This window comes from Arcanobacterium pluranimalium, from assembly GCF_016907845.1.
Taxonomy (GTDB): domain Bacteria; phylum Actinomycetota; class Actinomycetes; order Actinomycetales; family Actinomycetaceae; genus Arcanobacterium_A; species Arcanobacterium_A pluranimalium.
Genome location: NZ_JAFBCS010000001.1, coordinates 806,663 through 922,005, shown reverse-complemented (window position 1 = coordinate 922,005; position 115,343 = coordinate 806,663). Strand labels below are relative to the sequence as shown.

The following is a 115,343-nucleotide window of genomic DNA, read 5'->3' as shown; positions in this document are numbered from 1 at the left end:
TTCACGTCCAAGAACCACAAGTGCGCGGCGTCCTTCATTAACCTTGGCGAGAAGCTTGATAGCTGCCTTGGTCGATGGAGTGTCCGAATCAACGAAGCCTTTCACAACGTGCACGCGACCGTTACGGGCGCGATCTGAAAGCGACTGACGAAGTGCAGCAGCAATCATCTTCTTAGGAGTACGCTGCGAGTAATCGCGTGGCTGTGGACCATGAACGATACCGCCACCAGTGAAGTGTGGAGCGCGGATCGAACCCTGACGAGCGCGACCGGTTCCCTTCTGCTTGAAAGGCTTCACGCCACCACCGCGAACTTCGCCGCGGGTCTTGGTCTTGTGCGTGCCCTGGCGTGCAGCTGCAAGCTGAGCAGTAACAACCTGGTGAATAAGTGGAATGTTTGCGTCTACGTCGAAAAGCGCAGATGGAAGAGTAACCGAACCGGCTTTCTCTCCTGCGTAATCGAGGACGTCAACCTTGAAGTCTGCCATTAAAATCAGGCTCCCTTCACGGCAGTGCGGATCACGACAAGACCGCCCTTGTTACCTGGGATTGCTCCCTTAACAAGAATGAGATTGTTCTCAGCGTCAATTGCGTGAATGGTCAGGTTCTGAACGGTCACGCGAGCGTTACCCATGCGGCCCGCCATACGCATTCCACGGAATACGCGCGACGGCGTAGCACAAGCACCGATCGAACCAGGCTTACGGTGGTTACGGTGAGCACCGTGGGAAGCTGAAACGCCCGCGAATCCGTGACGCTTCATAACTCCAGCGAAGCCTTTACCCTTTGACTTACCAATAACGTCAACGGTTTGACCTGCTTCAAAAGTGTCCACACCGAGTTCTTGACCAAGGGAGTACTCCCCTGCGTCAGATGTACGAATTTCTGCAACATGACGACGAGGTGCAACGCCAGCCTTGTCAAAATGACCCTGGAGTGGCTTCGTCACGTTCTTTGCCTTCAGCTCGCCAGATGCGATCTGAACTGCTTCATAACCGTCTACCTCAGATGTACGAACCTGGGTGACTACGTTCTTACCAACTCGCACAACGGTGACTGGAATGAGGTTAGCTTCCTCGTCCCATACCTGCGTCATGCCGAGCTTGGTGCCGAGCAGAGCCTTAACTGGCTTTGCTACAGCTGCTTGGATGTTCTTTACCATAATGCGTTACCTCAGAGCTTGATCTCGACGCTGACGTCTGCTGGAAGATCCAGACGACGCAGGGTGTCAATTGTCTTCAGGGTCGGATCAACGATGTCGATGAGTCGCTTATGCGTACGCATTTCGAACTGCTCACGACTGTCCTTGTATTTGTGGGGCGAGCGAATGACTGTGAATACGTTCTTCTCAGTCGGCAACGGCACCGGTCCCACAACCGACGCTCCAGTACGGGTAACTTCGTCGACGAGCTTTTTCGCTGCACTGTCGATGACCTCATGGTCATAAGACTTCAGACGGATGCGGATTTTTTGTCCCGCCATGGCGTCGTCTCCCTCTCTCTACCGCGGTAACACCGAAACCCGCATTCGGGCGTGTCGCGCGAAAAGATACAACGTCAAGCCCTATGCAGTTTTGGTGAACCTCTTTAATGTACCGAAGTGCGAATGCCACTTCGGCCAAGTTCATAACTCGGCTAATTCCGAGCAACTTAATTAGTATGCCAAATCTTATTGACCAGCGGCAAGTTTAATACTTGTTTGGTGGCCTAACCCACGTCAAGCGACGCCGGCTCCAATTTAGCTCCTCAGTGAGCATACCGAGCTTTGGCATTTTTAGCTAGACGCATACGAGTGAGACCGTACACATTCACACCAACGCTACCCCACCGGCGTTGCGAAACTCGCAAGCACCGTCGTGCAAACATTTCCCCACCGACGTCGCACCAACACTACCCTACCGACGTCGCGAAACGTGCTGAAGCGACCACAACACAAAAGTGGGCTCCGCAGCAAAACTGCGAAGCCCACTTAAGAGTTATCTAATCAGTTCATCACTTGATGATCTTGATAACGCGGCCTGAACCAACGGTGTGGCCACCCTCGCGGATAGCGAAGCCGAGGCCCTCTTCCATAGCGATTGGCTGGATGAGCTCAACAACCATCTCGGTGTTGTCGCCAGGCATAACCATTTCGGTACCCTCTGGAAGGGTGATAACGCCGGTAACGTCCGTGGTACGGAAGTAGAACTGTGGGCGGTAGTTCGAGAAGAATGGGTTGTGGCGTCCGCCTTCTTCCTTCTTCAGAACGTAAACCTGAGCTTCGAACTCCGTGTGAGGAGTGATCGAACCTGGCTTAGCAATAACCTGTCCACGCTCAACTTCGTCACGCTTGGTGCCACGAAGAAGAAGTCCACAGTTTTCGCCAGCGTCTGCGTGATCCATCGACTTGTGGAACATTTCGATACCGGTAACGGTGGTCTTCTGCGGTGCACGGATACCGAGGATTTCAATTTCCTCGTTGAGGTTGAGCATACCGCGCTCAACACGACCGGTAACAACGGTTCCACGACCAGTGATGGTGAAAACGTCTTCGATCGGCATGAGGAATGGCTTCTCGAGATCGCGAACTGGATCTGGGAAGTACTCGTCAACCTGATCCATGAGCTCTTCAACGGAAGCAACCCACTTGGCATCGCCTTCAAGAGCCTTGAGAGCGGAAACCTGAACAACTGGGGCGTTGTCGCCGTCGAACTCCTGCGAGGAGAGGAGGTCACGGACTTCCATCTCAACGAGCTCGAGGATTTCTTCGTCGTCAACCATATCGGACTTGTTCAGTGCAACGATGAGGTTTGGAACGCCAACCTGGCGAGCAAGAAGAACGTGCTCGCGGGTCTGAGCCATTGGACCGTCGGTAGCAGCAACCACGAGGATTGCGCCGTCCATCTGAGCAGCGCCGGTAATCATGTTCTTGATGTAATCGGCGTGGCCTGGAGCGTCAACGTGTGCGTAGTGACGCTTTTCGGTCTGGTACTCAACGTGGGAAACGTTAATGGTAATACCACGCTGGCGCTCTTCTGGAGCGTTATCAACCTGATCGAACGGGGTGAACTCGTTCAGATCTGGGTACTTGTCTGCAAGTACCTTGGTGATAGCTGCGGTAAGGGTTGTCTTACCATGGTCGACGTGACCGATGGTGCCGATATTCATATGCGGCTTGGACTTGTCGTACTTGGCCTTGGCCACTTGTGCCCTCCTGGGACTCGGGTAGTGTCTTTCAGCTTCTAGAATTTAGTGCTTGCGCACAAATCCATGGCTAAATGAATCCTACTGGTTTAATTGTATTCTTGTAAATTTAACCTGCTGGCTCATTCGCCACGGGTCTTCTGAATGATTTCGTCGGCAACAGCCTTCGGAACCTCTTGGTACTTCGCGAACTGCATCGTGTACACTGCGCGACCTTGCGTCTTTGAACGCAAATCGCCAACGTAACCGAACATTTCGGAAAGTGGAACATGAGCACGCACGATCTTGACACCGGTAGCGTCCTCCATCGAGGCAATCTGTCCACGGCGGGAGTTCAGATCGCCGATGACGTCGCCCATGTACTCTTCAGGAGTACGTACCTCCACGTCCATCACTGGTTCGAGGATAACCGGCTTAGCGCGCTTAGCGCCCTCACGGAATACCATCTGTCCAGCGATCTTGAACGCCATTTCGGAGGAATCGACGTCGTGGTAAGCGCCGTCTTCGAGGGTAGCCTTAACGCCTACCATCGGGAAGCCTGCGAGCACACCGTTCTCCATTGCTGCTTGAATACCAGCATCAACAGATGGAATGTACTCACGAGGAACGCGGCCGCCTGTAACGGCGTCAACAAACTCGTAGGTTGTACCTTCCTCGTTCTCTTCGAGTGGCTCGAAAGTCACGAGAACCTTAGCGAACTGGCCAGAACCACCAGTCTGCTTCTTGTGGGTGTATTCGATCTTCTCAGCCTTAGCGCGAATGGTTTCGCGGTAAGCAACCATTGGCGCGCCAACGTTTGCTTCGACCTTGAATTCACGACGCATACGATCCACGAGAATATCGAGGTGGAGCTCGCCCATACCGCCAATAACGGTCTGACCAGTCTCGTCATCAAGCTTAACAGAGAATGTTGGATCTTCTTCAGCAAGCTTCTGAATTGCAATGCCGAGCTTCTCCTGATCGCCCTTCGACTTAGGCTCAATTGCCACGTGAATAACTGGATCTGGGAAGGTCATCGACTCAAGTGAAATCGGATGAGCAGGATCGCACAAGGTGTCACCCGTGGTGGTGTCTTTCAGACCCACAACTGCGTAGATGTGGCCAGCATGTGCTACATCTACTGGGTTTTCCTTGTTCGAGTGCATCTGGAAGATCTTTCCAATGCGCTCTTTCTTACCCTTAGTTGCATTCAGCGTTGCTGAGCCAGACTCGATCTTGCCCGAGTAGACGCGAATGTAGGTAAGACGACCGAAGAACGGGTGAACAGCAATCTTGAATGCGAGTGCGGAGAAAGGCTCTTTCTCGTCAGCTTCGCGGGTAAGGTGCTTTTCGTCGTCGGAAGGATCAACGCCCTTAACTGCCTCGATGTCGAGTGGTGACGGAAGGAAGTCAACGACTGCGTCGAGCATTGGCTGCACGCCGATGTTCTTGTACGCCGAACCACAGTAAACTGGGAAGATATCACCAGCGATGGTCATCTTGCGGATGGCCTTCTTGAGTTCTGCGATCGAGATTTCCTCGCCGCCGAAGAACTTCTCCAAGAGAGCGTCATCAGTTTCCGCAACGGTTTCGATGAGCTTTGCTCGGTATTCTTCGGCCTGTTCGAGCATGTCCGCTGGGATTTCTTCCTCAACGACGACGGAACCGTGGGTCTTGTTGCCCTTGTCGTCCTCAGTTGGGAAGCGAATCGCCTTCATGGTGAGCAGATCGATAACACCTGAAAGGGTCGATTCTGCACCAATTGGGAGCTGCATCACGAGCGGAGTAGCGTGCAAACGCTCTTCAATGGTACGTACTGAGAAGTAGAAGTCCGCACCCATCTTGTCCATCTTGTTGATGAAGCAGATACGTGGAACGTTGTACTTATCAGCCTGACGCCATACGGTCTCAGACTGTGGCTCTACACCCTCTTTACCGTCGAACACAGCCACAGCACCGTCGAGAACGCGCAAGGAGCGCTCTACCTCAACGGTGAAGTCGACGTGTCCTGGGGTGTCGATGATGTTGATCTGCGTACCTTTCCAGAAAGAGGTAACAGCGGCCGAGGTAATCGTGATGCCGCGTTCCTTTTCCTGTTCCATCCAGTCGGTGGTTGAAGCACCGTCGTGGGTTTCGCCGATCTTGTAGTTGATGCCGGTGTAGAACAGAATGCGCTCGGTGACGGTGGTCTTACCAGCGTCAATGTGCGCCATAATTCCAATATTACGGACCTTCTTGAGGTCAGAAAGCACTTCCAGTGCCATATAGGTCTCTCTTCTTTAATTGAAGGTAGCTTGAAAGCAACCTTGTTTTTACCAGCGGTAGTGTGCGAAGGCGCGGTTCGATTCAGCCATGCGGTGCATGTCTTCACGACGCTTAACAGCGGCGCCTAGTCCGTTAGCGGCATCCATGATTTCATTCTGGAGACGCTCGAGCATGGTGTTCTCTCGACGCTGACGCGAGAAATCTACGAGCCAACGGAGAGCGAGAGTATTGGCACGGCCAGGCTTAACCTCAACCGGAACCTGGTACGTTGCGCCACCAACACGGCGGGAACGCACTTCTAGCTGTGGACGAATGTTGTCCATCGCGCGCTTGAGAACGGCGATTGGATCCTGTCCGGTCTTTTCTGCAACTGCAGCCAGCGCACCATAGACGATGCGTTCAGCGGTGGACTTCTTACCATCAAGAAGAACACGGTTGATGAGCTGAGTTACGAGAGTTGAACCATGAACTGGATCAGCAATGAGTGGGCGCTTACGAGCGGGACCCTTACGTGGCATTACTTCTTCTCCTTCTTCGCACCGTACTTGGAACGTCCCTGCGAACGGTTCTTGACACCCTGGGTATCAAGAGCACCACGCACGATGTGGTAGCGGACACCAGGAAGATCCTTCACACGACCACCGCGAACGAGAACGATCGAGTGCTCCTGAAGATTGTGACCTTCACCTGGGATGTATGCCGTGACCTCGATACCGGAGGACAAACGAACACGGGCGACCTTACGAAGCGCCGAGTTAGGCTTCTTCGGTGTAGTGGTGTAGACGCGGGTGCAAACTCCACGACGCTGCGGGCTCTTTTTGAGAGCTGGCGTGTTGGAGGCACTAACCTTGCTGCTGCGGCCCTTACGAACCAGCTGCTGAATAGTTGGCACTATTTCTCCTGTTTAACTATTTCTTTTCGTCGAACTGCCCGCCTGCTCGAATGAACCTGCGGTTGGAGAGGACACCGTTCCCCTCCCAACGTCTAAAGACCCTTCATCCGACACACTCTTCGCCTAAATTGCAACTACGAAAGCGAAGTATCGGTTTAGCAACGTGAAGGACCCTAGAACGGGCACCAACGTTAAGACTAACGTTTTAGCGGTAAAACAGTCAAAGACAGAGCACAAATTGCAAACGTGGCACTACACACATTCGGCGTGTAGTGCCACGTTTAGAGTTGGAATGATCAGATCAAGCAAGCCGTTTAGTTCTCAATTTCAAGAATCGAGAGCCTCAAGCACTACCTAACCTAGAATCATTGAGAATCACTTAACTTCTTTCCAGCCGTTCTTCTTGAGTTCTTCAACACTCTTCTTGAGGGAGAGGTAGTCGATCTTCGAATCGGTTACTGGAATAAGCTTCGCTTCAATAGCCTGCTTCAAAGTGTCCGAATCGCCTACTGGAATCGAAATGGTTTCGGTCATCTTGCCGTCTTTTTCAGCGATGTCGTACTTAGCACCCTTGATCTTGGCGTATTCATCCTTTGCTTCATCAACGGCCTTCTTGACGATTTCTTTCTGGGTATCGTCAAACTTCGCAAGGTCAATTTCGGTGTCCTGCTTGAAATCCTGAACCTTATCATCTTCCGCGTTGAGCGTCATGGTGATCTTCAGGCCATCTTTCTCTTGCGAGAGCTTTGCGGATTCTTTAACTGGTGAGCCACAAGCAGCTAGACCAAAGATGAGCATCATCGAAGCAAAAAGAGCCGTCAATGTGCGGGTGAACTTCTTCATGTAATTTCCTATTCCGAGGTGTTTCCAGCAAATGCTGTTTGCCCACAAAGCTTACCAAAATATTTTTTCTGTAGAAATTGGCAACGATTCTTGTTCACTAAATTTCACCAAATGTTCAACTTCCGTTATCGGTAAAACGCGAGCTAGATCCGAATTAAGCACGCACTAAACACGCTAAATACGCTAAACACAAAGCAAATCCAAATTAACGCGAAGGTGGGGTGCTAACCTGTGTCAGCACCCCACCTTTGCATTACGCCATGAGAGATGTAGGTCTTATCTCGATCCTGAAATTATTCAGAATTGCAAACCAAACCCATAGCCGATAGACGAATCATAATCGTCGTAACCACCATATCCGTAGATATCGTCAAACGAATCGAGGTCACGGCTAATGATGTTGTTCAACTGCTCGTATTCACTGCGTGCGGCTGGAGTTGGTTCAGCCTTCATGCCGCGCAGCTGCTCCAAGCCAGTACCAGCTGGGATCAACTTACCGAGAATGACGTTCTCTTTCAGACCAGAGAGCGGATCAGACTTCGAGTTCAGTGCAGCCTCAGTGAGAACCTTCGTTGTCTCCTGGAACGATGCAGCCGAGAGCCACGAATCGGTAGCCAAGGAAGCCTTGGTAATACCCATCAGCTCCGGACGACCCGATGCAGGCTTACCACCCTCAGCCAACGTTGCGCGGTTCGCATCTTCGAATACCGACACATCCACCAATTCGCCAGGAAGCAATGTGGTATCGCCAGCTTCGAGCACAGTTACGCGGCGCAACATCTGGCGCACAATAACTTCGATGTGCTTGTCGTGGATTTCCACACCCTGCGAACGGTAAACGTTCTGCACTTCGGATACGAGATGCAGCTGTGCCTGACGGCGTCCAGTAATACGAAGAACCTTCTTCGGATCCACTGAACCTTCAACAAGCTGCTGGCCAACCGCCACATGAGAACCCTCAGGAACGAGAAGCTTCGCACGCTTGCCCACCAGGTAAACGAGGTCTTCGTCGCCGTCGTCGCGCTTGATAATCAAACGACGCGAACGCTCCATGTCCTCGATTTCCAAACGTCCAGCGGCCTCGGCCAGCGGAGCCTCGCCCTTTGGAGTACGAGCTTCGAAAAGTTCCTGAACACGAGGTAGACCCTGGGTGATATCCTCTGCGGATGCAGCGCCACCAGTGTGGAAGGTACGCATCGTCAGCTGGGTACCAGGTTCGCCAATCGACTGAGCAGAAACAATACCGACGGCTTCGCCGATATCAACGAGCTTGCCCGTAGCCAATGAACGACCGTAGCACGCAGCACAGGTGCCCACGCGCGAGTTACAAGTGAGCACAGAACGAACCGTGATCTCCTTGATCCCAGCGTCGATGAGCTTCTCGAGCGCGACGTCACCAATATCAGTACCAGCTTCGACGACGACGTTTCCATCGGCGTCAACCGCATCCTTTGCCAGGGTGCGTGCATATACCGAGGTATCGATGTCCTCAGAGCGAACGTCGTTACCATCAGCATCGGTGACGATAATTTGCTTGGTCAGACCACGCGAGGTACCACAATCAGCTTCACGCACGATAACGTCCTGAGCGACGTCCACCAGACGACGGGTCAAGTAACCCGAGTCAGCGGTACGAAGAGCGGTATCGGCAAGACCTTTACGAGCACCGTGGGTAGCGGTGAAGTATTCAAGAGCGGACAAGCCTTCGCGGTAGTTCGACTTGATCGGACGAGGAATAATTTCACCGTTCGGATCAGCCACGAGACCACGCATACCAGCAACCTGGCGAATCTGCATCCAGTTACCACGAGCACCAGAGGAAACCATCTGGTTGATGTTGTTCCAGTAATCGAACTGGTCACGCATCTCATCAGCAACCTTATCGGTCACTTCAGTCCAGAGAGCAACAAGATCCTTACGGCGGTCTTCGTCGCGAATATTTCCCTCTTGGAAATCCTGCTCGATCTTAGCAGCTTGCTTTTCAGCAGCTTCAAGAATCTCAGCCTTGTTAGCAGGCGTCTTAACGTCAGATACAGCGATGGTCACGCCTGAGCGTCCACCCCAGTAGAAGCCCGTCTCCTTAAGAGCGTCAAGCGAGGCACCGACGTCTACCTTTGGATAACGTTCTGCAAGCTCATTAACGATAGCTCCCAGGACTTTCTTATCCACGACCTTGTTCACAAATGGGAACTGAGTTGGCAGCGCATCGTTGAAGATCGAGCGACCAAGCGTCGTCTCGAGCAACACGGCGTCGCCCTCTTCGTAGTTCTCAGGTGCTTGCCAATCGCGAGGCAAGACGACGTCCTCCGCGCGGAAACGAATACGAACAAGTGCGTTCAAATCAAGTTCGCCAAGGTCAAATGCCATCTGAGCTTCGGCAATTGAGGAGAAGTAACGTCCTTCACCCTTGCCACCCTCGCGGATCATCGTCAAGTGGTACAAACCGATGATCATGTCCTGTGATGGAACCGTAACTGGGCGGCCATCAGACGGCTTGAGGATGTTGTTTGCCGAAAGCATCAAAATACGTGCTTCTGCCTGTGCTTCCACAGAAAGTGGCAAGTGCACAGCCATCTGATCGCCGTCGAAGTCAGCGTTGAATGCCGAACATACGAGCGGGTGCAGGCGGATTGCCTTACCTTCAATCAGCTGAGGCTCGAAAGCCTGAATACCGAGGCGGTGCAGCGTAGGTGCACGGTTGAGCAACACTGGGTGCTCCTTGATGACCTCTTCGAGCACGTCGAACACTTCGTCACGCTGGCGCTCGATGAGACGCTTAGCTGCCTTGATGTTCTTAGCCAATTCAAGATCAACGAGACGCTTCTGCACGAATGGCTTGAACAGCTCCAAAGCCATCGTCTTTGGCAGACCACACTGGTGCAACTTCAAAGTTGGACCAACAACGATAACCGAACGACCCGAGTAATCAACACGCTTACCGAGCAAGTTCTGGCGGAAACGACCCTGCTTGCCCTTGAGCATGTCCGAAATCGACTTGAGTGGACGGTTGCCTGCACCCTGAACTGGGCGGCCACGGCGTCCGTTATCGAAGAGCGAGTCCACAGCTTCCTGAAGCATACGCTTTTCGTTGTTCACCATGATCTCTGGCGCATTGAGATCGATCATGCGCTTGAGACGGTTGTTACGGTTAATCACGCGGCGGTACAGGTCGTTCAAATCAGACGTTGCGAAACGTCCACCGTCAAGCTGTACCATTGGGCGCAAATCCGGCGGAATCACTGGAAGAGCGTCAAGTACCATCGCTTCAGGCTTCGTGCCCGAGTGCAAGAAAGCGTTAACCACCTTAATGCGCTTCAAAGCGCGCGTCTTGCGCTGAGCCGTGCCAGTTTCGATCTGCTCAACGAGCGCATCACGCTCAGCTTGCAAATCAAAATCACGCAGACGACGCTGAATAGCTTCCGCACCACGGAACGCTTCGAAGTAGTCGCCCCAACGAGCTTCCATCTCGCGGTACGCGTCTTCGTCACCTTCGAGGTCGCCTACCTTGAGCTTGAGGAACTTGTCCCACACCTCATCGAGGCGCTCAAGATCCTGCTCAAACTGACGGCGCACACGGCGGGTTTCAGCCTCTGCACTGCGCTTAATCTTGGCGCGAGCAGCGGCGTCGGCATTCGAGCTTTCAGCTTCTTTCAGAGCCTCTTCTTCGGCACGCAGCGCCTTCTCGACCTCAGCGTCGCGCTCCTTTTCGAGGTTCGCACGCTCAAGTTCGTATTCGCCGGTGAGAGTTGCGAGGTCAGCACGGCGACGCTCCTCATCCACGCTGGTCACCATGTATGCCGCAAAGTAGATGACCTTTTCCAGATCCTTTGGAGCAATATCAAGCAGGTAACCAAGGCGGGATGGAACACCCTTGAAGTACCAAATATGAGTTACAGGTGCAGCGAGTTCAATATGACCCATACGCTCGCGACGCACCTTTGAACGCGTGACTTCAACGCCACAACGCTCACAAACAATTCCCTTGTAGCGAGGGCGCTTGTACTTACCACAAGCACACTCCCAATCACGGGTAGGACCGAAAATCTGCTCACCGAAAAGGCCGTCCTTTTCTGGCTTGAGAGTACGGTAGTTGATGGTCTCAGGCTTGGTAACAGTGCCGTGTGACCATGAACGGATATCGTCGGACGTGGCCAGCGATATGTGGAGCTGATCGAAGAGATTAACGTCGAGCAAGATTCCTACTTCCGAAGTATTTTACGCCGGGTAAATTCTTTTGTTTCAATCGGTGGGCAAGGTAGCAGGCGTTTGGCCGCCTTGCCCACCGTCGAGAGCTAACTAGAAGTCAGCGCCTGTCTGAAGGTCTTCGAGGCCCGTCTGGACACCCGCAGATTGCGGTGCCCGGAAGGCGTCGTCGTCGGAATCCTGCAGACTAATAGCATTGCCTACAGAGTCAAGAGCTTCCACATTCAAGCACAGCGAACGCATTTCTTGAACGAGAACCTTGAACGATTCCGGAAGACCCGGCTCAGGTACGTTGTCTCCCTTAACGATTGCTTCATAAACCTTGACGCGGCCGACGGTATCGTCAGACTTGATCGTCAACATTTCCTGAAGTGTGTGTGCGGCACCGTACGCTTCAAGTGCCCAAACTTCCATTTCTCCAAAGCGCTGGCCACCGAACTGGGCTTTACCGCCGAGTGGCTGCTGGGTAACCATGGAGTATGGGCCGGTTGAACGCGCGTGGATCTTGTCATCCACCAAGTGGTGCAGCTTCAGCATGTACATATAACCAACCGAAACTGGCTCTGGGAACGGCTCACCGGTGCGGCCGTCGAACAGACGCGCCTTGCCGCTCTCATCAACCATGCGATCGCCGTCGCGATTTGGCAGCGTATTTCCGAGCAGACCCTTGAGCTCGTCGGAAAGAACGCCGTCGAACACTGGAGTAGCCACTGGCTGGCGCCCCTCAGTCTTGACTGAATTCTCTGGCAGACGCAGCGCCCACTCTTCGCCGTTCTTGCGAGCTTCGGTAGCGTCCCAGCCTTGAGCTGCAATCCAGCCCAAGTGGAGTTCGAACACCTGACCGAGGTTCATACGCGATGGCACACCAAGTGGATTCAAAACGATATCGACTGGAGTACCGTCTTCCATGAACGGCATATCCTCCAGCGGAAGAATACGGGAGATAACACCCTTATTTCCGTGGCGTCCAGCCATCTTATCGCCAATCGTGATCTTGCGGCGCTGCGCAATATGCACGCGAACGGTCTGGCGAACGTCAGCTGCCAGCTCGTCGTGATTCTCCGAAGAGAATTCCTTCACGCCGATCACAATGCCGGATTCACCGTGTGGCACGCGAAGCGAAGTGTCGCGAACTTCCTTTGCCTTCTCACCGAAAATAGCGCGAAGCAGGCGCTCTTCGGAGGTGAGCTCGGTTTCACCCTTTGGCGTGATCTTTCCGACGAGGATGTCACCTGCGGAAACTTCAGCGCCGATACGGATGATTCCACGCTCGTCGAGATGCGAAAGCATTTCTTCCGAAACGTTTGGAATATCGCGGGTAATTTCCTCTGGACCGAGCTTGGTATCGCGGGCATCAACCTCGTGCTCTTCGATGTGAATCGAAGTCAAGAGATCTTCTGCCTGGCAACGCTGGGACAGAATAATAGCGTCTTCGTAGTTGTAGCCGTTCCATGCCATGAAAGCAACGAGGAGGTTCTGACCGAGAGCCAATTCGCCACCGTCGGTAGCTGGGCCATCAGCAATGAGCGAACCCTTCTCCAAGCGGTCACCCTCAGAAACAACAACACGTTGGTTGGTGCAGTTTCCAGGGTTCGAACGCTCGAACTTCGCCAACTTGTACATACGGTGGTTACCGTCGTCTTCTTCCACGTAAACTGCGTCGGCGGAAACTTCGGTAACTACACCAGGCGCAACGGCAACAGTAACATCACCGGCGTCAACAGCTGCACGGATTTCCATGCCGGTGCCTACGAGCGGCGCGGCGGGACGGATCAACGGCACAGCCTGACGCTGCATGTTTGCACCCATGAGAGCGCGGTTTGCGTCGTCGTGCTCCAAGAATGGAATCATTGCGGTACCAACGGAACACATCTGACGTGCAGAAACGTCCATGTAGCCAACTTCGCTTGGTGGCACGAGCGCAGGCTCACCACCAGGCAGACGCACGAGAACTTCCTGCTCCTTGAAGGTACCGTCCTCATTCAGCTCAGCCGAAGCCTGTGCAACCGCGTAACGATCTTCGTCGGCGGCGTCGAGGTAAACGATCTCATCAGTGACGCGACCGTCCACAACCTTGCGGTAAGGTGTCTCGATAAAGCCAAAAGCATTGACGCGGCCAAACGAAGCAAGCGAACCGATCAGACCAATGTTTGGACCTTCAGGGGTTTCGATTGGACACATACGGCCGTAGTGCGACGGGTGAACGTCTCGAACTTCCATCGAAGCGCGATCACGCGACAGACCACCCGGACCGAGAGCCGACAGACGGCGCTTGTGCGTCAAACCAGCAAGCGGGTTGTTTTGATCCATGAACTGCGAGAGCTGCGAAGTTCCGAAGAACTCCTTGATTGCAGCCACGATCGGGCGGATATTGATCAACGACGACGGCGTGATCGCTTCAGCTTCCTGCGTGGTCATACGCTCGCGCACCATACGATCAAGGCGCGACAAACCAGTGCGAACCTGGTTCTGGATCAGCTCGCCAACAGCGCGAATACGACGGTTGCCGAAGTGATCGATATCGTCCGTTTCGACGACGACGCTGCGGCCGCCCTCAGCGGATACAACTTCTGCTTCACCTGCGTGCAGAGCGAGCAAGTAGCGAAGCGTAGCCGTGATATCGGTGATCGAAAGCTGGCGCTTGGAAGATTCAATATCCAAGCCGAGCTTCTTATTGACCTTGTAACGACCAACCTTGGCGAGGTCGTAGCGCTTGTCGTTGAAATAGAAATTGCGCAGCAAGTTGCGGCCAGCCTCAGCGGTTGGCGGTTCGCCTGGGCGCAGCTTGCGGTAAAGATCTTGCAAGGCTTCTTCTTGAGTCTTGACGGTATCCTTTTCCAAGGTGTCAATCAGAATTGGGAAGTCCTTGAATTCTTCGCGAATCTCGGATTCGCTCATGCCCAGGGCCTTAAGGAATACGGTTACCGACTGCTTGCGCTTACGATCGATGCGCACGCCCACCGAATCGCGCTTGTCGATTTCAAACTCGAGCCATGCGCCGCGCGACGGGATGACCTTGGTCGAGTAGATGTACTTATCAGAGGTCTTGTCTGCCAAGCGTTCGAAGTAAACGCCTGGGGAACGCACCAGCTGAGAGACAACGACGCGCTCAGTACCGTTGATAATAAAGGTACCTTGTGGGGTCATCAGCGGGAAGTCACCAATAAAGGTGGTCTGAGACTTGATTTCACCAGTTTCGTAGTTCTGGAATTCAGCAGTCACGTAGAGCGCCGCCGAGTACGTCATGTCTTTGTCTTTGCATTCAACAATCGAAGCTTTCTCATCTTCAAGATGAGGATTCGACAACACAAGACCCATGGTACGAGTGGTGTTTTCAATCGGTGAAATTTCATCAAAAATTTCTTCAAGGCCCGACTTTTCGTCTGGGTGCTCAGCTCGCCACTCATCTGAGCCAGTGAGCCATCCATAAGAGGACGTCTGCAAGCTGAGAAGATCAGGAACCGTCATAGGTTCCGTGAGTTTAGCGAACGAGATACGATCAGCGGCAAGTTTGCCGTTCACGACGGTGGGCATAGAGGTGCGCGAAGCAGCCAAAGGATGTTCCTTCCCTGGGTTCCGGTAAGGCTATCAACGCAAAGATCGGACACACGCACGCACAATTAAGAGAAATACAGATTCAGATAAAAAGGGTACGGGTGTTGATACACTGCGCAAGTTTCAAATCTACCGAATCAGGGCGAATTAGTCCAGCCCCCACCAGTGTGGAAGGGGTCACGACTCGTATGCTCTAAGAAATCCTCGAAGGTCTGAGGGCTGTCGCTGCCCATCAGTTTCATCGATTTGCTTAGATTTTCATGACCAACGAGCGTCTCAAACACTATCGCGGTCAAGAAAGACTTTCCCATAGATAGAGAAAAACTGCAAGCTACCGGTGCGGCGCGCCGGTAGCTTGCAGTCCCAATCAGCCATTTGCAGAGATTACAAAAGATCTTTCAATCCAGGACTCGTCAGCTCCAAAACTGCAGCTCGAGCATTGTCAGGATCGTCAGCGTCTACCGCATATGCAGCCATTTGCTGGCAAGTTGCCATATCGTGCAAACGCAGCGCAGTGCGCACTGCATTCACCTTATTCGGAGCCATAGACAGTGAAGAAACTCCCAATCCAACCAGCACCAAAGCCAAAAGCGGATCTCCGCCAGCTTCGCCACACACGCCCACAGGCTTACCAGTGGCACGCCCACCCTCGCAGGTCATCTTAATGAGCGTCAACAACGCCGGCTGCCACGGACTCAAAAGCTCAGCAAACTCACCCTGCATACGATCTGCCGCCATGGTGTACTGCGATAGATCATTAGTACCAATCGAGACGAAATCAACTTCGCGCATCACCCGTCCAGCTAAAATAGCGGTCGAAGCGATCTCAACCATCGCACCCGCTTTAGGCAAGCCCACTGCTTTAACTTTCTCGGCAAACCAACGAGCCTCGCTCGCCGTAGCAATCATCGGGGCCATAACACGCACATCTGCACCAGTTGCCTTATAAGCCTGAGCCAGAGCCTCGAGCTGAGTGTCAAGCAAATCTTCCCGGCGCTGGCACAGGCGCAAACCACGCCGTCCTAAAGCCGGATTTTCTTCGGCGCCGAGATTGGCAAAAGCCAGCGGTTTATCAGCACCAGCATCGAGCGTGCGCACCACAATGCGTCGATCACCAAAAGACTCAAATACCTTGGTGTAGGTAGCAATCTGCTCTTCTAAACTTGGCGCATCAGATCGATCCAAGAACAGGAACTCCGTGCGGAACAGACCACAGCCCTCCAGATCCATCGCTGCAGCTTTCGCAGCGTCGTCGGCAGTGCCAATATTGGCAAGCAACGCAACCTTGTGGCCATCGTACGTCGCTCCCTCACCCGAGGAACCTGCCAGCGCTTTCGCGCGACGTACTGCACGTTCCTTGAGGTCAGCCACTTCCCTATCGGTAGGGTTAATAACAACCTCTCCCACACCGCCGTCCACAGCCACCAAATTCCCCTCAGCAGCAGCTACCACGCCGGGCACCTGCACAATAGCCGGGATGCCAAGTTGAGCAGCCAAAATAGCGGTGTGGCTGGTCGTTCCACCCTCTTCGGTAATGATCGCAGCACACAGCTCCGGAGAAAGCGTTGCAGTTTCCGCTGGAGCAAGATCGCGAGCCACCAAAACCGAAAGTTCCGTGAGCTCAGGCACGCCGGGCGCAGGGAGTCCTAGCAGCTGTGAAATCGTGCGATCGCGAATATCGTAAAGATCAGTGACGCGCTCAGCCATATAGCCACCCAGACCAGCAAGCATATCTGCATATCCTTGCGTAGCCTCGTGCACGGCGCGCGTCACTCCCATTCCCTGCTTGAGCTTGGCATCAACAGATTTTGCCAGACCGCGATCATTAGCCAACTTTGCTGAAGCCTCAAGGATTGGGCGCACGGCCTCCGAAGCCTGCTGCGCTCTCTCGCTGAGCTGAGCAGACACATGTGCCATAGCCTCGCGCACCCGCACGCTCGCCGCTTCCCAATCAGAAGTGGGCGCTTCATTGGCATCAAAACCGGGCGCCGCATGAACTGCAACTGCTTTAGCAGCTGCGATTCCACTTGAAACGCCTAAACCGTACAAAATCTGATGAGTACCAGTCATGAGAGCCCCTCTCAGGCGTCGAGATCAGTTTCGAGCAGACGCGCCAAAGATTCCAGCGCCTCATCAGCGCCCTCCCCCTCAGCAGTGAGCGTCACTTCATCGCCGCACTGCGCGCCCAGCGTCATAACTTCGAGCACCGAAGCGGCATCTACTGGCTCTTCACCAGCAAGGGAGATCTGCACGTCAAAACCAGTTTCTTCCACAGCCTGAGTAAACAGTGCTGCTGGTCGTGCATGAAGTCCAACTGCTGAAGCGATCTTTGCTGTACGTGTAGCCATTATTGTGATTCCTTTCGAATCGGTTGAGCATCACCGCTCACCCTAGCAATGTGCATTGTTAAATACGAAATTTCATCTTCGCTCACGCGAGTATCAAAACGCAGCTCAATGATAGCCGCCAGTTTCTGCGCCACAGCAACACACTCTGGATAGCTATCACGAATTGCCTGCCCAATGACCGAAATTTCCTCTTCGTTTATTTGTTTTTGTTGATGGATACGAACAAAGAGATAACGAAGGTGAGTGATAAAACGTCCCACGTTCACCGACGTCGACTCTAAATGTACGCCAAAACTCGTCTCGATGACTTCGATCATCTGCTGAATAATCCCCGTCATCATATATGTGTAACTCAGATCCCCGTGGCTGAAGCCAAGGTTGACCAGATGTAAAGCGATTGCCACCGCTTCATCCTGCGGCAACTGCTCCTCGCTCAAGCGGTTAATCTGGGTGAGCAGATCAACCGCCTGGGCGTATTCTTGCGGATACAGATTACGCACCTCCGCTTCGAGCGGATAACGCACATCCATAGCAGTGCGCACCCGCTCGAAAGCGAACGTAATATGATCCGCAAGTGCAAGGACAAAGGCAGGATTCGAACCCAACCCGCTGTCGGTAGAGCTGAACGCCTTTTCCAGAAGTTCGAGAATCTTCGGCGGAATATCTGCCAAAAGTTTTCCCAGATGATCTGGGTCCCTGCCGTCAACTGGCACGAATTTTCGCACAACCTTCGAGGGGTCGATTGACGATCCGGGCTTTGCCTGGAACCCAATCCCCCAACCCGTCACGATGACTTCGGCGGCGTCGTCATCACGCGCCAAAACCACGTTGTTGTTGAAAACTCGCAGGACGTCCATACACTACCTAGTTACTGAAATGATCTTCTCACCAGCCTGAACGTCGGTTGGCACAATCGGCTCAACGCTCGTCAGCGACTTGGTGTTTGTTACAGTCACAATTGTAGTAGTAGCGAAGCCTGAATCAGTGACCTGCTGCAGATCCACCTCAACAAGGACGTCCCCACTTTCGACCCGCGCACCCTTTTCTACGCGCACGTCAAAACCTTTACCCTGCATATTCACGGTGTCGATACCTACGTGTACGAGCACCTCCACGCCGTCGTCGCTCTTGATTCCAAAGGCGTGTCCCGACTTCTGCACCGAGGCCACAGTTCCCGATATAGGGGCGAGAATTGTACCATTCTCTGGATTGATCCCCACACCTGCCCCAAGCACACCAGATGCGAAGACGGCGTCGCCCACCTTGTCGAGCGCAACGACGCTTCCCGCCACGGGCGCGAGGACGTCCGTCGTCGTCTCAGTGTTCTCGACGACGCCGCTGCCTGTAGTTTCGTCCGCAACCACAGCTGAACGAGACTCGGGCTGCGCGTCCGAGCTTGCGTCGTCGGCACCTTGCGCCGCAGCCTCAGCTTCCTGCTCAGCCTTAAAAGCCGCGCGTTCTTCAGGCGTGCGGAAATCCGAAATAATAATGAGCACCATAGCGACGACGAAAGCCACCATCACACCCAAGGTATAACGCCACACTGGTGTGAACACCGGAATTGTGAGCAGGGATGTGAAAGCAAATGCGCCGGTAGTCACTCCACCCGTAAGGCCAATGACGATGCCGCCAGCCAAGCAGCCCACCAGCATACGCGGGTAGATTCGCTTAAAGCGCAGGTGAATACCGTACAGAGATGGCTCGGAAATACCACCAAGGAGACCAGCAGCCAAAGCACCGATGGATACCTGGCGCATCACCGTTTCTTTATGGCGAATAGAGAGAACTAAAACGCCAGCCGTCGCACCGAAACAAGCAAAGTTCCATGCACCCATGGGGCCTTGAATGAAGTCGTAACCCAGAGTCTGAATATTGACGAGCATGAGCGCATTCAATGGCCAGTGCAAGCCCAAAGGCACCAAGAACGGATAAATCACTGGAATGAGCACGGCAAAGACGATTGGGGCATGGCCATTGAGCCATGCGAGGCCAGAGCCAAGGCCATTGCCAACCACAACTCCCAGTGGGCCAATTAAGAATGCGGTAACTGGAATCATGATGATCATCGAGAAGAATGGCACAAACACCATCTGCAGGTTCTCAGGGAAAATCTTCTTCAAACCGCGGTAGACCAGCGCTAACAGACCCACCATCATCAGCGGCACGAACACTTGACCCGAATAACCGTGCAACGGCATGTGGATTCCAAAGACTTCCGCCACACACGACTTCGTTCCAAGTGAATCATTTGTTTGGCATACAGTGTTCGGGAAGCGCTTTGGATCCGAAAGCGAGACGAACTCCGGCGTCATCAGCGCGCCCATCACTGCGGTACCGAGCCATGGATCGACACGCAGCTTCTTCGAAGCATTGTATGCCACCATTAGCGGCAGGAAGAAGAACACCGAATGCCACATTGCATCGACGAATACCCAGGTAGAGGACTTGGTGTCGTCGCGGAACTTGATAATTTCAAAAGCGTCGAGAATCGAAGCGAAAGCAATAATGAGCGAAGCGCCCAGCAATACGCCCAAAATCGGGCGGAACGAGTCAGAGAGAAATTCAAAGAACGCATCTACCCAGCCAAAACGACCCCGCGCTTTGCTGCGAGCCTCGGCTTTGATTTCTGCATCGGTTTTCGCGGCCTGCTTGCCAGTTTTTGCCATGCTAGGCAGGGACTTAATCTCATTGTAGAGAGTAGCGACGCCGCCGCCAGCCACAACTTGGTAGCGCTCACCTGATTGAGGTACGACTCCCAAGACACCGTCGATCTTTTCCAGTTCCTCGCGATTGACCTTGCTTGCGTCCACAAGTTCAAAACGCAGCCGTGTGGCGCAGTGGGTCAGACTCTTCACATTGGTAGAGCCGCCAATAGCGTCGATAATTTGCTGCGCTGGGGAAATGACGCGCGTTTCATTCGACATGATAGCTTCCTTGCTTAATGAGATATTGGGTTATAGGTGGTGTAGGACAAAACGCCGGTAAAAACAAAAAAGACCCAAGCTATGACGAATCGTCATGCTTAGGTCTTGCCCCTACCGGGTAACAATCCTCTGGTTAAATACCAGCTTTCGAAAGATACGATATACCGCCACGAAAGAGCTTGTCTAGCAACGTGGTTCAGATCACCACAGTGCGCCCTTCATGGCTTTCGGACGGTGATCCGATTCGGAAAAGCCCGGATTCTTGGGGCGTATAGCGCAACATCTCGATATTTGTGCAGATGATGCCAAAAACGCACCGACTTTCCATCGTAAGTAGACTCCAAGCTCGGCTAGCCAGCGCCAATTTGTGCCGAATGCGTTATATGCGAAGGCTATGTGCGGAGGATTCATCAAGAGAGATGCGGCGCGAGAAGTCTCGACGAGGTATGCACGCGGGTACGCACGCGAGAAGCTGCACGGGAGGTGTGCGTGAGGAGAGCATACAAGGGAGGGCCCCGATCTTCGATCGGGGCCCTCCCTCAACCGCCGGTGTTTAACCAGCAAGTTTAAGATTGCGGTCTAAACCGCAGAAATCACTTAAGAACGACGGTTGCGCCAGCAGCTTCGAGCTGTTCCTTAGCCTTCTCAGCGGTTTCCTTGTTAACGCCTTCGAGAAGAGCCTTAGGTGCGGAGTCAACGAGCTCCTTAGCTTCCTTGAGACCAAGTGGGGTAAGAGCGCGCACCTCCTTGATGACCTGGATCTTCTTGTCGCCAGCGTTTTCGATGATAACGTCGAACGAATCCTTCTCGTCTTCAGCAGCTGCTTCACCTGCAGCTGGAGCAGCAGCAGCTGCAACAGCAACGGGAGCGGTTGCTTCAACTTCGAATTCTTCTTCGAACTTCTTAACGAAATCGTTGAGCTCTACGAGGGTGAGCTCCTTGAAAGCTTCGATGAGCTCTTCAGCGGTAAGCTTGGCCATGATTGACCTTCCTTCCTGTGCCTACGCGAGGCAATTTAATTGGTTGATACCACTACCCTCAGGCAGCGGATTCCTGCTTCTCGCGCAGGGCGTCTACGGTGCGCACAGTCTTGGTGATTGGCGCCTTGAATACGTATGCAGCTTTGTACAGCGAAGCCTTGAGGACTCCAGCAGTCTTAGCAAGCAGAACCTCACGGGATTCGAGATCGGCGAGCTTCTGAACATCTTCAGCGTTGAGAAGATTACCTTCGAGAACACCGGCTTTCACAATGAGAGCCTTGTTCTCCTTAGCAAAGTTCTTAACTGCCTTAGCTGCGGAAGCGATGTCACCGGTAACAAATGCCAGCGCGGTCGGACCCTTGAGGTCGTCATCGAGTCCTTCGATGCCGGCTTCACGGGCTGCAATGCGTGCGAGGGTGTTCTTAGCAACCTTGTACTCTGCGTCAGCACCGAGCGCACGACGAAGCGTCTTTAGTTGCGCAACGGTCAAACCGCGGTACTCAGTCACCAGAACCGCCGAAGACTTGCGGAAATCTTCCGTAAGCTCTGCGATCGCTGCAGACTTGTCGGTCCGTGCCATGGGACCTCCTTCCGAATAGTAGCCGCAAAAGTCGGAAGTTTTACAAAACAAAAACCCTCGCGCAGCGCACGAGGGTTCAAGCATACTTCTGCTATTGAAAAATCGTACCTGCGCGGGCTTCGCACTGCGAACTTCACCCCGTTGGCAACGGGCGACCTGCGGTCTTGGGCAGAATATACGCTACCTGCCCCGGCGTCGTCATGCAAGAAAGAACGGCGCTTCGTGAGCGAAGCAACAAGGCGACCAGTGCAAAAGCACCTATTCCATAAGTATCTGCCGCAGAAGGACTCACCGTATAAGTCCGTATCACACAAGCGCTTAACGAGCCGAAACGAGATTCTCGATCCGATGGAACAAAATATCGAGTGCCACCAGGTTGCGCCCACCTTCAGGGATGATCAGATCTGCGTGCCGTTTCGACGGTTCAACATACAGCTCATGCATTGGTTTCACAGTGGAAAGATACTGCTTCTCCACCGAATTAATATCCCGGCCACGTTCGAGCACATCTCGTTTGATGCGGCGCATAATTCGCACATCTGCATCGGTGTCTACAAAAAGCTTGAGATCGAAGAGCTCACATAACTCAGGCTGCGCAAATATCAAAATTCCCTCAACCAAAATCACCGGAGCCGGTTCAATACGCGTCGTATACGATTTTCGATTGTGCTCCGTGAAATCATATACCGGACAATCAATTGCTCGCCCGGCAATAAGTTCCTGCAGCTGTTGCGCCATCAAATCGTTATCGAATGCTTCCGGAGCGTCAAAATTGAGTTTTGCTCGCTGCTCGTGGGTGAGGCCATGATGCTCTTTGTAATAGTTATCGTGGAAGACGACGGTGGTCTTGGTATCGAAACGCTCAGCAATCGCGCGGGTGAGCGTCGTCTTCCCACTGCCAGTACCACCCGCAATACCAATCACAAAAGGCTTAGCCACAATGAACCTTTCTCCACACAAAACACGTTGGACACCAATACTCGCCCGATTCTACCGATAACTCGTCTGATTCTACCGATAATACGAAAGAATACGAAACTCCCCGAAACAATCAGTTTCGGGGAGTTTCAAAGTGCTATTTCACACCGCTAAGAAATCACTTCTCGGTCTTGCCAAGCTTAGCAATATCAAGTGGGATTCCTGGACCCATCGTCGTCGCAATGGTTGCCTTGAGCAGGTAACGACCCTTCGACGAAGCCGGCTTCAAACGCATGATCTCCTGGTACGCAGCGTTGAAGTTATCAAGCAACTGCTCTGCAGTGAAACCAGTGTTACCAACGATGAACGGAAGGTTACCGTGCTTATCAACACGGAACTCGATACGTCCACCCTTGATGTCCGCAACAGCCTTTGCGGTATCCATCGTCACAGTACCAGTCTTAGGGTTTGGCATGAGACCACGTGGACCGAGCACACGACCAAGCTTTCCAACCTTGCCCATCATATCTGGGGTTGCAACAGCTGCATCGAAATCGGTCCAGCCACCTGCAACCTTCTCGATGAGATCGTCGTCGCCAACTTCATCCGCACCAGCTTCGAGAGCGGCTTGTGCACGCTCACCAGTTGCGAATACGATTACGCGCGCCGTCTTACCAGTTCCATGAGGAAGTGATACGGTACCGCGAACCATCTGGTCTGCCTTACGTGGGTCAACACCGAGGCGGAATACAGCTTCCACAGTCGATGCAAACTTTGTAACAGAAGTCTTGGAAGCGAGTTCCAAAGCCTCCTGAGCGGTGTAAAGCTCGCCGGCCTGAATAAGTTCGGCAGCCTTACGATAATTCTTTGAGCGCTTTGCCATTCTGCTTTCTCCTTTTTAGCAGTCGTGGTAATGCGAACCAGCTCCGGGTTCTACCACGATGTCCCGAGGACACCTACACCGAAACGGTGTCTAAAAATCAGATCTCGTCTGTGGTTAGACCCATAGAACGAGCGGTGCCCGCGATGATACGAGCAGCGTTGTCAATATCGTTGGCGTTGAGATCCGGCTGCTTCGTCTTCGCAATTTCGCGAAGCTGATCAGCGGTAACATGGCCAACCTTGTTGGTGTGTGGAACGCCTGAACCCTTCTTGATTCCAGCAGCCTTCTTGAGCAGATCAGCAGCTGGCGGAGTCTTGGTTACGAAAGTGAATGAACGATCTTCGTAAACCGTGATCTCAACTGGGATGACGTTGCCGCGCATGGACTCGGTAGCGGCGTTGTAGGCGTTGCAGAACTCCATGATGTTCACACCATGCTGACCCAAAGCTGGGCCGATTGGTGGAGCTGGGTTTGCAGCACCTGCCTGAATCTGAAGTTTGATCAGGCCTGCAACCTTCTTCTTCGGTGGCATTTAATGATCCTTTGTTTCTAATGTGTACCGCCACATGGCAAAAGTGGCGGGCGTCGAACAGCTTAAGTCAAAAGGAGGAGAAAATCCTAAATCGGATTAATCCATCTTCTGGACTTGGCTGAACGACAAGTCGACCGGGGTTTCCTGGCCAACAAGCGTCATAAGCACGGTAAGTCGCTGATTTACCGCGTCAACCTGTGAAATTGTAGCCGGCATTCCCACCCAAGGTTCAGTGATGAGAGTCACCGTCTCGCCAACTTCGTACTCAGCAACAAGAACAGGAGCGCCAGTCTTGACTGGTTTTCCAGCAGCAACAGCTTCTTGAGCAACTTCTTGCTCAACCACTGGGGTGAGCATCTTCACGATCTCGTCTTTGGTGAGCGCAACTGGGTTACGACCGTTTCCAACGAAGCCGGTCACGCCGTTCGTCTCCTGCACAACTCGCCAAGAGTCGTCGGTAAGATCCATACGAACAAGGGCGTAACCAGGGATTCGAACGCGCGAAACACGCTTATTCTGACCCTTCTTCACTTCGATAACTTCTTCCATCGGCACTTCTACCTGGAAGATGTAATCTTCCATATCCATCGAGTGGATACGAATCTCAAGATCCTGCTTGACGCGCTTTTCGTAGCCGGCATAAGTGTGAAGAACGTACCAACGGCCTGGCAGACCACGCAAGCGGGCGCGAACCATCTCTTCAGTGTCGACGCCGTCTGCTTCAGTTTCGCCAGTTGGTACAGTCTCTTCTGCCGTGGGCTCTTCAGCAGTTTCCACGTCTGAGCCAGCCTCGGCTTCTACTGCCTCGGGAGCAACGTCGCCAGAGGTAGTCTCCACAACTGGAGCTTCAGCCTCAACTTCTGGGGTCGAACCGTCAGAAAACAGCGGACTGTTTTGTGGCTCGAAAGTTTCTTCAGGCATGTTCCCTGCTTCCCTACTTATGTTCCCTATTACCGACAATTACTGTTGAGCGCTAGCGATCAGCCAAACACCCAGAATACGAACTGGCTAAATCCAAGATCAAGCAAGCCCACGAAGATCATGACAACAATCAAAAATCCCACAACCGTGAGGAACATAGTCCACAACTCGCTGCCGGTTGGACGCTGAACTTTCTTAAACTCAGCAAGAACCTGCTTAAAGAACGTGATGATACGAGCAAAGAAGCCCTCTTTGCTCTCTTTGGCTACACGATGACCATGAGCTTTAGCAACGTCATTCACGAGTGGATCCTCTCGGTTAATGTGGAAAACGGCCCCTTTGGGCCGCTTTCTGCAGGGCAGGAGGGACTCGAACCCACAACCGCCGGTTTTGGAGACCGGTGCGCTACCAATTGCGCCACTACCCTATCGCTTAGCGAGCACTATCAATTATGCCTGAGAGTGAGGCCTAATTTCTATTGCTTGGCACAGCTCAATCCACTTTAGTCGGCTTTTGCTCATTAGTCCAAATAAATGTGCTCTCCGCCCTGTAATTCTCACCACGTTGGATCGACACACGCGCTATCGCAAGCGAAAATCATCAATGCCACACGAAATTTCCGCCTACATTTTGGACTCAGACGGAAGGGCAAAGTGTTTTGTGACACAATAGATGATGTGAATGAAAATAAAACAGCCCGCCGGGTTTCTACCCGCCTTGGGGCACTTCAAGAGTCAGCAACCCTCGCCGTAGACGCAAAGGCCAAAGCATTGAAAGCCGCAGGAAAGCCTGTTATTGGCTTCGGTGCTGGTGAGCCTAATTTTCCGACCCCTGATTTTATTGTTGAAGCAGCAATAGAAGCAGCAAAGGATCCTAAGAATCACAAGTACACACCAGCGAAAGGCCTGCCCGAACTACGGGAAGCCATCGCTGCCAAGACTAAGCGCGATTCTGGAATCGACGTTGATCCTAACAACATCATCGTCACAAACGGCGGAAAACAGGCCGTCTACCAGGCGTTCCGTTCTATCGTAGACGACGGCGACGACGTCATCCTCCCTGCTCCTTACTGGACCACCTACCCTGAGGTCATTCGCCTCTGCGGTGGCAACCCGGTAGAAGTATTCGCAGGGTCCGATCAGGGTTACAAGGTGACCGTGGCGCAACTAGACGCCGCTCTCACGCCAGCAACTAAAGCACTGCTGATGTGCTCGCCGTCGAACCCAACTGGCGCTGTCTACTCCGCAGCCGAGCTCAAGGAGATCGGCACATGGGCACTGGAAAACGGCGTCTGGATCATCACCGACGAAATCTACGAGCACCTCGTTTACGAAGGCAAGCAGTCCTACCTGCTTAAAGAGGTACCTGAGCTCGCCGATCAAACAATTGTGGTCAACGGCGTCGCCAAGACATACGCAATGACCGGCTGGCGCGTGGGCTGGATGTACGGCCCGGCAGATGTGATCAAGGCTGCATCGAACTTCCAGTCGCATATCACTTCGAACGTCTCCAACGTGGCGCAGCGTGCCGCAATCGCCGCTATTACCGGTGATCAGAGCGTTGTAGCACAGATGAAGGAAGCTTTCGACCGCCGTCGGAAGAAGATCGTAGAAATGCTGCGCGAAATCGAGGGCTTTGAGGTTCCAGAGCCAACCGGCGCATTCTACGTTTTCCCCAATGTGCAGGCAGTTCTCGGTAAAGAGTTCAACGGCCGCGTCGCAAACACCACGTCCGAACTCGCTACCCTCATCCTTGAAGAAGTTGAGGTAGCTGTTGTTCCAGGTGAAGCCTTTGGCGCGCCCGGCTACATTCGTCTCGGTTACGCGCTGTCCGACGACGATCTCGTGGCAGGCATCGAGCGCCTACAGAAGCTTTTCAACCGATGAGCTTCGTTTCTCACGACGACGGACGCCGGGCTCAGTAGCCTTCTTCAAGTAGGCTCTGCCCGCGTTCAATCCAATTTTCGGCAATACGGAGGCGGTTTTCCGCCTCCGTATTCCATTGTTTGCGCTGCTTACGCGCACCTGCAACCAATGAAATGACCACACCTGCAGCTGAAGCACACAGAGCCACTGGATCAACGCGCGTAGCCAGAGAATCGAACCATTGATCCAGAATGACGGGGATAGAGCGATACGATTGTGGAGCAAGACTCGGCAAAACAGACATATGTGCTAATAGGCAAGCCCAGTCGTGAACGCGGTGCCCAGGGCTGAGAGAGTCGAGATCTAGCAGGCCAGTAAGCTTGCCAGTTTGCGGATCAACGTAAATATTTGCTTCGTAAAAGTCTCCATGAGTGGGAACTACCGGCCCCAAATCTGCCTGTTTCAGCAGCTCTCGAATCCTCTTCGCCACATTGTGGCATCGCTCCTCATACTCAGGAAGCGCAAGCGCAGCAGCATGGGCATAGTGTTCACACCGATCTACCCACGCAGCTCGTTGAGGCATTCCCAGCGCCAAATATGGAAGTGAGTCGAGGCAAGATTCGAGGGAGTTCAAGACCTGCTGTTGTTTAATCGCATCAGAAATCGTGATCGAAGAAAAATAGCGCGACAACGCGACTCCGGCCACCGGCGTCGTCACAACAAAACCAGGTGCGGATTTGTATATCACCGGAGCTGGCACACCTGCCTTATTGACAAGTTCTAAGCGGCGCTCCAGATCGGGTTGATCTTTACTGCGCACAACTTTGCCGAACAGTGCTGAGCCAGATTCGCGCTCAATCCGCACCACGGCGCGGCGCGTAGGACGGTATCCGAGCAATTCGATTTCAACGCGTTCGCCCAGAAAATCAGAAAGTAAATGTGGTGTGCAGGCGAGCTCAAGCGCAGGCAATTCAGGGTCACACGGATGCTGCCAGACACACACGCGTGTGCTGCCAAAACGCAAAATTTTTCCTTGCACGCCCAGGATCGAGTCCTCAGCAATGCGCTCCGTAGAAGCAACCAAATAGGTATCTACTCGCTGCTGGTGACGATTGGTATCAAAGACGACCGTGTATCCAATCGAAACTCCCGCACCTGGGCGATGATGTACCTGATGCACAGCCCAAGAACGCAAAATTCCCTGCTCAGCAACTGCGAGTCGCAGCATTTCGCCTGCTCGCGAGCCAGTGAGTAGCGCTAAATCACGCCTTTCACACCGGGCTCTCTCAGAATTTTGCATACTCTTTTTATATGAGACCTCGCCGGTAAATACAAACTGCACACGGTGTTGTGACATTATGTGCACAGTGTGCTGCGACATTGCGTGCGTGATGCGTTGTGACATTGCGTGCACGCCAAGCCTCCTCATGGAAACTCTGATGATCCGCTGGCAAAATAGGTGTATGCGAGATCTCCAAGCCCTTCCTAAAGCTCATCTGCACCTGCATTTTACAGGATCAATGCGAGTCTCCACACTTAAAGATATGGCGCAGAGCCAAGGAATTCGGCTTCCGGAAAACCTCACCGATAACACCGCACTCCAAGTTCCTGCTGATCAGCGTGGCTGGTTCCGTTTCCAACGCGCGTACGACGCGGCTCGCAAAGTCGTGCGCTCGGAAGATGCGATGCGTAGGATCGTGCGCGAAGCAGCTGAAGACGAGGCTCGCGAAGGCTCTAAACGCCTCGAAATCCAAATTGATCCCACGTCTTACGCCCCCTTTGTTGGTGGTATTACCCCAGCTCTTGAAATCGTTCTTGACGAAGCCACTCTCGCTTCGCGCGATACCGGCGTACAAGTGGCGATCGTTGTGGCAGCTTCGAGGCTCAAGCATCCCCTCGATGCACGAATTTTGGCCCGTTTAGCAGCCAAGCATGCAGGCGAAGGAGCAGGCCAGGTCGTGGGATTTGGACTCTCTAACGACGAACGCCGCGGGAATACCCCAGAATGGGCAGGCGCATTCGATATCGCTCGCAAAGCTGGCCTGGCGTCAGTTCCGCACGGCGGCGAGCTACTTGGCCCAGCACACATTCGCGATATCGTCACGGCACTCAAACCTCGCCGGCTCGGGCACGGCGTGCGCGCCGCAGAAGACTCAGCATTGCTCGAATATATCGTTGACAACGGAATCGCTCTTGAAGTGTGCCCTGCGTCGAATGTGCAACTTGGCGTTTATAACTCCCTTGGGGACGTCCCCCTGCGCACCTTGCTCAAAGCCGGTGCACAGATCGCGCTTGGTGCCGACGATCCGCTGCTCTTCCTCTCGCGACTCACTGACCAGTACGAGAACGCTCGCAAACTCGGTCTTGACGACTACGAAATCTCTTTGCTCGCGCATTCTTCGATTAGTGCCTCGCTCGCCGCGCCATCCGATAAGGAACGCTGGCACGATGAGATTGACGCCTGGCTAGCCACGCCTGATCCCGCACCTGATCCACAAGCGGCTTGATCCCACACCTGATGTGGTCGCTGATCCGGTGCCGTATCCGGCACGTGCCGAGTAGCTGGGGACAATCAGATCGTCACGTTGACGAGCACAGGTTCAGGCACGAGCGTGACGCCGAAACGCTCGCGAACGCCGTCGCGAATAGTTTGAGCCAGTGAGACGACGTCGGACGCACTCGCTTCACCACGGTTGGTCAGCGCCAACGAGTGCTTCGTGCTCACAGCAGCAGGCCCTGGCATGCCGAAACCTGGTTTGAAACCAGCATGATCAATCAGCCAAGCCGCAGACGTCTTCACCTGACCCTCAATTTGCGGCGCGGCAGCGCCAATCTGGTTAGCGCCACCCGATTTTCCAACCCCGTACTTAGGGGCATCGTCTGGCAACGCCGCAGCTTGTTCCTCTGAGAGGATCGGATTCGTAAAGAAAGAACCAAGCGAAAAAGTATCGCGATCTACTGCGTCCAGCACCATACCCTTGCTGCGTCGCAACTCAATCACTGCACTGCGCACGTCGGAGGCAGGTACTCGCTCACCGGCGTCGACACCCAATTTCTGCGCCAACTGAGCATAGCGAATTGGTTCCGAAAGCGTAGCCCTACGCAGGTGAAACACCACGTCAAGCACGATCCAACGCGGCGTCGCACCCCATTCACCGCTCAGTAAAGACTCCTTGAGAATCGAGTGGCGGTAACCGAATTTGAGATCCGCTGCGAAGAAAGTACGAATCGTGCCGCTCTTGCGGTCGAAAGTGCGCACCGACGCAATCGTTCCAGCCACTTCCTGCCCGTATGCGCCGATGTTTTGCACCGGGGCAGCCCCCACAGTACCCGGTATGCCCGAAAGACCCTCTAGACCCATCCAGCCATGTTCAATAGCAAAAACGACGACGGCGTCCCACGGAGTTCCAGCCGTCACCCGCATTTGCGCTCCCCCACACGAATCTTCGGAGAGAATCTCAATCGAAACGCGATCGTCGTGAACCACGACGCCTGGGAAATCGGCGTCGGAAGCTAAAATATTCGAACCCCCGCCAATAACGAGCACTTCCTCACCGCTGCGATCCGCCTCCGTGACCGCCGCGATAATCTCAGCTTCGAAGCTAAGATTTTCAAAACTGCGCACCTTACCGCCCACAGCGATAGTGGTCATATCAGCAAGACGACGCGCATCGGGCTGGAGCCGGGTGGTCAGAACGGCAGGCAGGGCGTGAGTAGGCTCAGTGGGTTCAGGAATCGAACAAGTCATGCTTTCACCTTAACGATAGCGAAGAAAAAAGAAAACCTCCGACGATGCGGAGGTTTCGTGCTCATTACAGAGCGAAGTTCACCATAAGAACTGAGAACCGATCAACGGGTCTCGCGGTGTGCCTGGTTCTTATTGCAACGAGGGCAGAACTTGTTCAGTTCCAGACGATCCGGCGTATTGCGACGGTTCTTCTTGGTGATGTAGTTTCGCTCCTTGCAAACCTCGCAGGCGAGGGTGATCTTAGGGCGAACGTCTTGAGACTTGCTAGCCACGGTTATTTCCTCACGTTCGGTTTGATTGGAGAAGCGGATGCTTCTTTGGTCGAGAGTAGCGGGGGCGGGGTTTGAACCCGCGACCTCACGATTATGAGTCGTGCGCTCTGACCAACTGAGCTACCCCGCCTCACTTCATCACTTAATTTCTTAAGAAATGAATCGAGCCCCGAAAGGGAATCGAACCCTTGACCTTCTCCTTACCATGGAGATGCTCTGCCGACTGAGCTATCGGGGCAACGCTGGAAAGCTTACCAAAATTCTTCGGTAATTCACCAACCAGAAAACCAAACCTGGCGGTGAATCAGATCACCACACGGCTGGTTTCAGATCGAAAATCGATCCGTGGCGGGTGAGGGATTCGAACCCCCGTAGCTTACGCGTCTGATTTACAGTCAGATACCATTGGCCGCTCGGTCAACCCGCCGATGTGCTCGAAATATTTCTTCGCACGTCACAGTAGATTAGCAGTTAGGGTGGGTAGGATGTCAAACCGATTTGGCAGATTGCTAATGCAGCGCTGATCACATTTCTCTTTTTGCGTGCTCACGCCTTTGTGTTCAATACCGGATAAGCTGTACACATACCGTAAAGAAGGGAGCCATTGATGGCAGATTCATCGTTCGACATCGTGTCGAAATACGACCGTCAAGAAGTTGACAATGCCGTGAACCAAGCCGCTAAAGAAATCAGCCAACGCTACGATTTCAAGAATGTTGGCGCTTCGGTAGAACTTTCCGGCGAAGCTATAACAATGATCGCAAACTCCCCTGAGCGCGTGCTCGCGGTGTGGGATGTGCTCCAATCGAAGCTTATTCGCCGCGGCTTATCGCTGAAACAAGTTGATGTGGGCGACGGCGAACCCAAAGCTTCTGGCAAAGAATACCGGCTGGTTGGCGCACTTAAAGAGGGTATCGACCAAGAAAACGCGAAGAAAATCACTAAACTCATTCGTGATGAAGGCCCCAAGGGTGTTAAAGCCCAAATTCAAGGCGACGAAGTGCGCGTATCGTCCAAATCGCGCGACGCACTTCAAGACGTGATCGCTATGCTCAAAAGCGCCAAACTCGACGTGGCCTTGCAGTTCGTCAACTACCGCTGAGCGCGGCAATTATCTTTCTATTGCCAGATCACGGGCTTGCATCACGATCTCACGATGCGAGGTGACGTAGCGAGGCTACGGCGCGAGACCACAATGCAATAAAAATTTGGTGGGTGAATGTTAGACATTCACCCACCATTTAGTACTCAGTAGAGTTTCCCATCATGTGGCTCACCACGGGAAATAGCCGTCATCGTCTCGCGCTCCACAACTTTGATGCGCTCACGGCCAACTGGCTCCCCTAGCGACTTCTCATAAGCCTCAAGCAGCTCCCAGCCCTGCCAGGTGGTGTAACGCACTCCGCGACTCTCTAGCACCTGCTGAGTCGCCTCCCAACCGAGCTCTTCAGTGGTGGCGTGCAAAAGCCCTGCCTTGTAGTCCTCTACCAGGTTGCCGATAGTCTCCTGTGCGTCAGATTTCGTTGAGCCAATGAGTCCCACCGGACCTCGCTTGATCCAGCCGGTAGCGTACATGCCGTTCACGACGACGCCGTCGTCCACCACGCGTCCTGCGACGTTAGGCACGACACCGCGCACGTCGTCAAATGGCGCACCTGGAATAGGCGACGAGAAGTAGCCAACAGCTCGGTATACGGCCTGCACCGGGTAGTCGATGAACTCGCCGGTACGGGCAACGGATCCATCGCCTTGTAGTGCCGTGCGAGCCATGCGGATTCCTTCAACATGCTCGGTTCCGAGAATCTCTGCCGGTTCTTGCAACATATGAATGTGAATACGGCGCGAAGCAGTCTTTTCTTCTTCCTGCTCAAAGAGGTAATCGGTGAGGATATTGACCACTTGGCGAGTCATCTTCGAATCGGCAACTGCCGCTTCGGAGGCCTCATCATAATCGTAGTCGTCCTCGTAAACGATGATGTCGACGTCTGGAACTTCGCCCAACTCACGCAATTCCATCGGCGTAAATTTCACTTGAGCCGGCCCACGACGACCAAATACGTGTACATCTGTGACCGGAGATTTACGCAGTCCGTCCTCAACGTTTTGTGGAATCTCGGTGCTCATGAGATCTTGCGGGTGTTTAGCCAAAATTCGCGCCACATCAAGTGCCACATTCCCCACACCAATAACCGCAACTTCTTTAGCTTCAAGTGGCCAGGTGCGCGGATAATCGGGGTGTCCGTCGTACCACGAGACGAAATCAGCTGCTCCATAGACTTCAGGCAGATCGGCTCCTGGCACGTTGAATGGACGATCTCGATCAGCGCCAGTTGCAATGATGATCGCATCATAGTGTTCGTGAAGTTCGTCGAACGTTACGTCTTTGCCGATTTCAACGTTGCCAACCAGCCGAATATCTCCACGCTGCAAGACATTGTAGAGAGCCTTAATGATCTGCTTAATGCGTGGATGATCAGGGGCGACGCCGTAACGGACGAGTCCGTAGGGCGCAGGAAGCCTCTCGTATAAATCGATCTGAACATCAACATCGGATTTCGACAAAATATCGGACGCATAAATTCCAGCTGGACCTGCGCCGATAACTGCTACTTGTAGCGGACGATTACTCACAAAAACCTCTTCCTAGAATTATGGTCTGAGTAAATCGTACTAGGTCAGGTCTTTTCCCCATAGATAAGCCAAGTGTGGGTGACCAATTCGTCAAAATTGGTCACCCACACAAGTGTTATCTCAACGTCCTAGCTTTCGCTTTGTGACGATTGGATTAGCTCAAGGATCAACTTTCGTTCACCGTTGCATCGAGCCGAATGATTCCGTACGTCCAACCATGACGGCGATAGGCTGCACATGGTTGCATGGTTTCCGAATCGATGAACAGGTAGAACGGATGGCCAACCAACTCCATCTCGTATACCGCTTGGTCTACGGTCATCGGATGTGCTTCGTACAGTTTCTGGCGAAGCGTTACTGGAGAATCTCCAAGCTGCGTCTCCACTGCGACACCGGGCTCAGTTGGCACAGTTTCGTCCCTGGCAGTGGCCTCCTCCTCTTCTGCTTTCAAGCTTGCGAGCAAAGCCTCAATGTCAAGGCTGTGCCCATCGCGCTCCCATTTGTTATTTCCCTTATGGTGATTCTTTTGCCGTTCGTGCGCACGACGAAGCTGCTCAACAAGCTTTTGAGTTGCAAGATCAAGGGCGCCATAACGATCAGAAGCAGCAGCTTCTGCCCGCACTACTGGCCCTTTATCACGCACGGTGATTTCGATCTTCTCCGAAATCTCTGCTTGAGCTGGATTGGGTTCATGCGTGACTTCAACATCTACTCGTTGTGCACGCGGAGCGAACAACTCAATCTTTGCCAGCTTTTCTTCTACATGAGCACGGAACTTGTCGGAAACTTCAGCGTTTCGACCTTTTACTACAAATTCCACGGCGACCTCCTGATTTGGCCTGTCAACATGTGGGTTTGTCCCACGAGGATAAGGGAAACTCACCGAACCCGGCGAGCAACAAAGCGAGCATCACCCCCTTATCTTCTCCGACCTGCCATTTTCTATCATTGATGCCTCATGCCTGCCTTTTGCCTACGTGCTGCCTGGCTGCAAATTTCCAGCTCAGTTGCATATATCTAGTTCTGCGAAACTGACGTTCAATCACCGCCAATATTTCGCGACCAGCATTTACGCAAGCAACGTTTACGCAATCAACACCAACGAGAAAAGCTCACGTCACGAATTGTTTGAGTAACTCAACTATACCCGATTTTTTGCTCATATGTGACTTATGCCACCGGCGAAATTCGCGGGTCTACTGCCGCCGCGAGCGCAAATCCGCCGATCACGCGCCCGCCCGCGTTCCGCACTGCGCGAAACGCTGCGTCGAAAGTTGCACCGGTGGTCACGACGTCGTCTACCAAAATCACGTCCCAACCATGCAAACTCCGTGTTGCCTTGATCGAATTGCGCTTACGCGCTCGCCCACCGAAGGTTTCCACCGAATACGGTCGCTTGACACCTGCCAATGTGACAAAACCAGCCTTAAGGTTCGCCCATGGCAACGCCGCAGCTCGCCCGTCCCTCAACTTGGTTCCACGTTTCTTAAGCACCTCCTGGCAGGGCAAATCCAAAACTTCTGCCACTTCTTGCGCTAGATCGAGCACGATCATTTTCCCCTCGTGTTTGCGCCGCCACCGGGACGGAATCGGCACTACAGCCACGTATCGGCGCATATCCAGAGCAGGGAAAATATCGTGCACACTACTGCGTCTTATTAGACTGCGCAGACTCAACAGCCACACAGCGCGCATAGCGTGCGAAAGCCCTGAGGACTGCGTATTCTTCCAGGCCACAATCGCACGCGCAGGCGAACCTCGATAACTGAGCGGACACCATATAGGAAACAGACTCACGTCCGCGCCTCCTTGCGGATCCACCTGCTGTAAGAAAGGCGTACTGACATCAGCACGCCGCCACTGCGCCGTCATATCGCGCATGCAGCGCTCACACAGCGGCGTATCCCATGTGCCACAGGCAGCGCAGTATTGCGGGTAAATCATGTTGAATACGGCGTACATAAAATCTGTGAAGACGCTGCAATTCATCAGTGTAGAATTCATAGATCTAGTCTGGGCTATTACAAAAGCTACCGGAGCAAAGATTCAAAACCTGTGGAGGCGCTGCCCACTTCGCCAGACTGTGGAAAGCAGCAAAAGGAGATTCACAAGGAGTTTATCCTGGAAGCGCAGGAGATTTATATCCTTGCGCAAACAGCCGCCAAACACCCGAGAGATATTCGTAGAGCGTTCCCGAACGATCTAAAAGCACAATCGAATCGCGACCGCGACCCGCCGTCAGCTCCACCGCACCATCAATCGCCGTCACATGAGCAGAGGGGCCACCCACTTCAGCGATATACAAACCGTGCGTCGCCTGGTCAACACCTTTGGCCAGAACCGCGAACTTTAGCTCGCTAATCCATGCCACATCGACGATGTCTTTCAAACGTTGCACCACGTGAATCGGTTCGCCAAAACCGGTAGGAACGCCAGACATATCTCGCGCGATGGAGACGACGGAAGCGAGGTTAACGCCGTCGCGATCATAAACAATGATCATGCGCGTGCCCTCACGCGAAACATTAATCAAACGGATCTTCGAACTATCCACTTCTTCCAAATGCAGCTTAACCGAAGCTCCCGTGTTCGTATTAAAAGCGAGGAGATCTCCGCGAGAATCGGCTTCACCCGTCCATACCCACGAATAAGTGTCGTAACTCGGAGGAATGAGCTGCTGGCCAGAAGTTAATTGCGTGACTCGATTCCGAGCAAAATCCAGACTCTGCAGCTGAGTGTCGTTATTGGACAACGCAGCAGCGTATTGCACCTGATCAGAGTATGCAACGGCCAAATGATTTAGCCCCATTCCCCGCAAAGCATCCGATTGGCTGAGCAAACGTGGCTTGCCATCCACAATCTGCGCAGGAAGTCCATCAACTAACGCCGTCAGTGGCGCAGCAGCGAAAGGATATGCAGGCAAATCGAGTCGCGATCCCACGGCCAAGCTCGAACCACCAGAGGTCAACTCCACTTGCTGAACCAAACCAGTAGCCGTCAAAGTGCGGAAAAACTGAGTCTCAATAAGAGCGCGCTGCCCTTCAGACAGCGAAGCTACCGACGCCGATAGCTCAATGCGCGCAATCGAATCATCAACCGAAACCACAGCGTTATCCGCACTTAAATCAACAGGGATAGCACTGTGTACAGCGGGAGCCAGCCACGGCGATGGCCCCTTAACCAGACCTTTCACAAGCGAGGAAACAACCTGTTGGCGCGGATACCATCGCAGGTCTGGAACCAAGGCGATGTTATTCGGCGTCAAGAAATACAGGGGAGCTTTAACGTACAAAGAGGTGAATAGCGATTCGGGCATCGAAATACCATCGTCAAGAACAGCAATTCGCCACTCCCCCTCCTTGTTGCGCATCAACGTGAATTCATTCGAAATAATCGCATCTACCGGCGACGACGTATAGTGCCCCTCAGCGTCCAGAGAACCGAGCGCGCCAACCGAAACGCGAATCGCATCGGTAGCTGTGCTCGAATAATCCCTGCTCTCACTATCGGGATAGACCCGAACCGAGCTCATCGGATTCCATCGGGCAGCGGCTTCCGGAGTCAGGTATTGCCGGGCGACGACGAAGTCATCAGAATTTCCAACCGAGGAGGCACGCAAAAATCCTTCCACCAATTCCTCAGGTGATGCACCAGGTGTTGGCCCTTTCGGGTCGAGGATAATGCTGCCACCAGGGCGAACGGCGTCTTCGACGATATTGACTCCACCGCTGGTAGGCAAACTTCCTGTACACGCGCTCAAAACGACCGCGAGCAACGCAATAACCCCAATGAACTTACGATTCATGCGCATTCTCGCTTCGTTTCACTGAGGATTCTGGCGACGACGCAACATCCCGTGACGCCGCAACGTCCGGTGACGAGACGACGTCTGGCGACGACGCCGACAACGGTAGCGCTAAAGGCTCGCTTCCCGCGGACAGTTGAGCAGGCACCGACGTTTGCAGTGCAGAGACGTCGAAAACTGCCAGATCGTCAACGCCCAGATCATCCACACCGGGGTCAATCACCTCAGCTGGGAGAACCTGCACCGGTTCCGGAGCCCGCAATTCAATAGGTTTGATAAACGTCTGACCTGGAGTTTTCGGAAGAGTCAATAAGAACATTGACCCGACGCCCAGCTCACCGGCAGCTTCCAGCAAGCCACCGTGCAAGAGCGCGTCCTCACGTGCAATCGTCAACCCAAGCCCAGTTCCGCCGGTCTTACGGACGCGCGAACTATCCGCACGCCAAAAGCGATCAAAAACATGTATCGCCTGCTCTTGCGTTAAGCCCACGCCGTGATCGACGACGGCAACCGCAACCGCAGTTTCGCCCCCTTGTACGTGCACAGAAATCGGTGCCCCTTCGGCGTGCTCGAGCGCGTTAACGACCAGGTTGCGCACGATACGCTCCACTCGACGCGCCTCTACTTCAGCGACCGTTTCGCCGTCGGCAGTGAAAATGACGTCGACGTTATTGTCGTGCGCCAGAGGTTGGGCGATGTCAATAACGTGGTTAACGACGTCGCGCAAATCCGTTGGCTCAGTTGCGAGCGTCATGGCACCGGCGTCGTACCTAGAAATCTCCAGGAGATCGGTGAGCATCGAATCCAAATTGATCAGCTGCGCATGCTGCAACTCGGCGCTGCGCTTCAAAGAACTAGACAGCTCATCGCGCTTGTCGTAGATCAACTGTCCTGCCATACGAATCGTGGTCACTGGCGAGCGCAGCTCATGGGAGACGGCGGAAACGAAGTTAGTCTGCAACTCAGACATGCGTTCAAGGCGAGTGAACTGGTGTTCCAGCGAGGACGCCATTTGGTTGAAAGATAGTGCCAGATCAGCGAATTCGTCCGTACCCTTGACTTTCATGCGCGTGTCAAATTCGCCCTCAGAAAGCTGGCGAGCATTTTTCGACACTTCTTGAATCGGGCGCAAAAGCATACGCAGCACCAGCGCTGTAAAGAACAGGACCATTGCCAACATGGCAATTGCCGCGATGGCGAGCACTTTATTTGTGGTGGAGAGCAGCTCTTGCTGGCTCTCTAAAGAATAGACCGCATAAAGTTCGTAACTGCCCGAATTTGGGATCTGAATCGAGGTGCCAATAACAATGGCGGGAATATCGCTGCTTCCATCGCGCGGCACGGCAACTGACTGCCATGCAATTCTTCCCGTGCGGCTCACTTCGCTGCGCAGATCGCGCGAGATTAACAAACGCACTTTCGTAGCCGAGGCCGTAGCCGGTTCGATGATCTGCGCGGACGTGGGAGTCTGATCAGCGGTGCGCAATAACACCGCACCGATGAGTCCGCGCGATGGATCGTACATCGATGAAACGAGCTGGTTGGCGACTTGCTGCGCTTGCCCCGTCGTTGGAGAAGCTGAAGCCGAAAAACGTTCCTGGGCGATCCCCGCTTCGCTTGTAAACTGCTTGATACTCGACTGCGCAGCCTGATTGAACACTGCCGAACGGATCTGAGTGGTGATGACGATTGACGTCACGCCAACACTGACGATTCCGCCCACCAAAATGAACACAATGAGCCGTACACGCAGCGAAGAAGCCCAGGCAATTTGCAGTTGATCAATCGTATGGGAAAGGCGCTCAAAAATGCGGTAACCATTACTCGCATCTTGAGTAGATTCGGATTGTTCACGAAGCGACTCGGTCACTCCCGGCCAGCTCCAGCCCTATATCCGACGCCGCGAACCGTGAGTACTACTTCGGGGTTCTCCGGGTCTTTCTCGACCTTGGCGCGCAGGCGTTGAATGTGAACGTTCACGAGGCGGGTATCGGCTGAATGGCGGTAGCCCCACACGATCTCGAGCAGTTCATCTCGTGAAAATACCTGGAAGGGCTTGCGTGCGAGAACTGTGAGAAGTTCGAATTCGAGCGGGGTAAGATGCAAAATCTCCTCGCCGCGTTTTACTTCGTGAGCAGTGAGATCAATCGAAAGATCTGCCACGGTGATCACTTCCGACTCCGGCTCTTGACGTCGCAGGCGCGCTTTAACACGTGCGAGCAGGATTGAGTTATCGAAAGGTTTGGTGACGTAATCGTCTGCACCGGCTTCAAGACCTGCAATCACATCGACCGAATCCGTTTTGGCGCTCATCATAATGATTGGAACATCAGATTCTTCCCGTAGCTGATGGCACACCGAGACGCCGTCCAGACCAGGCAACATAACGTCAAGCAAAACAAGTTCCGGGCGTTCGGCTCGGAACAGCGGCAAAACATTCAGACCATTGGCACAGACCGTAACGTCATATCCTTCAGATTCGAGGAGGATGGCCACCATTTCGGAGATGCCAGGATCGTCATCAACAACAAGAATTCGCGCGTTCATATCTCTATGTTCTCATGATCAGCGAAAAAAAATCACGTACTGCGGATTTATTCTTGTATCACATGTACCACACCTGCTACTACCAGCTTCTAAAATGTTTATACGATATGTCAGTTTTACATACATGCGGACACAAAAACTGTCGGAGGCTTACGTTAAAATAAATAGTGAGTTCTAAACACTTAGGAGAAAACATGAACGAAAATGCCAACGACGTCCCAGCCAATGGCGGCTCAGACGACCACTCACCCACGTCGTGGCAGCCGAGTTATTCCAGCTCTGCGGCGGAAAATGTGACGCCTACTGGTGAAGGTACAACGCCCGTAGCCGGAAGCGCAATGCCGGCAGCCGGCACAAACGCACCAGCACAATACCCCTCATTCGGCTCCCAATACAGTAATCAAGGGCAATACAGCAATCAGGGGAACAGCACAGGGTATGAACAAAAAGGCCAGTTTGGCGTAGCCGATGCCCGTGCAACGCAGTTTTCTTCAGGGTGGAGAACAGTCATTCCGCTGCACCCGCTAAATGTGGGCGAAACACTTGATGCAGTATTTCGTCTCATCAAATTTAACCCAGTAGCTTTTATCGTGTTCCCGGTAATTCTGGGTTTTGTATTCTCAGTTTTGGGCGGTTTGATCTTTGCCGGCTTGGGAGAAACAACGATTTTCCATGAGCTCAACAATATTAGCTTCCAAAGTAGATCCACCCAAGCCAATATGCGCATCATAACCTCCGTGCTGTTTATCACCTTGGCTATTGGAGGTTTCCTTGCGCTTTTGGAGACCTCGATTGTGACTATTACGGGTGCACGAGTTTCACTCGCTTCGGTGCGCGGTAAGAAGCTCACTTTAGGTGAGACTTTCAAACTCGCTGGCTATAAATTCTGGCGAGCATTCTTCCGCATGCTCGTTGTATCAATAGTCCTCGGAATCATATTCGTTGTAGCATTTATCGTCTACGCCATTGCTTTTGGCGTGATTGTTGATGCCACCGTCCGGCCTTCACCTGACCTCGCACCTGGTGTTATTGTTGCGATGATCGTAGCATTCATCGTATTCGCATTAATTGCACTTTCATTCTCAATCCGATTAATGCTCACATCCCCAGCCATCGTTATTGAGGACATCGGGCCGTTCAAAGCAATCGCCCGCTCATGGAATCTCACTCGCGGCGCGTTTTGGCACATTCTCGGTCTGGTGGCAGTCACGATCTTCTTGGGCATCGCGATGACTATTATTTCAGTGATCGTCTTTGCTCTGTTTGGCATCAGTGGCGCACAATCCAACGGCTCCACGATCTCGCAGATATTATCGTCTATCATTTCTATCGTGATTAATTCGGCAGTGATTGTTCCTTTCACCTTGGCATTGACTAATACCGTGTATGTGAATATGAGGTTCCGCCGCGAGAACTTCCACCAGCAACTATTGATGGAAGCAACTGGTCGATGATTTTTGAGGTGCCGGCTGTACCTGATGCCGAGACGGCGAGAAAGCTCGCTGAAGAAGAACTTGCAAAGACCAAGTACAACAGTGGAGAGTCGCTCATTCAAGAGTTTCTCAACTGGTTAAACAAGATATTTTCCCGGACTCTTTCTGATGGTACTAATGGTTTGCAGATATCAGATTTCTTAATACTAGGGCTGATTTCAATTCTGCTAGCAGCGGTTATCTTCCTTGTGATTCGCTATATCCGCCGTTCACGTATTAAGGCAGCCGGCACCCTCACAGCGCACCAAAGCCAGCGTGCGCTTTTCGACGACGAACGCTCCTCAGCTCAGCTCTTTGCAGCTGCCGACGCCGCGCTCCAAAATCGCGACCTCAACCTCGCCGTCGTCGAACGCTTCCGCGGAGTCATTCGACATCTGGAAGAAAAACGCTACCTACGCATTAAACCTGGAATGACTGCAAGCGAAGCTGCACGTGACGCGAGCGCCATCCTCGACCATCAGCAGTTATTCTTTGAAAACGCCCAGTGGTTTAACAAAGTCTACTATGCCGACTTCGCTGCAACGAATGACGCAATAGCGTTGTCGTATCGGGTCATGGAGCTAGTCACTGCACTTCCCGTGCACAAAGATTCGCAAATTCGCACGGAGTTGGTGGCGCGATGAGTATCCAAAGCACACTTAACACCAGCACCACTAAAATCCGCTCGCGATCCGAGCATAAGGCTCGGCGCCTGCTCGTCACGGTCCTCGTTGTTGTAATGCTAGTTGCTTTTATTGCAAATATGCTGCTCACTTCCGCAAAAGATAATCGCCCTTACTCTCCTGACTCATATATGGAGAAAGGCTCAGCAGCACTAGCGACTCTGCTCAAAAACGAGGGCGTTGAGGTCGTACATGTAACGAGTCCCGAGCAGTTGCGCGACGTCGATTCCCGCACGACGGTACTAGTCACCAGCCCGACGTCGATGAGCGACGAAGACATTGCGACGATGGTTGATGCTGATGCTCGCATTATCGTAGTTGGCAACACCGATTTTATTGATCTCGAAGCTTGGGGATTCAACGGCAGCATCGGTCTGCGCTCCTCACGCAGTGTGGTAGCAGACTGCGAGAATCCAGCTGCGAAGATTGCCGACGAAATCGGACCAACCTCCGCAGGACTCAGTAATCCACCTGCACATTCTTGTTTCTTGTTAGGTAACGAAGCAGTCTGGGCAACATCAGCTTCCAATCCTAAGATTTCGTTCTTCGGCGCCCCAGATATTTTCACTAATAAGTACCTAGCCGAACGTGGGAATGCTGCGTTTGCAATGCACATTCTCGGTTCTCAACCCAAACTCTTCTGGATCGAAGGCTACACCGACTTTACTATTGGTGCGCAGGAAAAAGACACAACTGCGCTCCCCGATTGGCTTATCTACACCTCCATTGCTGCACTGCTGAGCGGATTGTGGCTCGTCGTCACTCGACTGCGACGCTTCGGAAAGCTCGTGCCAGAATCCATGCCCGTCGTCGTACCTTTTGGGGAAACTCAGGCCGGACGCGCGCGTCTCTACGCCCGCGGAAAAGACTATCCGTATGCTGCTTCGATCTTGCGAGCTGCAACGATTCAAGCAGCAGCATCACGTTACGGTTTGCACCGGTATTCCTCTCGCGACGACGTCGTCAGTGCTTTCGCTACGGCATCGCGCCTGAGCCCGCCACAACTTTCAGACCTGCTCTACACCAGAGAAGTCCGTTCGGAACGAGACTTACAGCGCTTGAGCGCCGATCTCAATGAATTGACAAAGGAAATCTCACATGACCGACCATCTGCCTGAACCCCCAGCTATGCAGCCCAATAATGAAAAACCAGGAGAACCCACGATTCATATGGACGCTAACACCACAAACATGAACGCTCATACCACAAACGACTCCGCAGCTGCGCAGACCACTGCCCCTGCCCCAGCCCCAGCCCCAAATGGCGAGCTTGCTCAGAAGTTTTCTGCCTTGCGCGCCGAGATCGGAAAGGCAGTAGTTGGCCAAGAAGAAGCCGTCTCAGCAATCTTGATTGCCCTGCTCGCTGATGGTCACGTGCTCCTTGAAGGCGTACCGGGAACCGCTAAAACGCTACTTGTGAAAGCACTGTCTACCGCACTCGCCTTTGACAACAAACGCATCCAGTTCACACCAGATCTCATGCCAGGCGACCTTACCGGATCCTTGATCTATTCGAGCCAGTCGGGTGAGTTCATTTTCCGCCCAGGCCCGGTGTTTACCAATATTTTGCTGGCAGACGAAGTAAACCGCACTCCACCCAAGACGCAAGCAGCGCTCTTGGAAGCAATGGCCGAGCATCAAGTCACGGTGGACGGCGAGCCGCGCGCACTCCCGACGCCATTTACCGTCGTCGCCACACAAAACCCAGTCGAATACGAGGGCACTTATTCCCTGCCAGAAGCACAACTTGACCGCTTCCTACTCAAAGTGGTGATGCCGCTTCCACCACGTGCTGTGGAAGTGGAGATGCTCAATCGTCACGCCCATAATTTCGATCCGGCGAATATTGCTTCAGCTGGTATTAAGGCCGTGGCAAGTATCGACGACGTGCTCGCGGCTCGCAAGCAGGTGCGCGCAGTTGAAGTGCACCCGGCAATCATCGATTACATCGTAGATTTGGTGCGAGCAACGCGCGAATCTCCGGCCATCAATCTTGGCGTTTCGCCACGTGGTGCGACCGCGCTTTTGGCGGTAGCCCGCGCTTGGGCTTGGTTGAATGGCCGCATGTTCGTCACTCCCGACGACGTCAAAGCACTTGCGATTCCAACTCTCTCTCATCGAATCGCCCTGCATGCTGACGCCGAACTCGACGGTCTCAACGCTGTGCAAGTTGTGTCGACGATCCTCAACACGGTTCCGGTGCCGCGCTGATGTATATTCGCTCTACGGCTTGGTATGCCTCGCTCTTTGGAATACTGATCGCTCTTTTGACCAGTAGCGTGAATGTGTTGCTTCTCTTTCATGGGTTGCTGCTTGTGCTGTGTTTGGCCGACGTGCTGTTCGCTCCGCCACCCAAGGCGCTCCTCGTTGAACGTGAAGCGAATGAGTCCACCAAGACTGGCGAATCCTGCACTGAGCGACTCATCTTGAGCAATGGCTACCGAAGCAGAATCCGCGGTTATATTCGCAATGCTTGGCCGCCGTCAGCTGGACTTTCGCCGGCAATGCACAGCTTTGCACTCGCACCATTGGAAAAGCAGATCGTTGAATCAACTTTTACCCCGCAGCGACGCGGCACTGTGAAATCTGAGCACGTCACAATTCGCACGATTGGCCCGCTCGGTTTGGCGGGCAGGCAAAAAGGCTTTATGAGCCAGTGGGATTTGCGCGTGCTGCCACCTTTCACTGCTCGCAAACACCTGCCATCACGCTTAGTTCGACTGCGCGAAATTGAGGGACGGGCGCTACTGCTCGTGCGTGGCCAAGGCACGGAATTCGATTCGCTGCGCGAGTATGTGGCAGGCGACGACGTTCGCGCCATTGACTGGCGTTCCTCAGCTCGCCTGGGTCACACGGTTGTGCGCACCTGGCGCCCCGAACGCGATCGACGAATCGTGATTGTGCTCGATAGTGGACGAGCTGGAGCGATGCGATACGGCGATTATCCCGCTTTCGATACGTTCATCGAAAGTTCACTACTCTTGAGTGCACTTGCAGCTCGCGCAGGTGATCGCGTGAGTCTATTTGCTCTCGACAACGCCGTACACGCACGTGTTTCTGCACGTGATAGTGCAAATATTATCAACCATTTTGCACAGTCGCTGGCCGATGTTGAGCCGACTCTCCACGCTACTGATTGGACGCTCGGCAAGCAGACCATCGACTCTTTGACGCATCAAAGTGCCTTGATCGTAGTGCTCACTTCTACTGGATTGAGCACGATTTCCGATGGATTATTCGACGTGCTGCCGCAAATTGCCCGCCGTCATCGAGTAGTCATTGGGACGATCTCTCAAGGAACTGATCCAGGTAGCAGTACTAGTGCAGGTATTGCAGGTGCAACTGGAGGCGTGCACCGGATTGATGGCGATGCCTCGGCACATTTACCAGCCCATAGCGTTGTGCACGCAGATGAGTCCGATGCACATGCCGTGCCAGAAACGATCTTTGAAAAAACGAGCCGCGCACGCACGTCATTGGAAAACGCTGCAATTTTACAAGAATTGAAACGGCTTGGAGCCGTGGTGGTTACAGGCTCGCCCGAAACACTCGCGCCGCAGCTTGCTGACTGCTATATCGATCTCAAAGCTCGGGGGCGACTCTAGCATAGTCCTTTGAACTGCGGTTTTAGCTGTGGCTCTTGGCGGTTCCTTGACGCACAGGAAGTATGCAATTATTAGCTATATGCGATTGACCAGCCGACTTCTTTTTGAGATTGGTCTGCGCTAAGCCCCCGCTTGGAAGCACGACGCCCGAAGAAAATTACCCATGCCCAAAAGCCCAAGAGAGCAATCGAACCAATGGCAATTTTCACTCCCCAGGGCAATTGTGAGGGCGTCACGAAGCCTTCGATCAAACCCGAGATAAACAGCACGAGAATAAGCCCAAAACCAACCATCATCGTTTGGCGACCCTCTTTAGCGAGTGCTTCGGTGCGAGGTCGGCGCCCAGGGTTTACCCACGCCCAGAATATTTTCAACCCCGCGGCTCCTGCCACGAAAATTGCACAGAGCTCAAGCTGCCCGTGTGGAAGAATTAGCTGGAAAAACTCACTAATTGAACCGTAATGGTAGAGAACAGCACCGGATTGACCCACCTGTGTTGAATTTTGGAATAGCACTATTAGCGGGAAGAAACCCGTTACGCCACCAGCAACGCATTGCAGGGCGATCCACGCGTTATTCGTCCAGACCATAGCAGCAAAGTCCGAATTGGAGTACTCAACGTAGTAGGCCTGGAATGCCTTATTAGCGTAATTATTGAGTTCTCGCTCCGTTCCTACGTTTGCCAAAAGATCTGGATTCACAATGAATGTGACGAGCACAGCCGTAAAGAGTGCCACGCAAGCCAGCGAAACTACCGCACTCCACCAGCGAATGCGGTAAAAAGCCAATGGGAGAGTTACCGTGAGCAAAGTCGTGATCGCTTTGATCGGTGAAAAAGTGGTGCCCGTCAGCCGCGAGCGCGCTCGCCCCAAGATCGCCGACAGTTTCAAAATGAGATCAGGATCAGGCGCATGTGCACGCACAACAGCTAAATCACCAGCTGTTTTCTGATAGAGCTGCGCAAACTCATCGCTTTCTGAACCACTGAGGACGCGTCGTCGTGAGAGATAATCAAGGCGATCCCACGATTCTTGGTGAGTTTTGGCAAATGCTAATGAATCCACTCCTCCACTTTGCCATATTTTGTGCCACAAAGGCCAGATTTTCACCTCTGACGTGCCGCTGATCCGCGTTCCTTCCCGCGTAGCCGTCTCGTTCCCGCATTCCTTCCCATCTCCTACCCGCGTCCTACCCGCATTCCTTCCCGCGTCCTCGCCGTCCCCTTCCCGTCTCCTACCCGCGTAGTAGCCACCCATAACCCGTCCCCTTACCCGCCGGCGCATTTTTCTGGGTAAACTGAATGCATGCGCAGAAATAACACCAGTTCGGAGCTCCTTAAGAAACAGGGTTACTTTGGGGAAGAGATCATCACTGGTGAAGCAGTTGCCTTAGAGATGCCATCCGCCACCGTCGTCACCCGCCTTGCGTCGGCCGCGATTGATGCGCTCACCTATGGCATCTGCATGTTCTACTGCGTGTATGAATTGAACTTGTGGTCAGCGTCAATGACGCCCGCAACAACGCGCACGCTCACGATCTTAATAGTCGCCCTGTGGATGTGGATTATCCCTGCTCTCTTGTGTGGATTGACTCGTGGCGCTTCGCTGGGACGCTTAGCAACGGGCACTCGAGTAGTTCGTTTCGACGGCGGTTCGCTCACTTTGCGTCAATCGTTTATTCGTAGCGCAGTAAGCGTAGTTGAAGGCTGGTTTTGCGGCTATACAATCGCGTTTTTCGTCATGCTGTTCAATAATCGCGCGCAACGTTTGGGCGATATGTTGGCGGGTACTTATGTGGTGCGTTGGCCCAAAGGTAGGAAAACTGAGCATAAATTTGGGATTTCCCCTCGGCTAATGGCTTGGGCAGAAGTTGTGCAAACCCGTGAAGCGCCTGGTGGCCTCATTCTCAACATATCGAATCATTTCCGGTCGCGATCAAAATTAGATCCGCGCGCACGAGCCGAGCAAGCTCGGGTACTCGCAGCAGCAGCCGAAAATTACGTAGCACCACCGCCACCGTGGGGAACTGATCCTGAAGAATTCATTGCCGCATTTGTGACCGTGCGTCACCACGTGGAGTACACGCGCGGTAATGTAATTCGCCAGCGACGAGCCAGGCTTTCTGATTCCCTGTCGAAAATCCCATTCTCTGTGCAGCAATAATCTAAGCGCACGGCAATAAGAAGCAGTAATAGGCGCGGAAATAACGGCTGCCGTCAATCGTGCAGTTCGTCCTGGGGTGGAATCGCGCTCAATGCAGTTTGCGATTCAGCTTGCTCATGAACAGCGCTATCTGCACTCTGAGCTGCCCCTCCCTCAACAACGGTAAATTTAGGACGCGGATGCGGCGCCCGATTGAGATCTACTGCTGGCCGCACTACTTCACGACGTGCAGGTTGAGGTGGAGGAACATCTTTTTTCGACGCCGCCCGAATAGCGTCTGCTAAGGCTGTGAGATCGTCGGTGGACGGCGGCACAGGTTCAAAATCCGTTATGAGCCGCACTAACTGCCACCCCATCGGCACAGTGACCGACAGCGCATGATCGGCACACAGATCAAAAGCACCAGGCTGTGGAGTTGGCGCGAGTGGTCCAACCACGGTTGTAGCATCGCGATAACTGTACGTCATAGTCGCAACTGCAGGTTCTTTGCAGTTTCTTCGTGAACAATGACGGATGTGACTCATAATTCGTAACATAGCACCACGCAGTGGCTTTTTCGAAGAACTCAGCCTGTGTTGCCCTCTTATAATCACATTTTGTGCTCATTACCGCATCGGCTTTCCACCTTTGCCGCACCAGCACTGCTTCTCCAATCGAGAAATTGGATACGATAGTTTCGTGGACCTAATCAATATCCCCTCGCGCAGCAACGCGAAACGACGCGACCGGCACGGCCGTGGCTTTCGCGGACCTGTGATACCGCCGTCGGCACCTGCGTGGCGCACCCGTGCGGATATTTTTGACGACGTCATCGCTTGGGATATTGGTACATACCACCGCCACCTTGGCAAGAAGCTTGAGCGCTACGATTTTGCCGTGTTAGACGTTCCGCAAAACGATCCTGCACCGTGGGAAGACGGCGTTCCGCTCGGTCGTATTCTACCCTTTGAGCGACCTGCAAAAATACGAGCACGCATCCTGTTTTATCGCATGCCGATTCTCGAGGCAGCACGCAAAGAGCCGCATCCGCGCCTGTTCATTCACCAAGTAGTGACCAACCATATCGCTACGGCGCTGGGTAAAGATCCCGAAGAGATCGATTACCTCTTCAATTAACGTGAGGATTCAACTGCGTTACGGCAGGTCTGCCGCAATTATTCGCTTTGCCCGATATTCGCTTAGCCCGAGGCGCGCCAACCCCTAGTTTTGGTCAGATGCAGCGCCTAGTTTTGCGTGGCGATACGAACGGAACTCGAATCGAAAGTATTCGACGTCAGCGGTATCCAATCGATCCCCGGCGCCCCGTTGAGATCTACGTAGGCTGCAATCGAAGCGTAAACCGGATCGGCCGATTCCACAGTCACATATGCAGTACCACCTGGCAAAGAAATAGCAGTCATCGCGGCAACGTTGACGTCCTGCGAATCGATCCGGGCGCCGTCGTCTTTATATGCCGTCCAGGTGATGGAGGTAGACTTATTAGCTGTGATCATCAGCTTGCCATTGGCAAAGCCAAGAGCTGCTCCACCATTGTTAAACGGGAGCTGGGTTGCGAGCCACGAGCCATCGGTTTCCCCTGAGTCGGTCGTGTACGTGAGGTTGACACCTGCGGAAATCTCGCCGTCGGCCTCCACGATCAGCGAATAGCTACCAGCCTTTAAGCCGTCCAAGGTGAGATCCAATACCGCCTCCGGCGCAACAGTCACGCCCTCGCCACCTGGTAATGGATTGACTTCTCCTTGAGCGTTGACGGTCTTGATATTGACTTTCCGCACCGATTTTTCGGCATTCACGAGCCTTATTTCACCTTTAACGTGCGGATCGACCAATTCAGATTGGTTTGCTAACCGAGAATCAGCAACGGCATCCGGACCCGATTTGCCAGGTGGCAGGTACAAGCCGCTAATGAATACACTTCGCGCCGCGACGCCGGGCTTGAGGAAGTCCACACCTTTCGGTTTGTATCCATCGAGCTGCGAAGATTGCAGCGATGCAGTGAATTTCCCAGAGTCTGTGCTCAGATGCAAAGCAATCCGTGGATCGGCTGGAATGAGTCCGTCGAGGCTGAGACTCTTCGTCGTTCCAGGAGCCACATTAATGTATTTATTTGCGCCTAATTCGGCTCGCCCAACGGACGTGTAGGCTTCTACATTCACTTGAATCGGGTGCGTGCCAGGGTTGGCAATGGCGAGCCGATTTGATGTGCCAAGCTTCGTATTTGAGCCCACGAGCCACAAAGAATTTTGTGCCCATTGGCAGGGGTTCGATGCAAGCCCGCGCAAATCACCTGCTTGTGCCCGGTGCATTGAGGTACCCATGAGATCGCCAATTTCTTCGTTGGCGCGTTCGATGAGCACTGAACCATTGAGCGCACGCGCACCTAAGGTATTGACGGGGATTTGCGCCGGAGCCAGCAAATTCTTTGCAAAAGCGATGGGCTGTGCACCAAACGATTTCCACGTGAGTTCAGGGATCGGATCCGTGGCAATATTGGGCTGGTACATCATTCCTGCCCAGCCCGCTACCTGCTGATCGACATTCCCGATATTGGTTCCGCCTTTAATGGCAGGGTGAAGACCATCTGTGCAAGCCAAGGCCTGCGTGCCGCCTCGCGGTGCCACTAGCTCCGCGCTTTTCGCTGTGTGTTTGATTTCAGGTGCGTTTAAGGCCGCGAGCGCTAGCCCACTCATCGCCGCTATCACCACCAGCATGCTTGCCAAAGTACGCAGTTTAATAGTTGGCCGGCGCCGCCTTGTGCGAGAAATTTGGTGAGTTTGAGCAGCTGTTTTTGCGAAATTTTGCTCGCCGTCTTGAACAGTTATCTCATCGTGAGAAGAAACAACTGGCTCGAGCTGCACGCTATCGCGTTCTATCGGATTTTCATCACTCATAATTTCTCACCACCTAAGCTTCTTGGTTGGGCACTGCCATTACTCACTGCGATTCTGCGCGTTCAGGACGCAAAGGTAGCGCCACGACCAGCCCAATCGCCGCCACAGCCAATTGAATAATCAGGAGCAGAGTTGAGATGCGGTCTTCGTGTATAATGCGCAGCTGACCAACCGTCCCGGCAGGAACACTCCATGCCTGCGCCCAATCTCCCGGTTTTGTTTCCAGTTCCACGCCATCTACCTCAGCTTTCCAGCCAGACGACGCGCGCTCGGCTAGCACTAACGTGCTCGCTTTCGCCACCGAAATTTCCGTTTTCGCACCATAACGCTGCGCTGGAACTGTGGTGACCACACCGCCGTCGTCGGTAATTAAACGCAACGCAGCCGTACTTGCGTGAGGATTATCCGCCACCGAAACTCGCCAGAATTCGCCTGTTTCGTTTTCGGTGACCCGCTCCAAGCCCGGTACGGCGTTGAGGTAGGAGATCAATTTAGCGCGCTCCCCTCGCACCGCTTGTGCCGACGCCGGAGGCACCAGTACCACCGAAATCGCGTGTTCGCCGAGTTTCGGTGCAACATCACGCGAACCTGCGGTGATATTTGCGATGATCTGTTTGAGATCAGTCGTGGCCCGATCGTCTATATCGGGGTGCTGATCAGCGATCGTGCGTTCGATGAGCGGGTCTGGACGGCCGCCAACGCCGGAAATGGCACGGCCTATGGGCATCTCGTGCATCTGCATGCCGTCCATCCGCCAGATTTGGGCGTCAATTCCATTCGGACGGGCCTCTAGGGCAAGCACGCGAGAGCTCTCGTCTGAGTCGCGATTATTTTGTGCTAGTGCCGGCACGATCTGCGCGGGCGCCGAACCGAGTACAGGGTCCGCTGTAACTTGAATATGCGTCCACTGCACCACAATCGCCATAATTGCCAGCGGCACACCGAGCATCGAGAGAAATCCCAGCAGGTGGGCAAGACCAAAAGAGCGTTGGCGAAGAGTCGATTTTAAGCCGTGGGCGCCCATCACAATGGCCGCAACTATTCCAAGCCAGCACAAGGAGAGTCCGATGCCAGGCCAAGCGTGCACCGGCGTCATGCCATCATTAGTAAAAATGCTGGATATCGTAACGTAACTTGCTCCGATAGCGAGCGCCATGCCACCTAAAGCCACGAGCCATGCACCGCGGATTCTCAGCCAGTATTGGTTACGCAGGCAGGCTAAAATTGCTACGCACACGATCACGAGCAGCGGGATAAACAGCAGCGCATCCCACCCGTGCCATGCAAAATTGTGGGTCACAAAACCAAAAAGGATCCGACTCGGCTGGGCGTTTGTGGCGATATGCGAATTTGGTGAGCTAAAGAGCGCTGGCAGCCAATAGGACGGATTCAGTGCCACGAAGCGCAGCAGCGGCAGCAGAGCTGCAAGGCTTGGCATAGGCAGCCACAGCCAAATAAGGCGGCGAGTGATGATAAGACCAAGAGCTGCAACGATGAGCGTCAATACGAGTAGGATTGGCGCCGCCGCACTGAGAGCAGCTGCTAAAAGAGCCGCACAGCCGAGCGTGCCAGGCACTTTGCGCCACGCACCGATGATTGCCCAGATAGTCAGTGGCATTAGTGCGTGGGCGATAACTACATCAACGTGACCAGTAGCGTGGGCTTCGAGCAATGGCGGTGCCACAATCCAAAGCAACGCAGCAATATAGCGCACGATCCACGACTTCGTGAATCGCCCGGCGAGCAGATACATACCTAACGCACCGATCAGGAATGCCACGTACATCGTGACGGTGATGAGCTGCCCTAACGTGATCCCAAATGGCGCAACGAGCAGCAATACCGGCAAATACATTGCCCACAGCGCATCAATGGGTACTGAATAGCCGTCTCCGGAAGCGAGCCAAGACTCGCGCATTGCGTCCCACAGCTGCTGGCCGGTGGAGTGGTCTGGCAAGAGACCGCCACCGACGAGCACACCGTCGGAAATATAGGGAAGATTAAATAGCAATGCCACTAAAAGCGCAGATAAGAGCGTTGCTATGCCGCCTTTGCGGGTATACAAGCGCAAGCTCGCCTGCGCTTGGCGAGTCAGTGGATCTGGCAGTGCGAAGAGTTTTACTGCTTCGGAGCGGGACTTCTTCGTTTCGCGTTTGACGGCGCGAATTGTGGAGGAAGTCGCTTCCAATTGCTCAATGCCTGCGGCGTTACCGCCAAGACGCGCTAAGGCGCCCCTGGCTCGACGCACATGTGTGAAGGAGGTGAGAATATCCCAGCCTGCTCTCAATTCACCGCGGGCGCGCACAAAGTCGCGAAAAGCGAGTCGAATCAAAGCGCGTGGTATTGCCAAACATACATAGCCCAACCAGGCGATAAACACCTGCCAACGGGGCATGGTGAGTAAACTGTTGAAGATCTGAGCACGACGACGTGCAGCAAAGCTAGACTCAGTGCCCTGGGAGCGCGAGTGCGCGGCTCGCGAACTGGATTCATCAGTGTACGAGCCAGAATCCGCAGCTTTCGCTGGCTGCGAGCCAGAATCGGCGGCTTCCGCGGAGCGCAGTTCGTGCCGACTCGAAAGCGACAGCCGCGCATGGCGTATTTGCGCAGCTGGAGCAACTACCACGCGATAGCCAGCTGCTCGAATACGCCGGGAAAATTCCAAGCCATCACCAAAGGGGCCGAGGAATGGATCAAAGCCGCCCAGCTCATGGTACAGATCAGCTCGCACGAGCATGCCAGCCGTACCAATACCCAGTACGTCTTCGCGCGAGTCGTACTGGCCTTGATCTCGCTCGCCGTCGTCAATTTCAGGAACTCGGCGGGCACTGCGCGTGGCATTAATTCCCACTTCGAGCAACTCTCGTGTTCCATCAAAGTCTGAATCCCACGAGATTTGTTTTGGGCCAATCGCTCCAATTCGCGTCGAGGTCTCGCCTTTGCGCAGGAGGACGTCGAGGGCGTCCGCGTTTGGGGCGCTATCGGCATGGAGGAGCCAGTACCAGTTTCGTTCGTTCTGTCGCGACTGTGCGTTATGTTGAGATTGTTCGTTTGGCTGGGTTTGCGCGTTTTGTTGTGTTTCTTCGCTCGTGAGTGTGGATTCAGACGACGGCGTTTCGCTTACCGTAGCCACATCACCACTGTTGTTTTCCTTGCTTGCACCAACACGCTGGAGAACACGTGCGACACTTTCACCGAAGTTCCGTGCGCCTGCACTATCAACAAAACTCAGTCGCTCACGCGCAAAACTTGCAGTTATTACGCCTCGTTCCAAAAGAGCATCAACATCTAGGGCGGAACTGGCCAAGGAGCTGTGCGGACGAGCTACATATATATGCTCAGGGGTGCAGGTCTGCTCACACACTGCTCGCAGAGTTTGAGACAGATATTCATCGTCTTGCCCATGAGAAACAATGATTGCAAGAACGTTTTCGCGCAGGATCAGGTGTTCAGCACTTGCTGCGGCCACGAAAACTATCGACTTCCGCCTCGAGCGATCTTGCGTTCACGCGACATCCGCTTGCGGTCATTATCAGATGTGCCGCCCCAAATACCGTGTCGGATGTCGTTGGTGACGGCGTAATCCAAACATTCAGCACGCACCGAGCAACTGTTGCATACAGACGTCGCTGGAGCGGTGGAACCACCCTTTTCTGGGTAGAAAATATCAGGATCAGTTTGAGCGCACAGCGCATCTTCCATCCATGAAAGATCTGCTAGGCCGCTCGTTCCATAGCCTAGGTTGAAAATCCCTTGCATGAGGCTCTGTGCAACTTGCGCGTCAAGGCCAGCCGAGTCGGCCGTGCGTTTACGGCTGTCGGAAGCATCGTGCAACATAGATTCGCCCCTTCTGAGATTTCTTTTACTATGTAAATTACACGCGTGTTATACACCAAAAGTCAAGACGATAAGGCAAACTGCACTATTTCATTTTTGGCGTGGAAAATGGAAGCGGTTTTATGCTACGGACCGTCATTTATTCCCTTTGCATCTCAAAAACGCCTATGCGAGATCGAACACCTTATACGCTGCGCATATATGAGATAAATATGGAAGCATAGAGGTATGAAAAATCCTTTGGAGCTTTACCATTCCCTGATCTCATCTGGCACAAACCCAGCCCTTATTTGGTATGGAGACTATGCCCGTATCGAGCTCTCTGGCAAAGTTTGCGCCAACCACATCGCCAAAATCGCGAATTTCCTCTCCGAAGAATGTGAGGTTGTTCCCACAACTCGTGTGCTGCTCGATCTTCCTGCCCATTGGAAGAGCGTGATGTGGACGCTCTCCGCCCTGATCTGCGGAGCTGAGGTTATTTTTATCGGCGAATACGACGAGCAGGAACAACGCAAAGCTCTTATCGAAACTGGGCGCGACGACGTCGTCATCACCTCTGATCCGCACCGCGTAGCGCAAGATTACGACGGCGATTTCCTCGTTGCGCTGACGCTGTCCGATTTAGCTTTGAGCTGGGATGGCGACGAACTCCCAGCGCCAGTTTACGATGGTGCCGCCGAAGTGCTCGGTTATGCCGACGCGCTGCTCGTGGACGCAGATTCGAGCGAATCAAATTATCGTGAACTGCGCTGCAACTCCGGCGACAGACAAGGGCTGCAGCGAGAGGGCGTTTTTCCCGACGACGGTTCTCACCGAGCTATAGTAGTGCCTCATCCCAGTGCTGTTGATGCGTTTTTTGCCAGCTACAGCTGCTTTTCTCGGTCAATCACACTAGTGACCGTCGCCCGAAAAGATGCCGACGTGCAGACCATCGCAAGCGAAGAAAAGGCACAAATTCTCAATTTTTGAGCAAATACACTCGCAATACGGCGCATAGTCAGGTACAAATAAAGGTATGCGAGGAATTATTTTGGCCGGCGGTTCCGGCACACGTTTACATCCGATCACTCTCGGCACGTCGAAGCAGCTCGTTCCGGTGTACGACAAGCCTATGATCTACTACCCGATGACTACCCTCATGCTTGCGGGTATCCAAGATATTCTGGTGATCACTACACCGCACGATCTTGATCAGTTCCAGCGCCTTTTGGGCAACGGATCACAGCTGGGCGTTAACCTCTCCTACACCGTGCAGGAGGAGCCGAATGGGCTCGCTCAAGCCTTCGTGCTTGGTGCCTCGCACATTGGGAATGAACCAGCGGCTCTGGTATTGGGCGATAATATTTTCTATGGTCACGGTATGGGCACGAAGTTACGCCGGCATGTTAATCCCGACGGCGGTGCGGTATTTGCCTACCACGTGATGGATCCTGAGCGCTATGGCGTGGTGGAGTTTGACGAGGACTTCCGCGCGCTGTCGATCGAGGAAAAGCCGGCTAAGCCGAAGTCCAACTACGCCGTGCCTGGTCTGTACTTCTACGATAACGACGTTGTGGAGATCGCTAAGAATCTTAAGCCATCGGCTCGCGGCGAATACGAGATTACAGACGTGAATAAGGTATATCTCGAGGCTGGCAAGCTGGCAGTGGAAGTTTTGCCACGTGGCACAGCCTGGCTCGACACCGGCACATTTGATTCACTGGCCGACGCAACCGCATTTGTCCGCACTGTTGAAGCACGTCAAGGCCTAAAGATCGGCTGCCCTGAGGAAGTCGCATGGCGCATGGGCTTCTTGAACGACGACGAACTGGCCGAGCGCGCCGAACCACTGCGCAAATCTGGCTATGGCGAATACCTCATGCAGGTTCTCGCTCAAGGTAAGTGATCCGATAACGCCACATTGACGTGGAACTACTTGTACTGGTGGGCGGCCAGAATTGGCCGCCCACCAAAGGATTTTTATGACCACTACGAATTCACATCCACACATTTGGGCAGTTGTTATCACTTATCACCCAGATTCTTTGACGCACAAGCTCATTGGCACTCTGAGCAAGCAGGTTGACGCATGCGTCGTTGTTGACAATGGTTCAACTGCACAAGAGTGTGCAGATTTGCGTTTAGCTACTGAAAACTGTGGCGCCCAGCTGGTTGAGCTGCACGAGAATTTTGGAATCGCCTACGCACAGAACATCGGAATCCAAATCGCGCTCGAAGCTGGTGCTACCCACGTGCTCTTATCCGATCAGGATTCGCTTCCAGAATCAGATATGGTTGTGAAACTGTGCGAAGCGATGGATGAAACTGGAGCGATCGCCGTCGGCCCCTATATTCGGGACGAGAACGATGGCGGGGACGAACTCGTCTACATGGATCGAAAATGGGGTCCGCGCCGCGCCACCAAGGCTGAACTCAAAGAACGCTATGTGGAGCCGGCGTTTTTGCTCGCTTCTGGGTGTTTGATTGACGCCCGCTGCTTCGAAGCGGTGGGCACGATGAAGAGCGAATACTTTATCGACCATGTGGATTTGGAGTGGTGTTTACGCGCCCGAGCGACAGGTGGGAAACTCGCCGTCACCACTGCTACTACGCTTGCACACTCACTGGGTGATCGCACAGCTACTGTGCCATTTCGCGCGCAGCCAGTGCATGTGCACTCCCCAATCCGGAACTATTACCTCACTCGCAATACTATCTTGCTATGCAAATCCGGACTTTTGAATAAGCATTGGATCGCCGGCTACCTGCTGTGGCTTATAAAATATGTGGGCTTCAACCTCGTTTGCGCCCCGCAGCGGCGCAAACGAGCAGTATTCATTGCGCGCGGCCTCATTCACGGAATTCTCAACCGAACCGGGAAGTACTGAGCCTTTGAGCGTTTGATGCCAGTGAGGATTTTAGGCACTGTTTGGACGCGCAATATTTGGTTGGGCGATATTTGAGCATTTAAGGCGCTATGCACAGGCACGCTGCCAGCATTTAGGCAACGAGCTGCACTAACCAGCGCACCGTCTTAACCTGCAATCCAGCCAGCCAGTCGGTTTAGACCAGTAGCAAGATCAACCTGTGAGGTGAAGCCCAGCAAATCGCGTGCTAGTGCAGGATCAGCCCATGCATGGCGCACGTCGCCATGACGCCACTGCCCAGTAACAACCGGTTCAGGAGCACCGTAATAGTCGGCAATGATCTGAGCAGCCTCTGCAATGGTTGTATAGCGTCCAGAGCCGATGTCAATCGGATGCGAAGGCACAGACTCCACTTCGAGAGCGGTAATGCACGCATCACGCACGTCGTCGATATTTACAAAATCTCGGCGCACATCGCCGTCCTCGTACAGCTGGATCTGCTGACCTGCCTGCGCGATCTTGGAGAAGATCGACATAATTCCGGTATAAGGGTTATCCGGAGTTTGGCCAACTCCATAGACGTTTTGCAGGCGCAAAATAACTACTTCCGAGCCAAAAGCATCGCACCAAATCTTAATCAAATCTTCTTGTGCGCTCTTCGTAACGCCATAAACAGACTCTGGGCGACGCTCAACACATTCGCCGTTCATCGCCACTGGCTCAGCATGAGCGAAATCCCATTGCTGGGCTTCAAACATTGCTTTTGTGCGCATCCCTGGGTAAAAGAGTTCCCCAGATTTATCGCCTTCAACGTAGCGCCAAGCACCTTCACCGTAGACAGCACGCGAGGAACACAACACGAAACGGTTTGGTACAACGCTATGGCGAGTGAATGCATCGAGCATTGCGGAGGTGCCGACGACGTTCACAGAGGTGTGTCGCGTCGAATACTCCAGCGACTGTCCGGTTCCCGTTTCCGCAGCAAGATGCACGACGACGTCTGGCGCGCCGTATTGATCCAAGAGACGATCCCAACCGTCGTCGTCACGAATATCTTGCACGAGGAGTTCCACGCGGGAGTCAAAACCATATGCAGGTTCTTGAGTTGGGTGAACTTGTGGCAGAAGGTTGTCTACAGCTACCACGCGCGAATAGTGATCAGCAAGGTATGTGGATAGTGCAGCTCCAATAAATCCCGCACCGCCCGTCACGAGCGCATAGCCAACACTATTCATTGTTCACAACTCTCTTTCTTTCAGAAAAACCTGTATCAGTATACCAAGCAACTTAATTAAATCGTGAAACATTGACCAAACTCGGCGCAACACGCGCGCTATGGAAGAGACACTGTTGCATATCTCCAAAGCGTCAAACTGGGCAGCGCAGAGCCGTACAGCGCCTCACAGCTCAGAAATTGCTCAGGCGATACCAGATTGAATTGCCTTATTCAAAGATTTGAATCGACCAGTCCCCTTTGACCTCCACGCCATTTTCAGTGGAGACAAATTCATCACGCTGCTTATTCATAAGCACATAAGCCGCTGCACCCTCTGTCTGTGCGCTAGAGAGGCTGAACAGGTAAGATTTACCCTTCTCGAATACAAAGCCGTCTGTCTTTACCGTCAACGCGCCAGTGCCAATAATGTTTGCAGGCGTATCAGCAGCAAATAGAACCTGCCCAGTATTATCTTTGATCTCAAAGTGAATGAGCGAAGAATCAATCCACGTTACCGACGACGCCTCGATTCCTATCTCGACAATGCGAGAGTTAATGGTGCGTGAGGGCACAAAGGTTTCAGTAAACTGTGCGTTTTTCTCCAACAGATTGGAAGCACTTGGCACTGGATGCTCAGATGTTGCCGAATATGCAGGTACTTTCGCTGGCACGATATAGATAACAAGCAGCATCAAGATAAAGCCAAGCGGTACTGCCATGTGGAAATATATCGCCGACAGCGGCACGCGATCTTCTTTCTCTGCCTGGAGTTCAACGTCTTGTGCCAAAATGCGCGAAGGGAAATTGACGATCAAGAAAGCGATGACGCAAGCGAAGAGGAACCCAACGATAAACGGAACCATCGTTTTATCGATACCAACAGCAGCGAGGAACTGGGTGGGAACACCAAAACGCGGCTTTTCCGGAGCTTCAATAACATGGCCAAACACCAAGCGATCAAGGATATTTCGATTGTAAATTGGATACCCAACAAAGATATACACGACCATCACAGCGGTGCTTATTCCGGTTTCCAATAAAATATTCAAGAGCAAGTAGCGCCTATTAAGGAACGTCATGACGCAAAGGAACGGCGCAACGAGAATTGCCCAATATGGATTGAGAATAACCAAGCACACGAATGCCAAAAATACTGCGCAACAGATATAGACAGTCCATACTGCCAGCTCACGTTTCGTATTGATGAGCTTCACATACGAGAATACTGCAATCAAGATAATTGCCACCACAAACAGTGGAATACCGTAAGGACTATCCGGATACCACGGCAGTTTGACGTCCGTCAGGCGGTTGAGCATACCCGAAGAAAAACCTGCCGTTGAAGCCTTATAAGCAGTATCTCCCGCATACAACAACCGCGAAAAGACGATACCCGCCATTCCCAGCGCAAGATAACCGAACACATAACGCAATTTCTTTATCTTGAGCAACAACAGTGGAATAAAAATGAACACCGAGAAGAGCTTCAGCGTATTCGCTAGCATGAACCACAGGACAAAGCTCAGATTCTTATCGGCCAAATACGCACGTAAACCGAACAAAACCACCAGTACCATGATGATGTCGTACTGTACGATCACGAAAGCTGGTACAACCACAGTCATTGAGGTGAGGAAAAAGAAGCCAACCCATTTCGAGCGGTCTTTAGAAAGGCCTAGATCTCGTGCAAGCAATACACAAGCACGCGCAGCCAAAACGACGCATAACGTGATTCCTAGTTTGAGCCACAGCAGCGCTGGGATGGACTGTAAATAATCAAATCCGGTGAGATGATGAATGATGTAGGTCGGAAGATTCCATAGTCCAAACAACAGGTAGATGGGGAAATCATAAACTGCTGGATGCCCAAAACTGTTGTGGTCGATAGCAAGCTGATAGAAATCGCGAATATGCCCTGAAAAAAGCGCATCTAGAAAGTTAAAAGAATGCTCATAAGTGGCTAAAATATCGCCATACAAGAAAGTAAAGAACGAGAATACGAGAATCGCACCTGCAAAAAACCAATCGGCGATCCGCGGCGAGAAGCTATTGCGAACATAAGATCCGACACGCGATTCAACGACGTTGTTTTCAAAGCGTTTTCCAAGATCATGCAAGCGATCTAACTTTTCTGTTGGCATCTTGTTCCTAATTGTTGTTGCGTTTCGAGAGTTTTTCAATGAGCATTTTTCGAGAAAAGAAATTGTATATGAGCACAATTCCCGTAGCGATAATTTTACCAGCTGGTGCCGAAAGGTGAATCCACGTAACACACAGTTCAAGAATGAGAGTATTTAAGCCCAAGGCTATTGCGTTTAGACCGACGTAGGCAGTAAATTCTTTGGCAATTTTTACATCTTTGGCTGCCTCAAATACGAACATTCTTGACAGAATATAGTTGACGATAAGCGACACCGAAAACGACGTAATATTTGCTGGAATTCTTGGCATGCCAACAGAAAACAGTAGCAAAAATAAGCCAAAATCAACGCAAAAAGATAGCCCGCCTACTACCAAAAAACGGCTAAACTGCCTGACGAATTCGTAAAATTTTACGGTGTTCAAGATAGTTCTTTTTCAGTTTCGCTGTTTACACTCTGTGTCTTTGCGCTCGCAGGTTGCCCAATATCTTCGGTGACTGCAGCGGTACGCAAGCCTTCGTCGTCGTGAGCCAAATCGTTGCGAACAGTACCTTCATGCACATGCAAGGCTTGCGGGCCGAAATTGACTCGTTCACCAACCACGACTCGCGGCTTGCGCACAACCCTACCGTTGATCGTCAAAATGTATTCCCCAAGAATGCCAATGAAGAAAAGTTGGATCGCTCCGAGGAAGAAAATCCCGATCGTCCGCGAAGCTTCACCCACCGGATAAGCATTCCAATCGGCGATTTTTCGCACGAACACAAAGACGGTCAGGGCAATGCAAATAAGTGCAATCGCTGCCGCAATGAAAGTCGCCAGACGCATCAATAGCTTGGCAGACGACGTAATGCCTTGCATTGCGAAGTCGTAGTTCTTTAAGAAATTGAAGTTTGATTTTCCACGTGAGCTCTTAGCTTGATCGTATTTGACAATCGCTGTAGACAAACCATATTCTGCAACAACCGCCTTGAAGAAAGGCTGAATATCGCCGATTTCTGCGAGGATATTCAAGAATTCCTTATCGTAGAGCCCGTATCCAGTGAAAGCAGAAATCTGATTCGTCTCAGCAAACCAGTCAATAACCTTGTAGTACAGCCATCGGCTGAACTTCATAATATGGCGTTCGTCCGAAGAGCGACGCTGTCCTACGACTACTTTGAAGCCTACTTCCCACTGCTCGATAAACTGAGGCAGATTTTCCGGTGGATCTTGCAGATCGCCAAAGAGCATGAATGCCGCATCGGCTCCGGTTTCCAGGGCATAGGTCAGGGATTGGAACACGTTCCGGTGAAAACCGAAATTGCGTGCGTTGAACACTCCACGTACGCGCGAATCCTCCTGAGCCAGCTGACGGATAATGCTGCGGGTTTCATCGGTGGAATAATCGTCAACAAATACGATGTCAAAATCATATTTAGGCAATTGAGAAAAAACCGACACAAGCCGCGAATGCATATCTCGTACGCTTTTCTCCTCGTTATAGCAAGGAATTACTACACTGACTTTCTTCTTCATGTTTTCCTTTTCAACCTTTCAACCTGCACAAATCGCAGACTCTATTCCCCAGCAACGGTCAATCGCGGCTTGACGCTAATAACTCCGCTGGTCACTGATTCTCCTCGAACCTGCAATAAATCCTCTGTACGCAACGAATCCACCTGATAACCGTTTGAATCAAGCAGCAAAACTTCAATTCGGTAATCACCCAAGCCGAGATTGAGATTCGGTAAATCAATATCTATCGCCTTTGTCGCAGAAAAATGCGGCAATGTGATGTCCATCTTCCGAGTGTCCATCGAAACGATATGTTGGCCAGCTACCGACTCAATCGAAAGAACCAGATCATAATCTGTAATCACAGGTGCAATGGCACGCAATTGCACCTTCACTGTGAGATCGTCGCCAGGAGTGAACGTCGATTGCCCCTCGCCCTGGGCACCAAGCTTGTGGAAAGCAACATCAACGATTTTCATAGCGTCCTCATCAATTGCTTGATTTCGTGAAATAGCTGCCGCTTTCTGATACATCTGGTGCAAGTACTTCATTGAATCGCGTGCCGTACCAGAGTAAACGAGCTTTCCAGATTGCAGCACTACCGCAGAATCACACACGTCAACGATCTGCGCTGCCGAGTGAGATACGAGAATAATGGATCTTCCCTCTTGTTGGAACTGCCGAATCTTATCCATACACTTCTTTTGGAAAGGCTCATCGCCCACAGCGAGAACTTCGTCAACAAGCAAAATGTCGGGATCCGAGTGCACCGCCACAGAGAAAGCCAAACGCACATACATTCCCGAGGAATAAAATTTCACCTGCGTATCGATGAACTCTCCAATGCCGGAAAAGTCGACGATATCTTGGAAACTGCGATCAATTTCCGCGCGAGATAAACCTAAAATTGCGCCATTGAGATAGACGTTATCGCGACCAGTGAGATCAGGATGAAAACCCGCACCCAATTCGAGCAGCGCCGCGATTCTTCCTCTGGTGCGCACTTCCCCCCGATCAGGCGAAAGAATCCCACCGATAACTTTTAAAAGTGTGGATTTCCCTGAACCGTTCGGGCCGACCAAACCAATCGATTGTCCTGCTTTGATAGCAAAACTCACGTCATCGAGCGCCCAGTACTCTTCTTTGTACGTCTTGGAGCGGCGAGCATTGACTACTCGCTCTTTGAGAGATTTATCTTTATGAATCACAAATTTCTTTGCGACTCGATCAATTTCAATAACGTCAGGTCGAATGTCCATCACATCTCCTGGGCAAAATTCCGCTGCAGCACTGCAAAGATTCTTTGGGCGATAAACAGCACTACGATTCCAACGATCAGCATAATCGCCAATCTATCGAAGAGCTCAGAGGGCCAAATCGCAGCCTCGCCCGCAGCCCACGTACCCTTTTGGAATCCCATAACTGCAATCGTGGCAGGGTTGAGTAGATACAGTTTAGTGATGATTGGCGATGCCCAATCCGCGATCATCGCAAAAGAGTAGACGCTCGGAGTGAGCCAAAAACCAATCATTATCGCGACTTCTACCAAATACTGAATATCGCGCATGTAAACGTTCAAGGCCGCGAGAATCAAACCAAATGCGAGCGCCCACACCACTACCACGAGCAGGGAAATCGGCACGTAAATCACAAAATTGCGCAGATTGATATCTCTAATAATTGTGGCAGCCAAAAGCAAGATCGCCATCTGAGACACAAAATCTACCAGTGCAGACGCTGTGGACGTGAGCGGGAACAATTCGCGTGGCAAAAATACTTTCTTCACGATACCCGCATTTGCCAAAATTGATGACGTCGATCCCGAAACGATCGCAGCAAAGAGACCCCACGCCGTCAGTCCTGCAAAAACGTAGATGGCGAAGTCAGGAATAGCCCGCTGCGCGCCAAGCACCTTTCCAATCGCAAAATAGTAAATCAACAAGTTGATTAGCGGCCGCACCAAGGTCCACAAGTAGCCGAGCGTGGAATCTTTATAGCGCGATTTCAATTCACGTTTCGCAAAAAGCGAGAGCAACCCGCGGTGATTCCAGATTTCGCGGTACGAAGCTATCGTGCCGGTAAAAAATCCGGCCTTCGGCACAACCGGCTTGAGGTTTTGCTGGTCAAGCCACTCGAAGCGTTCTTGGGCATTCGCGAAGTCAGGTCGCATGTCGGCTTCATTTCCTTCCGAATTAGCCACCGACGACGCCGGCGCAGCATTCGCCCCTGAGCGCACGTCGTCGCTCGCCACCGTTTCCCGCGCCGGAACGGCCGCATCTCTACTCGGTTTAAGCTTCTTAAACACCGCGCTAAAACCCTTGACGACGTAATCATTGACGTGGAAGAGCACCACCGAGACCACAAAAATAACGAGGTTGAGGCCGATAAAAAGCACCCACTTGTATAGCTGCGATAATGCTGGAACATTCACGGTCATAAATGCACACAAAATGATAACGTGATGCGTCAAGAACACCGCATAAGAATATTTCGATATGAGAGATACCGGAAGCCGCACGAACCTGTTATCCAATTGCTGCCCGATAATCGCAAGCAAAACAAAGAACGCTGGCCCGACTATCGCCGTCGTGAGATTCTCCTGAAGATCGGGGAAAGCCGCACCTACAAGCAAAATGAAAACCGTTGGAATTGACCAGTACCACGCTACATGTTTGACATATTTTGCGAAGTAGATTCCAAATGCAAGCTCAATTAAACGAACCGGAATCATAGCTGATGGTTCAAACGTGTGCTGGTAATGGGTGAGCGCGTAGAGCGATCCGACGTTAATAGCAATAATCGCCAGAGCCGAAATCGCAGGGCGCCGGTCAATAGCCCAGAGGAGCAGCGGGAATATCAAATAATAGATGATGATAAACCCCAAAAACCACTCACCGACGATAAACATCGTGCGCATTCCGAAGAGCGCCGCAAGACCGTCGAAACCCAAAATAGTTAGCGGTAATGTTTCGATAGGCCCGTGGCCAATCGACTGCGTGCCGTAGATAAACCGGAAGAACACAAACGCAACAATCCACGCAATCCAGAACATAGGGTAGATGTTGAGGAAACGCTTTTTAAAATACCGCTTCAGGTTGATCGGGCGCTTATAAGAAATCGTTAGACCAGCGCTAGAAATGATCAAAAAAACCGAAACGCCAAGCCCGCCAACATAAATACCAAACGGAGTGTTAGTTAGCAGGTAGCCGTTGTTGGCAAGGAATGGATTATTAAAATGCGTGAGGACAATAATTAGCACAGAGAGCGCGCGAATAAAGTCCAAATAAAATATGCGTTTTTTTGGTCGCGCAGCTGGCATACCTGTTGCGTGGTTTGAGGTAAGCGTCATCGAATAACTCCTCGCACTTTCCGATAAACGCGCCATGCAGGAGCATGCAACTTATTGGGCACAACGACGCTCAACACGCGGCGAATCTTCGTTTTGACGACGCTTCCAGACTTGAGTGCCCGCAGCATGTCAAAAGCAGTACCGCCCCCAAAACGCACCGCAGAAGCATAAGAGAACTGCTGCAATTCATGCGAGAGGTTCGTGAGTTCAATCCGAGCAAATGTTGAGGAGAACACCCACGCGCAGAAATAGCCTGAACCTTGAGCTGTGTAGCCGTAGGCACGCTCCACTGCGTGAAGCAATGTGCCGTCGATGTTATTTGGTTCTGGTGGGAAGTCTTCCCACTGCCAATCCAAATCAAAGAGCGGCTTGAGAGCTTGTGGTCTAAACCAGAACATCGTACCAAGTGGAGCAATCGGCTCCTTGCTCGAATCCAAAGGCACCTCGATATTCATATCTTTCAAGAGCCTGCGGGTATTATCAAAGTTTGGCCCCCAGCCGTTGGCATACGGCAAGAAGTACTCTGCATGGTTTGGTGCAGTTGGAGCCATGAGACCAAGCCGTGGCTCTTGCTCGAATTTCTCAATCACATTCGCAACAAACTCTTTGGAAGCCAAGATATTTTCAAAGCACTTAAGTGCAAAACCATCGCCCTTTGAGTGCGGGGTTAGCTGCGTGACTTTCTTATCGTGGGCAAAGCAGACGATGTCGTAGTCGTTGATGATGTCTTTAACGCCCACCAAAAGTGCACTCACATCACGTCCAACGTTCTCGATCAACCGCACTTGCACGTTATATGGCAGACCCTCACAGGCTTGGCGCACCTGAGCAGCTTTATCTTCACCGGCTACCGTCACGATAATATCGGAGCCTTCTGGCATAGAGCACGCATAATTGAGCGTCTGCTCGAGCAAATCCATGTAATAAACGTGCAAGATAAGCGCTACACGCTGTTTGGATGCCGCAATATCATAGGAAGTAACAGCGTCCGAGAGCACATAGTTGAGCTTGGCATTTCGTACCAGATCAGCCATATTCAACGTGCGCAATACGTTGTTCCAGATCAGGTTGGTGTCAAAATCAGTGTGATCGCGCAGGTACTCATACAAATCCATCGTGGCGTTTCCAACGGACTGGTTGAGAACGTCGTCGTAATCATGGAAGAAGGACCTGCGCTTGAAAATCGGGCAGCGCTTTTCCTCAAGCAATTTCTTGGCCGCGAACACGATCGGCTGATTGGTAAAATCCGCCAAATCAGACGTATCCACATAGGACTCCCACTTGAATCCCAAACGTTCAAAACGCTGCGTGAAAGGCGCTTCATGCTTGCCCACCGAATCGGTGTAGGAGACGATCATCGGCATGGTGTCCCAGTACTCTTGGAATTCCTTGCTCGTCACCAAAGATTTGCGGTAGGCATGGAAGTGCGACTGCAAATGCGTTGGAATGTATCCCTCTGGCATAGTTCCAAACGGATCGCCAGGATAATAGTGGTAGGTAGTAACGCCCCAGAAATCAAGATCGCGGCTTGCCATTGAGGAGAACATCTCCTCAAAGGGATAAACCGGTCCCATAATAGTGGCGTTGAAGAGGACAACCTCATCGAATTCGGCGAGCTTATCCCAACCGTAGTGCTCGAGCATCGTCTTGTAGGCCCAGACGTCGAATCCCTGGTTGTCGCGCACGATCACGTTCGAGCTAAACTTGCGAAGCTTCGCATAGCTTTTCGGTGCCAAATAGCCATTAACCACAATCGCCAGTTCGCTGAGATTCTTTTTCATATCCGCGAGCAAGACGTCGACGTAATCATCGACGATTCCCTGCGAATCGTAGAAAAAGAAAATTCCAAGTCGTTTTGCGTCTGACGTTATGGCAGCCACTAGGCACTCCTCAATCGTAAAATTGCTTTGCTAAATAACAGATGAAGCACTAAATCGTGTTAGCCCGCGATGTTTAGCACCTTGGTGATTTTTTCAACGTCTCCCCATACGCCTGGAGAATCGTACGGGCGATCCGGAAATGCGCCGTAATCAAGCGAAATGTCGAGGTTGTTGTCCACAATGTACTTCTCTACACGATCTGCGAGCGACATTGGTTGCCCAGTAGCAGCGTTGATGACGCCGGTAACTTCAGTTTGTAGCGCCACTGCAGCAATCTGGTGTGCCAGTTCGTCAACCGAAATGAAGTCATAGAGATTCTTTCCCGTGGTGAACGGGAAAGTCTTTTTACCCTCTTGCGCAGCCTTGTACAGCTTGGAGAAAATCGAGTTGCCGCGAGCGTCGTCGCCCACAATGTAGTACGCACGTACCCACTGCATAATGGCATCATTTTGCTTTGCATACAGAGCAGTTAGACCGCGCAGCGCGTTCTTGCCGATTCCATACATCGACTCTGGGTTTGTGGGCGTATCTGCTGTAATAGCGCCTTCCCAGTATCCGACTTCGTGCATCGTTCCCATCACAACGAGCTGTTTGAGGCCACCTTTGTACAGGTTTTCGATGAAATGAGCGTGCGCTGGCAAGTCGTCAATATGAGCAGGCGAATTGTGCACGAATCCGTCACGCCATGCCATGTGGATGACGACGTCTGGTCGCTTGAGTCGATCGTAGATATCCTCAGCACCCGAGAAGATATTTTCGTCGATGACCTCAGCGCGTTCGTCAATGCCATCGGTTCGGAAATCGACAACCGAGACATCCATTCCACGATTGAGGAGGTCTGTAACAACATGACGTCCGATGTATCCACCAGCACCCGTAACAAGAATTCTTTTACTCATGCCTTTTAATATACATTGCCACACCCAAATGTTCGGTGATTCACAGGCAAGTTCACACATTCACATATCAAAATGCCACATAGCGCAGTATGCGGTGGTTTAGAAAAACCACCGCATACTAGTTATGACGTCACGCTTCATATGGAGTACCGCTGGAGAGCTACTCGAGTGCTGCTGGAGTGCCGCAACTTCCGCCACTACTCAAGCCACACCTCACTCCACTTCACACTGTGAACAGCGAAGTTACACACCAAATGGATAAGTGCGCGCGTCCGCCAATCGACCGTCGGAAGTATACAGTTCGTAACGTACCCAGTAGACTCCTGGCACCGGCGTCCACATCGCCCACTGCCCGTAATACTGCGCTACCCACGTCTTTCGTCCATAGTCATAAATCTTCGTGATATAGCGCGCATTGGGGTTATTTGAGCTCATACCGAGCAAAATACCGGAATTAGTGTAGCCAGCGTACGTTCCAGTAATCGCAGTCGTACCTGCAGTGTAGTTGAAGGGAATTGTGCGCGACCCGAGCGTTTTTTGCGTTGCCTTGTCTCGTGCTTCTACATGAAGCCAGTACACTCCCATGGAAGTATTCCACGAGACCCAGTTCGCAGGAGTCCATCCGGAAATCGTTTGCCACGTCTGATTGCTCACATCATAGGCTTGCCATAGATACTCGATGTTGGCAGTCGGATAATTAGCAAATGCCGCACCCACATCGATGTGCTCCGCTCTTAAAATCCACGCGAGCTGAAGATCTTCGTAAAAATCTTTATTGCCAAAGGCATTGAGATCAACATTTCCCACGATTCCAGGAACTTGACCCTCGCTGTAGTACTGCCAGCCACGGAAATTCGCAGGGAAATTGAAGCCAACGTAGGAACTGTAAGCAGCTACCCAATGGGTGCGCTGGTGCAAGCTCGCCGAATTTAGCGCGCTGTTGAGGTAACTTCTGTACGAATACAGAGAAAGATTATTGTAACCAGCCGCTTGTAGTTGCGCCCACCATTCATTGACGATCTGCTCATATACAGCAGGGCTCGAGGGAGGCGTGTGCCCAACCCAAGTCCACTGCTCAAGGTCGTAGTAAACCGGGTAGGCAAGGTCTCCTGGGTTCACTCCGGCTTGACGCAACAGATCAACAGTGCTGCGTCCCTCGAGGGTTCCGTCGCCGGCAAATTCTGCATAAGAGTAAAGGTAGACGCCGAATGGGATGCCTAGTCGCTTTGCCTCAGAAATATTTCGGATGGCCTGCGGATCAATCGGGTTGCCAGAACCGTAGCCGATTCGAATGATGGCACCCTCAACACCGTTCGCTTTTGCCGTATTCCAATCGATGATCCCCTGGTATTTCGAGACGTCGATGACTCCTTTTGCTTGCTGAGCAAAGAGCGCACCACTACCCTCAAAGAATGCCTGCGTGTTGTTATACCAACCCCAGTAGGCTCCGTACCGGTTGCCAGGAAGCGCAGTGGGAGTAATTGCTCCGCTTCGGCTGCGGTAGACCAAGTCAGTAGTAGCCACCGAGGAGATATCGGTCGAATCAGCCGTTGTGCCAGCTTTTACGCCACCATCAAATGCTGCCGGTGCAGTGCCATTAGTAGACTGAGCACCATTTTGATCTTTGAGATCATCAATAGCTTCACGCACATCGCTGACGGGAACTGGAATGAATTTCTCGCCGCCAGTTTTTGCCAATGGATCTGGCTGCTTTGAGGGGCTTCCCACAATTGCTGGATCTGTTACGGATTGACCTGTGGAAACTTTCTTGATTTCTCCGTCTTTCAACAACGCGAGGTCTTGCGTGACCATCGTGGCGTCGTTTGGAATGGACTCATCAATTCGTTGTGGCAATGGCTTACGTGGGTTATCAGGGATCTGCCCTGGAGTTTCCACGGTTGCTCCATCAGCTACAAAGACGTCTGCCGTTGCAGTACCGGCAACACCACTTCCCAAAAGGCTAATCACAGCTAATGGAATTGCCACTTTCCTCAAGGTACGTCTGTGGGTGCGTCTGCTCATATTATATTCTCTTCTCTCAGGCGCATAACCGCCGATTATCGCCGATTCATACCACGCCTCAAAAATCCACTAATTCAGACAAAAGGGCGTTTCATCTTAAATGCAATATTCCGTCTATAATACTACGCGTGTTCGCTGTAGTCGTATATATTACGAATCTACATCTGCGCCAAGTATAATTGGTAGTGATTCAAATCAAATCTAAGCCTACCGCGTTTCTTTGCGTAGCGAACGCAAGAGAAACTACAGGAGAAAAAGAATGAAAGTACTGGTCACTGGAGGCGCTGGCTTTATCGGCGCAAACTTCGTTCACACCACAGTAGAAACCATGCCTGAAGCACAGGTCGTTGTGCTCGACAAACTCACCTATGCGGGCAATGCTGATTCCATTAGTGGTCTTGAACGCGTTGAACTCGTTGAGGGCGATATCGCCGATGCAGACACCGTCGATCCTCTGATCAAAGACGCCGATGTGGTGGTTCATTTCGCAGCCGAGTCGCATAACGACAACTCTTTGCGCGATCCTTGGCCATTCATCTCGACGAATATCATCGGCACCTACCAGATTCTCGAAGCGGTGCGTCGCCACGGTACACGCCTTCACCACATCTCTACCGACGAGGTTTACGGCGATCTAGAAATTGGCGAAGATCGCAAATTCAAGCCAGGCGATGCATACGTACCGTCCTCGCCATACTCGTCCTCAAAGGCTTCATCAGATCATCTCGTACGAGCTTGGGCACGTTCTTTCGGTATTCCTGCCACAATCTCGAACTGCTCGAATAACTATGGTCCTTACCAGCACATTGAGAAGTTTATTCCACGCACCATCACCAATTTGATCGACGGCGTTAAGCCACGTGTTTACGGCACGGGTGAGCAAATTCGCGATTGGATTCACGTTCTCGACCACAACACTGCTGTGTGGGACATCATCAATAAGGGACGCATCGGCGAAACTTACCTCATTGGCGCCAATGGCGAAAAGACCAACCTTGAAGTAACGAAACTGATCCTTGAAGAATTTGGCTACGATCCAAACGATTTCGATCACGTTAATGATCGTCCAGGTCACGATCAGCGCTACGCTATCGACAACTCGAAGCTCGTTGAAGAACTCGGCTGGCAGCCACACTACACCAACTTCCGCGATGGCTTGCGTGACACAATCACGTGGTACCGCGAGAACGAAGATTGGTGGCGTAGCCAAAAAGAAGCCGTTGAAGCAAAGTACCGCGAGAACGGCCAGTGAAAACACTCGAATCTGAGCAATAATCAGAATCTGCTGATTTAGCTGAGACGTGCTAGTTGTGTGGGGTTGAGATTTAGAATCTCAACCCCACACAACTAATTAAGCATCACACGAGAAAGCCTATTTGCATTTTCTACACACAGCAGATTATTTACCACGCGTCATAAGAGCCGCACGAATCTTTAAGCCTGCCCCAAGCAGGCATCGAAGTGGCCACTGGTAGGGCTTCGAATACACTGCGTTGAGATAGGTGCGCGCCGACTCGTGATGAGCTCTAATCATAGGAGCAGGTCGATCGCGCCAGGACTTTCCTTGGTCATGAATAATAACAGCCTGTGGCACAAATACCGAAGCCCAATTCCGTTCCTTAAGAGCTTCACCGAGCATGGTGTCCTCAAAGAACATGAAAAAGCGATCATCGAAGCCGCCAACTTCCAAAAATGCACGCGCACGAATCAGCAAACACGCACCAGAGAGCCAATCTACTTCGTGCGTGCGATCTACAGACTCATTTTCCTGATACCTCCTGGTAAACGGATTATTTTCCCACACCGGTTTCAACAGTGCGTGTCCAATTCCCGATACCAAACGTGGGAAATGACGTGCGGAGGGATAAATATCTCCTTCAGGAGTGAGAATCTTCGGCCCAAATACGCCACCACGCGGGTAAAACTCCGCTATATCAACAAGATCAGCAATACTAGTATCTTCATAAACCACATCAGGATTCGATACGAGTATCCATTCACCGTCAAAGTCTTGTGCACCAAGATTTGCCGCACGCCCGTAGCCAAGGTTCTCACTAGGTTCAATCACTGTAATCGGATACTCATTTTGCAGATCTTCTAAAATGGCACACGGTGATCCGTTGTTCACAATAACTAACTCCATGTGCGACTGCACCAAGCGCGCATCAGAGAAAGCTCGAAATACGCTGTAACAAAAGTTCCGCAGCTCTTCGCCCGGATTATAAACTATTGTGATAACTCGCAGTTTCAAAACTTTCCCTCTTAATGCCGATGCCATAATCGCAGGTCATGCGCGTTAGTAATATAGCAACAGCGATAGAATTAGCGTGCAGAAAATGAATCCTTGCATATCGTACCTAAATACTCTACCGCGCTCATTCATCTGCATACGAAATGTCGGAAACTGACGCATGCCACACCAAGTAAACGGAATTTTTCATACTACAGGCTGACGCACTTTCTCCAAAGAACGCAGTAGTATTTAACTCGTGAATAAAACGACTGAAGAACAACTTACCGAATACCGTGCGCCTGCTCACCAGAAGCGCCACCATGGCTCGCGCAATTTTCTTCGCGTATTCGGTTTAGTATTCCTTGCGCTAGTTCTTAGTGGAACCTCAGCGTTTGGAATGCTCGTTTATCGTCTACAAACCAACGTGCAGCAACATGACCTCGCTTCACTTTTGGACGAAAAAGAGCGCCCACAAGAAGCTCTACCGCTAGACCAAAAAGCTGGCCAGCCCCTCAATATCTTGATCTTGGGCTCAGATACGCGCAACGGAAAATCCGATATTGACGGTAGCGGCAAAAGCGGAAAAGTCGAAGGCATGCGTTCCGATACCACAATGCTTGCCCACGTTTCCGCAGATCGTAAGCGCGTCGACGTCGTTTCAATTCCACGCGACACCCTCGTGTCCATCCCTTCGTGCACACTCGAAACTGGCAAGGTAACTAAGGCTCAAGCCGAAGGAATGTTCAACTCCGCATTCCAAATTGGTGGAGCTAATGGCGATGTGAACTCAGCCGCTGCATGTACAGTCAAAACCGTTGAAGCGATGACGAAAGTGCTTGTTGATGGCTATGTAGTTCTCGATTTCGCTTCGTTCCAAGACGTCGTCAACACCATCGGTGGCGTCGAAATGTGTTTCCAAACAAACGTGAAAGACTCCTATTCTGGCCTTAACATCGCTGCGGGTTGCCACAACCTCATGGGAGCTGACGCTTTAGCTCTCGCCCGTGCACGCCACGGTTTAGGCGACGGCTCCGACGTCTCTCGTATTGACCGTCAGCAAGAACTCGTAGGAAAAATCGTCACAAAAATTCTGAGCATGAATCTTTTCACGAATCTTCCTAAGTTCTACCAATTGCTCACGGACGTGACCAAAAACGTACAAACCTCAACCGGTCTAGGCGATCTGAAATGGCTCAGCGGTTTCCTCTACTCCCTCAAAGACATCGATCGCAATAACGTAAAATTTATTACCATGCCTTACGCTCTTGCTGGCAACCGTGCCAAAGCCACTCCACAAGCTCAAACGCTGTGGGATGCGCTCCGCACCGACACCCCAGTTCCGCCTAGCGCAATGGCTCCCCAGCACCCACAAAAGGAGCTGGTCATCACGCCAAATGCGCCAGCAGCAACTCCGGGCACAACCGGAACCGGCTCCACGCAGCAAGCACCGGCGAACGGCAATACGCAAACCACCACGCCAACAGGAAAGAAGTCGACCTCCACAACAGGCAAATAGACTACGATTGGCTAATAGGACACAACTGGTAAATAGGAATATTTCGCATGACTGACGCCTCCAAGCAACCACCCTCATTCGAACCAAAATCGAAAGGGCGCCGTCCATCAGCACACGGCGCGCGCCGGGTTGGCACAGGCACTCCTGCACAAGGAGCAGCGTCATCAGAAATTCCTCTGAAACCTCCGGTAAGAACTGGACCTCCAGCACCGATTCGGCGTTCAGCATTCGCTCAAGACGCATCTAGCAGGCAAAACGCGAGCACTCCGCCCGCCTACCCACCTGCATACCCACCGTCGTCGTCACGCCCCAATACGACGCGCACTGCACAACCGGAGCACCCCGCGCAATCTGCACAACCTGCGCAATCCGAGATTCGCAGGAATGAGCGCATAGCCGAATCTGAAACGCCGCCAGCATATCCACCGGCGTATCCTCCGGCATCATCCAGTGCGGGAGTGGGTGCGGGTGCGACGCCGTCGTCTTTTCAAAAACCGTTAATCTCGCGCACAGAAGCCGATTCTACGCACGCGCGCGAAGGTGACCTTGGCACAAACGGATCGGGCGTATCGCGAAAAAAGACCGTCAAACGGGTGTGTTGGGCACTCCTTGGCACATTGCTCATCGTGGTACTCGCCGTCGGCGGCTGGTGCTATCACCTCTACAACTACGGCAATGACAAGCTTCAACACCTCGACGCCCTCTCCGGCAAAGCCGACACCTCCGGCACCACATATCTTCTCGTTGGGTCTGATAAGCGCGGAGCAGCGATCAAGGACGGCACCGAGGGGCAACGCTCGGACACGATGATGCTTTTCCACGTGCCCGACAGCGGCAATCCCTCACTCATTTCACTGCCACGCGATGCTTACGTCTCCATTCCGGGGCATGAGAAAAACAAGCTCAATGCTGCATATTCTTTCGGCGGGCCTAAGCTGCTCGTGGCCACCGTCGAAGAGCTTTCCGGCATGAAAATCGACCATTACATTGAAGTCGGAATGGACGGCATCAAAAACCTCACCGATGCAGTCGATGGAATCGACTTATGCTACGAGCACAACATCAACGATCCTTGGTCCAATCTCAATTGGACGGCCGGTTGCCACACTGCCAATGGCGACACCGCCCTAGCTTTCGCGCGCATGCGCAAGGCCGATCCTTTGGGCGATATTGGCCGCACCGCACGTCAACGGCAAGTTGTGCAATCTCTGCTTCGAAAAGCGACGTCGTCTCAAGTACTTTACAGCCCCTCAACTCAAAAGGCGCTGGTAGGAGCTGCAGCCGACTCGCTCACAGTCGACACTAATGACTCTTTGCTCGATATCGGGAAAGCAGGACTGAATCTGCGCAAAGTAATGAGCGACGACGGCCTCATCGGCGTGCCGCCCATCGCCAACCTCAACTACCATCCAGGACGCGTGGGATCGGCTGTGAAACTCGACGAGGAAAAGCTGCCGCAGTTCTGGAAGCGCGTAGAGTCAGGCGAGATCACCAAAGACGAACTGCAGCCGAAACTCGGCTAGCGTCTCTCAAGCTAGCGTCTTGTGCGGATTTCGATTTCGCATCCGCACAGGCAAACCCTCGCCGTATTCACGCAAGCCCCACGTTTTCACGCAAAGGGTTTCTCAATTTCAACGTATCGCTCAGAGTCACGTGTCCGGGTGCGCAGGCATTATTAGCGACGACGACGACGCGCACCGACGGCGTGAATCGCACCTTGCGGAAGCAAACGATCCGGACCGAGTGACTCAGGCACTGTGCGCAGCGTCAAGGTAAATTCTGCCGGTTTTTGCGCCGTTAGCTCGAGTCGGCCGTCGTTGATTTTAGCGAGATCCTTGGCCACGGCAAGACCGATCCCAGTCGATCCACCTGCCGAAACTCCTTTGAGAAAGATATGTGGCACGAGTTCATCGCTGATGCCTTCCCCCGCATCGCAGACCTTTATCTGCACAACCCGGCCGTTCTTAGTGGCAGTTACGGTGGTCGTTCCTGCACCATATTTGAGCGAATTCTCGATCAACGTAGCCAAAATTTGGGAGACAGAACCCGGAGTAGCGAGAACAACGGCGTCTTCCCCTACATCAAAAGCGAGCGTGCGCTTGGCTTTGCGGAATGGTTTTTCCCACTCGTCTCCTTGCTGCTCAAAGACGTCGTGCAAGGCGATTGCTTCAAAATTTCTGCCATGATCCGAGCTGGCATTAGCCATGAGCTCGTCAACCACGCCGCCGAGTCGCCCGATTTGCTCGAGCGCTTTTTCGGCCTCTTCTTTGATTTCGGGATCGTCGGTCAGATATTGGATTTCCTCAACTCGCATCGATAACGCAGTGAGCGGAGTGCGCAGCTGATGTGCCGCATTAGCTGCAAATTGACGTTCAGCAGCAATGCGTCCAGCGATACGATCCGCTGTGCGTTCAAGCTCTTGATATACGAGATCAATCTCCTCGATGCCACTTGGTTTTATCTGCGGGCGCACCTGCCCTGCACCGATTTGTTCTGCCGAAGCGGCCATATAAATCAGCGGAGCAGAAAGCTTGCGAGATTGACGCATAGCCATAAGAACGCCAATAACAAAAGCCGCCATAATAAGGGCAACCGCCCCAATGATCAGCAATACTGTGCGCACATAGATCGGGCCTTTCTCTACACTCACTGTGATGATTGAGCCCGATCGTGTTTCTTCGATTTTGGTGATTGTATCAGGTGAAATGGGCAGTGCGTTGCCTGATTTGAGCACCGTCCCATCCGATTTTCGGTAGGTGATATGCGCATCGTCAGGATCAGACATTTGGGCGAAAGATTCGAGCAGGCCGCGAGAAATCACCACATGCTCATTTTCACGCCGTTCAATGACCGAACGCACTGTTTCAGCACGCGAAGCTACAGCTTTTTCAGCTGATTGCCAGATAGTAGACACGCCAAAGAGGATCGCAGGAATTCCTAGAAAAAGTACGGCAACAGCCACCGCTGCCGATGTCATCTGAATCGCACGGCGTCTCATTTATGCCTCAGTTAAACTTCGAAACGGAATCCCATTCCGCGAACGGTGGAAATATAGTGAGGCGAGGTGACGTCGTCGCCCAATTTTCGACGCAACCACGAGATATGCATATCGAGTTTCTTGGTAGACACATCCACCGCAGAACCCCATACGATACGCATGAGATCTTCTCGGGAAACAACAGAACCAGCATGGCTAATCAGCACAGAGAGAAGCTCAAATTCTTTGGCCGTGAGTTGCAGCTCTTTACTTCCTGAATAGGCACGGTGAGCGTCCACATCCACTCGAATATCTTGCGCATTAAGCTCACCTGAATTGCGGTCGTCGTGAACCGAGCGGCGCAGCAAAGCGCGAACTCGAGCAAGGAGCTCCGCCAAACGGAAAGGTTTCGTAACGTAATCATCCGCACCGGCGTCGAGACTCACAACCATATCGACTTCTTCAGAACGAGCCGTGAGAATCAAAATCGGGAAATCGCGTCCCTCTTGACGCGCCTTTCGAGCGACGTCCAAACCGTCCATATCGGGCAGGCCGAGATCGAGTATCACCAAATCAATTGGGTTAATCATCGCGCTGAGGGCTGCTTCTCCAGTAGCAGCTGCCGTCACTTCATAGCCCTCGCGGCTCAGTGCACGAACGAGCGGTCCCGAAATCGCGGAATCATCTTCAACGAGTAACACCTTCGTCACGGCGTCCAACTTTCTCTCGGCTCAAATCACGATAAGCGATTCAGTATAGGTGAGCACTTATTCACGATGCTGTGCACAACTTCATGATGCTGGTAAAGCCTCATGACGCCGCGCACGACTTCACGATGCCATGTGCAGCGCTACGGAGTGCCACTTAGGTACCCCTAGCTATTTTCACTTTAGTAAAGATTCGTTCAAGAAAGCAAGAATAGAAGAAAATTAACGCACTATTAATTGCGCGGCGTCAATTGAGCCTATTCCTTGCAATTCCGGAATAGCATAGGGCACGACGTCGTATTTATCCGGATCGAGGTGACGCAAGCTTTCGCTTGTTTCATAGTCAACCAAAATGCCGTTCACGGGCGCGACGCTGCACAACCGTGAAGCGAGATTAACTTTCGGTCCAAAGACGTCGCCAAAGCGCGAAACCACGCCTCCCCACACTAGAGAAGCTCGCACATCGGGCATTGTGGGAGTATCTTGCAAAGATCGGACAATATCATTCACCACTGCCGCTCCGGTGTGGAGATCGTCGGCAATGTAGAGCACGGCATCTCCAACCATTTTGACCACGCGCGCACCGCGCATGGAAATAACGTCGCGGCAAGTGAACTCAAAAGTACGAATAAAATCAACGAGAGCGTGTGGAGATAGCTCTCCCGAAGTGTGAGTGAAAGAAACCAGATCAACAAATCCAAAGGCGCGCATGAGCTGCATTTCTTCTTTCGCGCCCACCTTGGAACGATCCTCTAATTCAGTTTCAGATCTGCGTAGCAGCGCCGAAAGATGCCGTCTCCAGGCATATTTCATCTGGTAAACGAGGAACTCTTCGTACTCGTTGATTCGATCCAACACCATATAGCGTGCCGAAACCTCATCAATCCCAAATCGCCCTTCAAATTCCTCTACAAGAGCTTCGTGCTGCCACAGCACCATGCGATCGGCTAGGTGTGACTGTGCCCTGATAAGTGAGTTAAGCGTATCGGCATCTGCGAGGTCAGAATCCTCCATGTCAATGTGAGCGCGAATCACATCCACATCGTATTCAGTGAAAACTTTTTGATCAGCATTCCTAATCGTTGGGAATCCCATTGAACGCCAAAAACGACGCACGGTTTCAGCGTCAACATCAGCGAGTTCAGCAACTTCTCGCAAAGTGTATTTGGAGGCACCACCAAGGAGCCGAGCAACGTGCTGTTCAACGGTTGTCGGCATCTTCTCTGCAGAATCATCACTTGTGGCGGGCGTCACAGCTACTACTCTAGCAAGTTTTCTTAAATTTTGAAGCTTGATACGCACCTCAAGAAGCAAACTGAGCAAAGTTCACACAGCAAAGCACACATGTGCACGTTTTCTCAACGCCAAATACCTGTACTCTTATCTTATGACTACACGCGATTTAACGGCGATCGACGAACTCGCCAACGGCTACTTGCAATCCCTCCTGGATATGAATCCTGAACTCGTCACATGGTTAGGCATGCCAGGTGCAGACGAATCTGGCTATCAGGATTACTCCCCTGAGGGTAACGCCACATTGGCAGAGCTCAACCGTAATACTCTCGCTGCCCTAGCTAAGCTTCAACCAGCAGACGAAACCGACAGAGTCACCCAAGCAGCGATGCAGCAAGAGCTCAGCACCCAAATCGAGTTCCACGAGCTCGGCGAGGACGGCGATCTCAACAATATCGCCACACCACTCCAAGGCATTGCCGAAATCTTTAATAATATGCCACAAGAATCGGCTGCCGACTGGGAGCTTATTGCAGCTCGTATGTCCAATGCCCCGCGGGCGCTCGCCGGGTGGCGCGAAACACTGCGTCAACGCGCAGAAAATGGCCCCGATCTGGCTATCCGCCAGATTGAGATTTGCATCGACCAAGCTAATGCTACCGCTGCCGAAGATTCTCCACTTGCCGCCCTAGCACAAACAGCGAAAACCGCCTGTCCTGAGCTAGCCGATAAAGTCGAAGCGGCCGCGCAAGCTACTCGCGCAGCTTATGCTAACCTCGCAAGGTTCCTCGCCGACGTCGTCGCCCCACATGGCGTAGAAACAGACGCTTTCGGTCGCGAGCGCTACGAGCTGCGACTCTACGACGCCATCGGCGCTACCGTGGATCTCGACGAAACGTACGACTGGGGAGTAACCGAACTCAATCGCATTATTGACGAACAAAACCTCATTGCACGCGAACTGTACGGCGAAGGGGTGAGCGTGCGAGAAGCTATGGATCGCCTCAACAACGATCCAGCTCGGCAGCTACACTCAACCGAGGAGCTGCGCAATTGGATGCAAGAGACATCAGATCGCGCCCTCGACGCGCTCAGCGGAACTCACTTCGATATACCTGACCCATTGCGCAAGCTCGAGTGCATGATTGCGCCGTCTGGCACCGGAGCAATCTATTACACCGGCCCAACAGCCGATTTTTCACGCGGCGGGCGCATGTGGTGGTCGGTTCCACACGGCACTGAAACATTCACAACCTGGCAAGAAAAAACGACCGTCTATCACGAGGGCGTTCCTGGCCACCACCTCCAGATCGGCTACACCACCTACCTCAAAGACCAGCTCAACAACTGGCGCCGCCACGGCTCGTGGAAATCGGGGCACGGTGAGGGCTGGGCGCTGTACGCTGAGGGGTTGATGGTTGAGCTGGGCTTCATGGACGATCTCGGCGATCGAATGGGCGTACTCGACGGAGAACGCCTGCGTGCCGCGCGTGTCGTGCTCGATATTGGCGTGCACCTGCAAAAGCCCGCTCCGGCCACATACCAGCATATTTCGCCAGTGTGGAATCACGACGTCGCATGGGAATTCCTCAAAGACAACGTCGCGATGGATCACTCGTTCCTCAAATTCGAGCTCAACCGCTATCTCGGATGGGCTGGTCAAGCGCCGTCTTATAAGATCGGGCACCGGCTCTGGAAAGAGATGCGCGCAGATGCCGCAGCTCGCGAGGGCGCTGCCTTTGACCTCAAAGCCTGGCACACCAAGGCATTGAGCTTGGGTTCCATGGGACTCGACGTGATGCGCGAGGCCTTGGCACGATGACCGTTCAGGCTGAGGAACAAACATCCGCCGCGGCGCGCACAATCCTGCTCGCTTCGGCGTCTCCGGCTCGCCGTACTACCTTGATTAATGCTGGTATTACGCCACGGATCGCTGTATCGAATGTGGACGAGGACTCACTGCTGGCACAACTGCACGAGTCCTATGTCCACGACGACGCCCGACCGCCGGCTTCCGAGCAGGTCACGTTACTTGCTCATGCCAAGGCACACGACGTATATGGGTCTATTTCTGAGCTCGCTGCCAGCACAAATTGTAGTGACGAACACCAGGACCTGCCCACGGTTATCATTGGCTGCGATTCAATGCTGGAAATAAACGGGAGCGTAGTTGGCAAACCGCACACACCTGAACTGGCGCGGGAGCGACTTCGCGAAATGAGCGGGCAGTGGGGCGATTTACACACCGGCCATTGCATTATCGACACTGCTACTGGTGCGAGCGTGGGAGAAGTCTCGGTTGCCCGAGTATATATTGCTGAACTGAGCGAACACGAAATCGAGGCTTACGTCCAGAGCGGCGAACCACTCCATGTTGCCGGCTCGTTCACTGTTGACGGGCTGGGCGGTTCGTTTGTAGAGAAAATCGAGGGTGACTACCACGGCGTCGTCGGTATCTCGCTTCCGCTTGTGCGCAAGCTTTTACAGCGGTTGGGGCACTCTATCGTCGATTTTTGGGATTGTTAGACTAAAAATCGCAATCACAACTCGGTGCCTACTCACAGAAAGGTTGAGCGAATGTCTCCACGCGTGTCGATCATCATGAGGACTCAGAATCGACCATTGCTGCTTACGAGGGCATTGGGATCGGTGGCAGCCCAAAATTTTGAAGATTTTGAGCTGATTGTTGTCAATGACGCCGGAGACCCTGCTCCCGTTGAGGCGTGCGTTTCGCAGCTCCCACAGCCCGCACGAGACCGCGTCACAATCATTCATCGAGACAAAGCCTCAGGTAGAGAAGCAGCTATTAGCCCTGGGTTAGAAGTAGCGACTGGTGATTATATTACGATCCATGACGACGACGATACCTGGGCGCCACAATTCCTCGAACGTTGCGTCGAGTTTTTGGATGCACACCCTGATCACGTGGCGGTTGCAGCACGTTGTGACGTGGTTAGAGAGAAGATCGACGACGACGGCACGATCACGGAAGTTGGCCGCGAAGTACTCGACGCCAACCGTTCATGGTGGACTCTCACAGACACTCTCGTGGAAAGTTACAGTCCTCCTATCGCTCAAGTTATTCGGCGCGACGTTGCAGTGAGACTTGGTGGCTGGAATGGGAACATGCAAACCCAAGCAGACTGGGACTTCTCAGTTCGGCTGCTGGCACAAGGTTCAGCTGGATTTATCGACGGCGAACCATTGGCACACTGGCATCATCGCCAGGATGCGCAAGGTGCTATGGGTAATTCGATTTTTCTTGCTTCAGATGATCATATCTCAGCAAACTTACTTGCTCGTGATCGTTATCTGCGTGCGGAAATTAATCACGCAGATAACGATCACTTCGAGACTCAGCTTGGCCAAGCGCTACAAATCGCTGAATATTACAAGCGCTTATCACAAGAGCTACACCAGCAAATCGACGCTCTCCACAGCGCTCTTTATGCCTCTCATCTCGACACTAAAAAGGATTTAGAGACGCTGAGCACTAAAATGGACGCAGCCATCGCAAAAATAGAGAGCTTGGAGAACACTGTAGCTTCGCTTCACCAAGAGCGACAAACCAAGCGTGAACTCAACGATCAGGAATGATCAAACCTGACCGTCGCTGAATTCACCGAATTTCCGGTTCTGCTTTTGGCGTTCGCTCATTGGCACCCAATCGCGTTCGCTTGCACCAATATAGACCTGGCGCGGGCGGCCGATCTTTTGAGTTGGATCCAGCACCAGCTCGCGATACTGAGCGATCCAACCAGGTAGACGTCCGAGTGCGAACAGCGGCGTGAACATCTTCGTCGGGAATCCCATCGCCTTGTATATCAAGCCAGTGTAGAAATCCACATTCGGATACAAGCTGCGCTCAACGAAGTAATCGTCCTCAAGAGCAGCTTGTTCCAGCTCACGAGCCATATCGAAGAGCTCTGAATCCCCGTGCAAACGGCCGAGAATATCGTCTGCCAGCCCCTTAACAATCTTCGCGCGCGGATCGTAATTCTTATAAACGCGGTGCCCGAAGCCCATCAGCTTTACGTCGTTGCGCTTATCTTTAACCTGCTTCACGAAGCTGGCAATATCCAATTCTTGCTCGCGAATCTGGGAGAGCATATTGAGCACTGCCTCATTGGCTCCACCGTGAAGTGGTCCAGAAAGCGCGCCCACACCAGCAGCAACAGAAGCATACATATTGGCATGGGACGATCCCACAAGTCGCACTGTGGAAGTCGAGCAATTTTGCTCGTGATCAGCGTGCAAAATGAAGAGCTTGTCGAGCGCATTGACGATCGTCGGATCGACGTCATGCGTCTGATACGGCAAACCGAAAGTCATGCGGATGAAATCTTCAGTATAAGACTTCGACGCATCTGGATAGAGCAAAGGCAATCCTGTTGCCCGCTTCGAAGCGTAGGCAATCATCGTCGGAACTTTAGCTAAGAGCAGCACCGACGCAAGATCGCGCTGGTATTCATCGTGTGGGTCGAGAGTGTCCTCATAGTACGTGCCCAAGCCCGCAATGCCAGCCTGCAAGATCGACATCGGGTGCCCATGCGAGGGGAACGCCGTGAAGAATGACTTAAAGTCCTCATGGAGCAAAGTGTGCCGTTTAATGCGGTGAATGAATGCAGCTAGCGACGTCGCATCCGGAAGCTCGCCATAAATAAGCAGGTAGGCAACTTCAAGGAATGAGCAGTTTGCCGCGAGCTGCTCAATCGGATAGCCGCGGTAGCGTAAAATCCCTTGCCCGCCGTCAATATACGTAATTGCTGATTCACACGATGCAGTGTTCGTAAACCCTGGATCGAGAGTTACTGTGCCAGTTTCGCCCAACATTTGGCCGATTTTGAAACCATCGTTTCCTTCAACCGCTTGGACGCGCTCCAGCTCGAGGGCCTTCCCATCTACGCTGAGCTGCGCATTGTTAGCCATGTTGTCTCCTTATCGTTCACAGACTCGAGATTTTTCGAGACCGTTCCGCACCGAACGTACTGTGTAACGTGTGCTACATTCCGAGACTACCCGATATCACACGAAAACACCCCATGATTTCTTGATGTCGAGATGATTTTTTCCACAAAATTCCACCAAGCGAAATTCGCAAAAGCTACAATATGGCGAAATCCGCGCAAAAAATATGCCTGTATTCATTCCGCAGCTGCGATTATGCCTATCGCGAAGTCTGCGCCAAAGCCTGCGCAAACTCACGCATCCGATGCGCGGCCGTAGCGATATCGTCGTCGCTGGCAGTAAGAGAAATACGCACGTGCCGCTCGCCGGCCGCTCCATAGAACGTCCCCGGCGCCACCACGATACCCAACTGCGCGAAAGCTCGAGCTAGCGCCCACGCATCCGAGCCATCTTTACTCGACACCCAAAGATAAAGTCCGCCCACAGACGCCGGATCGTTCTCCAGACCCGCAGCTTGCACTGCAGCCAGCAGTATTTCACGACGACGCCGATACACCTCGCGTTGCACACGCACGTGCTCACTATCAGCAAGTGCAGCCACCATCGCCCGCTGCACCGGCATTGGCATCATAAATCCAGCGTGTTTCCTCAGCTCCACAATCGGATCAACCAAACTCGGATCACCCAGCACAAAAGCGGCGCGGTAACCAGCCATATTAGACTGCTTAGACAGCGAATACAGAGCGATCAAACCCCGAGAATCGCCACCGCAAACCCGCTCATCCATGATCGAGGGCGCCTCATCAACGTCCCATACCAAAGCCGAATAGCACTCATCTGAAGCAATAACTACATTATGAGCGCGTGCCCAGGCAACAATCCGCGCAAGCTGTTCAACATTGAGCACATGACCATCTGGATTACCAGGCGAGTTAAGCCAGAGTAGATCAATATCAGCAGGCCACTGAGCAGGATCGGAACTCGTATCCAAGGCAACCGCATCAGCTCCCGCGAGCCGCGCCCCGACGTCGTACGTAGGATACGCGCAAAGCGGATACGCTACCTTATGACGCGAATCCATACCAAGCATGGCAGGCAGCAGCGCCACCATCTCTTTCGAACCGAGCGTAGGCAACACCGAAATATCGCAGTGAATATTTCTCTCCAGCCCCCACTTGTGAATCGCGCCAAGCAGCTGCGGCGAACCCACATTAGGCGGATAACCGTGGGCGTTGGCCGATTCGAGCAATGCTTGTTGCACACACCGGGGCACATCATCAACCGGAGTGCCGATAGTTAAATCAACTACACCGTCTGCATATAGAGCTGCGCGCTCGCGAATCGGAACGAGCGTGTCCCAAGGAAAATCCGCGAGCGCGTGACCAAACAGAGCCATCAGTCTTTATTTTGCACCGGAAGCTGCGCAATAATCGGATGATCGCGGTTGATCACACCGAGTTTTGCTGCGCCACCTGGTGAACCAAGCTCGTCGAAGAACTCTACATTTGCTTTGTAGTAATCAGACCACTCGTCTGGGAGATCGTCCTCGTAATAGATTGCCTCAACTGGGCAAACTGGCTCACATGCACCACAATCAACGCACTCATCTGGGTGGATATATAACGTGCGCTCCCCCTCATAGATACAATCGACTGGGCATTCGTCAACACAAGCGCGGTCTTTAAAATCAACACAGGGCTGCGCGATAATGTACGTCACGTTATCTCCACATCGTTAAAGGATTTACGGGATTTCTTTAGTTCAAGTATCGTCTTTTTTGGCAGAAGTTGCCAATAAATAGGACGGATCTCATTGGCACGTAGCGCCATTTTGAGGGTTATAACGCCAGGTGAGGGTGGAATCCTCGTGGATTTGACCGTTCAAACTCACTTTTCGCCCAACCGTGATCGTGAAACCAGGATTGCCAGGACCATACGGTGTGCAGTCTTTCTTTTTGTTCACTTCGGTAGTAGCAGGCACCAAATTCTGGCGCGGGCCGCTCCACACCTGCACGTCCCAGTGCTTGGTAGACCACAAGCGCGTCACCAACCGCCCATCAGCCACATAGGAATCCACTACTGCACCATAAGGCGTGTTGTTTTTCCAGATCATATTTATCTGCCCAGACCACAGCGTCGATTCCAATCCAGCAGGATACCGCGAATAATACTGCGTATGTGGGCGGTGCTGAACGTCCACCATACCGGCGCGATAGCCAATATTGAACGTATTCGTAGACAGCTGTGAAAGGCCGCCACCTACTGCTTCGGAGCCGAAACCATCGACCAACACCCCAGAGCTTACAAAGCCCTGAGCGGTGCTAATCTCACCAAGTAGCTGCTCAAGGTTGAAATCTTCACCCGGTTTGATAACGCGATTAGACACCTTTTGCGAGCCGACCCGCAAATTTGTGGTGCGCACCGGATCAGACGTGATCGGGGTGGAGAACTCTGATACGACTTCCTTAACCCCCATTTTTTGCGCCTGCTCAGTGGTGAACTCCGGCTCGCCTTGCACGATCTGCGGCTTCACAGTGCGATCGCTTTGCTTACCGATATTGAGCAGCTCCTGGGAGAGTTTGTCCAGATCAATCACTTCACCCGGTTGAGCAGGAATTACTGTAGGAGTGGTGTGATTGACGATCTCAATTCGCGCATCGACTGGATCCTTCAAAATCCCGCCCGAACGCGCTCGCAAACAGTCTTTGAGAGCTGCTTTGTTAATACTAAGCACCGGCTTGCCCGATTTTGCCTCAAAAACGAGCAGTCCACCGAGGTCTCGCGGTTCGAGGTCAATGACTTTCTCACGGATAACTACCGACACCGGTTTCGAAATCACCGGATCGACCTCGTTTTTCACAAAAGCCGCAATCTGATCATCGCTCACATGCGGTGGCATGCTTTTGCTCGGGAGCACTATTTTATCCGATGCATCAAACCAGTGTTCTCTCACGTGCGACGCCGCTTGCCCGCGATCGATACTCACACCATTTTTCGCCTTCGTAGTAACTACGCTCGCTTTGGCGGAGTCGAATGTGATGCTCGGTTCCACCGGATCGACTTTGAGCTGCGCTATCGCAGCATCAAGTGCTGTGTCGAGCTTTTTGTCGTCTACCGTGGCTACCGCCGTCGTCATCTTTCCGCGGCCAAAATGAGCCACAACGCGAGCCGGATTCAGCGAAAAACCGACCAGTGGATCGAGGGAAGCATCTGGATCGAAACGTAAAGAAAAATCAGCTGGGTTGAGTGAAACGTTCTGGGAAGAATCTTTGACGCTCACCGAACGCGCTGCCTGCGTGCGCGCTTGCAGCTGCGACTCTAACTTAGCTTTGGCTTCATCTTTGGTGAGTCCACCAACTGGCACTCCAGAAACTTCGGTATTACTGGGAATGCGTGCGCCAAGGTAGAAAGCAATCCCAATATACGCCAGTGTTAACACCGCAAAAGTCGAGATAGCCCCGATAATCCAGCGTTTGCGTGAGCGTGCCATTCGCGCCTTGTGCTCCTGAGTTTCTGTGGAGCGCTGCTCGTCCCAGTCCCAGTAATCCTTTGAAGCGTTAGAATTCGCTGCAGCGTTGGTATCCGCGTTCATGCTGGTATCCGCCGCGGCGCTAGAATCTGCTGCAATGCCGGAATCAGCAGATTGCGCCCAACTGCGTGGGTTTTTCTCCTCAGACACAAGCTTCCTTTCTCGCCAACTAAGCAAGGCCCTCGCATATCAGGCAAGAGGCTCAGATGTGTTTTGCCTCAACCTGCTCAGTTACAGTTTGTTCAGCCGTAATGTGCGTTGCCTCAGTTTGCGTTCCCTCAGCTTGCGTTGCCGCAGTTTGCTCGGCAACTTGCGTCGCGTCGTCGTCACGATGTTGTACAGAACGACGACGGCACAGCACGTCCACGCTGATCATCGTCACGACGGACAACACCACTGAACCAAGAATCCAAGCGTGCGCCCGATAATCCTCAGCTAAAGCGAGCACATCGTTGCTCGGCGAGAAGAAAAACAGCACCACCGTGACCGAAAACATCGCCAAAGCAAAAGCAAAACTTGCTGCTAGCGCACCGATTTCATAGGAGAACCACGTCCCCGCCACCACGATTGCAGCAGCTAAAACCAGACCGCCCCACGGCAGTTTCCACGCTCCAGCCTGCACAATTGAGCCGACTACCGCCGTGATAGCGCCCAAACACAGACCTAGGAGAATATGTAAAGCAGTTTTTTGCATCTGCCCAGCTCCAGCATCAGTAGTAGAAATATCTAAGCACGTGCAGCCCTCTTGCGACGCGCTGCTTCGCGCTGACGGTCTGCAGTATTCAAGATTACCTTGCGAATGCGCACTGTTTCAGGAGTTACTTCGATACATTCGTCTTCGGCCGCAAATTCGATCGATTCTTCCAAGGTGAGCTGGCGACTCGCTTGGAGCGTTTCAAACACATCGGCAGTGGACGAGCGCATATTCGTCATTTCTTTAGCTTTGACGACGTTCACTTCCATATCCTCATTGCGCGGATTCTCGCCCACAACTTGCCCCTCGTAGGTTTCATCGCCCGGCACAACGAAGAACGTGCCGCGATCTTCAAGGCGTTGCAACGAGAAAGCAGTGATCTGACCAGCGCGGTCGGACACAAGCGAGCCCGTGGTGCGCGATTCAATATCGCCTGCCCACGGCTGGTAACCCTCAGAAATTGACGCCGCAATACCGGTACCGCGCGTCTGCGTGAGGAACTGGGTGCGGAAGCCGATCATGCCACGCGAGGGCAATAAAAATTCCATTCGCACCCAACCAGTTCCATGGTTAGACATAGTCGTCATTTGCCCTTTGCGAGCCGCCATAAGCTGCGTCACTGCACCGAGATACTCCTCTGGCACATCGATAGTAGCGCGCTCCCACGGCTCAAAAACCTTACCGTCGATAATCTTCTTCACGACTTGCGGTTTACCAACCGTGAGTTCAAAGCCCTCACGGCGCATAGTTTCCACCAAAATCGCGAGCGCTAATTCGCCACGATCTTGCACTTCCCAAGCGTCCGGACGATCAGTAGGCAGCACGCGAATCGACACGTTGCCCACCAGCTCTTGCGTCAGACGGTCACGGACTTGACGTGCAGTAAGCTTGTGACCTTTCACTTTTCCTGCCAAAGGCGAAGTGTTAATACCGATCGTCATGGAAATCGCCGGATCGTCAACATGAATCGGCGGCATCGGAAGTGGATTTTCCAAATCAACAAGAGTTTGCCCAATCGTGATATTGGGGATTCCAGCAATTGCCACAATATCGCCAGGACCAGCAGTTTCGGCAGGCTTACGCTCAAGACCATCTGTTCGCAGCAATTCCGTCACGTGCACGCGCTCAAGCTTCGAATCAGGGCCATCCATCAAACCGACCCACGAATTTTTCTTCAGTTCACCCGAATACACGCGCACGAGCGCCAAGCGACCCAAGAAAGGCGAGGCATCAAGGTTCGTGACCTGCGCGACGAGTGGCGCGGCGTCGTCGTACGTAGGGGCAGGAATGTATTCCAAAATCGCCCTAAACAGCGGTTCGAGATTGGGGTTGGCAGGCAAATCGCCGTCGGCCGGCTGCTCAGTGTCGGCGTGGCCAGCTTTTGCAGCCGCATAAATCGTTGGAATCTCGAGGATACGATCCAAGTCAAGCCCATCGACGTCCTCAATATCGGCGGCGAGATTCAACAAAAGATCCTGAGTTTCGGAAACGACTTCGCTAATGCGCGCATCGGGGCGATCGACTTTGTTGATCACTGGGATGACGGGCAAGTTCGCTTCGAGCGCCTTGCGCAGCACAAAACGAGTCTGTGGCAATGGTCCTTCCGAAGCATCAACGAGCAATACGACGCCGTCAACCATCGAAAGCCCGCGCTCTACCTCGCCCGAAAAATCGGCGTGACCAGGAGTATCGATAACGTTGATAACCACGCCTTCCGGCGCCCCAAACTCGGCAGCCGATGGGCCGGTGTAAGTGATTGCGGTGTTCTTGGCAAGGATCGTGATTCCTTTTTCGCGCTCCAAATCACCCGAATCCATAACGCGCTCGCCGGTTTTCTCCACCGTTGCCCGCTGGTCAAAAGCGCCACCCTGCCAGAGCATGGCATCCACCAATGTGGTTTTTCCGTGGTCAACGTGGGCTACGATGGCAACATTTCGCAGGCTGTTGCGTACGGTCATATGTGTGTTCTCATTTCTTTGCTACTTGCGCGCCAGTACCGCGGCGGTGCTGTGAAGTATTTCGATTTGTGCAAATTTAGGCACTTAAAACAAAATCTCGAAAGCGTTGCGCGAAAGTGCCAGCGTGGAAATCCTACGCTGTTTTAGCGATTCACAACTATATAAATCTCCGAAGTGCGAGCGAAAGAACACTGTTATCTTCAATTCAATGTGCGCTCTTAGCCACCCAGATTTTACCCCTGGCAGCGAAATTTGAAAGAATCTCATCATGACCTACATTTTGCGTGGAAAAGGTACCCAACTCTACGGATATGCGCTCGTGGCGCTCGCCCTGATTATTGCTGGTGGTTCAGCATGGCATGGAGGGTGGAGCGAAGCTCTCCGTGCGTTGCCAATTTCGGCGTTTATCGCCGTCTTCGCGTGGGTGGCTTATGGAAATCCGCGCACAGAGGTTGGTCCGCGCGGACTGCGGATCGTCAATCTCACGCGTACGGTGGACGTGCCGTGGGGCGATCTTGACTACGTTGAGAATCGTTGGGGTTTGATCGTTCATACCGTTTCTGGACGCAAGATTTCCGCCTGGAGTATTCCCTCGCGCGCCGGCGTCTTTGAAAATTCGGTACGTGAGTCAAAACAGGTAGAAAAGGATGTCGATTGGGATCGCGACGACGACGCCCGGGTTCCGTTGATCGTTTCGGTGCGGCGCGCCGTGCTTATTATCGAAAGTCGCCAATCTGCGCTCAAAGCTCAGAAGAAGTGCTCCTCCCAAGATTCTCTCGCAACACATTCAGCTTTTGATTCAGACTCTCCTCATTCCACTAAAGTAGCTTCCAGTGCCGTGAGCAGCTTTAACACCCTGCCATTGGTCGCTTTAGCTGGCACCATCGTTCTCACCTTGGTGCTGTGGCTCTAGCGATTTGTGGCTCAGCGATTTTGTCGCGCGACTGGTAGCAACTCAGCGTTACGTTGCTGGGCAGCCTGCACAACGAGCAGTAAGCCGAGCTTTGCGTTGCTGGAAACCCAGCCCGACGCTGGATGGCAGCTCAGTCCTGCTGCCACGTCTCCCAAAGCGAAGCGTACTCTTTGCCCTGAGCCACCAGTTCCTGATGCGTTCCCAACTCCGCAATCTCGCCGTCGATAAGAACCGCAACCCGATCGGCGTCGTAAGCAGTGTAAAGACGGTGCGCAATGGAAATAACCGTGCGCCCTTCTAGAACGCGTGCGAGGGCACGCTCGGCGCTACGAGCTGCGGTAGGATCGAGCAGCGAGGTGGCTTCATCGAGCACAAGAACCTGCGGATCAAGGAGCACGATTCTCGCCAGTGCCAGTTGCTGCGCGTAATCCGGTGGCAGCTCAAGCGCACCCGAACCCACCTTAGTATCGATTCCCTCAGGTAAAGACTCAACCCAGTGTGCATTTACTGCGCTAAGCGCCTGCTTTAAATCTGCGTCGCTCGCAGCCGGCGCGGCAAGCTGCAGGTTCTCGCGGATTGTGCCCACGAAAATGTGGTTCTCCTGAGTCACTAGCGCCACCGTTTGATGGAGAATCTTTTCTTGCAGATGGATGACCTCCACTCCGCCAATCTCCACCTGACCGTTGAGCGGCGGATTCACACCTGCGATGAGACGCCCCAGCGTGGACTTGCCAGACCCAGATGGACCCACAATTGTAAGCCGCTCACCAGGCTTAATATCGAGGGAAATATTTTTGAGCACCGGGTGGCCCTCCCGATAGGCGAAATCGACGTTACGCACGCAGACGCCATCGTCGCTCGGAACCTCCTCGCCACTAAGGCGATCACTCGCAATCTCCGCAACCCCGAAAATACGGGCAAAAGCCACCCAAGCGAACTGGAATTCGTCGGTCCACCAGGAGAGCTCTTCGATTGGCCAGCGCAACTGTTGGACGTAGAGCGTTACCGTAACCACAACACCAGCAGTCGTCAGACCCAGTCCAACCAGCCAACTCCCCCACAACACCGAAATCGCAATCGGAGAAATCAACACGATTGCCGTTTGCGCACCAAAAATGGCACGCATCCACGCGGTGTAGCGCTCATTGATCCACATTTCGCGCAAAATCGTGCCCGTGCGGCGAATCCTGTGCTCACGCATACTCATGGAGTCAACCGTGGCCGAATGCTCAACCGTTTCTGCAATATCGCCGTTGAACTCGGCGATCAGCGCCGAGGTGGCAAGGTAGGCTGCGATGGAGCGTCGCAAGTATTTACGCAGCACAAAGAACATTGGAATGAACGCCAACAGCACCACTATTCCCACCCGAATATCAGTAATAACGGCCGCGCCGACTGTCACACAAATAGTCAGGCTGAGTACTGCAATTCGCGAGATTCCTTGGCGGATCACGAACTCCACTCGGTCAATATCCGAGGTGGTGCGGCCGAGCAGATCGCCCGTTCCGGCCGCTTCCACCACCGAAAGCGGCAAATGCGTTACGGCGTTGACCAGATTCGTGCGCAGCGTGTGGAAGATTTTCTGCCCCAACACGCGGGCGCGATAATCGGCAAACCAAGCAGTGAGGGCTTGCACGAGCACCGCAATGATCAAAACGTAGATATTTCGTTTTATGGACGAATATGGAGCACCTTGGGCAATTTGATCGATAGCAGTACCAATCACCCACGGCGTTACAATTGCCGCACATGCCACAATAACTTGCAGGCCAAGCGTGAGGGCAAATTCCCCTTTGAACTGCATAAATAGCGCCGAGAGTTCGCGGATAATCGTCTTGTTTGATGCAATTGGTAACTTCATACTCACTCCTCTTCGCCCGCGGCGCGATGCACTACCTGATAATAGTGCTCGTTCTTCAATAGTTCTTCATGCGTGCCGGCAGCTGCCACGGTGCCATCGTGGCCGATGAAAACCACTCGATCGGCCTGATTCAACATGATCGGCGAACTGCTCACGACGACGGTGGTCTGGTTGAGTCGTTGTGCCTGCAAACGCTGCGCAATCCGCGCTTCCGTATGCGAATCTACTGCCGATGTGGGTTCTACCAGCACCAGAATCGGCGCATTGGTTAGCACAGCGCGCGCCAAAGCCAGGCGCTGCCGCTGACCTCCCGAGAGATTGCGGCCGCGTTCGGAAAGGCGCGCATCAAGCCCCTCGTCTGATTCGATGATGTCAAGCGCGTCCGCCACAAATAATGCGCTACGCATCGCCTCACTGCTGGGCATATTGAGGTTGATCGTGTGCTCGCGCTGGGCAACGCCCATTCCGTCGCCCGTATCGGCCATTTGCACCGCTATTGGGCGCGGTAGCAGGTCATCGGCATTCGCCCCAGCGAGGTTCGACCTAATCCTCCCCTGAAAGAGCTGCGCAATCGCTTGGGAGAGCACGATATTTTGACGCACGGTGCGCAGTGCAATCGTGCACAGATCGATTGTTTTCTCTTCCGCTGTTTTCCCTGTTGCTGCCTGGCTTTCTGTTGTCTCGTCTTCCGTTGCCTGGTCTTCTGTTGCCTGGTCGTCCACATCTTTCGCTGTGACGACGACGTAAGCGCGCTGATCGTCGTCCACGCGCGCGAGCTTTTCAGCAATCTGAGCTGCCATATTAGGATCGGCGCCCACAAGCACTGTGAATTGCCCACCGATGACGCGCGTGCCAGATGCAGGTTCTAGTAAATCGACCGTCTTCCAGTCAATTTGGGGTGCGGTGCTAGTTGGTGCACTGTTGCCCGGGGCGACGCTACTCAATGCAGTGCCGGTGGGCACGGCGTCTTGCTGCGTGACGCCACTCTGCTCGGCGTTGCGTTGCGCTGCGCTGCTCTGCTCGGCACTACTCAGTGCGACGCCACTTAACTCAGTACTACCTGGCTCGGCGTCACGCCCGCAGTTCTCATCCGAGGTAAGCGGCTCGATTTTGAGGATTCTTCCCATACGTTCGGCTCCCACGCGGGCGTCTGGAATTGCATGAACTAGCTGCGTAGCAGTAGAAACTGGCGCGCCAAGGAACGCCATATATCCGAAAAACGACACAAGCTCACCGCGACTGAGATTGCCGTGGTAGATGAACCACAGTCCGATGCTGATCACCACCGCCGTGTAGATGGCAGGAATGGCAGTGCTCAACGCACCAAGAATCGATTGCACGAGCGCGGCCCGAATACCCGCTTCTCGCAGAGCAACAGACTGCTGTTCATAGCGTGCGTTGTACTCGTCCTCGCCTCCCATACCACGCAGCACACGCAGGCCGACGACGGCATCGGTACCGAGCGTCGTCAGCTTACTGCGCTCTTCTCGCTGGTCTTTAAGGCGATTTTGCAAAGGACGAACCAAGACGCTCATGCCCACAAGCAAAATTGGCAGCCCTATTCCGACCAGTAATCCGAGCGGAACACTGGTGCGGATCATGAGGAATACGACCACTCCAAATGAAATAAATGCTGAGATAGCCGCAGATAGAGAGCTTAAGAACATTCCGACTTTTCGAGAGTCACCCTCGGTTGCCGAAACTATCTCTCCGGAGGAAAACTGTTGTTTTCCTCCGCTGCGGATACCGGTATAGCGCTGAACTTGTACCAGTGAAGAGCCGATCGCACCTCGAAAGTAGAGCATGGAATTGATTGCATCTGATACAGCTGCCCAGGAGCGCACAATTATGAGTCCAACAGTGAGAAGCAAACCGGGAATTATTGCAGTAGTCAAACCGCGCTCTAAGCCAGAATCCAGGAGAATACCGACAGCCCACGGAGTCAACGCGCTTCCTAAAAACAGCACAGACATGCCAATAATTGATAAGGCGAGCGTGCCGCGATTTCCGCGGACAATCGAACGCAGCACGTGATCGGGGTCGATAGGTGCAAAATCCTGAAACTTCGCAAATGCGGGCCATTTCTTCGGTGTAGGGCCAACTTCAAATACGCGTTGATTGATTCGGGTACGAGCAACGCGCAGCTGGTGAACACGCGCTTTAGCCGTTTGGTCGGCAAAGTCGCCCGTAGCCGGAGCACTGGTCTCGTTTGATAGCGGTGCTGTGATCTTGAAAGCAGAACGAGAAGAGGTTGAAAAAAGACGTTTAATACCCATGATTACCTAGTTATAGACCTACACAAATGCAATGAATGAAAATGGCGTTAGTTAAACGGTGTGCAAATCGAGCTGAGTGCTCCCTGGTGATGCAAAGGCGCTCTCGAGCGACTCATTAGCCGTTACTCGCAGATGATCCACAGTGTTGAATATCAACAACGTTGAATATCAGCAGTGTTGAACACCGGTTTTTGGCTGGAAATACGAGCTAAACAACAGAGTTTACTGGTACGCATACTCACCAGCAATTGGGTTGACCGATCATGCTCGCAAGCGGCGCAGCAGCCACGCTCAGCTGTAACATCAGCCGGCCTTATTCAGGCTCGTTAGGAAAATAGTAGGTAAAACATAAGGTGATGGTATCAAGATTTTTATTCTTCCTCAAATATTTAAGCAAGTAGAACCGGCTCCTGACTAGCGCCCGCCGTGCACGACACTAACCCAAGACCTGCCCCGCACGATCATCCCCAAACGACATACGAACACATACGAAAAGGTGTGGGTGGCAGCGTCACCACTGCCACCCACACCTTTGAGCTATCTTCCACGTCAGTTATTGCCGTTGCTCAGCATAACCGACCCGAAAACTCAGATTACTTGGTGTAACCGATGTTTTCTGGAAGGAAGGTCTCGAATGCCGATGCACCGTAGTTTGCAAGGTTCTTTGGAACTGCAGTTAGGGTTGCACGGTAGTAGATCGGGATGGTCATTACGTTATCCCAAATGATCTTATCTACTTCGTTGGTCAGTTCGATACGCTTTTCTGCATCGGTTTCCGAAGCGACCTTCGTGATGTACTCAGCGATCTTTGGATCGTTCAAACCGGAGTAGTTCATCTTCGAGTTTGGACCGTAGATCTGGCCGATGTTAGCCATTGGGTATGGAGTACCTTGCCAGGTGAATGCAACAGTCTCGAATTCACCCTTGCCAATCTTGGTGAAGAATTCCTTAGAGGTGGTGTCCTCGAAATCAACCTTCACACCGATTTCCTTCATCTGGCTCTGCAGCGAAGCGCCCTCGTTAGCTGAGGTCGGGGTTTCTGGCAGACGCAGGTACTTGAAGCTCAGTGGCTTGCCGTCCTTCTCGTAGTACTTGGTGGTTTCATTGAACTTGTAACCAAGATCTTCGATTTCTTTCTTTGCTGCCTCTGGATCATACTTCACCGAGTTATCCTTGTAACCCTTCTGGTTTGGCATGAAGAAGTGGTTGCCCAGCTTCATATCCATCTTGGCGCTTGGAAGACCAGCGAGATCGGAAGCGATGATGTCGTCAGTGTTGATACCCTTTTGGATTGCTTGACGCATCTTCTTATCAGCAAGAACACCAGTCTTGGTATTCACGGTGAAGTGACGCCACTGCACCGAAGCCGACATCTTAATATCGCCATCCTGACGTCCCTTGGCGAGGCCGTAGGTTTCAGCGTCAACGATCATGTCCACGACGTCGAGCTCTTTGTTAGCAAAAGCAGTTGCCTGTGCGCTAACTTCCATTGCAGAGAGCGTAACGGTGTCGAGAAGTGGAGCTTCGCCCCACCAGTTCTCATTCTTGGACAAAGTAATAACACCCTTGGCGTTATCAACTGAGGCAACCTTGAATGGACCAGCGTAGTAGTTGTTGATCTTGGAAAGATCAGTCCAGCCCTTGTTGAAGGTTGCGGCATCCTTCATACCTTCAGCAGGGTAAACGCCGGAGAGGTTAGCAGACCAGTCTGGGTACTTCTTGCTGTACTTAACAACAACTTCAAACTGATCCTTGCCCTTTTCGATGCTGGAGATTTCCTTCCAACCATCATTAGATCCACAGAGGAACTGTGCATCTGGGTTAGCTTTTTCAGGATCAACGGCATCGTCGTTACATGCATCCCAGGTAGCCATGTAATCGGTGTAATCAATTGGGCGGCCCGAGTTCCACTTAGCCTTTGGATTGAGCTTGAGGGTAACGGTCTGCTTTACTGCACCGTCTTCCTTATCGTCAAACTTGTAGGACTCTACATAGTTCTTGTTCTCTTTGAACGTGCCATCTTCAGCGTAAATCCAGTTTCCAACGCCGATAAAATTGTTCAGGCGCGAAACATCGCTAGTGGTTCCATCGAACTGCATGTAGTTGTAGTTCGTTGGCATCGAGGAAATCGCGAGGCGGAGATTTCCGCCCTGTGCGAGTTTATCGCGGTCTACGCGGTTCACATCAGTACCTGGGAGCGACTTCGAGTCCGCTCCACCCTTGCCAGAATCCGCACTTGAACATGCTCCCAAGACGAGAGCTGCTGAAGCTAACAGTGCGAAACTTGCTTTCTTCAATCGCATATAAGTCCTCCTTCAGGACGAGTGGCTCCACAATTAACAACAAGGAAACCAAACTTATCCAATAGATTAATGAAGAATCATCGACTATGCACACCCCATAACCGAGCGTTACCATTTCGTTACTATTTTTTCGAGGAAAAAATAACGTTGGGAGTGAGTATCTCAACCCACTCCCAACGTTCCAAACCCGGCGTCGTCGCCCACTCTCAAGCGAGCGAACTGCCCAGCAAAAGCGCCATTTTCCTAGAAAAGATTCAACGGACGCGGATAGTAACAAGCCGCCTGATGATCCGGAGCAACCTGCGTATAATCCGGATGAGCACCGGCACAAACCTGCTTCTCGACTTCACCCAAAATCTCATATACTGGGCATCGCGTTACGAAGCGGCATCCCGACGGCGGATTCGCCGGCGAAGGCAAATCTCCCTTGAGAATCACGCGATTGCGCGAACGCTCTTTCTCCGGATCCGGAATTGGAATAGCCGAAAGCAAAGCCTGCGTATAAGGATGTTGCGGCTGCTCAAATACCGAATCCACATCGCCAATCTCCACAATCTTGCCCAGGTACATCACTGCCACACGGTCAGCAATATGACGCACCACAGATAGATCGTGAGCCACGAACAAATAAGAAAGCCCCAGCTGAGAACGCAAATTGTCAAGCAAGTTAATCACGCCTGCCTGAATCGACACGTCCAAAGCAGAAACCGGCTCATCAAGCACCAACAGACTCGGCTCAAGTGCAAGAGCACGGGCGATACCGATACGCTGACGCTGACCACCAGAGAAATTCCGCGGATAACGGTTCACATGGGAAGCTTCCAAACCAACGAGTTTCATCAGCTCAGCCACGCGCTTTTCAATATCAGCTTTCGCATAGCCGTTATATTTCAGAGGCTCAGCGATAATATCGAAAATCGGCATACGTGGATCGAGCGAAGCCATCGGATCTTGGAAAACCACCTGCAAATCCTTGCGGATACGCTTGCGATCAGCCCTGCTCATATCCTTGGTATCTTCACCAAGCACCACAATCTTGCCATCTTGCGGTTTGATCAGATCGAGCGCCTGTACGAGCGTCGTCGTCTTACCCGAACCAGACTCACCCACCAGACCAAGCGTCTCACCTTGGCGAATGTCGAACGAAACGCCGTCTACCGCATGCACGGTACCCACGCGACGCTTGAACACTGCACCTTTCATGAGCGGGAAGTACTTCTTCAAATTCTCAACCCGCAGCACTTCCTTGCGCTCTGCGCGCGGAATCTCGGACAGCGCCGGCGCCGCAGCTGCCGGAAGCGGATAAATATCGGTGTACTTGCGCGATTCATGGCGAATTTCAGCCGCCCGCACACAGGCAACCTTATGCGGATAAACGTCGTAGCTATTCTTGACTTCACGCAGCTCAGGCTCGCCACTCATACATTCTTTGCGAGCGACCGGGCAGCGTGGAGCAAATGGGCAACCCGTTGGCTCAAAAAGCATCGACGGCGGATTGCCCTCCACCGCAGCGAGCTGGAATTCTTTGCGCGCGTCGAGGCGTGGCAACGAACCGAGCAGGCCAATCGTATACGGCATAGCCGAGTGGTAGAAGATCTCGTCCACGTGGCCACTTTCCACCACACGACCGGCGTACATCACCATAACTTTATCCGCGAGTCCCGCAACTACGCCCAAATCGTGCGTAATCATGATGACGGCGGCGCCCGTTTCTTTCTGCGCCTTACGGAGCACATCCAAGATTTGCGCTTGAATCGTGACGTCGAGAGCGGTGGTAGGCTCATCAGCAATAATCAAATCTGGATTATTCGCGATTGCCATGGCAATCATCGCACGCTGGCGCATACCACCGGAGAACTCATGCGGGAAAGCTTTAACGCGGATCTCTGGATTTGGAATACCCACGATCTCTAGCAGCTCAATTGCGCGCTTGCGGGCATCCTCATCAGAAATATCTTGGTGGATCTGGAGTGCTTCAACGATCTGATCGCCAATCGTGTAAACCGGCGTCAGAGCAGAAAGCGGATCTTGGAACACCATTCCAACCGTCTTGCCGCGCACCTTAGAGAGGTACACATCAGAGCGACCCAGCATTTCCTGGCCGTGCAGCTTCACCGAACCTTCAAGTTTGGCGCTGGAATCCAGCAGACCCATAATCGCAAGCGAGGTCACGGACTTTCCTGAACCAGATTCGCCCACGACGCCGAGCACCTCACCTGCGTTCACGGTGAAATTCACGCCGCGAACCGCATGCACAATGCCGTCTTCTGAGGGGAACCGCACGTGTAGGTCAGTAACCTCAACAACTGGCACGCCCGGGCGCGCAGTTGGTAGATCATCCGATTCAAAAACAGGAGTATTCTTCTTGCTCATGCTTTGCCTCCCGACTTTGAGGTTGGATCAATTGCATCACGTAGGCCGTCGCCAATAAAGTTCACTGAAACGAGCATTATGACCAGCACGATAGCGGGCGATACGAACATCCACGGATGCGTCAATGCCGCAGCCTGCCCTTGACCGATCAACGAACCGAGCGAAACTTGTGGATCTTTAATTCCAAAGCCGAAGTATGACAGCGAGGTCTCAGAGAGCACGGCGGCCGCTACACCCAAGGTGAAGTCGATGATCAACAGCGAAGAAATATTGGGGATGATGTGGCGGGCAATCACAACCCGCGAGGGTACCGACATATATTTAGCAGCATTGACGTAATCAAGGCTCTTGACCGACATCGTCAACGCACGCACAACACGTGCCGTAAGCATCCAGCCAAAACCGGCAATGAGGATAATTAACCAGAATACCGACGAATCTTCGCCACCGATGTTCTGGGAAACAACTGCCAGGATCAAGAACGCTGGAATCACAAGCATAAGGTCGATGATCCACGTCGCGATACGGTCAAACAGACCACCAAAGTAAGCGGCGGCTGAACCGATAATCGCGGCGACCGTCGTCTGCAATGCGGCAACAGCGAAACCGATCAGCAAAGACTTGCGCATGCCTTCAACGGTCATCGCAAACATGTCTCGTCCCTGCTTATTGGTGCCAAACCAATGCTCGCCATCGGGCGGCATCAGATAGTGGGTACGGTCGCGTTCGAGGAAGTCCCACGGAGTGAGGAAGTGCCCGAAAATCGCGAGGAAAAGTACGAAAATAATGCCGACGACGCCCACAACCGCCGTCTTATTGCGCACGAATCGACGGAAAATAAGCTGCGAACGAGACAGGCGCTTGCCAACTTGCTGCGCTTTAACTTCCTCTGCGAGCAACTCGAGCACTTCGCGGCGCTCTTCGTCTGTAACCATCGAGGAGTGGACTGGTGTTTCCGCTGCTACTGGAGCACTCGGACCATGCGAGATCGGAGAATTAGCCAGTGGCTCTTTCGATATTGGATCATTCGTAGTCATTAGCCCACCCTCACTCGTGGATCAACAGCAGCAATAAAGAGATCGGACAGGAACGCACCTGTGAGCGTCGCCGCGCCCGAGAAGGCGACGACGGCTACCGTTCCGTTGATATCCATAGAACGGATCGTCTGTACACCGTAAATACCCATTCCTTGCCAGCCAAAGACCTGCTCAGTGATAGCACCGCCGAGAATCAGGGTAGCGATACCGAAAGCAAAATAGGTGGTGATAGGAATAAGGGAGGTGCGCAGCGCATGGCGGCGAATCGCTTTTCCAAAGCGCAGACCTTTAGCACGCGCAGTACGAACGTAGTCCTGCCCGAGGGTGTCGAGCATCAGATTTCGCTGGTAACGCGAGTAGGTAGCTAGGCCACCGAGCGACATCGAGATAGTTGGCAAGAGCAAGTGCTGCGCCCGATCAACAATCTGCGCAAATGTGCCCTCTGGCGGCACCGCAGCGGTGGGGCCAATAAATTCGAAGAATTGCACCCCCATCTTCTGATTCGCCCAAGTTGCTGCAATCTGCAGGAATACTGCATAAACCATCACTGGCGTGGAAACAATAAGCATTGAGAAAATTGTGAGGACGCGATCACGCTTTGAGTACTGATGCACAGCAGACCAGGCACCGAGTGCCACGCCACCAAAAATACCAATGAGGAAGCCCAACACCACAAGCTGCAAGCTTACAAAAATACGATTGCCAATTTCTTCATTGACTGGCGCACCCTTAGGCGAATAACCCCAGTTCCACTCAGTGAAAACGAGACGGTTCCATTCGACGAAACGCTCCAAAACCGGCGTCTGTGGATTGATATTCCACTGGTACAAACGCGTATCAACCGCGGCAATCACCGCTTCAGGATTGACGTTCGCTTTGGACGTCAGCTCCGATTCAATGGTCATGGTGCGCGGATCAAGCTGCGTTCCAGCCAAGATGTAAGCGATTGTGACCGCCACAATCAATAAGACTGCATAGTTCAGCAGTCTCCTCAACAAGAATTTAAACATGCGAGGCATCCTCTTCTTCGGTGTTTACTAGCGGAATTACAAGTACCCACCAATTAAAATCACCAGTACTTTATGGTCTGGTTAGGAAGTCTATAACCTTTCCTTACCTTAATGCCATTTCGTCCATATATCATTTCAAGCCCTTATGCAGCACGATTCACAGCTCACAATTCGATTCGCTGCGACGAGACAACTAGGGTTAAATTGTGCATATTCTCAATTTATTGGGCTATGGCCCCTTGGACTACATGCTTGTTGACCATATTCAACGCAAAATCCACGCGCAAGTGAGCGCGCTGGAAGCTCCCGACACGTTTATTATTTGGGAATCTCGAGACGTATACACAGCTGGCCGCAAGACCAAACCCGAGGATATTCCAGACACAAATGTGCCGGTAATCACAATGGACAGAGGTGGTTCGGTGACGTACCACGGCCCCGGACAGCTCGTAATCTACCCCATCGTCAAAGTAGCTCCACCAAAAGACGTCGTGACCTTCGTGCGCAACACAGAAGCCGCCGTCATCGACGCCATGCGTGAATACGATCTCGCGACCCAGCAGGTCGAGGGGCGCTCCGGCGTCTGGATCCTCAACGAGGGCGAACAGGACAAAAAGCTGTGCGCAATCGGAATCAAATTCGCCCACGATACGAGCCTGCACGGATTAGCTCTCAATGTGTGCACTGACCTGGAACGCTTCATGCGCGTCATTCCCTGCGGTTTGAACGATGCCGGCGTGGCAACGTTGCGTGAGCGAGGGATCGAAGTTTCGCTCGACGATGTCGCTACCAGGCTCATTCCTCACCTCGCTAAAGCTTATGAGCCATTATTGCTACGCCACCACGAATCGAGTGACGCCGATTTCCCACAACTTGATCCACAAACATATATTCGTGAAGCTCACAATTGTGCGGATTCTTCAGCTTTACCTCCAAAAACAGGAGTACCATGGACACAAGTCGGGACTAAAGGCACTAATACCAGTGCTTGAATGCCAACGGCCGCAGTTTAGACCTCAAGAAGTTAATAAAATCGTTGAACTCAGTTGATTCAAAGGAGAAATAATGGGGACTCCATCGAGAGTTAATCCAGAGGGACGCAAGCTCTTGCGGGTAGAAGCGCGCAATATGGAGACCCCAATCGAGCAAAAACCCAGCTGGATCAAAACAACGGCCACAGTCGGCAAAGAGTACAACGACATGCGCGAACGCGTTCATGGCGCCTCGCTCCACACCGTGTGTGAAGAGGCGAACTGCCCCAATATTTACGAATGTTGGGAAGACCGCGAAGCATCGTTCCTGATCGGCGGAGATATTTGCACCCGTCGCTGCGATTTCTGTTTTATCAAAACTGGGCGTCCAGAGAGCTACGACCGCGACGAACCGCGACGGGTAGCCGAAAAAGTGCGCGAAATGGATCTGAACTACACCACGATCACTGGCGTGACGCGCGACGATCTCGAAGACGGTGCAGCCTGGCTTTACGCCGAAACGTGCCGTCTGATTCATGAAACTAGCCCTAATACCGGCGTTGAGCTGCTCATCGACGATATGCGTGGGGGCGCTCCTGCCCTCAAGCAAGTTTTCGATTCTCGCCCGGAAGTGCTGGCACACAACCTCGAGACTGTGCCACGCATTTTCAAGAAGATTCGTCCGGCTTTCCGTTACGAGCGCTCACTTGATCTCATCACATTCGCATCGGAGAGCGGCTTGATTACGAAGTCGAATCTGATCTTGGGTATGGGCGAAACGCACGACGAAGTCTTAGAAACTATGCAAGATCTGCGCGATGCTGGCTGCGATATTCTTACGATCACACAGTATTTGCGGCCCTCGCCAGTGCATCACCCAATTGACCGTTGGGTCAAACCTCAAGAATTCGTGGAGCTGAGCAAGGCTGGATACGAAATGGGCTTTGCTGGAATTATGGCTGGTCCGCTGGTGCGCTCCTCATACCGTTCGGGTACTTTGTGGGCGCGGGCAATGCGCGCTAAAGGTTGGGAAATCCCAGCTAATTTGCGCGCAATCGGCAATGATGAGGCCACCCCACGCCAAGAGGCTAGCTCGGTGCTGGCACGGCTTCAATAAGCTTTTAAGTTCTCGCCCTGAGTTCGGGGTTTGCCCTAGTTCCGGTGCTTACGCACAGGCGCAGGTGTCACGCACCTCCTCCATGCGTACGCACAGGCGCCGACGTCGTACCTAGGCGCCGTCTCCGTCCTTAAACACAGGCTCCGGCACGCAAGAATCAGACAGCCCCCGCCGATTTCAATGCCTCAACGAGTTTTTCGCGATCCACTTTCCCATTTGCAGTGGTAGGGAAAACCTCCATCGCCACAACATATTTGGGAAGCTTGTATCGGGCGAGCTTCTGAGCAGCGAACTCTTGAATTTGCTGCAAGCTCGGAGCGTCCATTCCCTGTTTAACAATTACTGCCGCAGCAATCGCCTCACCCCAGACGGGATCAGGCACACCCACCACAGCGCAATCTGAGATCGCTTCATGCGCTCCTACCACGGCCATCACTTCTTCTGGAGAAACTTTCTCTCCACCTGTGTTAATGAGGTGATGGAGCCGGCCTTTCACCCATAAAAGCCCATCATTATCGCAGCTCACGAGATCACCGGTGTGTAGCCAACCATTGCGAATTCCTGCCGCAGTGGCCTCATCATCGTGCCAATATTCCTCAACCACGTTCGGGCCGCGCAAAATGAGCTCGCCCACTTCGCCAGCGGCACAATCCTCGCCTGTTTCAGGATTGACGATTCGCGCTTCTACATGCGCAAAAGGTCGGCCAATCGATCCCGCTGCGCTACCAAGATGCTCCGCCGATAAGCAACAACCCGAAGCCGACGTTTCGGTCATTCCCCACACGTTGAGAGCCGGCAAACCAGCCTCCTGCATGCGCAACAAAAGCGCTGGTGAACTCACCGCTCCCCCAATAAGCGGCAAGCGGAAAGCACTCAAATCTGTTTCTGCAAAATGCGGGTGGTTCATCAATGCGGCATAGATCGTCGGCACGCCAAACATCATCGCCACGTGATGCTTTTCAAGCCGATACAGCACCTCAGCAGGGTCGAATTCCCGCACAACCACCACCGTGCCGCCGTGGCTGAACAGATCGATAGTTGTGCCATTGAAGCCGCCGATATGGGTTAGCGGCGCCACCACAAGCTCAACATCCAGATTTGAATACTCAAATCCCTCTCGAAAATTGCGCGACCCCCACCATAAATTCTCATGCGTAAGCCCAACCGGCTTCGGTTTTCCGGTAGAACCCGAGGTAAAAAGGATAGCCCCCAAGCCCTCGTAGTATCGAATCACATTGAGCGCTGTGTCGGTTTCTTTCACGACGCCGGTGGTGACGAATTCGCCGTCGCAGCGTTTTGCGTCCGTGATCGGCTGGTATCCATGCGCAACGACGACGCCCACATCTGTAGCTGGTAGCGGAGCGTGGGGATCGTCGTCGATAACGATATATTTCAGACCTGTGCTTACACCTGCATGCGCGCCCTCATACGAACCCGTGCTTTCACACGAACCCACACCAGCAAACGCACCTGCACCCACACCTTCATCCAATTCCGCGAGCACATCATCAAAGACGCCGCCAGCAGCGGTTTCTGGATCAGCAACAACCATCACCGGCGCGGCGATAGCGAGTAATTGTGCTAACTCAGGGCGCGAAAGCCGATACGATATGGGCACAAACACCGCGCCAATTCGCGCACAAGCTACGTGAAGTAGCAGGTGATATGGCGAATTTCGCGCAATGAGGCACACGCGATCGCCCTCATTAACCCCGTGCTCTAACAAAAACTGGGCCAGTTGGCGCGTATAAAATGCCGCCTGCGCAACCGTATAGTTTTGTTCGCTATAGTGAATAGATATGCGATTCGGGTGTGCTTGAGCAGCACGGTCTAAGCTGTGTGCTGGATTGTAAAATGCTCGGTTAGGCACCGTGGAAGTATCCTTCTAGAACGCGTGAGAGGTCGATCAAATCGGTTGGAGAAGAAATTTCTCGAACTGAATGCATAGACAGCAACGGAATTCCCACGTCAACCGTAATTATTCCCAAGCGCTGTGTCGTGAGCGGACCAATCGTCGTACCGCATGGCACATCGTTGTTTGACACAAATTCTTGGCAAGCCACACCTGCATAATCGCAGGCACGCAGCCAGAGCGCCTTGCCCTCGGCTTCAGTTGCATAACGCTGATTGCCATTGATTTTCAGTAAAGGGCCACTGCCCAGCACCGGATGATGGTCTGGGTCGTGTTTTTCTGGTTTATTAGGGTTAATTGAGTGACCCGCATCAGCAGAAATACACGAAGAATTGGCAAGCATTCGCTGGAATCCCTCTTCGCCTTGTGCCACCGGCGCGTCCAAACCTGCATGAAGACGACGCAACATCGCTTCCAAAAATGGCCCACAAGCGCCCGTGAACGTCGTTGACCCAACTTCTTCATGGTCAAACGCCACCATTATTTGCACGTCGTCACACTCAGAGTCATCCGTGGCAAGAAAAGCCTGCAACGAGGCATAAACGGAACTGAGGTTATCCTGGCGCCCTGCCGCGAAGAAATCGCTACCTTGGCCTCCGTAGATAGCTGGGGCCGCGGCGTCGTAAGCATAGAGATCCATGCCTGCGATACGCTCCGCATCGAGATCGGCACATGCCGCAACCTGCTCAAACATCGAGTTTTCACCAATCGCCCAGATCGGATGATAATCACGCTGCGCCGAAAGTTCTAGATGGGTGTTCACAGAGCGATCAAGATGCGGGGCTAGCTGCGGAATCACCATTAAAGGCGGAGTTTTGACGAGGTGAACTTCACCGTCGATTGTGGCCACTTGCCCTGCCAGGCCAAGATCGCGATTCAACCACGAATTGAGGAGCGGTCCCCCATATACTTCCACGTTGACCTGCGAAAAACCGTGCTGGAAAGAGTCAGGATTCGGTTTGACCTTAAACGACGGCGAATCGGTGTGCGAACCTACGATACGGAATCCGACGTCGGGGGTTACTTTTCGCGGAAGTCGCCAAGCGAGAATGGCTCCGGATCGTCGCACGAATCCACGCTGGTGGCACTGCCACGTTTCATGTTCGTCTTGCTGAACGTAGCCAGCCACGGCCAACAGCTGCGCGGATTCTTCAACTGCGTGATAGGACGACGGTGATTTCACAATAAAATCTGCGTACTTCGAAATAAAAGAATCTGCTGCTTGTTGGCTATCGGAAATGTGGTCGTCGATGCCGGTCTCATAATGCGCCATACGTCCAGTGTATTGCGCTTAAGCGGATTACCCAAGTGCACTTATACTGGCGGCCGCGCCTCAATTACCCAAGCGCACCAAGCAGGAGTAGCCACGCGTCGTGGCCAGGGCGTATCACGTCGTTATGGTTGGCGTCAGGAACGATCGCAATATTAAAAGGCTCGCTCGCCAAATCGCGTGTGCGCTGCACCGGGATGGTGGCGTCCAGCGCGCCGTGAATAATATCAAGGCGATAACCAGCACTGCTAAAGCCATCGGCGCCCAGCCGCGCATAACGCACCGCAGGATCAAATTCTTGGTAGACATCCGGAATTTCTGCGGGAGTGCCGCCAAGCCAATGAATCGTTGCGGCGGACGACAGGCTCGGCGTTTCCTCAGCGTCACGGCGCAAATCAAAAATTGGTGCTAAAACCACACCGTGCGATGGCCGCAGTTCGGTGTCAAATAACACGTTGAGCACGTTTAATGACCCTGCCGAGTGCCCGAGCCAGGTAGCTTCGGCAAGCTGTGGGTGGCGAGCCAAAGTTGCCATATCTTCCAAGGAAACTGCTGGATTGCCAGGGATTCGCCTAAACTCAGGCAGTGCGATACGGTAGCCGACTTCCCCGAGTGACAGTGCAGATGGACGCAGGTAACGCAGCGTTCCGTCCTCGTGGAAGAAACCGCCGTGGATAAAACAAATTACTTTGCCGTCTTCAGGCCCGTACCATTCAATATATTGATCTGGATGAACGCCGTAGCGTTCAATTTCTTCGCTGGCAACATCAAGAGCAAGCAAGTTTTCGAGAACTTGCTTCTCTGGTGTTTTTTCTATATCGGCAGCGAATGAATCCATAATCCTTATTTTCTCTCGGTTACACTTACAGCCAAAAATCTACGACGCCTCGGGAGACACCGTAGATTTCCCAGCTCAGTATACCTGCGATCAAACCGGCCCGGTTTTCACAAGCACGCGGGTAAGTATATCGGCATTGCCTGGTATACGCACCAAACATATGCTGTTGTTACCCTTTTGCAATCTTTTTTGTACTGGCAGAATGCGCATCTGCGTCCTATTTGCGACAATCGCCACGAAAGACGGCAACGAATTGGTAACGGGATTGTTTGGTCTGACCTGGGCTAACTTCGCGGCGGTTTATTCTTCAGTGTCGAAGTCTTTGAGGAATCCGCGCTGCGCATGCTCACTGACCGAACCCGGATTGTACTTTTCTTGCACAAAGTCGATGGCATCGCTGGCTTTCATTCCCTCAAAAATCGCCAGAATCGCGAGCGCAGTCCCAGTGCGCCCCACTCCGCCAGAGCAGGTGATTTCTACAAGTTCATTATCGGCACGCTGCCAGATTTCGCGCAATGACTGAATTGCCTGGGCAGGACGCCGGGGCAGCCTATAATCAGGCCAATCTATTGTGATCGTTTCACCGGCGCCGATAACGCCGTTATTGGAAAACTCTTTGCCCGATGCGGTAGTCAAAACAACAGAAATATCGGCATCTTCACTAACTGATGCTCGCCAAGAACGACCACGTACCTGGCGCCCTGAAGGGAACTCCACCACGCCGTCGGTATCATGCCACTGTTTCATATTTCCGCCTAACCGTCTCTGGTTAATGCGATTCTAAACATGGCGAGCATGCTGGACACAAACAAAATATCCGCAAATCCCTATTTCTAGACAGACTTCACACTATTTTCTAGACACAGCCCACATTATTTGAGAACATTTTTATATAGGACGTATTTCCCAAGAGAGAAATTCTGCGCACCTGCCCCCTTTCTGGACTAAGCTAGTGCTAGAGAGGCAAATCAACGTGACAACCCGAGGGAGAGTTGAAACATGGCACGTATTATCTACACACACACCGACGAATCGCCGATGCTCGCAACCGCGTCATTCCTTCCTATTGTGAAAGCATTTGCTTCACAAGCAGGTGTGGCAGTAGAAGAACGTGACATTTCACTTTCCGGGCGTATCCTCGCGGCACTGTCCGACTACCTACCGCAGTCGCAGCGCACCAGCGACGCCTTAGCTGAGCTCGGCGAACTAGCCAAAACTCCCGAAGCTAATATCATCAAGCTGCCCAATATTTCCGCCTCACTTCCCCAGCTCTTGGCAGCCATTAAAGAGCTGCAAGCACACGGCTACGATCTGCCAGAATATCCCTCTGATCCGCGCACTGACGAAGAACGCGATATTCGCGCCCGTTATGACGCCGTGAAAGGTTCTGCAGTTAACCCCGTTCTTCGCGAGGGAAACTCCGATCGTCGTGCACCTCAAGCTGTTAAGAATTACGCCAAAGCTCACCCACACCGGATGGGCGCTTGGGATCCGCAGTCAAAGACGACGGTGGCGACGATGCGTCACGGCGACTTCCGTTCCAACGAAAAGGCCGTCGTCATCGAAAAGGACGACGCCGTATCCATCGTTCACGTCGATGCAGCAGGTAACGAAACGGTGCTGCGTGCCGATATTCCTGTGCTTGCTGGCGAAATCTTCGACTCAACCAAAATGGAAGCACGCGCACTTGACGCTTTCCTCGCTGAGCAAGTACGTTTTGCCAAAAAGCAAGGTGTGCTGTTTTCTGCGCACCTCAAAGCCACAATGATGAAAGTGTCCGACCCGGTTATTTTCGGGCATGTGGTGCGTGCATTCTTCCCTGAGACGTTCGCCAAGTATGGCGAGGCACTTGAGGCGGACGGCTTGCTCGCTTCGAATGGCTTGGGTTCCATACTCGAGGGAATCTCCCAGCTCAGCCAGGGTAACGACATTCGCGCTTCCTTTGAAGAAGAGATGGTCAATGGGCCGGCGCTGGCCATGGTCAATTCCGACAAAGGCATCACGAGTCTGCACGTACCCTCAGATGTGATTATTGATGCATCAATGCCTGCAATGATCCGCAATTCCGGGCAAATGTGGGGAGCAGACGGCAGCCCGGCAGATACCCTGGCAGTGATCCCAGATTCCACTTATGCAGGCGTATATGACGTTGTGGTTGAAGATTGCAAGAAGAATGGCGCCTTTGATCCAGCAACGATGGGTACTGTGCCAAACGTCGGATTAATGGCACAAAAGGCTGAAGAATACGGTTCACACGATAAGACGTTCGTGATCGATGCCGATGGCACAGTGGAAGTACGCCTTGGTAACGGCCACGTTGTGATGACGCAGAGCGTGAAAGTTGGCGATATTTACCGTAGCTGCCAGGCAAAAGATGCGCCTATTCACGATTGGGTGCAGTTGGCAGTGCGCCGAGCACGCATCTCCGGTATGCCTGCCGTGTTCTGGCTCGATCCTGAGCGTGCGCATGACCGGGCTCTGCGAGCTAAGGTCGAAGCTTACTTGGCGGATGAGGACACTAACGGGCTTGATATTCGCATTATGAGTCCAGCTGAGGCAGCCCAGTTCTCGGTAGATCGTATTCGCCGCGGTGAGGACACAATCTCAGTAACTGGCAATGTGCTGCGCGATTACCTCACCGATTTGTTCCCGATCATGGAGTTGGGCACCTCAGCGAAGATGCTTTCGGTGGTGCCGCTCATGGCCGGTGGTGGACTCTTTGAAACTGGCGCGGGCGGCTCGGCGCCGAAGCACGTGCAGCAGCTCGTGGAGGAAAACTACTTGCGTTGGGATTCGCTTGGCGAGTTCTTGGCATTGGCGGAGAGCTTGCGGCAATTTGCCCGCTTTACTGGCAATAAGCAGGCGAGCGTCTTGGCTGATTGCCTTGACCGCGCCACCGAACGTCTCCTCAACGAAAATAAATCTCCCTCACGCCGTCTTGGCGGAATCGACAATCGCGGCTCGCATGCCTGGATTGCGATTTGGTGGGCTGATGAGCTCGTAAAACAGAACGACGACGCCGAGCTCGCCGCAGCATTCGCGCCATTCGCTGGACGTTTGGCAAACGCCGCGCACGATATTGAGCGAGAACTCATTGAGGCCCAGGGCACGAGCGTGGATATCGGTGGTTACTACCACCCAGACCGCTCGAAACTTGCCGAGGTGATGCGCCCATCAGCCACCCTCAATGAGATAATTTCTGAGCTCGACAAAAACTAGGATTCAGTAACTCAGGTATTCGGCAATTGAGATATTCTGCTTGGTATGGTCAGGCAGTAGCCCAGCCATACCAAGCAGAATATCTCATAATGCTTAGCTAAAGCACTCTTTCACTCAGCTTACGCGCACCACGGTACGACCAGTGCCTTTACCAGCCAAAAGTTCGCGAGAAACTGATCTCACATCAGCTAACTCCACCTCTGAGGTGATCGCATCAAGGAGAGCGGGATCTAATGCGCGACCAAGTAGCTCCCAAGCGGCGAGGCGACGTTCGTAATCAACGAGCACTGAGTTCACACCGAGCAGATTTACGCCGCGCAAGATAAACGGCATTACGGTACAAGAAAGCTGTGCTCCGCCTGCCAAACCGCATGCCGCCACAGCACCGTTATGCTCAATAGCTGCCAATACGCTCGCGAGGATATCTCCACCAACGGTATCGACAGCACCAGCCCACCGTTGCTTCACCAGAGGCTTCCCATTGGCATTCACTTCATCACGAGAGAGAATCTGCCTCGCACCGAGCATGGTGAGCTGCTGGCTCAAAGCCTCCTTACGACCCGTCACTGCATGTACCTCATAGCCAAGCCCTGCAAGAAGCGCAACCGCGATAGAACCCACGCCACCACCTGCTCCGGTGACGAGGATCGGGCCCTTGCCTTGATCTATTCCTGCGTCCTGTAAAGCCATCACGCACAAAGCAGCAGTGTAACCAGCTGTGCCAATTGCTGCCGCTTGCTTGGCAGAAAAAGACTTCGGCAAAGCGATAAGCGCATCAGTGCTCACACATGCCAGCTCAGAGAGTCCACCATGTTTTTCTTCGCCGATTCCCGCACCGGTGAGCACCACAGTCGCACCTGGCTTCCAGTGCGAATCCGAAGATTCAACCACTTCACCTACGAGATCGATACCTGGAATGAGTGGGTGTTTACGAATGATTCCAGGTTTTCCCTCAAGCGCTAGTGCATCTTTATAATTGATGCTTGAATATGTGACGCGTACGACGACGCGCGGTTCCGTTTCCCGAGGTAGGCGCGATACGGCGTCGTCGCCCTTATTAACGCAAGGCGAGCCCGCGAGAATGAAACTTTCATCGAAACCTTCGAACGAGGCTTGGGCGTGATCTGCATCTTTACGGACGATCCACGCTTTGAAAGTTGAGTGCTGCATATACGGCTCTTTCTTGTGAGGTTCCTTGTAACCAGTACGGTTAACACCTGCAATTATACTTCTTTCTTTCATCCGAACCGTGACGAAGTGAGAGTCTGATCAAAAACACCTACAGTCCACATACTGATACAACAGGCATCACTATGATGAACACTCTTTCAATATTCAGCGAAATTCGCTAGACTTTTTCAGTGAAATTCTTAAATGACCTTAAACCAATCATGGATCTGACCTACGACGACGTTTTCATGGTGCCTTCGCGTTCTGCAGTTGGCTCCCGAAACAGCGTCGATCTCCGCACTGCCGACGGATCGGGCACAACAATTCCGCTCGTCGTCGCCAATATGACGGCAATTTCTGGAAAGCGGATGGCTGAGACAGTAGCGCGCCGCGGCGGAATCGCAATTATCCCCCAAGACATCCCAGTTGATGTGGTGGTGGAGAATATCCGGGAAGTAAAGTCTCGTCATCTGGTGTACGACACTCCTGTGACTATCAAACCACATCACACCTGCGGATATGCGCTCGGCCTATTGCCAAAACGTTCACATGGTGCGGCAATCGTGGTCAATCCCGAAACAAATATTCCCGTGGGAATCGTAGAGGAATCGGATATCACTGGCGTAGATCGTTTCACTCAAGTTCGTGAAATGATGAGCACCAAACTGTTCACGATTAAAGAGGGCACCGACGCGCAAGAAGCTTTTGCTACTCTTAAGGCTGCGCATCATGATCTAGCTCCAGTAGTGAACGAATCGGGTGCACTCGTTGGTATTCTTACTCGCGCCGGCGCAGTTCGCTCCACGATTTACCAGCCTGCGGTTGACGCACACAACCAGCTTCGCATTGGCGCTGCTATTGGTATGAACGGCGATCCGGCAGCTAAAGCGGTACAACTGGTTGAAGCAGGCGTGGATATCATCGTGGTTGACACCGCTCATGGCCACCAAGACAAGATGATCGACGCCGTCAAGGCCGTTCGTTCCGTAGTACCGGACGGTTTCCCAGTTGTAGCCGGAAATGTGGTTGCCGCAGCCGGAGTGCGCGACTTGGTGGAGGCCGGTGCATCGATCGTCAAAGTAGGTGTGGGACCAGGCGCAATGTGCACCACCCGTATGCAAACAGGCGTGGGGCGTCCACAGTTTTCGGCCGTGCTTGAGTGCGCCACTGAAGCAGCGAAATACGGCGCACACGTATGGGCCGACGGCGGTGTGCGCCATCCTCGCGATGTCGCCTTAGCTCTTGCCGCGGGTGCATCCAATGTGATGATCGGTTCGTGGTTTGCCGGCACGTACGAATCACCTGGAGATTTACACTACGACGCGAACGGACGCCCGTACAAGGAATCATTCGGCATGGCATCGAAACGAGCAGTGCGGCGTCGAACTGCAGGAGAATCTGATTTCGATAGGGCACGAAAAGCGCTATTTGAAGAAGGAATTTCCGTAGCGCGTATGTTTATCGATCCGGAACGTCCAGGCGTTGAAGACTTGATCGACCAGATCATCTCCGGCGTGCGTTCCTCGTTCACCTATGCGGGAGCACGCACAATTGAGGAATTCCACGAGCGGGCGATCGTAGGAATTCAGTCGGCATCTGGCTATCGTGAGGGCGCACCAGTACCACAGTCGTGGTGAGATTGTTAGTGATCGTAGTTGATGCGGTGGTGAGTTGTTTGCTTAGCTGAGCTCGCCTCATAGGTAAGTCAACTCAACATAGCAGTGTGGGGAGCGCGAACGATTATCGCACTCCCCACACTATGTTTATCCAGCGGCCGGCGAAAGTCAACAAGCGATCACTCAGACAGAGTTCGCAGTTGCACCTGCTAGGCGGACAATATCACCGCTAGATTAGTGTCCAAACACCTTTTCAAACTGTTGAACAGCAATCCTCGCGTGAGTGATTGATCCGAATGCATGCGTACCGGAGGTATGCGGGACGAATGTGATATCTCCTCCACTAGCCGACCACTCTTTCGCCAGTTTTTCACCAACGTGGAATGGAATGACATCGTCGCCCTTGCTGTGAGTTAGGGTTACCGGCATAGACGGCGCGCGGTATCCGATATGTTGATCAGAAAGCATGCTCTTATATGGCTCTTTGTTGATGAACTGTTGCACTGTAGTTCCATCAATCGTGAGCTTTTCGAGTTTCTTCCCAATGAATGGAATCAAATCTTGTGTACACGCGTTGGCAGCACGTAGCATGACGTCTTTACCCTCTTTGTTAAGATCCGCAGTGAAATCAATTCCATAGCTGTGGCTGATTCCCATAAACGCGAACGCCTCAAATAGGAAGTACAAGGTTCCGTCAAGAGTCGGTGGAAGCAAAGTTAAATCAGCGGGAGCGACGCCGATTGCGGCCACCTTGAATTTCAGCTCTGGAGCATAGTTATCAGCCAGCTCGGCCGCACTTGCCGCGGCACCTCCGTCTTGGGAATATCCGTCGATGGCAAGTGGGTTTTCGGCAATGATGTCCCACCCTTTGAGTTGACGTACTGCACGCACGCTATCGAGAACCGCATGACCTTGCGAAATGCGATCCATATACGTGTGCATACCTGGAGTTCCTAGACCTTCGTAGTCAGTGACGACTACCGCGTACCCTTTCTTAAGCATCGCCTCAAAGAAGTACTGTTCGTAATCGCCGACGGCGGTATCCGCAAGTTGGCGCGATGGTGCGCACTTGTCTCCAACGCCCTGGGTGCCGGGTGCGAATGCGATGAGTGGACGCTTTCCTTGACCTTGCCACGGCGCCTTTGATTCGATGACGATGCCGCTCACCGGAATCGTCTTTCCAGTGCGGTTTTGCGAGGTGTAGAGAATCCGAGTTGCCTTAAAAGGGCCACTGGCTTTGATTCCTAGCGGATTCCAAGGGTTTTCAACAGATTCGCTACGGAGCAAAGTGCCTGGCTTATCGCCCGAAAGCTCGGGGATATTATGATA

90 protein-coding genes and 4 tRNA genes (2 of these 94 running past the window's edge) are annotated in these 115,343 nt (G+C 52.8%); 24 read left to right on the top strand and 70 right to left on the bottom strand.

What is annotated here, in order from left to right:
* The 22 genes from rplD to JOD55_RS03745 form a co-directional block, all read right to left on the bottom strand.
* Window positions 1-486, bottom strand: partial view of a 50S ribosomal protein L4 gene (gene rplD / locus JOD55_RS03850; RefSeq protein WP_204398785.1) — the 5' portion only. It extends 162 nt beyond the left edge of the window; the window shows 486 of its 648 coding nt (coding positions 1-486); the start codon lies at window positions 484-486; the stop codon falls past the left edge of the window.
* 5 nt (window positions 487-491) lie between these two features.
* Window positions 492-1,160 carry a 50S ribosomal protein L3 gene (rplC, locus tag JOD55_RS03845; protein WP_204398784.1) on the bottom strand — a complete coding sequence of 223 codons (669 nt, stop codon included), beginning with the start codon at window positions 1,158-1,160 and terminating at the stop codon, window positions 492-494.
* Between the two features lie 11 nt (window positions 1,161-1,171).
* A complete protein-coding gene (gene rpsJ / locus JOD55_RS03840; protein WP_034232511.1) occupies window positions 1,172-1,480 on the bottom strand; it encodes a 30S ribosomal protein S10 in 309 nt (102 codons plus the stop codon).
* A 509-nt stretch (window positions 1,481-1,989) separates the two neighbouring features.
* Window positions 1,990-3,180, bottom strand: a complete 1,191-nt coding sequence (tuf, locus tag JOD55_RS03835; RefSeq protein WP_204398783.1) for an elongation factor Tu — start codon at window positions 3,178-3,180, stop codon at window positions 1,990-1,992.
* Window positions 3,181-3,302: 122 nt separating this feature from the next.
* Window positions 3,303-5,423, bottom strand: coding sequence for an elongation factor G (gene fusA, locus JOD55_RS03830; RefSeq protein WP_204398782.1), 2,121 nt, complete (start codon window positions 5,421-5,423; stop codon window positions 3,303-3,305).
* A 48-nt stretch (window positions 5,424-5,471) separates the two neighbouring features.
* Entirely contained in the window at window positions 5,472-5,942 is a 471-nt protein-coding gene (gene rpsG, locus JOD55_RS03825; RefSeq protein ID WP_131278921.1) for a 30S ribosomal protein S7, read from the bottom strand.
* Window positions 5,942-6,316 carry a 30S ribosomal protein S12 gene (rpsL, locus tag JOD55_RS03820; protein WP_131278923.1) on the bottom strand — a complete coding sequence of 125 codons (375 nt, stop codon included), beginning with the start codon at window positions 6,314-6,316 and terminating at the stop codon, window positions 5,942-5,944. The genes rpsG and rpsL overlap by 1 nt, the downstream gene beginning before the upstream one ends.
* 375 nt (window positions 6,317-6,691) lie before the next feature.
* The gene (locus JOD55_RS03815; protein WP_204398781.1) at window positions 6,692-7,159 is read right to left on the bottom strand and encodes a DUF1307 domain-containing protein; all 468 of its coding nucleotides are present in this window, start codon (window positions 7,157-7,159) and stop codon (window positions 6,692-6,694) included.
* Window positions 7,160-7,456: 297 nt separating this feature from the next.
* The gene (locus JOD55_RS03810) at window positions 7,457-11,353 is read right to left on the bottom strand and encodes a DNA-directed RNA polymerase subunit beta' (RefSeq protein WP_204398780.1); all 3,897 of its coding nucleotides are present in this window, start codon (window positions 11,351-11,353) and stop codon (window positions 7,457-7,459) included.
* Window positions 11,354-11,455: 102 nt separating this feature from the next.
* Window positions 11,456-14,917, bottom strand: a complete 3,462-nt coding sequence (rpoB, locus tag JOD55_RS03805; RefSeq protein ID WP_204398779.1) for a DNA-directed RNA polymerase subunit beta — start codon at window positions 14,915-14,917, stop codon at window positions 11,456-11,458.
* 384 nt (window positions 14,918-15,301) lie between these two features.
* Window positions 15,302-16,987, bottom strand: a complete 1,686-nt coding sequence (gene ptsP, locus JOD55_RS03800; protein ID WP_204398778.1) for a phosphoenolpyruvate--protein phosphotransferase — start codon at window positions 16,985-16,987, stop codon at window positions 15,302-15,304.
* A gap of 11 nt (window positions 16,988-16,998) precedes the next feature.
* Window positions 16,999-17,265 carry an HPr family phosphocarrier protein gene (locus tag JOD55_RS03795; RefSeq protein WP_204398777.1) on the bottom strand — a complete coding sequence of 89 codons (267 nt, stop codon included), beginning with the start codon at window positions 17,263-17,265 and terminating at the stop codon, window positions 16,999-17,001.
* The gene (locus JOD55_RS03790) at window positions 17,265-18,122 is read right to left on the bottom strand and encodes a PRD domain-containing protein (protein WP_204398776.1); all 858 of its coding nucleotides are present in this window, start codon (window positions 18,120-18,122) and stop codon (window positions 17,265-17,267) included. The genes JOD55_RS03795 and JOD55_RS03790 overlap by 1 nt, the downstream gene beginning before the upstream one ends.
* A 3-nt stretch (window positions 18,123-18,125) precedes the next feature.
* Window positions 18,126-20,189 (bottom strand): glucose PTS transporter subunit IIA, encoded by a 2,064-nt coding sequence (locus JOD55_RS03785; protein ID WP_204398775.1) that lies wholly within the window; start codon window positions 20,187-20,189, stop codon window positions 18,126-18,128.
* 593 nt (window positions 20,190-20,782) lie between these two features.
* Window positions 20,783-21,169 carry a 50S ribosomal protein L7/L12 gene (gene rplL / locus JOD55_RS03780; RefSeq protein ID WP_204398774.1) on the bottom strand — a complete coding sequence of 129 codons (387 nt, stop codon included), beginning with the start codon at window positions 21,167-21,169 and terminating at the stop codon, window positions 20,783-20,785.
* A gap of 58 nt (window positions 21,170-21,227) precedes the next feature.
* On the bottom strand, window positions 21,228-21,749 hold the full coding sequence (rplJ, locus tag JOD55_RS03775; protein WP_204398773.1) for a 50S ribosomal protein L10: 522 nt from the start codon (window positions 21,747-21,749) through the stop codon (window positions 21,228-21,230).
* 318 nt (window positions 21,750-22,067) lie between these two features.
* Window positions 22,068-22,688: a uridine kinase gene (gene udk, locus JOD55_RS03770; protein WP_204398772.1), complete on the bottom strand. Its 621-nt coding sequence runs from the start codon at window positions 22,686-22,688 to the stop codon at window positions 22,068-22,070.
* A gap of 157 nt (window positions 22,689-22,845) precedes the next feature.
* A complete protein-coding gene (gene rplA, locus JOD55_RS03765; RefSeq protein ID WP_204398771.1) occupies window positions 22,846-23,550 on the bottom strand; it encodes a 50S ribosomal protein L1 in 705 nt (234 codons plus the stop codon).
* 97 nt (window positions 23,551-23,647) lie between these two features.
* On the bottom strand, window positions 23,648-24,082 hold the full coding sequence (gene rplK / locus JOD55_RS03760) for a 50S ribosomal protein L11 (protein ID WP_124054121.1): 435 nt from the start codon (window positions 24,080-24,082) through the stop codon (window positions 23,648-23,650).
* 96 nt (window positions 24,083-24,178) lie between these two features.
* A complete protein-coding gene (gene nusG / locus JOD55_RS03755; protein ID WP_204398770.1) occupies window positions 24,179-25,003 on the bottom strand; it encodes a transcription termination/antitermination protein NusG in 825 nt (274 codons plus the stop codon).
* A gap of 59 nt (window positions 25,004-25,062) precedes the next feature.
* A complete protein-coding gene (gene secE, locus JOD55_RS03750; RefSeq protein WP_204398769.1) occupies window positions 25,063-25,305 on the bottom strand; it encodes a preprotein translocase subunit SecE in 243 nt (80 codons plus the stop codon).
* Window positions 25,306-25,357: 52 nt separating this feature from the next.
* A tRNA-Trp gene (locus tag JOD55_RS03745) sits at window positions 25,358-25,430 on the bottom strand.
* 241 nt (window positions 25,431-25,671) lie between these two features.
* Here JOD55_RS03745 and JOD55_RS03740 point away from each other — a divergent pair.
* Window positions 25,672-26,889 carry a pyridoxal phosphate-dependent aminotransferase gene (locus tag JOD55_RS03740; protein WP_420827031.1) on the top strand — a complete coding sequence of 406 codons (1,218 nt, stop codon included), beginning with the start codon at window positions 25,672-25,674 and terminating at the stop codon, window positions 26,887-26,889.
* Between the two features lie 31 nt (window positions 26,890-26,920).
* Here JOD55_RS03740 and JOD55_RS03735 read toward each other — a convergent pair whose 3' ends face one another.
* Window positions 26,921-28,168 carry a phosphotransferase gene (locus JOD55_RS03735; RefSeq protein WP_204398767.1) on the bottom strand — a complete coding sequence of 416 codons (1,248 nt, stop codon included), beginning with the start codon at window positions 28,166-28,168 and terminating at the stop codon, window positions 26,921-26,923.
* 163 nt (window positions 28,169-28,331) lie between these two features.
* Here JOD55_RS03735 and JOD55_RS03730 point away from each other — a divergent pair, with 163 nt between their 5' ends.
* A complete protein-coding gene (locus JOD55_RS03730; RefSeq protein ID WP_204398766.1) occupies window positions 28,332-29,375 on the top strand; it encodes an adenosine deaminase in 1,044 nt (347 codons plus the stop codon).
* A 65-nt stretch (window positions 29,376-29,440) separates the two neighbouring features.
* Here JOD55_RS03730 and JOD55_RS03725 read toward each other — a convergent pair whose 3' ends face one another.
* The 5 genes from JOD55_RS03725 to JOD55_RS03705 form a co-directional block, all read right to left on the bottom strand.
* Window positions 29,441-30,616: a UDP-N-acetylmuramate dehydrogenase gene (locus JOD55_RS03725; RefSeq protein WP_204398765.1), complete on the bottom strand. Its 1,176-nt coding sequence runs from the start codon at window positions 30,614-30,616 to the stop codon at window positions 29,441-29,443.
* A gap of 101 nt (window positions 30,617-30,717) precedes the next feature.
* Window positions 30,718-30,888 (bottom strand): 50S ribosomal protein L33, encoded by a 171-nt coding sequence (rpmG, locus tag JOD55_RS09085; RefSeq protein WP_165496044.1) that lies wholly within the window; start codon window positions 30,886-30,888, stop codon window positions 30,718-30,720.
* 56 nt (window positions 30,889-30,944) lie between these two features.
* Window positions 30,945-31,018, bottom strand: a tRNA-Met gene (locus JOD55_RS03715).
* Between the two features lie 35 nt (window positions 31,019-31,053).
* Window positions 31,054-31,126, bottom strand: a tRNA-Thr gene (locus JOD55_RS03710).
* A gap of 108 nt (window positions 31,127-31,234) precedes the next feature.
* A tRNA-Tyr gene (locus JOD55_RS03705) sits at window positions 31,235-31,315 on the bottom strand.
* A 180-nt stretch (window positions 31,316-31,495) separates the two neighbouring features.
* Between JOD55_RS03705 and JOD55_RS03700 the strand changes: the two genes are divergently transcribed.
* Complete coding sequence (locus JOD55_RS03700; RefSeq protein WP_204398764.1) at window positions 31,496-31,990, top strand: YajQ family cyclic di-GMP-binding protein; 495 nt, start codon at window positions 31,496-31,498, stop codon at window positions 31,988-31,990.
* A 146-nt stretch (window positions 31,991-32,136) separates the two neighbouring features.
* Here JOD55_RS03700 and JOD55_RS03695 read toward each other — a convergent pair whose 3' ends face one another.
* The 6 genes from JOD55_RS03695 to mtrA all read right to left on the bottom strand — a co-directional run bounded on the left by JOD55_RS03695 (window position 32,137) and on the right by mtrA (window position 39,871).
* On the bottom strand, window positions 32,137-33,519 hold the full coding sequence (locus JOD55_RS03695) for an FAD-dependent oxidoreductase (RefSeq protein ID WP_204398763.1): 1,383 nt from the start codon (window positions 33,517-33,519) through the stop codon (window positions 32,137-32,139).
* A 166-nt stretch (window positions 33,520-33,685) separates the two neighbouring features.
* Complete coding sequence (hpf, locus tag JOD55_RS03690; protein WP_204398762.1) at window positions 33,686-34,339, bottom strand: ribosome hibernation-promoting factor, HPF/YfiA family; 654 nt, start codon at window positions 34,337-34,339, stop codon at window positions 33,686-33,688.
* Window positions 34,340-34,689: 350 nt separating this feature from the next.
* Entirely contained in the window at window positions 34,690-35,523 is an 834-nt protein-coding gene (locus JOD55_RS03685; RefSeq protein ID WP_204398761.1) for a ComF family protein, read from the bottom strand.
* 112 nt (window positions 35,524-35,635) lie between these two features.
* Complete coding sequence (locus tag JOD55_RS03680; RefSeq protein WP_204398760.1) at window positions 35,636-37,324, bottom strand: LpqB family beta-propeller domain-containing protein; 1,689 nt, start codon at window positions 37,322-37,324, stop codon at window positions 35,636-35,638.
* Complete coding sequence (mtrB, locus tag JOD55_RS03675) at window positions 37,314-39,194, bottom strand: MtrAB system histidine kinase MtrB (RefSeq protein WP_204398759.1); 1,881 nt, start codon at window positions 39,192-39,194, stop codon at window positions 37,314-37,316. Before mtrB ends, JOD55_RS03680 begins: the two co-directional genes overlap by 11 nt.
* Window positions 39,191-39,871 carry an MtrAB system response regulator MtrA gene (mtrA, locus tag JOD55_RS03670; RefSeq protein WP_204398758.1) on the bottom strand — a complete coding sequence of 227 codons (681 nt, stop codon included), beginning with the start codon at window positions 39,869-39,871 and terminating at the stop codon, window positions 39,191-39,193. The genes mtrB and mtrA overlap by 4 nt, the downstream gene beginning before the upstream one ends.
* A gap of 194 nt (window positions 39,872-40,065) precedes the next feature.
* Between mtrA and JOD55_RS03665 the strand changes: the two genes are divergently transcribed.
* From JOD55_RS03665 to JOD55_RS03645, 5 genes are read left to right on the top strand one after another with little or no spacing between them, the layout of a single operon-like run.
* The gene (locus JOD55_RS03665) at window positions 40,066-41,325 is read left to right on the top strand and encodes a glycerophosphoryl diester phosphodiesterase membrane domain-containing protein (protein WP_204398757.1); all 1,260 of its coding nucleotides are present in this window, start codon (window positions 40,066-40,068) and stop codon (window positions 41,323-41,325) included.
* Window positions 41,322-41,987: a DUF4129 domain-containing protein gene (locus JOD55_RS03660; protein WP_204398756.1), complete on the top strand. Its 666-nt coding sequence runs from the start codon at window positions 41,322-41,324 to the stop codon at window positions 41,985-41,987. Before JOD55_RS03665 ends, JOD55_RS03660 begins: the two co-directional genes overlap by 4 nt.
* Window positions 41,984-43,144 carry a DUF4350 domain-containing protein gene (locus tag JOD55_RS03655; RefSeq protein ID WP_204398755.1) on the top strand — a complete coding sequence of 387 codons (1,161 nt, stop codon included), beginning with the start codon at window positions 41,984-41,986 and terminating at the stop codon, window positions 43,142-43,144. The genes JOD55_RS03660 and JOD55_RS03655 overlap by 4 nt, the downstream gene beginning before the upstream one ends.
* Window positions 43,125-44,237, top strand: coding sequence for an AAA family ATPase (locus tag JOD55_RS03650; protein ID WP_239538960.1), 1,113 nt, complete (start codon window positions 43,125-43,127; stop codon window positions 44,235-44,237). Before JOD55_RS03655 ends, JOD55_RS03650 begins: the two co-directional genes overlap by 20 nt.
* Window positions 44,237-45,631: a DUF58 domain-containing protein gene (locus JOD55_RS03645; protein WP_204398754.1), complete on the top strand. Its 1,395-nt coding sequence runs from the start codon at window positions 44,237-44,239 to the stop codon at window positions 45,629-45,631. The genes JOD55_RS03650 and JOD55_RS03645 overlap by 1 nt, the downstream gene beginning before the upstream one ends.
* A gap of 71 nt (window positions 45,632-45,702) precedes the next feature.
* Here JOD55_RS03645 and JOD55_RS03640 read toward each other — a convergent pair whose 3' ends face one another.
* Window positions 45,703-46,695: a stage II sporulation protein M gene (locus JOD55_RS03640; RefSeq protein ID WP_204398753.1), complete on the bottom strand. Its 993-nt coding sequence runs from the start codon at window positions 46,693-46,695 to the stop codon at window positions 45,703-45,705.
* Between the two features lie 240 nt (window positions 46,696-46,935).
* On the opposite strand from JOD55_RS03640, the gene JOD55_RS03635 reads away from it, so the two are divergent.
* Window positions 46,936-47,793, top strand: a complete 858-nt coding sequence (locus JOD55_RS03635) for an RDD family protein (RefSeq protein ID WP_204398752.1) — start codon at window positions 46,936-46,938, stop codon at window positions 47,791-47,793.
* 53 nt (window positions 47,794-47,846) lie between these two features.
* Here the strand turns inward: JOD55_RS03635 and JOD55_RS03630 are convergent, their stop codons facing one another.
* On the bottom strand, window positions 47,847-48,260 hold the full coding sequence (locus tag JOD55_RS03630) for a DUF3499 family protein (RefSeq protein WP_239538958.1): 414 nt from the start codon (window positions 48,258-48,260) through the stop codon (window positions 47,847-47,849).
* Window positions 48,261-48,471: 211 nt separating this feature from the next.
* Here JOD55_RS03630 and JOD55_RS03625 point away from each other — a divergent pair, with 211 nt between their 5' ends.
* Window positions 48,472-48,909 carry a metallopeptidase family protein gene (locus JOD55_RS03625; RefSeq protein WP_239538957.1) on the top strand — a complete coding sequence of 146 codons (438 nt, stop codon included), beginning with the start codon at window positions 48,472-48,474 and terminating at the stop codon, window positions 48,907-48,909.
* 107 nt (window positions 48,910-49,016) lie between these two features.
* Here the strand turns inward: JOD55_RS03625 and JOD55_RS03620 are convergent, their stop codons facing one another.
* Genes JOD55_RS03620 through JOD55_RS03610 form a run of 3 tightly spaced genes read right to left on the bottom strand, consistent with a single transcriptional unit; the run spans window position 49,017 to window position 54,443 of the window.
* Window positions 49,017-50,684: a DUF5719 family protein gene (locus tag JOD55_RS03620; RefSeq protein WP_204398750.1), complete on the bottom strand. Its 1,668-nt coding sequence runs from the start codon at window positions 50,682-50,684 to the stop codon at window positions 49,017-49,019.
* A gap of 43 nt (window positions 50,685-50,727) precedes the next feature.
* Window positions 50,728-54,153 (bottom strand): glycosyltransferase, encoded by a 3,426-nt coding sequence (locus JOD55_RS03615; RefSeq protein ID WP_204398749.1) that lies wholly within the window; start codon window positions 54,151-54,153, stop codon window positions 50,728-50,730.
* Between the two features lie 5 nt (window positions 54,154-54,158).
* Window positions 54,159-54,443 carry a WhiB family transcriptional regulator gene (locus JOD55_RS03610; RefSeq protein ID WP_204399698.1) on the bottom strand — a complete coding sequence of 95 codons (285 nt, stop codon included), beginning with the start codon at window positions 54,441-54,443 and terminating at the stop codon, window positions 54,159-54,161.
* A 306-nt stretch (window positions 54,444-54,749) separates the two neighbouring features.
* On the opposite strand from JOD55_RS03610, the gene JOD55_RS03605 reads away from it, so the two are divergent.
* From JOD55_RS03605 to JOD55_RS03595, 3 genes are all read left to right on the top strand, one after another.
* Window positions 54,750-55,490 carry a TIGR03089 family protein gene (locus JOD55_RS03605; protein WP_204398748.1) on the top strand — a complete coding sequence of 247 codons (741 nt, stop codon included), beginning with the start codon at window positions 54,750-54,752 and terminating at the stop codon, window positions 55,488-55,490.
* A gap of 46 nt (window positions 55,491-55,536) precedes the next feature.
* A complete protein-coding gene (gene rfbA / locus JOD55_RS03600) occupies window positions 55,537-56,406 on the top strand; it encodes a glucose-1-phosphate thymidylyltransferase RfbA (protein WP_204398747.1) in 870 nt (289 codons plus the stop codon).
* Between the two features lie 76 nt (window positions 56,407-56,482).
* Entirely contained in the window at window positions 56,483-57,388 is a 906-nt protein-coding gene (locus tag JOD55_RS03595) for a glycosyltransferase family 2 protein (protein ID WP_204398745.1), read from the top strand.
* A gap of 146 nt (window positions 57,389-57,534) precedes the next feature.
* On the opposite strand, the gene JOD55_RS03590 is transcribed toward JOD55_RS03595, so the two are convergent.
* The 9 genes from JOD55_RS03590 to JOD55_RS03550 form a co-directional block, all read right to left on the bottom strand.
* On the bottom strand, window positions 57,535-58,602 hold the full coding sequence (locus JOD55_RS03590) for an NAD-dependent epimerase/dehydratase family protein (protein WP_204398743.1): 1,068 nt from the start codon (window positions 58,600-58,602) through the stop codon (window positions 57,535-57,537).
* Window positions 58,603-58,810: 208 nt separating this feature from the next.
* The gene (locus JOD55_RS03585) at window positions 58,811-60,724 is read right to left on the bottom strand and encodes a hypothetical protein (protein ID WP_204398741.1); all 1,914 of its coding nucleotides are present in this window, start codon (window positions 60,722-60,724) and stop codon (window positions 58,811-58,813) included.
* A gap of 7 nt (window positions 60,725-60,731) precedes the next feature.
* On the bottom strand, window positions 60,732-61,100 hold the full coding sequence (locus JOD55_RS03580) for a GtrA family protein (RefSeq protein WP_275587056.1): 369 nt from the start codon (window positions 61,098-61,100) through the stop codon (window positions 60,732-60,734).
* Between the two features lie 44 nt (window positions 61,101-61,144).
* A complete protein-coding gene (locus tag JOD55_RS03575; protein ID WP_204398739.1) occupies window positions 61,145-62,242 on the bottom strand; it encodes a glycosyltransferase family 2 protein in 1,098 nt (365 codons plus the stop codon).
* Between the two features lie 41 nt (window positions 62,243-62,283).
* Complete coding sequence (locus JOD55_RS03570; protein WP_204398737.1) at window positions 62,284-63,480, bottom strand: ABC transporter ATP-binding protein; 1,197 nt, start codon at window positions 63,478-63,480, stop codon at window positions 62,284-62,286.
* Complete coding sequence (locus tag JOD55_RS03565) at window positions 63,480-65,570, bottom strand: acyltransferase family protein (protein ID WP_204398735.1); 2,091 nt, start codon at window positions 65,568-65,570, stop codon at window positions 63,480-63,482. The genes JOD55_RS03570 and JOD55_RS03565 overlap by 1 nt, the downstream gene beginning before the upstream one ends.
* A complete protein-coding gene (locus tag JOD55_RS03560) occupies window positions 65,567-67,450 on the bottom strand; it encodes a rhamnan synthesis F family protein (protein WP_204398733.1) in 1,884 nt (627 codons plus the stop codon). The genes JOD55_RS03565 and JOD55_RS03560 overlap by 4 nt, the downstream gene beginning before the upstream one ends.
* A gap of 59 nt (window positions 67,451-67,509) precedes the next feature.
* Window positions 67,510-68,349 carry an NAD-dependent epimerase/dehydratase family protein gene (locus JOD55_RS03555; RefSeq protein WP_204398731.1) on the bottom strand — a complete coding sequence of 280 codons (840 nt, stop codon included), beginning with the start codon at window positions 68,347-68,349 and terminating at the stop codon, window positions 67,510-67,512.
* Window positions 68,350-68,592: 243 nt separating this feature from the next.
* On the bottom strand, window positions 68,593-70,335 hold the full coding sequence (locus JOD55_RS03550; protein ID WP_204398729.1) for a GH25 family lysozyme: 1,743 nt from the start codon (window positions 70,333-70,335) through the stop codon (window positions 68,593-68,595).
* A gap of 295 nt (window positions 70,336-70,630) precedes the next feature.
* Here JOD55_RS03550 and rfbB point away from each other — a divergent pair, with 295 nt between their 5' ends.
* A complete protein-coding gene (rfbB, locus tag JOD55_RS03545; protein WP_204398728.1) occupies window positions 70,631-71,623 on the top strand; it encodes a dTDP-glucose 4,6-dehydratase in 993 nt (330 codons plus the stop codon).
* Window positions 71,624-71,770: 147 nt separating this feature from the next.
* Here the strand turns inward: rfbB and JOD55_RS03540 are convergent, their stop codons facing one another.
* The gene (locus tag JOD55_RS03540; protein ID WP_239538955.1) at window positions 71,771-72,649 is read right to left on the bottom strand and encodes a glycosyltransferase family 2 protein; all 879 of its coding nucleotides are present in this window, start codon (window positions 72,647-72,649) and stop codon (window positions 71,771-71,773) included.
* A gap of 211 nt (window positions 72,650-72,860) precedes the next feature.
* On the opposite strand from JOD55_RS03540, the gene JOD55_RS03535 reads away from it, so the two are divergent.
* Both JOD55_RS03535 and JOD55_RS03530 read left to right on the top strand, forming a co-directional pair.
* Complete coding sequence (locus JOD55_RS03535; protein WP_204398726.1) at window positions 72,861-74,120, top strand: LCP family glycopolymer transferase; 1,260 nt, start codon at window positions 72,861-72,863, stop codon at window positions 74,118-74,120.
* Window positions 74,121-74,167: 47 nt separating this feature from the next.
* Entirely contained in the window at window positions 74,168-75,643 is a 1,476-nt protein-coding gene (locus JOD55_RS03530) for an LCP family protein (RefSeq protein WP_204398725.1), read from the top strand.
* A gap of 152 nt (window positions 75,644-75,795) precedes the next feature.
* On the opposite strand, the gene JOD55_RS03525 is transcribed toward JOD55_RS03530, so the two are convergent.
* The 3 genes from JOD55_RS03525 to JOD55_RS03515 form a co-directional block, all read right to left on the bottom strand.
* On the bottom strand, window positions 75,796-77,118 hold the full coding sequence (locus tag JOD55_RS03525; RefSeq protein ID WP_204398724.1) for a sensor histidine kinase: 1,323 nt from the start codon (window positions 77,116-77,118) through the stop codon (window positions 75,796-75,798).
* A gap of 11 nt (window positions 77,119-77,129) precedes the next feature.
* Complete coding sequence (locus tag JOD55_RS03520; protein WP_204398722.1) at window positions 77,130-77,807, bottom strand: response regulator; 678 nt, start codon at window positions 77,805-77,807, stop codon at window positions 77,130-77,132.
* A 219-nt stretch (window positions 77,808-78,026) separates the two neighbouring features.
* Window positions 78,027-79,058 (bottom strand): adenylate/guanylate cyclase domain-containing protein, encoded by a 1,032-nt coding sequence (locus JOD55_RS03515; protein ID WP_338022188.1) that lies wholly within the window; start codon window positions 79,056-79,058, stop codon window positions 78,027-78,029.
* A 133-nt stretch (window positions 79,059-79,191) separates the two neighbouring features.
* On the opposite strand from JOD55_RS03515, the gene JOD55_RS03510 reads away from it, so the two are divergent.
* The 3 genes from JOD55_RS03510 to JOD55_RS03500 are packed head-to-tail and all read left to right on the top strand — an operon-like array spanning window position 79,192 to window position 82,637.
* Window positions 79,192-80,862: a DUF885 domain-containing protein gene (locus JOD55_RS03510; RefSeq protein WP_204398720.1), complete on the top strand. Its 1,671-nt coding sequence runs from the start codon at window positions 79,192-79,194 to the stop codon at window positions 80,860-80,862.
* Window positions 80,859-81,566 carry a Maf family protein gene (locus JOD55_RS03505; RefSeq protein WP_204398718.1) on the top strand — a complete coding sequence of 236 codons (708 nt, stop codon included), beginning with the start codon at window positions 80,859-80,861 and terminating at the stop codon, window positions 81,564-81,566. The genes JOD55_RS03510 and JOD55_RS03505 overlap by 4 nt, the downstream gene beginning before the upstream one ends.
* Before the next feature lie 51 nt (window positions 81,567-81,617).
* Entirely contained in the window at window positions 81,618-82,637 is a 1,020-nt protein-coding gene (locus tag JOD55_RS03500) for a glycosyltransferase family 2 protein (protein ID WP_275587019.1), read from the top strand.
* Here the strand turns inward: JOD55_RS03500 and JOD55_RS03495 are convergent, their stop codons facing one another.
* The 6 genes from JOD55_RS03495 to typA form a co-directional block, all read right to left on the bottom strand.
* On the bottom strand, window positions 82,638-83,969 hold the full coding sequence (locus tag JOD55_RS03495) for a citrate synthase (RefSeq protein ID WP_204398714.1): 1,332 nt from the start codon (window positions 83,967-83,969) through the stop codon (window positions 82,638-82,640).
* 238 nt (window positions 83,970-84,207) lie between these two features.
* Window positions 84,208-85,344, bottom strand: a complete 1,137-nt coding sequence (gene dapC, locus JOD55_RS03490; RefSeq protein ID WP_204398712.1) for a succinyldiaminopimelate transaminase — start codon at window positions 85,342-85,344, stop codon at window positions 84,208-84,210.
* On the bottom strand, window positions 85,344-85,667 hold the full coding sequence (fdxA, locus tag JOD55_RS03485) for a ferredoxin (RefSeq protein WP_204398711.1): 324 nt from the start codon (window positions 85,665-85,667) through the stop codon (window positions 85,344-85,346). Before fdxA ends, dapC begins: the two co-directional genes overlap by 1 nt.
* A 90-nt stretch (window positions 85,668-85,757) precedes the next feature.
* Window positions 85,758-87,626, bottom strand: a complete 1,869-nt coding sequence (locus JOD55_RS03480; protein WP_204398709.1) for a VanW family protein — start codon at window positions 87,624-87,626, stop codon at window positions 85,758-85,760.
* Between the two features lie 52 nt (window positions 87,627-87,678).
* The gene (locus JOD55_RS03475; RefSeq protein WP_204398704.1) at window positions 87,679-88,170 is read right to left on the bottom strand and encodes a hypothetical protein; all 492 of its coding nucleotides are present in this window, start codon (window positions 88,168-88,170) and stop codon (window positions 87,679-87,681) included.
* Between the two features lie 32 nt (window positions 88,171-88,202).
* Window positions 88,203-90,128, bottom strand: a complete 1,926-nt coding sequence (gene typA, locus JOD55_RS03470; RefSeq protein WP_204398702.1) for a translational GTPase TypA — start codon at window positions 90,126-90,128, stop codon at window positions 88,203-88,205.
* 268 nt (window positions 90,129-90,396) lie between these two features.
* Between typA and JOD55_RS03465 the strand changes: the two genes are divergently transcribed.
* Window positions 90,397-91,041, top strand: a complete 645-nt coding sequence (locus JOD55_RS03465) for a PH domain-containing protein (RefSeq protein WP_204398696.1) — start codon at window positions 90,397-90,399, stop codon at window positions 91,039-91,041.
* A gap of 130 nt (window positions 91,042-91,171) precedes the next feature.
* Here JOD55_RS03465 and JOD55_RS03460 read toward each other — a convergent pair whose 3' ends face one another.
* From JOD55_RS03460 to JOD55_RS03435, 6 genes are all read right to left on the bottom strand, one after another.
* A complete protein-coding gene (locus tag JOD55_RS03460) occupies window positions 91,172-92,902 on the bottom strand; it encodes an ABC transporter ATP-binding protein (RefSeq protein WP_204398694.1) in 1,731 nt (576 codons plus the stop codon).
* A gap of 2 nt (window positions 92,903-92,904) precedes the next feature.
* The gene (locus JOD55_RS09230) at window positions 92,905-95,178 is read right to left on the bottom strand and encodes an ABC transporter transmembrane domain-containing protein (RefSeq protein WP_204398692.1); all 2,274 of its coding nucleotides are present in this window, start codon (window positions 95,176-95,178) and stop codon (window positions 92,905-92,907) included.
* Window positions 95,179-95,771: 593 nt separating this feature from the next.
* The gene (locus JOD55_RS03450; RefSeq protein WP_204398690.1) at window positions 95,772-97,481 is read right to left on the bottom strand and encodes an ABC transporter family substrate-binding protein; all 1,710 of its coding nucleotides are present in this window, start codon (window positions 97,479-97,481) and stop codon (window positions 95,772-95,774) included.
* A 243-nt stretch (window positions 97,482-97,724) separates the two neighbouring features.
* Complete coding sequence (locus JOD55_RS03445; RefSeq protein ID WP_204398688.1) at window positions 97,725-99,854, bottom strand: ABC transporter ATP-binding protein; 2,130 nt, start codon at window positions 99,852-99,854, stop codon at window positions 97,725-97,727.
* Window positions 99,851-100,891, bottom strand: coding sequence for an ABC transporter permease (locus tag JOD55_RS03440; RefSeq protein WP_239538953.1), 1,041 nt, complete (start codon window positions 100,889-100,891; stop codon window positions 99,851-99,853). The genes JOD55_RS03445 and JOD55_RS03440 overlap by 4 nt, the downstream gene beginning before the upstream one ends.
* The gene (locus JOD55_RS03435) at window positions 100,891-101,901 is read right to left on the bottom strand and encodes an ABC transporter permease (protein WP_204398687.1); all 1,011 of its coding nucleotides are present in this window, start codon (window positions 101,899-101,901) and stop codon (window positions 100,891-100,893) included. Before JOD55_RS03435 ends, JOD55_RS03440 begins: the two co-directional genes overlap by 1 nt.
* A gap of 206 nt (window positions 101,902-102,107) precedes the next feature.
* Here JOD55_RS03435 and lipB point away from each other — a divergent pair, with 206 nt between their 5' ends.
* Together lipB and lipA are read left to right on the top strand one after the other, a co-directional pair.
* Complete coding sequence (gene lipB, locus JOD55_RS03430; protein ID WP_204398681.1) at window positions 102,108-102,893, top strand: lipoyl(octanoyl) transferase LipB; 786 nt, start codon at window positions 102,108-102,110, stop codon at window positions 102,891-102,893.
* 73 nt (window positions 102,894-102,966) lie between these two features.
* Window positions 102,967-103,989: a lipoyl synthase gene (gene lipA, locus JOD55_RS03425; RefSeq protein ID WP_204398679.1), complete on the top strand. Its 1,023-nt coding sequence runs from the start codon at window positions 102,967-102,969 to the stop codon at window positions 103,987-103,989.
* 157 nt (window positions 103,990-104,146) lie between these two features.
* Here lipA and JOD55_RS03420 read toward each other — a convergent pair whose 3' ends face one another.
* The 4 genes from JOD55_RS03420 to JOD55_RS03405 form a co-directional block, all read right to left on the bottom strand.
* The gene (locus tag JOD55_RS03420) at window positions 104,147-105,859 is read right to left on the bottom strand and encodes an AMP-binding protein (protein WP_204398677.1); all 1,713 of its coding nucleotides are present in this window, start codon (window positions 105,857-105,859) and stop codon (window positions 104,147-104,149) included.
* Window positions 105,852-107,174 carry a M18 family aminopeptidase gene (locus tag JOD55_RS03415; protein WP_204398675.1) on the bottom strand — a complete coding sequence of 441 codons (1,323 nt, stop codon included), beginning with the start codon at window positions 107,172-107,174 and terminating at the stop codon, window positions 105,852-105,854. Before JOD55_RS03415 ends, JOD55_RS03420 begins: the two co-directional genes overlap by 8 nt.
* A 64-nt stretch (window positions 107,175-107,238) precedes the next feature.
* Entirely contained in the window at window positions 107,239-108,009 is a 771-nt protein-coding gene (locus tag JOD55_RS03410; protein WP_204398674.1) for an alpha/beta hydrolase family protein, read from the bottom strand.
* A 300-nt stretch (window positions 108,010-108,309) separates the two neighbouring features.
* A complete protein-coding gene (locus JOD55_RS03405) occupies window positions 108,310-108,756 on the bottom strand; it encodes a protein-tyrosine phosphatase family protein (RefSeq protein ID WP_204398673.1) in 447 nt (148 codons plus the stop codon).
* A gap of 252 nt (window positions 108,757-109,008) precedes the next feature.
* On the opposite strand from JOD55_RS03405, the gene JOD55_RS03400 reads away from it, so the two are divergent.
* Entirely contained in the window at window positions 109,009-111,228 is a 2,220-nt protein-coding gene (locus JOD55_RS03400; protein WP_204398672.1) for an NADP-dependent isocitrate dehydrogenase, read from the top strand.
* A gap of 114 nt (window positions 111,229-111,342) precedes the next feature.
* Here JOD55_RS03400 and JOD55_RS03395 read toward each other — a convergent pair whose 3' ends face one another.
* The gene (locus JOD55_RS03395; protein WP_204398671.1) at window positions 111,343-112,470 is read right to left on the bottom strand and encodes an MDR family oxidoreductase; all 1,128 of its coding nucleotides are present in this window, start codon (window positions 112,468-112,470) and stop codon (window positions 111,343-111,345) included.
* Between the two features lie 119 nt (window positions 112,471-112,589).
* Between JOD55_RS03395 and JOD55_RS03390 the strand changes: the two genes are divergently transcribed.
* The gene (locus JOD55_RS03390; RefSeq protein WP_204398670.1) at window positions 112,590-114,035 is read left to right on the top strand and encodes a GuaB1 family IMP dehydrogenase-related protein; all 1,446 of its coding nucleotides are present in this window, start codon (window positions 112,590-112,592) and stop codon (window positions 114,033-114,035) included.
* A 213-nt stretch (window positions 114,036-114,248) separates the two neighbouring features.
* Here the strand turns inward: JOD55_RS03390 and JOD55_RS09225 are convergent, their stop codons facing one another.
* Window positions 114,249-115,343: the 3' portion of a lipase family protein gene (locus JOD55_RS09225; RefSeq protein ID WP_204398669.1), read on the bottom strand. 162 nt of this gene lie beyond the right edge of the window; only the last 1,095 of its 1,257 coding nucleotides appear in the window; its start codon lies beyond the right edge, outside the window; its stop codon occupies window positions 114,249-114,251.

Excerpts from the sequence above, each read along its gene's own strand:
- mtrA (WP_204398758.1), bottom strand. The coding sequence starts at position 39,871 with ATGAACGCGCGAATTCTTGTTGTTGATGACGATCCTGGCATCTCCGAA.
- JOD55_RS03440 (WP_239538953.1), bottom strand. The coding sequence starts at position 100,891 with ATGACTACGAATGATCCAATATCGAAAGAGCCACTGGCTAATTCTCCG.
- JOD55_RS03655 (WP_204398755.1), top strand. The coding sequence starts at position 41,984 with ATGAGTATCCAAAGCACACTTAACACCAGCACCACTAAAATCCGCTCG.
- JOD55_RS03435 (WP_204398687.1), bottom strand. The coding sequence starts at position 101,901 with ATGTTTAAATTCTTGTTGAGGAGACTGCTGAACTATGCAGTCTTATTG.
- JOD55_RS09230 (WP_204398692.1), bottom strand. The coding sequence starts at position 95,178 with ATGGGTATTAAACGTCTTTTTTCAACCTCTTCTCGTTCTGCTTTCAAG.
- JOD55_RS03785 (WP_204398775.1), bottom strand. The coding sequence starts at position 20,189 with ATGTCGAATGAAACGCGCGTCATTTCCCCAGCGCAGCAAATTATCGAC.
- JOD55_RS03650 (WP_239538960.1), top strand. The coding sequence starts at position 43,125 with ATGACCGACCATCTGCCTGAACCCCCAGCTATGCAGCCCAATAATGAA.
- JOD55_RS03465 (WP_204398696.1), top strand. The coding sequence starts at position 90,397 with ATGACCTACATTTTGCGTGGAAAAGGTACCCAACTCTACGGATATGCG.
- rpsJ (WP_034232511.1), bottom strand. The coding sequence starts at position 1,480 with ATGGCGGGACAAAAAATCCGCATCCGTCTGAAGTCTTATGACCATGAG.
- JOD55_RS03450 (WP_204398690.1), bottom strand. The coding sequence starts at position 97,481 with ATGCGATTGAAGAAAGCAAGTTTCGCACTGTTAGCTTCAGCAGCTCTC.
- JOD55_RS03630 (WP_239538958.1), bottom strand. The coding sequence starts at position 48,260 with ATGACGTACAGTTATCGCGATGCTACAACCGTGGTTGGACCACTCGCG.
- rplA (WP_204398771.1), bottom strand. The coding sequence starts at position 23,550 with ATGGCAAAGCGCTCAAAGAATTATCGTAAGGCTGCCGAACTTATTCAG.
- rplL (WP_204398774.1), bottom strand. The coding sequence starts at position 21,169 with ATGGCCAAGCTTACCGCTGAAGAGCTCATCGAAGCTTTCAAGGAGCTC.
- JOD55_RS03475 (WP_204398704.1), bottom strand. The coding sequence starts at position 88,170 with ATGCAAAAAACTGCTTTACATATTCTCCTAGGTCTGTGTTTGGGCGCT.
- JOD55_RS03405 (WP_204398673.1), bottom strand. The coding sequence starts at position 108,756 with ATGAAACAGTGGCATGATACCGACGGCGTGGTGGAGTTCCCTTCAGGG.
- JOD55_RS03530 (WP_204398725.1), top strand. The coding sequence starts at position 74,168 with ATGACTGACGCCTCCAAGCAACCACCCTCATTCGAACCAAAATCGAAA.
- JOD55_RS03725 (WP_204398765.1), bottom strand. The coding sequence starts at position 30,616 with ATGACTTGTTCGATTCCTGAACCCACTGAGCCTACTCACGCCCTGCCT.
- JOD55_RS03730 (WP_204398766.1), top strand. The coding sequence starts at position 28,332 with ATGCGAGATCTCCAAGCCCTTCCTAAAGCTCATCTGCACCTGCATTTT.
- rplK (WP_124054121.1), bottom strand. The coding sequence starts at position 24,082 with ATGCCACCGAAGAAGAAGGTTGCAGGCCTGATCAAACTTCAGATTCAG.
- JOD55_RS03635 (WP_204398752.1), top strand. The coding sequence starts at position 46,936 with ATGCGCAGAAATAACACCAGTTCGGAGCTCCTTAAGAAACAGGGTTAC.
- JOD55_RS03700 (WP_204398764.1), top strand. The coding sequence starts at position 31,496 with ATGGCAGATTCATCGTTCGACATCGTGTCGAAATACGACCGTCAAGAA.
- JOD55_RS03795 (WP_204398777.1), bottom strand. The coding sequence starts at position 17,265 with ATGGCTACACGTACAGCAAAGATCGCTTCAGCAGTTGGACTTCATGCA.
- JOD55_RS03400 (WP_204398672.1), top strand. The coding sequence starts at position 109,009 with ATGGCACGTATTATCTACACACACACCGACGAATCGCCGATGCTCGCA.
- JOD55_RS03790 (WP_204398776.1), bottom strand. The coding sequence starts at position 18,122 with ATGGACGTCCTGCGAGTTTTCAACAACAACGTGGTTTTGGCGCGTGAT.
- nusG (WP_204398770.1), bottom strand. The coding sequence starts at position 25,003 with ATGCCTGAAGAAACTTTCGAGCCACAAAACAGTCCGCTGTTTTCTGAC.
- rfbB (WP_204398728.1), top strand. The coding sequence starts at position 70,631 with ATGAAAGTACTGGTCACTGGAGGCGCTGGCTTTATCGGCGCAAACTTC.
- JOD55_RS03735 (WP_204398767.1), bottom strand. The coding sequence starts at position 28,168 with ATGCAAAATTCTGAGAGAGCCCGGTGTGAAAGGCGTGATTTAGCGCTA.
- JOD55_RS03460 (WP_204398694.1), bottom strand. The coding sequence starts at position 92,902 with ATGAAGTTACCAATTGCATCAAACAAGACGATTATCCGCGAACTCTCG.
- JOD55_RS03540 (WP_239538955.1), bottom strand. The coding sequence starts at position 72,649 with ATGGCATCGGCATTAAGAGGGAAAGTTTTGAAACTGCGAGTTATCACA.
- JOD55_RS03665 (WP_204398757.1), top strand. The coding sequence starts at position 40,066 with ATGAACGAAAATGCCAACGACGTCCCAGCCAATGGCGGCTCAGACGAC.
- JOD55_RS03395 (WP_204398671.1), bottom strand. The coding sequence starts at position 112,470 with ATGAAAGAAAGAAGTATAATTGCAGGTGTTAACCGTACTGGTTACAAG.
- JOD55_RS03610 (WP_204399698.1), bottom strand. The coding sequence starts at position 54,443 with ATGCAAGGGATTTTCAACCTAGGCTATGGAACGAGCGGCCTAGCAGAT.
- lipA (WP_204398679.1), top strand. The coding sequence starts at position 102,967 with ATGGGGACTCCATCGAGAGTTAATCCAGAGGGACGCAAGCTCTTGCGG.
- rplC (WP_204398784.1), bottom strand. The coding sequence starts at position 1,160 with ATGGTAAAGAACATCCAAGCAGCTGTAGCAAAGCCAGTTAAGGCTCTG.
- JOD55_RS03620 (WP_204398750.1), bottom strand. The coding sequence starts at position 50,684 with ATGAGTGATGAAAATCCGATAGAACGCGATAGCGTGCAGCTCGAGCCA.
- dapC (WP_204398712.1), bottom strand. The coding sequence starts at position 85,344 with ATGGCTCTGTTTGGTCACGCGCTCGCGGATTTTCCTTGGGACACGCTC.
- rplJ (WP_204398773.1), bottom strand. The coding sequence starts at position 21,749 with ATGGCACGGACCGACAAGTCTGCAGCGATCGCAGAGCTTACGGAAGAT.
- JOD55_RS03660 (WP_204398756.1), top strand. The coding sequence starts at position 41,322 with ATGATTTTTGAGGTGCCGGCTGTACCTGATGCCGAGACGGCGAGAAAG.
- JOD55_RS03680 (WP_204398760.1), bottom strand. The coding sequence starts at position 37,324 with ATGAATCGTAAGTTCATTGGGGTTATTGCGTTGCTCGCGGTCGTTTTG.
- JOD55_RS03605 (WP_204398748.1), top strand. The coding sequence starts at position 54,750 with ATGAAAAATCCTTTGGAGCTTTACCATTCCCTGATCTCATCTGGCACA.
- JOD55_RS03565 (WP_204398735.1), bottom strand. The coding sequence starts at position 65,570 with ATGACGCTTACCTCAAACCACGCAACAGGTATGCCAGCTGCGCGACCA.
- typA (WP_204398702.1), bottom strand. The coding sequence starts at position 90,128 with ATGACCGTACGCAACAGCCTGCGAAATGTTGCCATCGTAGCCCACGTT.
- JOD55_RS03575 (WP_204398739.1), bottom strand. The coding sequence starts at position 62,242 with ATGAAGAAGAAAGTCAGTGTAGTAATTCCTTGCTATAACGAGGAGAAA.
- JOD55_RS03415 (WP_204398675.1), bottom strand. The coding sequence starts at position 107,174 with ATGGCGCATTATGAGACCGGCATCGACGACCACATTTCCGATAGCCAA.
- JOD55_RS03585 (WP_204398741.1), bottom strand. The coding sequence starts at position 60,724 with ATGCCAACAGAAAAGTTAGATCGCTTGCATGATCTTGGAAAACGCTTT.
- JOD55_RS03815 (WP_204398781.1), bottom strand. The coding sequence starts at position 7,159 with ATGAAGAAGTTCACCCGCACATTGACGGCTCTTTTTGCTTCGATGATG.
- JOD55_RS03525 (WP_204398724.1), bottom strand. The coding sequence starts at position 77,118 with ATGAGACGCCGTGCGATTCAGATGACATCGGCAGCGGTGGCTGTTGCC.
- JOD55_RS03595 (WP_204398745.1), top strand. The coding sequence starts at position 56,483 with ATGACCACTACGAATTCACATCCACACATTTGGGCAGTTGTTATCACT.
- JOD55_RS03570 (WP_204398737.1), bottom strand. The coding sequence starts at position 63,480 with ATGGACATTCGACCTGACGTTATTGAAATTGATCGAGTCGCAAAGAAA.
- JOD55_RS03410 (WP_204398674.1), bottom strand. The coding sequence starts at position 108,009 with ATGGATTCATTCGCTGCCGATATAGAAAAAACACCAGAGAAGCAAGTT.
- JOD55_RS03505 (WP_204398718.1), top strand. The coding sequence starts at position 80,859 with ATGACCGTTCAGGCTGAGGAACAAACATCCGCCGCGGCGCGCACAATC.
- rpsG (WP_131278921.1), bottom strand. The coding sequence starts at position 5,942 with ATGCCACGTAAGGGTCCCGCTCGTAAGCGCCCACTCATTGCTGATCCA.
- JOD55_RS03445 (WP_204398688.1), bottom strand. The coding sequence starts at position 99,854 with ATGAGCAAGAAGAATACTCCTGTTTTTGAATCGGATGATCTACCAACT.
- rfbA (WP_204398747.1), top strand. The coding sequence starts at position 55,537 with ATGCGAGGAATTATTTTGGCCGGCGGTTCCGGCACACGTTTACATCCG.
- JOD55_RS03500 (WP_275587019.1), top strand. The coding sequence starts at position 81,618 with ATGTCTCCACGCGTGTCGATCATCATGAGGACTCAGAATCGACCATTG.
- JOD55_RS03590 (WP_204398743.1), bottom strand. The coding sequence starts at position 58,602 with ATGAATAGTGTTGGCTATGCGCTCGTGACGGGCGGTGCGGGATTTATT.
- JOD55_RS03495 (WP_204398714.1), bottom strand. The coding sequence starts at position 83,969 with ATGGCTAACAATGCGCAGCTCAGCGTAGATGGGAAGGCCCTCGAGCTG.
- JOD55_RS03645 (WP_204398754.1), top strand. The coding sequence starts at position 44,237 with ATGTATATTCGCTCTACGGCTTGGTATGCCTCGCTCTTTGGAATACTG.
- JOD55_RS03555 (WP_204398731.1), bottom strand. The coding sequence starts at position 68,349 with ATGAGTAAAAGAATTCTTGTTACGGGTGCTGGTGGATACATCGGACGT.
- fusA (WP_204398782.1), bottom strand. The coding sequence starts at position 5,423 with ATGGCACTGGAAGTGCTTTCTGACCTCAAGAAGGTCCGTAATATTGGA.
- JOD55_RS03685 (WP_204398761.1), bottom strand. The coding sequence starts at position 35,523 with ATGAATTCTACACTGATGAATTGCAGCGTCTTCACAGATTTTATGTAC.
- JOD55_RS03510 (WP_204398720.1), top strand. The coding sequence starts at position 79,192 with ATGACTACACGCGATTTAACGGCGATCGACGAACTCGCCAACGGCTAC.
- ptsP (WP_204398778.1), bottom strand. The coding sequence starts at position 16,987 with ATGACTGGTACTCATCAGATTTTGTACGGTTTAGGCGTTTCAAGTGGA.